This is a genomic window from Ferrimonas balearica DSM 9799, assembly GCF_000148645.1.
Classification (GTDB): Bacteria; Pseudomonadota; Gammaproteobacteria; order Enterobacterales; family Shewanellaceae; genus Ferrimonas; species Ferrimonas balearica.
Map to the genome: position 1 here is coordinate 1,197,908 of NC_014541.1, position 115,343 is coordinate 1,313,250.

The 115,343-nt window shown below is 59.1% G+C and carries 86 protein-coding genes, 2 other RNA genes and 1 pseudogene (1 of these 89 cut by a window edge); 57 read left to right on the forward strand and 32 right to left on the reverse strand.

Translation table 11 applies throughout. The annotated features are described in order from the left end of the window. Window positions 1-120: 120 nt before the first annotated feature. On the forward strand, window positions 121-888 hold the full coding sequence (locus FBAL_RS05615) for a RelA/SpoT domain-containing protein (protein ID WP_013344608.1): 768 nt from the start codon (window positions 121-123) through the stop codon (window positions 886-888). Window positions 889-949: 61 nt separating this feature from the next. Here FBAL_RS05615 and FBAL_RS05620 read toward each other — a convergent pair whose 3' ends face one another. Further along, window positions 950-2,533 carry a BamA/TamA family outer membrane protein gene (locus FBAL_RS05620; protein ID WP_013344609.1) on the reverse strand — a complete coding sequence of 528 codons (1,584 nt, stop codon included), beginning with the start codon at window positions 2,531-2,533 and terminating at the stop codon, window positions 950-952. A 155-nt stretch (window positions 2,534-2,688) separates the two neighbouring features. After that, window positions 2,689-4,311 carry an alpha-glucosidase family protein gene (locus tag FBAL_RS05625; protein WP_013344610.1) on the reverse strand — a complete coding sequence of 541 codons (1,623 nt, stop codon included), beginning with the start codon at window positions 4,309-4,311 and terminating at the stop codon, window positions 2,689-2,691. 650 nt (window positions 4,312-4,961) lie between these two features. Between FBAL_RS05625 and FBAL_RS05630 the strand changes: the two genes are divergently transcribed. The 4 genes from FBAL_RS05630 to FBAL_RS05645 all read left to right on the forward strand — a co-directional run bounded on the left by FBAL_RS05630 (window position 4,962) and on the right by FBAL_RS05645 (window position 13,722). Further along, window positions 4,962-7,694, forward strand: a complete 2,733-nt coding sequence (locus FBAL_RS05630) for a TonB-dependent receptor (protein ID WP_013344611.1) — start codon at window positions 4,962-4,964, stop codon at window positions 7,692-7,694. A 182-nt stretch (window positions 7,695-7,876) separates the two neighbouring features. Beyond that, window positions 7,877-9,376, forward strand: coding sequence for a tryptophan halogenase family protein (locus FBAL_RS05635; RefSeq protein WP_013344612.1), 1,500 nt, complete (start codon window positions 7,877-7,879; stop codon window positions 9,374-9,376). Between the two features lie 62 nt (window positions 9,377-9,438). Further along, the gene (locus FBAL_RS05640) at window positions 9,439-11,322 is read left to right on the forward strand and encodes an alpha-amylase family protein (RefSeq protein WP_013344613.1); all 1,884 of its coding nucleotides are present in this window, start codon (window positions 9,439-9,441) and stop codon (window positions 11,320-11,322) included. A gap of 33 nt (window positions 11,323-11,355) precedes the next feature. Further along, window positions 11,356-13,722, forward strand: coding sequence for a glycoside hydrolase family 31 protein (locus FBAL_RS05645; protein WP_013344614.1), 2,367 nt, complete (start codon window positions 11,356-11,358; stop codon window positions 13,720-13,722). Between the two features lie 63 nt (window positions 13,723-13,785). Here the strand turns inward: FBAL_RS05645 and FBAL_RS05650 are convergent, their stop codons facing one another. Then, complete coding sequence (locus tag FBAL_RS05650) at window positions 13,786-14,325, reverse strand: outer membrane beta-barrel protein (RefSeq protein ID WP_083771168.1); 540 nt, start codon at window positions 14,323-14,325, stop codon at window positions 13,786-13,788. 401 nt (window positions 14,326-14,726) lie between these two features. Between FBAL_RS05650 and FBAL_RS05655 the strand changes: the two genes are divergently transcribed. Further along, on the forward strand, window positions 14,727-17,276 hold the full coding sequence (locus FBAL_RS05655; RefSeq protein ID WP_013344616.1) for a M9 family metallopeptidase: 2,550 nt from the start codon (window positions 14,727-14,729) through the stop codon (window positions 17,274-17,276). A gap of 56 nt (window positions 17,277-17,332) precedes the next feature. Here the strand turns inward: FBAL_RS05655 and FBAL_RS19510 are convergent, their stop codons facing one another. Further along, entirely contained in the window at window positions 17,333-18,325 is a 993-nt protein-coding gene (locus FBAL_RS19510; RefSeq protein ID WP_013344617.1) for a Solitary outer membrane autotransporter beta-barrel domain, read from the reverse strand. A gap of 292 nt (window positions 18,326-18,617) precedes the next feature. Between FBAL_RS19510 and FBAL_RS05665 the strand changes: the two genes are divergently transcribed. Then, on the forward strand, window positions 18,618-20,138 hold the full coding sequence (locus FBAL_RS05665) for an MFS transporter (protein WP_013344618.1): 1,521 nt from the start codon (window positions 18,618-18,620) through the stop codon (window positions 20,136-20,138). A 10-nt stretch (window positions 20,139-20,148) separates the two neighbouring features. Further along, entirely contained in the window at window positions 20,149-21,822 is a 1,674-nt protein-coding gene (locus FBAL_RS05670) for an alpha-amylase family glycosyl hydrolase (protein ID WP_013344619.1), read from the forward strand. Between the two features lie 3 nt (window positions 21,823-21,825). Here FBAL_RS05670 and FBAL_RS05675 read toward each other — a convergent pair whose 3' ends face one another. Next, window positions 21,826-22,848 (reverse strand): LacI family DNA-binding transcriptional regulator, encoded by a 1,023-nt coding sequence (locus tag FBAL_RS05675; RefSeq protein ID WP_013344620.1) that lies wholly within the window; start codon window positions 22,846-22,848, stop codon window positions 21,826-21,828. 108 nt (window positions 22,849-22,956) lie between these two features. Here FBAL_RS05675 and glk point away from each other — a divergent pair, with 108 nt between their 5' ends. The 10 genes from glk (at window position 22,957) to FBAL_RS05725 (ending at window position 33,980) form a co-directional block, all read left to right on the forward strand. After that, on the forward strand, window positions 22,957-23,931 hold the full coding sequence (gene glk, locus FBAL_RS05680; protein ID WP_013344621.1) for a glucokinase: 975 nt from the start codon (window positions 22,957-22,959) through the stop codon (window positions 23,929-23,931). Window positions 23,932-24,166: 235 nt separating this feature from the next. Next, window positions 24,167-25,093 (forward strand): sulfate adenylyltransferase subunit CysD, encoded by a 927-nt coding sequence (gene cysD, locus FBAL_RS05685; RefSeq protein WP_280963945.1) that lies wholly within the window; start codon window positions 24,167-24,169, stop codon window positions 25,091-25,093. 24 nt (window positions 25,094-25,117) lie between these two features. After that, window positions 25,118-26,557 (forward strand): sulfate adenylyltransferase subunit CysN, encoded by a 1,440-nt coding sequence (gene cysN / locus FBAL_RS05690; RefSeq protein WP_013344623.1) that lies wholly within the window; start codon window positions 25,118-25,120, stop codon window positions 26,555-26,557. Continuing rightward, window positions 26,554-28,287 carry an SLC13 family permease gene (locus FBAL_RS05695; protein WP_013344624.1) on the forward strand — a complete coding sequence of 578 codons (1,734 nt, stop codon included), beginning with the start codon at window positions 26,554-26,556 and terminating at the stop codon, window positions 28,285-28,287. Before cysN ends, FBAL_RS05695 begins: the two co-directional genes overlap by 4 nt. 15 nt (window positions 28,288-28,302) lie before the next feature. Next, window positions 28,303-28,899 (forward strand): adenylyl-sulfate kinase, encoded by a 597-nt coding sequence (gene cysC / locus FBAL_RS05700; RefSeq protein ID WP_013344625.1) that lies wholly within the window; start codon window positions 28,303-28,305, stop codon window positions 28,897-28,899. Beyond that, window positions 28,896-29,864: a DHH family phosphoesterase gene (locus tag FBAL_RS05705; protein ID WP_013344626.1), complete on the forward strand. Its 969-nt coding sequence runs from the start codon at window positions 28,896-28,898 to the stop codon at window positions 29,862-29,864. The genes cysC and FBAL_RS05705 overlap by 4 nt, the downstream gene beginning before the upstream one ends. A 146-nt stretch (window positions 29,865-30,010) precedes the next feature. Beyond that, complete coding sequence (gene glmM, locus FBAL_RS05710; RefSeq protein ID WP_013344627.1) at window positions 30,011-31,351, forward strand: phosphoglucosamine mutase; 1,341 nt, start codon at window positions 30,011-30,013, stop codon at window positions 31,349-31,351. A gap of 101 nt (window positions 31,352-31,452) precedes the next feature. After that, on the forward strand, window positions 31,453-32,373 hold the full coding sequence (gene mak, locus FBAL_RS05715) for a fructokinase (RefSeq protein WP_013344628.1): 921 nt from the start codon (window positions 31,453-31,455) through the stop codon (window positions 32,371-32,373). After that, on the forward strand, window positions 32,373-33,104 hold the full coding sequence (locus FBAL_RS05720) for an ElyC/SanA/YdcF family protein (protein WP_013344629.1): 732 nt from the start codon (window positions 32,373-32,375) through the stop codon (window positions 33,102-33,104). Before mak ends, FBAL_RS05720 begins: the two co-directional genes overlap by 1 nt. 9 nt (window positions 33,105-33,113) lie before the next feature. After that, window positions 33,114-33,980 (forward strand): EamA family transporter, encoded by an 867-nt coding sequence (locus FBAL_RS05725; protein WP_013344630.1) that lies wholly within the window; start codon window positions 33,114-33,116, stop codon window positions 33,978-33,980. On the opposite strand, the gene FBAL_RS05730 is transcribed toward FBAL_RS05725, so the two are convergent. The 4 genes from FBAL_RS05730 to FBAL_RS05745 form a co-directional block, all read right to left on the reverse strand. Then, the gene (locus tag FBAL_RS05730; RefSeq protein ID WP_013344631.1) at window positions 33,904-34,581 is read right to left on the reverse strand and encodes a DUF2982 domain-containing protein; all 678 of its coding nucleotides are present in this window, start codon (window positions 34,579-34,581) and stop codon (window positions 33,904-33,906) included. The two genes, FBAL_RS05725 and FBAL_RS05730, sit on opposite strands and share 77 nt — an antisense overlap. 18 nt (window positions 34,582-34,599) lie before the next feature. Further along, window positions 34,600-35,001, reverse strand: coding sequence for a bactofilin family protein (locus FBAL_RS05735; protein ID WP_013344632.1), 402 nt, complete (start codon window positions 34,999-35,001; stop codon window positions 34,600-34,602). Window positions 35,002-35,168: 167 nt separating this feature from the next. Then, window positions 35,169-36,065, reverse strand: coding sequence for a UTP--glucose-1-phosphate uridylyltransferase GalU (galU, locus tag FBAL_RS05740; RefSeq protein WP_013344633.1), 897 nt, complete (start codon window positions 36,063-36,065; stop codon window positions 35,169-35,171). A 108-nt stretch (window positions 36,066-36,173) separates the two neighbouring features. Next, on the reverse strand, window positions 36,174-36,458 hold the full coding sequence (locus FBAL_RS05745; protein ID WP_013344634.1) for a ComEA family DNA-binding protein: 285 nt from the start codon (window positions 36,456-36,458) through the stop codon (window positions 36,174-36,176). A 241-nt stretch (window positions 36,459-36,699) separates the two neighbouring features. Here FBAL_RS05745 and FBAL_RS05750 point away from each other — a divergent pair, with 241 nt between their 5' ends. The 4 genes and pseudogenes from FBAL_RS05750 (at window position 36,700) to FBAL_RS05755 (ending at window position 39,628) form a co-directional block, all read left to right on the forward strand. Next, on the forward strand, window positions 36,700-38,091 hold the full coding sequence (locus tag FBAL_RS05750; RefSeq protein ID WP_013344635.1) for a DASS family sodium-coupled anion symporter: 1,392 nt from the start codon (window positions 36,700-36,702) through the stop codon (window positions 38,089-38,091). Between the two features lie 118 nt (window positions 38,092-38,209). Continuing rightward, window positions 38,210-38,306, forward strand: an RNA gene (gene ffs, locus FBAL_RS19875) — signal recognition particle sRNA small type. Next, window positions 38,303-38,575 (forward strand): annotated as a pseudogene (locus FBAL_RS20785) (DUF6538 domain-containing protein); the annotation flags it as partial. The gene ffs (FBAL_RS19875) and the pseudogene FBAL_RS20785, both read left to right, overlap by 4 nt. A 159-nt stretch (window positions 38,576-38,734) precedes the next feature. Beyond that, window positions 38,735-39,628, forward strand: coding sequence for a site-specific integrase (locus tag FBAL_RS05755; protein ID WP_041251199.1), 894 nt, complete (start codon window positions 38,735-38,737; stop codon window positions 39,626-39,628). A 1,044-nt stretch (window positions 39,629-40,672) separates the two neighbouring features. Here FBAL_RS05755 and FBAL_RS19515 read toward each other — a convergent pair. The 4 genes from FBAL_RS19515 to FBAL_RS05790 form a co-directional block, all read right to left on the reverse strand. Then, complete coding sequence (locus FBAL_RS19515) at window positions 40,673-41,476, reverse strand: BRO family protein (RefSeq protein ID WP_280963947.1); 804 nt, start codon at window positions 41,474-41,476, stop codon at window positions 40,673-40,675. A 549-nt stretch (window positions 41,477-42,025) separates the two neighbouring features. Beyond that, on the reverse strand, window positions 42,026-42,592 hold the full coding sequence (locus tag FBAL_RS05780; RefSeq protein WP_013344639.1) for a recombinase family protein: 567 nt from the start codon (window positions 42,590-42,592) through the stop codon (window positions 42,026-42,028). A gap of 624 nt (window positions 42,593-43,216) precedes the next feature. Beyond that, window positions 43,217-43,756, reverse strand: a complete 540-nt coding sequence (locus FBAL_RS05785) for a DUF4124 domain-containing protein (RefSeq protein WP_013344640.1) — start codon at window positions 43,754-43,756, stop codon at window positions 43,217-43,219. A 211-nt stretch (window positions 43,757-43,967) separates the two neighbouring features. Further along, window positions 43,968-44,795: a MipA/OmpV family protein gene (locus tag FBAL_RS05790; RefSeq protein ID WP_013344641.1), complete on the reverse strand. Its 828-nt coding sequence runs from the start codon at window positions 44,793-44,795 to the stop codon at window positions 43,968-43,970. Between the two features lie 300 nt (window positions 44,796-45,095). Here FBAL_RS05790 and ffs (FBAL_RS19880) point away from each other — a divergent pair. From ffs (FBAL_RS19880) to hmpA, 4 genes are all read left to right on the forward strand, one after another. Further along, an RNA gene (gene ffs / locus FBAL_RS19880) (signal recognition particle sRNA small type) lies at window positions 45,096-45,192 on the forward strand. A gap of 303 nt (window positions 45,193-45,495) precedes the next feature. Beyond that, on the forward strand, window positions 45,496-46,752 hold the full coding sequence (locus FBAL_RS05795; RefSeq protein WP_013344642.1) for a dipeptidase: 1,257 nt from the start codon (window positions 45,496-45,498) through the stop codon (window positions 46,750-46,752). A gap of 24 nt (window positions 46,753-46,776) precedes the next feature. Further along, on the forward strand, window positions 46,777-47,943 hold the full coding sequence (locus FBAL_RS05800) for a carbohydrate porin (protein WP_013344643.1): 1,167 nt from the start codon (window positions 46,777-46,779) through the stop codon (window positions 47,941-47,943). 178 nt (window positions 47,944-48,121) lie between these two features. Continuing rightward, window positions 48,122-49,306, forward strand: coding sequence for an NO-inducible flavohemoprotein (hmpA, locus tag FBAL_RS05805; protein WP_013344644.1), 1,185 nt, complete (start codon window positions 48,122-48,124; stop codon window positions 49,304-49,306). A gap of 43 nt (window positions 49,307-49,349) precedes the next feature. Here hmpA and FBAL_RS05810 read toward each other — a convergent pair whose 3' ends face one another. From FBAL_RS05810 to FBAL_RS05840, 7 genes are all read right to left on the reverse strand, one after another. Beyond that, entirely contained in the window at window positions 49,350-51,320 is a 1,971-nt protein-coding gene (locus FBAL_RS05810) for a tetratricopeptide repeat-containing sulfotransferase family protein (protein ID WP_013344645.1), read from the reverse strand. 60 nt (window positions 51,321-51,380) lie between these two features. Then, complete coding sequence (locus tag FBAL_RS05815; RefSeq protein WP_013344646.1) at window positions 51,381-53,837, reverse strand: TonB-dependent receptor; 2,457 nt, start codon at window positions 53,835-53,837, stop codon at window positions 51,381-51,383. Between the two features lie 102 nt (window positions 53,838-53,939). After that, window positions 53,940-54,122 (reverse strand): hypothetical protein, encoded by a 183-nt coding sequence (locus FBAL_RS05820; protein WP_013344647.1) that lies wholly within the window; start codon window positions 54,120-54,122, stop codon window positions 53,940-53,942. A 186-nt stretch (window positions 54,123-54,308) separates the two neighbouring features. Beyond that, complete coding sequence (locus FBAL_RS05825) at window positions 54,309-54,812, reverse strand: Tll0287-like domain-containing protein (RefSeq protein WP_013344648.1); 504 nt, start codon at window positions 54,810-54,812, stop codon at window positions 54,309-54,311. 81 nt (window positions 54,813-54,893) lie between these two features. After that, complete coding sequence (locus tag FBAL_RS05830) at window positions 54,894-55,571, reverse strand: flagellar brake domain-containing protein (protein ID WP_013344649.1); 678 nt, start codon at window positions 55,569-55,571, stop codon at window positions 54,894-54,896. 196 nt (window positions 55,572-55,767) lie between these two features. Then, a complete protein-coding gene (locus FBAL_RS05835; RefSeq protein ID WP_013344650.1) occupies window positions 55,768-57,045 on the reverse strand; it encodes an NAD(P)/FAD-dependent oxidoreductase in 1,278 nt (425 codons plus the stop codon). Window positions 57,046-57,053: 8 nt separating this feature from the next. Continuing rightward, window positions 57,054-58,433 carry a glutamine synthetase family protein gene (locus FBAL_RS05840; RefSeq protein WP_013344651.1) on the reverse strand — a complete coding sequence of 460 codons (1,380 nt, stop codon included), beginning with the start codon at window positions 58,431-58,433 and terminating at the stop codon, window positions 57,054-57,056. Between the two features lie 280 nt (window positions 58,434-58,713). On the opposite strand from FBAL_RS05840, the gene FBAL_RS05845 reads away from it, so the two are divergent. The 6 genes from FBAL_RS05845 to FBAL_RS05870 all read left to right on the forward strand — a co-directional run bounded on the left by FBAL_RS05845 (window position 58,714) and on the right by FBAL_RS05870 (window position 65,679). Next, entirely contained in the window at window positions 58,714-60,045 is a 1,332-nt protein-coding gene (locus FBAL_RS05845) for a glutamine synthetase family protein (protein ID WP_013344652.1), read from the forward strand. Next, window positions 60,045-61,445, forward strand: a complete 1,401-nt coding sequence (locus tag FBAL_RS05850) for an aspartate aminotransferase family protein (protein WP_013344653.1) — start codon at window positions 60,045-60,047, stop codon at window positions 61,443-61,445. Before FBAL_RS05845 ends, FBAL_RS05850 begins: the two co-directional genes overlap by 1 nt. A gap of 35 nt (window positions 61,446-61,480) precedes the next feature. After that, entirely contained in the window at window positions 61,481-62,575 is a 1,095-nt protein-coding gene (locus FBAL_RS05855; protein WP_013344654.1) for an extracellular solute-binding protein, read from the forward strand. 208 nt (window positions 62,576-62,783) lie between these two features. Continuing rightward, window positions 62,784-63,917, forward strand: coding sequence for a polyamine ABC transporter ATP-binding protein (gene potA, locus FBAL_RS05860; protein ID WP_013344655.1), 1,134 nt, complete (start codon window positions 62,784-62,786; stop codon window positions 63,915-63,917). Continuing rightward, window positions 63,914-64,834, forward strand: a complete 921-nt coding sequence (potH, locus tag FBAL_RS05865) for a putrescine ABC transporter permease PotH (RefSeq protein ID WP_013344656.1) — start codon at window positions 63,914-63,916, stop codon at window positions 64,832-64,834. The genes potA and potH overlap by 4 nt, the downstream gene beginning before the upstream one ends. Before the next feature lie 29 nt (window positions 64,835-64,863). After that, a complete protein-coding gene (locus FBAL_RS05870; protein ID WP_216086826.1) occupies window positions 64,864-65,679 on the forward strand; it encodes an ABC transporter permease subunit in 816 nt (271 codons plus the stop codon). On the opposite strand, the gene FBAL_RS05875 is transcribed toward FBAL_RS05870, so the two are convergent. Next, on the reverse strand, window positions 65,664-66,539 hold the full coding sequence (locus FBAL_RS05875) for a LysR family transcriptional regulator (RefSeq protein WP_013344658.1): 876 nt from the start codon (window positions 66,537-66,539) through the stop codon (window positions 65,664-65,666). The genes FBAL_RS05870 and FBAL_RS05875 overlap by 16 nt on opposite strands. 97 nt (window positions 66,540-66,636) lie before the next feature. On the opposite strand from FBAL_RS05875, the gene FBAL_RS05880 reads away from it, so the two are divergent. Both FBAL_RS05880 and FBAL_RS05885 read left to right on the forward strand, forming a co-directional pair. After that, on the forward strand, window positions 66,637-67,806 hold the full coding sequence (locus FBAL_RS05880; protein ID WP_013344659.1) for an acyl-CoA dehydrogenase: 1,170 nt from the start codon (window positions 66,637-66,639) through the stop codon (window positions 67,804-67,806). A gap of 10 nt (window positions 67,807-67,816) precedes the next feature. Continuing rightward, window positions 67,817-68,959 (forward strand): CaiB/BaiF CoA transferase family protein, encoded by a 1,143-nt coding sequence (locus tag FBAL_RS05885; RefSeq protein ID WP_013344660.1) that lies wholly within the window; start codon window positions 67,817-67,819, stop codon window positions 68,957-68,959. Between the two features lie 58 nt (window positions 68,960-69,017). Here the strand turns inward: FBAL_RS05885 and FBAL_RS05890 are convergent, their stop codons facing one another. Both FBAL_RS05890 and FBAL_RS05895 read right to left on the reverse strand, forming a co-directional pair. After that, entirely contained in the window at window positions 69,018-70,502 is a 1,485-nt protein-coding gene (locus FBAL_RS05890; RefSeq protein WP_013344661.1) for an aldehyde dehydrogenase, read from the reverse strand. A 90-nt stretch (window positions 70,503-70,592) separates the two neighbouring features. Continuing rightward, a complete protein-coding gene (locus FBAL_RS05895; RefSeq protein ID WP_013344662.1) occupies window positions 70,593-71,135 on the reverse strand; it encodes a cupin domain-containing protein in 543 nt (180 codons plus the stop codon). Between the two features lie 205 nt (window positions 71,136-71,340). Between FBAL_RS05895 and aptA the strand changes: the two genes are divergently transcribed. The 3 genes from aptA to FBAL_RS05910 are packed head-to-tail and all read left to right on the forward strand — an operon-like array spanning window position 71,341 to window position 74,907. Beyond that, on the forward strand, window positions 71,341-72,675 hold the full coding sequence (gene aptA, locus FBAL_RS05900) for an omega-aminotransferase AptA (protein ID WP_013344663.1): 1,335 nt from the start codon (window positions 71,341-71,343) through the stop codon (window positions 72,673-72,675). A gap of 13 nt (window positions 72,676-72,688) precedes the next feature. Beyond that, window positions 72,689-74,191, forward strand: coding sequence for a CoA-acylating methylmalonate-semialdehyde dehydrogenase (locus FBAL_RS05905; RefSeq protein ID WP_013344664.1), 1,503 nt, complete (start codon window positions 72,689-72,691; stop codon window positions 74,189-74,191). A gap of 11 nt (window positions 74,192-74,202) precedes the next feature. Further along, window positions 74,203-74,907 (forward strand): glutamine amidotransferase-related protein, encoded by a 705-nt coding sequence (locus tag FBAL_RS05910; protein WP_013344665.1) that lies wholly within the window; start codon window positions 74,203-74,205, stop codon window positions 74,905-74,907. A 42-nt stretch (window positions 74,908-74,949) separates the two neighbouring features. Here FBAL_RS05910 and FBAL_RS05915 read toward each other — a convergent pair whose 3' ends face one another. The 3 genes from FBAL_RS05915 to FBAL_RS05925 are packed head-to-tail and all read right to left on the reverse strand — an operon-like array spanning window position 74,950 to window position 76,473. Beyond that, entirely contained in the window at window positions 74,950-75,420 is a 471-nt protein-coding gene (locus FBAL_RS05915; protein WP_013344666.1) for a DUF2919 domain-containing protein, read from the reverse strand. A gap of 56 nt (window positions 75,421-75,476) precedes the next feature. Next, window positions 75,477-76,151, reverse strand: coding sequence for a DUF3108 domain-containing protein (locus FBAL_RS05920; RefSeq protein WP_013344667.1), 675 nt, complete (start codon window positions 76,149-76,151; stop codon window positions 75,477-75,479). Window positions 76,152-76,209: 58 nt separating this feature from the next. After that, complete coding sequence (locus FBAL_RS05925) at window positions 76,210-76,473, reverse strand: late competence development ComFB family protein (protein WP_013344668.1); 264 nt, start codon at window positions 76,471-76,473, stop codon at window positions 76,210-76,212. Window positions 76,474-76,964: 491 nt separating this feature from the next. Here FBAL_RS05925 and FBAL_RS05930 point away from each other — a divergent pair, with 491 nt between their 5' ends. Beyond that, window positions 76,965-79,808 carry a TonB-dependent receptor plug domain-containing protein gene (locus FBAL_RS05930; protein WP_013344669.1) on the forward strand — a complete coding sequence of 948 codons (2,844 nt, stop codon included), beginning with the start codon at window positions 76,965-76,967 and terminating at the stop codon, window positions 79,806-79,808. Window positions 79,809-79,867: 59 nt separating this feature from the next. Here the strand turns inward: FBAL_RS05930 and FBAL_RS05935 are convergent, their stop codons facing one another. Genes FBAL_RS05935 through dinG form a run of 5 tightly spaced genes read right to left on the reverse strand, consistent with a single transcriptional unit; the run spans window position 79,868 to window position 85,003 of the window. After that, window positions 79,868-80,779, reverse strand: a complete 912-nt coding sequence (locus FBAL_RS05935) for a histone deacetylase family protein (protein ID WP_013344670.1) — start codon at window positions 80,777-80,779, stop codon at window positions 79,868-79,870. 37 nt (window positions 80,780-80,816) lie between these two features. Beyond that, a complete protein-coding gene (locus FBAL_RS05940; RefSeq protein WP_013344671.1) occupies window positions 80,817-81,479 on the reverse strand; it encodes a DUF2057 domain-containing protein in 663 nt (220 codons plus the stop codon). An 11-nt stretch (window positions 81,480-81,490) separates the two neighbouring features. Further along, on the reverse strand, window positions 81,491-82,132 hold the full coding sequence (locus FBAL_RS05945; RefSeq protein WP_013344672.1) for a primosomal replication protein: 642 nt from the start codon (window positions 82,130-82,132) through the stop codon (window positions 81,491-81,493). Further along, a complete protein-coding gene (locus tag FBAL_RS05950) occupies window positions 82,129-82,875 on the reverse strand; it encodes a sulfite exporter TauE/SafE family protein (RefSeq protein WP_083771274.1) in 747 nt (248 codons plus the stop codon). The genes FBAL_RS05945 and FBAL_RS05950 overlap by 4 nt, the downstream gene beginning before the upstream one ends. Window positions 82,876-82,927: 52 nt before the next feature. Further along, window positions 82,928-85,003 (reverse strand): ATP-dependent DNA helicase DinG, encoded by a 2,076-nt coding sequence (gene dinG, locus FBAL_RS05955; protein WP_013344674.1) that lies wholly within the window; start codon window positions 85,001-85,003, stop codon window positions 82,928-82,930. A gap of 159 nt (window positions 85,004-85,162) precedes the next feature. Between dinG and FBAL_RS05960 the strand changes: the two genes are divergently transcribed. The 15 genes from FBAL_RS05960 to FBAL_RS06030 all read left to right on the forward strand — a co-directional run bounded on the left by FBAL_RS05960 (window position 85,163) and on the right by FBAL_RS06030 (window position 111,571). After that, entirely contained in the window at window positions 85,163-87,478 is a 2,316-nt protein-coding gene (locus FBAL_RS05960) for a DNA polymerase II (RefSeq protein ID WP_013344675.1), read from the forward strand. Window positions 87,479-87,719: 241 nt separating this feature from the next. Next, on the forward strand, window positions 87,720-88,742 hold the full coding sequence (locus FBAL_RS05965) for a porin (RefSeq protein ID WP_013344676.1): 1,023 nt from the start codon (window positions 87,720-87,722) through the stop codon (window positions 88,740-88,742). A 136-nt stretch (window positions 88,743-88,878) separates the two neighbouring features. After that, a complete protein-coding gene (locus FBAL_RS05970) occupies window positions 88,879-90,033 on the forward strand; it encodes a porin (protein ID WP_013344677.1) in 1,155 nt (384 codons plus the stop codon). Between the two features lie 286 nt (window positions 90,034-90,319). Next, window positions 90,320-93,145, forward strand: coding sequence for a TonB-dependent receptor (locus FBAL_RS05975; protein ID WP_342633025.1), 2,826 nt, complete (start codon window positions 90,320-90,322; stop codon window positions 93,143-93,145). 377 nt (window positions 93,146-93,522) lie between these two features. Then, window positions 93,523-96,330, forward strand: a complete 2,808-nt coding sequence (locus FBAL_RS05980) for a TonB-dependent receptor (protein ID WP_013344679.1) — start codon at window positions 93,523-93,525, stop codon at window positions 96,328-96,330. Window positions 96,331-97,702: 1,372 nt separating this feature from the next. Next, on the forward strand, window positions 97,703-98,437 hold the full coding sequence (locus FBAL_RS05985) for a DUF3450 domain-containing protein (protein WP_245544377.1): 735 nt from the start codon (window positions 97,703-97,705) through the stop codon (window positions 98,435-98,437). Further along, window positions 98,437-99,795 carry a MotA/TolQ/ExbB proton channel family protein gene (locus FBAL_RS05990; protein ID WP_013344681.1) on the forward strand — a complete coding sequence of 453 codons (1,359 nt, stop codon included), beginning with the start codon at window positions 98,437-98,439 and terminating at the stop codon, window positions 99,793-99,795. Before FBAL_RS05985 ends, FBAL_RS05990 begins: the two co-directional genes overlap by 1 nt. Window positions 99,796-99,797: 2 nt before the next feature. Beyond that, the gene (locus tag FBAL_RS05995; protein ID WP_013344682.1) at window positions 99,798-100,322 is read left to right on the forward strand and encodes a MotA/TolQ/ExbB proton channel family protein; all 525 of its coding nucleotides are present in this window, start codon (window positions 99,798-99,800) and stop codon (window positions 100,320-100,322) included. A 12-nt stretch (window positions 100,323-100,334) separates the two neighbouring features. Beyond that, a complete protein-coding gene (locus FBAL_RS06000; RefSeq protein ID WP_013344683.1) occupies window positions 100,335-100,739 on the forward strand; it encodes an ExbD/TolR family protein in 405 nt (134 codons plus the stop codon). Between the two features lies 1 nt (window position 100,740). After that, the gene (locus FBAL_RS06005; RefSeq protein WP_013344684.1) at window positions 100,741-101,355 is read left to right on the forward strand and encodes an energy transducer TonB; all 615 of its coding nucleotides are present in this window, start codon (window positions 100,741-100,743) and stop codon (window positions 101,353-101,355) included. Window positions 101,356-101,369: 14 nt separating this feature from the next. Next, complete coding sequence (locus tag FBAL_RS06010) at window positions 101,370-102,626, forward strand: tetratricopeptide repeat protein (RefSeq protein ID WP_013344685.1); 1,257 nt, start codon at window positions 101,370-101,372, stop codon at window positions 102,624-102,626. 63 nt (window positions 102,627-102,689) lie between these two features. Further along, entirely contained in the window at window positions 102,690-104,507 is a 1,818-nt protein-coding gene (locus FBAL_RS06015; RefSeq protein ID WP_013344686.1) for a DUF885 domain-containing protein, read from the forward strand. A 384-nt stretch (window positions 104,508-104,891) separates the two neighbouring features. Beyond that, window positions 104,892-107,513, forward strand: a complete 2,622-nt coding sequence (locus FBAL_RS06020) for a TonB-dependent receptor plug domain-containing protein (protein WP_013344687.1) — start codon at window positions 104,892-104,894, stop codon at window positions 107,511-107,513. A gap of 450 nt (window positions 107,514-107,963) precedes the next feature. Further along, a complete protein-coding gene (locus FBAL_RS06025) occupies window positions 107,964-110,636 on the forward strand; it encodes a TonB-dependent receptor (RefSeq protein WP_013344688.1) in 2,673 nt (890 codons plus the stop codon). Between the two features lie 176 nt (window positions 110,637-110,812). Further along, on the forward strand, window positions 110,813-111,571 hold the full coding sequence (locus FBAL_RS06030) for an META domain-containing protein (RefSeq protein WP_013344689.1): 759 nt from the start codon (window positions 110,813-110,815) through the stop codon (window positions 111,569-111,571). Window positions 111,572-111,637: 66 nt separating this feature from the next. On the opposite strand, the gene dusC is transcribed toward FBAL_RS06030, so the two are convergent. Next, a complete protein-coding gene (gene dusC, locus FBAL_RS06035) occupies window positions 111,638-112,570 on the reverse strand; it encodes a tRNA dihydrouridine(16) synthase DusC (RefSeq protein ID WP_013344690.1) in 933 nt (310 codons plus the stop codon). Window positions 112,571-112,792: 222 nt separating this feature from the next. Between dusC and FBAL_RS20790 the strand changes: the two genes are divergently transcribed. The 4 genes from FBAL_RS20790 to apt form a co-directional block, all read left to right on the forward strand. Beyond that, on the forward strand, window positions 112,793-113,176 hold the full coding sequence (locus FBAL_RS20790; protein WP_013344691.1) for an HvfA family oxazolone/thioamide-modified RiPP metallophore: 384 nt from the start codon (window positions 112,793-112,795) through the stop codon (window positions 113,174-113,176). Between the two features lie 67 nt (window positions 113,177-113,243). Continuing rightward, window positions 113,244-114,080, forward strand: coding sequence for an HvfB family MNIO-type RiPP peptide maturase (locus FBAL_RS06045; RefSeq protein WP_013344692.1), 837 nt, complete (start codon window positions 113,244-113,246; stop codon window positions 114,078-114,080). Next, complete coding sequence (locus FBAL_RS06050; protein ID WP_013344693.1) at window positions 114,077-114,811, forward strand: HvfC family RiPP maturation protein; 735 nt, start codon at window positions 114,077-114,079, stop codon at window positions 114,809-114,811. The genes FBAL_RS06045 and FBAL_RS06050 overlap by 4 nt, the downstream gene beginning before the upstream one ends. 511 nt (window positions 114,812-115,322) lie before the next feature. After that, window positions 115,323-115,343, forward strand: partial view of an adenine phosphoribosyltransferase gene (gene apt / locus FBAL_RS06060; protein WP_013344695.1) — the 5' end (the start) only. The gene runs 525 nt beyond the window's last position; only the first 21 of its 546 coding nucleotides appear in the window; the start codon lies at window positions 115,323-115,325; its stop codon lies beyond the right edge, outside the window.

Below are 115,343 nucleotides of genomic sequence, written 5' to 3' on the forward strand. Positions count from 1 at the left end.
TGACGGTTTTAGCAGCCTTGCCGGAACCGTCCACGTAAGCTGGGGCTCCATCGAGTTGAGGTCACCAAAGACGGCGGCCCGAATCGAACCGCCCTACGGGGCAAACCTAAAGGAGTCTGAATGTTCAAGCTTCTGCAAACGGCCCTGGTGCTCTTTATGGTCAGCCGGGCCCCCGGCGCCTTTGCCGCACCACAGACCGGCGTGGTCACCAATCTCAGTACCAGCGCGTATGTCCAGGCCAACAGCCAGCGCTTCTACCGGGACCTGAAAGACCTCTACGCCATCGCGCCCAAACGGGATAAGCGTGCCCTTCAGCCCCATACCGATTTCGATACCCTGTACCGCCAGGCCAATGCCGCCCAATTTGAGCTGGTACAGCTGACCCGTCACGTCGCCACCCTGACGGAAACCGAAGCCCTGTTGCCGGGCATCAAGAGTCGTCAGCGCGCCGAAGCCAAACTGCACGGTGAACTGGATGGCGATGTCACCCGAATGACCGACCTGGCACGCACCAGCCTGGTTGCCAATGACATTGGCTCTCTGGTGGCGGCCTATGAACAACTGGATGCCCGCGTTGAGGTGGTGGGTGTTAAGAACCGCTTTAAACAGCCGAAAGCGAACGGCTACCGTGACCTGAACCTGCTGGTGCGCCTGCCCAAGAGCGACATGGTGGCCGAGGTTCAGATCCACCTGTCTCCGATCGCCGAGATTAAAAACGGCCCGGAGCATGAGATCTACAAACAGGTGCAGCGGCTGGAGCGTCAGGCCCAGCAACAGCCCCTGTCCGAGCTGGAGCAGGCCCGCATGGCGCGCTTGACCCAGCAATCCACTGACCTCTACATCGGTGCCTGGCACCAGATCCTCAGCAGCGTTCGCCAGACTGCTTAACGTTTTACGCTTCCCTAACCATCTTCACCCCGCTTCGAGCGGGGTGTTTTTTATGTGGGGCTCAGAAATGATTGCGCACTTCCACCCGCCACTCCCAGCGATTAACCTCCGGGTCATCGTTAATCGGGCGGGCAAAGTCGAGGTGCACCACATTGCGGCTGCCCGCACGGGAGAGGTAGAAGCGCAGGCCTGCCCCCACGCTTTGCAACGCGCCCTCGGGGTTGTCGGGGTAGGGGCTGCCGCCATAGCTGCGGCCCACATCGTAAAACATCGCCGCGCCCACTTCCGCCAGCTGGAACAGCGTGATGCTCGGGTAGTAGCGGGCTTCGGCGCTGGCTAACCAGTGCCAGTCGCCATGCTGGTACTGCAACGGGTAGCCGCGCATTCCGGTGTCGCCCCCCAGGGTAACGGGCTGGTCGATATAGGCGTTGTCGGAACCGGTCAGAACCGTCTTGGCGTAAAACCGCACCGGCTCGCTGAAACGATAAAACAGCTCCTGGCGCCATTGGCCATAGAGTCGGGTTTTGCCGTCCTCGCGCTCCTCCACTTCGCCGGCGAGTTTGGTCAGCCACAGCAGATTGGGGTGAAGGTCGAGGCCAAAGGCCAGCTGGGCATCGCCCTGGGGGTTGCTGTTGCGGGTATCCCAGCCCACCCTGAGGCCGATATCCAGGCCCAGGTTGATGTCCTCGTAGCTGTTGATCAGGAACACATTGGTGCGTTCGGTAAAGCGGTCCTGCTGGTAGTGACTGCGAAACCAGGCCACAACCTGATCGCGGTCGGCCGGCAGCAGCGCGGTTTCCTCAATGGCACCGAAGGTCATCTTGTCCCGGCTGAGGCCCACCTGATAGCGCCAGACGGCATCGTTTTGCTCCCCCGGTGACCAGCCGTACCAGCCCCGGTACTGCAGCGCGGCCCGGGCGTACTCATTCACCTGGCCATTGCCCTGACGAATGCTGTCCTCCCGTTTCTCATCGTTCATCGATACGGCCCAGGCGTAGCGCGTGTCTTTGGCGACAAAGGGACGGATCAGGGAAAAAGCCGCCTGGCGGCCATCGTCGGTGTCCGCCAGAGTCAGTGCCAGTCTCAGGTTTTGCTTGAGAAACAACGGGGTTTTCAGGTCAAGCAGGTAACCGGTGCGTTCGTAATTGCTGAAGTAGAGCAATTCCGTATCAATGCCCAGGCCCAGAAAGTTACTGTCCTTGATGCCGAAGGAGCCGGAGTTCTCTCCGCCTTCACGGGAGAAGCTGATGGTGGGCAGCAGCGACCAGGTGTCCCAGGTCTGCACTTCGATAAGGCGCTCGCCATCGCTGCGGGTGTGTTCCTGCACCTGGGCATCCCTCAGATAGGGGCGGGCCCGCAGGTAACGCTCCAGCTCATAGAGGTCGTCGACGTCCTCTTCACAGGGGGTGAAGCCTGCCACTTCGTTTTCCAGCGTGACTGGGCGGGTGGTGATGTGCAGCTGGTTGGCAAAACGGTGCACCCAGGTGTAGCCGGGCAGGGTGGGGTCAAACACATTGTGGCTGATGAACTGGTACTGGGGATCCGGCCCACAGGTTTCAATCAGCGGGGCGTCCTCTGGTGATTCGGCCATGACCACCGGGGCAAGCAGGGCCAGCAGTGTGACGTTCCACAAGCGATGATTCACTCGGTTCCCTCAAGGCAGTGTGGCGGCTTTATGCGGGCGCGCCATTGCGCTAAGCATAGGAAAATCGGCGGGCGAGGGGAATAAAACGACCAAAAGGCAGAGGGTTGTGGCGCAACAAAGAAAAACGGGCCCGCCGAAGCGGGCCCCGAATTGGCTTACGCCAGGCGGGCAAAGAAAACCCCGTACGCCGGGAAGGCGAGCACGTTGCCTTCGCATTGCGCACCACGGAGGCCGTGGTCCGACAGTACGGTTTGAGCCGGACCGAGTGGCTCAAAATCGAGGGAGATGGGCTCGGCACCCAGGTTAAAACCGCACAGCATCCGTTCACCGTTGTGCTCGCGCACAAACAGCAGCACCGGCTCTGGCGCATCCAGAAAGTCGATGCTGCCGACGTTCAGGGCGGGGTGTTGCTGGCGCCATTTCAGGAAACGGCGGAAGCTGTGCAGTACCGAGTTGGGGTCGGCGTCCTGCTGGTCAACGCTGCGGGCACGATGTGAATCCGGTACCGGCAGCCACGGCGTGGCGTCTGAGAAGCCGGCGTTGGGGACATCGGCCTGCCACGGCATCGGGGTACGGCAGCCGTCCCGGCCCTTAAAGTTGGGCCAGAAGGCGATGCCGTAGGGGTCCTGCAGCTGCTCGAAGGGGATATCCGCCTCCTCCAGTGCCAGCTCTTCCCCCTGATAGAGGCAGACGCTGCCGCGCAGGCTGCACACCATGGCGGTCAGCATCTTGCACTGTTCGTCACTGGCTTGGCCCTGAGCCCAGCGGGTGGCCACCCGCACCACGTCATGATTGCTGACGGACCAGCAGGGCCAGCCGTTGGCCACCCGGCTCTCCAGCGTCTCCACGGTCTGACGCACGTAGCCCGCGCTGTAGTCGTTGGTCAGCAGTTCGAAGCTGTAACCCATATGCAGGCGACCCGCTTCGGTGTACTCCGCCATGGTGGCAAGGGAGTCTTCCGAAGAGATTTCGCCCAGCGCGGCGGTGCCCGGGTAGCGGTCCATCAGGGCGCGCAGGCGCTCAAGAAACGCCAGGTTCTCCGGCTGGGTGTTGTTGTAGTAGTGGTACTGGAACGCGTAAGGGTTGTCCTCGGAGAATCCCCGGCCCTGGCGCGCCTCCACCGGCTTGGCCGGGTTGTCGCGCAGCTGGGCGTCATGGAAACAGAAATTGATGGCATCCAGACGCAGGCCATCCACGCCCTTGGCCAGCCAGAACTCGACGTTATCCAGCACCGCCTGCTGAACCTCCGGGTTGTGGAAGTTCAGGTCCGGCTGACTGGCCAGGAAGTTGTGCAGGTAGTACTGCTGGCGGCGGGGTTCCCACTGCCAGGCGCCGCCACCAAAAATGGAGAGCCAGTTGTTGGGCGGGGTGCCATCGGGGTTGGCGTCGGCCCAGACGTACCAGTCGGCTTTGTCGTTATCGCGGCTCTCGCGACTGTCCAGAAACCATTGGTGCTGGGCCGAGGTGTGGCTCAGCACCTGATCGATCATCACCTTCAGCCCCAGTTCGTGGGCCCGGGCCAACAGGTGGTCAAAGTCTTCGAGGTTGCCGAACAGCGGGTCAACATCGCGGTAGTCACTGATGTCGTAGCCAAAGTCGTCCATGGGTGACTTAAAGAACGGCGAGATCCAGATGGCGTCGACCCCCAGACTGGCGATGTAGTCCAGTTTGGCAATGATGCCCGGCAGATCCCCCACGCCATCGCCATTGGTGTCAGCGTAGCTGCGCGGGTACACCTGGTAGATTACCGCGCCCCGCCACCATTCGTTCCTTGTCATTGCCATACCTCTTTATTGCCGGTTGCCACAGGGTGGCGCTCGCTGTTCTTTGGGCCATCGGGGCCGGAGCGAGTCCTACTTATCGTTGTGAAGGCATACGTTAAATCCTTGTTTGTTTGGAGTCATCCTGCATACGTATGCATAACAAATGAGCTTGGCGGGAGGCGCTTCGGAGGATCCGACTGCGGCGGGTGACTGACTGCCCGGTGAGGAGAGAAAGCGCAGAGTCAGTCGGTGGTGCGCCGGCTCAGACCCTCGCCCAATGTAAAATCGATGTCAATTGAACTGGTCGCTGTTTTTGTGCGCCATTGGGAAACAACTTTCGCACCAAAATAAGGCAGAATCGGATTCATGCCACAGTGTGGAAGGGCTCGATAATGGTTCGGGCCCTCAGCCAGCCCTGTTGTACCAGCCCCATTGGGGCGGGATTTGGCTGCCCTTTTATGGGGCGAAGGCGGTGTCAGTTTGATGACGAAAAATCTATGAATACGTATGCATAAGATTGTTTGCCAATTAACCCCCTGATTACCATCTGCCAACAACAAGTCACAGCTGGCTTGCCTGAGGCGACAGCGCCAAAGCAGTAGACGACGCGGTCTCGCTGACGACAAACCAAGGACGAAAATAAAACACCTCAAGGGGGAGAGAACATGTCACCGTTTAAGCCAAGTGTGCTGACGCTGGCTCTGGTTGCTGCAGGTATGAGTGCTGTTGCCTATGCGGCGGAAGAGAACGCGCCGCAGCAGGATGAAGCCCAGACTGTTGAAGTCATTGAAGTCCGCGGCATCCGCCGCTCTCTGGCCGCTGCCCAGGCCGAAAAGATGGATAACACCTCCATCGTTGAAGCCATCTCGGCGGAAGACATCGGCAAACTGCCTGACAACAGCATCGCCGAATCCCTGGCCCGCCTGCCGGGCCTGACCACCCAGCGACTGAACGGTCGTGCCAACGTGGTTTCCATCCGTGGTCTCGCCCCCGATTTCACCACCGCCACCCTCAACGGCCGTGAGCAGGTGACCGTGAATGAGAACCGCGGCGTCGAATTCGACCAGTATCCCTCCGAACTCATCAACTCTGCCGTGGTGTACAAAACCCCGGACGCCAGCGTGATGGCCCAGGCCATCGGTGGCACCGTGGACCTGCAAACCGTCCGCCCGCTGGCGCACGGTGAGCGCACCATCGTGGTTAACGGCCGTTACGAAGAGAACGACATGGACCAGCTGAACCCGGATGTGGACAACACCGGTTACCGCTTCAGCTTCTCCTACATCGACCAGTTTATGGACGACACCCTGGGCGTGGCCCTGGGTCTCTCCTCCATGTCCAGCCCCAGCCAGTTTGAGCGTACCCACATCTGGGGTTACCCGGAAACCGGCGCTGCCGAAGGCAACCCGCTGGTGATGGGCGGTTACAAGCCTTACGTCCAGTCCTCTGAGCTGGAGCGTGACGGCCTGATGGCGGTGATTGAGTTTGCCCCGAACGACCGCCTGCACTCCGTACTGGACGTGTTCTACACCGACTTCCAGGACAACTACAGCCTGCGTGGTGCTGAGATCCCGCTGGCGTGGAGTGCCGCCCAGCTTGACCCCAACAGCGTCGTCGTTGAAGACGGCCTGGTGACCGAAGGCACCTTTAACGGCGTCAAGCCGCTGATCCGTAACGATTACGAAGATCGCGACGCCGACCTGGCCGCAGTGGGCTGGAACATCAGCTACATCCTCAGCGACCTGTGGAGCGCCGAGGCCGACCTGTCCTACTCCAAAGCCAACAGCCAGACCTTCTCACTGGAGAGCTACTCCGGCATCGGTCGTGGTTACGACGAAGGACTGCAGGACACCTTCGACTTCGTGATGACCAACGAAGGCGCCATCTTCAACACCAACACCAACTACGCCGACCCGGCGCTGGTGCAGCTGGGCAACCCGCAGGGCTGGGGCTTTGCCAACGGCATCCAGGATGGCTTTATCAATGACATCGAGCTGGAAGACGAACTGGCGGCCTTCCGCCTGAGCGCCGCCCGCATCATTGAGTCCGGTGCCATCTCCCAGGTGGAGTTCGGGGTGAACTACACCAACCGGGAAAAAACCAAGGATTACCAAGCCGCTTACCTGCAGCTGAAGGACAACGCCGCCACGCCGGTGCCGTCCGAGTACCTGCTGCCCTCCGTTGACCTGGGCTTTATCGGCATCGGTGACCTGCTCAGCTTCGACTCCCGCGCTCTGTACAACAGCGGCAACTTCTACAACGAGTTCGACGCACTGCAACTGGATGCCTGGCGCCAGACCAAGTCCTGGAGCGTCAAGGAAGAGGTGATGACCCCGTACGTCAAAGCCGACATCCTGACCGAGCTGTGGGACCTGCCGCTGAAAGGTAATGTGGGCGTGCAGGGGGTTTACACCGACCAAAGCTCCGACGGCTACGGCACCTACGTGGATGAGAACGGTGGCATCCAGGTGGTTCCGCTGTCCGGTGGCAGCGATTACTGGGAGATCCTGCCCAGCCTGAACCTGAGCCTGGAAGTGGCCGACAGCCAGTACGTGCGTCTGGGCATCGCCCGCACCCTGGCCCGTGCCCGCATGGACCAGATGAACGCCAGCCTGGAGCTGTCCTACAACGCCGATAAGGTGGATTCCACCGACATCGAAGACTCCCCGTGGGGCGGCAGCGGCGGCAACCCGGAGCTTGAGCCGTGGATGGCCTGGCAGTATGACCTGAGCTACGAGAACTACTTCTCTGACACCAGCTACTTCGCCGCCGCGATCTACTACAAAGACCTGGAAAACTACATCTTCCAGCAGCAGACCATCGGCGACTTCACCGGCATTCCGGTGGCGGGCGAAGAACCGGCGCTGCGCGAAGGTTACGTCAGCATCTGGCAGAACGGCCAGGGCGGTTACATCTGGGGTGGTGAGCTGACCCTCTCCGTCACCGGTGACCTGCTGCACGATGCCCTGTCCGGCTTCGGCGCGTCCGTGAACTACTCCTACACCGACAGTGAAGTGAAGGAGACCAGCGACAGCGAGCCGCTGGAGCTGCCGGGCCTGTCTGAAGACGTGATCAACTCCAGCGTCTACTACGAAGACTACGGCTTCCAGGTTCGGGTCAGCGCCCGTTACCGCTCCGAGTTCCTCGGTGAAGTCAGCGGCCTCAGCCTGGCCCGCGACAAGCGTTACGTCGACGCGGAAACCCTGGTGGATGCCCAGATCGGTTACGACTTCTCCTACTCCGGCATCGCCGCACTGGAAGGTCTGACCCTGCTTATCCAGGGCCTGAACCTGACCGATGAACCGTTCAAAACCTACGAGAATGACGACAAGCGCCTGGTGCGTGACTACCAGAGCTACGGTCGTACCATCCTGGTTGGCGGCAGCTACACCTTCTAATCCGGTGTTAACTGCCTGAGAAAGGGCCCCTGTAATGTGTGTTGCAGGGGCCTTTTTTGCCCTTTGGCGAGTCCGTTTCCACAGCGGCTTCGCCACAGGGTAAAACCCGTCTTACCCACCGGCCATCCATAGCCAGTGACAACGACCTCCCAATGATGGGGCCCTGCAGCAAGGAGTGGGCAATGCAGCGACAACAGGTGGTGATCCTCGGCGGCGGCAGCGCCGGCTGGATGACGGCAGCGATGCTGGCCAGAGTGCTGGGGAGCGCGGTTTCACTCACGCTGGTGGAGTCGGAGCAGATCGGTACCGTCGGGGTCGGTGAAGCCTCCATCCCGCCACTGGCGCTGTTTAACCAGGCGCTGGGCATCGACGAAGCCGAATTTATGGCCGCCACCGCTGCCACCTTCAAGCTGGGCATTCAGTTTGAGCACTGGGGCCAGCAGGGTGACCGCTACCTCCATGCTTTTGGTGCCATCGGCCGCGACCTTGGCCTGACCCCGTTTCACCATCTTTGGCTGCAGCAGCAACCCGATGAGGTAGCCGATCTGTGGCAATACTCTCTCAACGCCCAGGCCGCCGAGCAACACCGTTTTGCCCGGCTGGACCGCATCGACGGCACCCCGCTGGCAGGGCTGACCCACGCCTACCACTTCGACGCGGGTCGCTACGCCGCCTATCTGCGCCAGTACGCCGAGCAGCGCGGCGTGGTGCGTATCGAAGGGCGGGTGGAACAGGTGGAGCAGGCAGCCAATGGCGACATTCAGGCGCTGCGGCTGGCGGATGGCCGCCGGATTGAGGGTCAGCTGTTTATCGACTGCTCCGGCCTGGCGGCACGGCTGATTGAGCAGACTTTGGGCAGTGGCTTTGAGGACTGGTCACACTGGCTGCCCTGTGACCGCGCCTGGGCCGTGCCCAGCGCCAATACGGACACCCTGCGCCCCTACACCCGTGCCATCGCCCGTGAGGCGGGCTGGCAGTGGCAGATCCCGCTGCAACACCGCACCGGCAACGGTCTGGTGTTTGCCAGCCGTTTTCTGGATGAGGAGAACGCCCGGCAACAGTTGCTGGCCAACCTCGACAGCGAGCCTCTGGCCGAACCGCGCCTGATCCGCTTCCGGGTCGGCCGTCGCCGTCAGCAGTGGCATCGCAACTGCATCGCCATCGGCCTCTCCAGCGGCTTCCTTGAGCCGCTGGAATCCACCAGCATCCACCTGATACAGAGCGCCATCATGCGACTGGTGAAGCTGTTTCCCTCAGCACAGGGGGAGATGGACGCTCTGCGCGACAGCTTTAATCGTGAATCGCAGCGGGAGTTTGAGCAGGTTCGCGACTTTATCATTCTCCACTACCACCTGAACCAGCGCGGCGATGCCCCGCTGTGGCGTCACACCCGCACCATGGCGCTGCCAGAGTCGCTGGCCGCCAAACTTGCGCTGTTTGGTGAAAGTGGCCGTTTACTGCGACAGCAGGATGAGCTCTTCACCGAAGTGGCTTGGATGCAGGTGATGCTGGGGCAGGGGCTGGTGCCAAAAAGCGTTCATCCGCTGGCGCAGTCACTCAGCCCCGCGCAGTTGCAGGAGTTCCTGCTCAATCTGCGCACCATCATCGGTCATACCGCCGGACGGTTGCCGTCCCACCAGGATTTCCTGGCCCGCTATTGCCCGATGCCGAACACCCCCTGATAACATGGCCCTGGCAACGGCAGGGCTGAGAACCACCGATAACAACAACGAGAAGATGCACCATGAAACGATTCCCCCTTCGTCCCCTGGCCGCCGCGCTCGCCGCTGCACTGGTTTCTGCTGTGGGCCTCACTGCCTGCAGTCAGACCCCGGAGCCGCAAGCCACCGTGGCCGAACCGGCCAGCAAAGCGGTGGTGTACCAGATGTTCACCCGCCTGTTTGGCAACACCGAAACCGCCAACCTGCCCTGGGGCACTCTGGAGCAGAATGGCGTCGGCAAATTTAACGACATCACCGACCAGGCGCTGGAAGGGATCAAAGAGCTGGGTGTCAGCCACGTCTGGTATACCGGCGTGCTGCACCATGCCGTGGTGGGGGATTACAGCCAATATGGCATCAGCAACGACGACCCGGACGTCATCAAGGGCCGCGCCGGTTCCCCCTATGCGGTGAAGGACTACTACAGCGTCAATCCGGACCTGGCCGAGAACCCGGCAGAGCGGATGGCGGAGTTCAAGGCACTGGTGGCGCGCAGCCATCGCCACGGACTCAAGGTGATCATCGACATCGTGCCCAACCACATCGCCCGGGATTACCAATCGCTGGGTAAGCCGGACGGGGTGGAGGACTTTGGTGCCAACGACGACACCAGCGTGGAATACGCCCGCGACAACAACTTCTATTACGTGGTGGGGCAGCCGTTTCAGGTACCGCAGTGGCTGGACGGCTACGAGCCGCTTGGGGGCGAACCCCATCCGCTGGCGGACGGCCAGTTTGCCGAAAATCCGGCCAAGTGGACCGGCAACGGCGCCCGGGCGGCCCAGCCCCACTTCCATGACTGGTACGAAACCGTCAAGGTGAATTACGGCGTGCGGCCTGATGGCAGCCACGACTTCCCGGCACTGCCGGCGGAGTACGCCCAAATGGATGTGACCGGGCACTATCAGTTCTGGCAGGGCAAGGACGTGCCGGATTCGTGGGAGAAGTTCCGCGACATCGTGCTGTTCTGGACCGAGTTCGGCATCGACGGCTTCCGCTACGACATGGCCGAAATGGTGCCGGTGGCGTTCTGGAGCTACCTCAACAGCCACATCAAGCAGGTGAACCCGGACGCCTTCCTACTGGCGGAGGTGTACCAGCCGGACCTCTACCGCGACTACCTGCATTTGGGCAAGATGGACTACCTGTATGACAAGGTGGACCTGTACGACACCCTGAAAGCGATCATCCAGGGGCGGGAGAGCACCGACGCCATCGTGCCGATCCAGGCCGCCAAGGCGGACATCGAGCACCATATGCTGCACTTCCTTGAGAACCACGACGAGCAACGCATCGCCAGCCCGGATTTCGCCGGTAAGGCGGAGAATGCGCTGCCCGCCATGGTGCTGTCCGCCACCCTCAGTACCTCACCCACCATGCTCTATTTTGGTCAGGATGTGGGGGAGCCCGGTGACGGCGATGCTGGTTTTGGCAAAGCCACCCGCACCACCATCTTTGACTACTGGGGTGTGCCGGCGCACCAGCGCTGGATGAACGATGGCGCCTTTGATGGCGGCGCGCTCACCGAACAGGAGCAGGCCCTGCGGGACTACTACGTTCGGCTGATGCAGTTTGTGGCCGACAGCCCGGCCCTGATGGGCCAGTATGCCGAGATCCACAGCGCCAACCGTGATACCACTGGCTACAACGACCGCCACTACAGCTTCCTGCGCTGGAACGATCAGCAGCAACTGCTGGTGGTGAGCAACTTTGACCAAGCCAAAGGCAGCGAGATGGCACTCAGGGTGCCCGCTGAGCAGATCGCCCAGTGGCAACTTGCGGACGGGGAATATGCCCTGAACGATGCCCTCAGCGGTGAATCTCTGAGCCTGACCGTGCGTGACGGTGAGGGCCTCGTTGCCCTGACTCTGGCACCGCTGCAATCCCGCATTCTGGTGCGCCAGTAACCCATTGCCCATAACAATCCTAAGAGGCATGCAATGAAACGGATTCTGACTCCACTGGCCGCAAGTCTGGCGCTGGCACTCTGCGCGCCGGGGCTGGCGGCCACCCTGACCGGCCACCATTTTGACGGCCGTGATCTGGTGCTGACCACCGATGAAGGCACGGTGACCCTGACCGGTTATGGCGAAGGCGCGCTGGCGGTGCACTACCAGCAGCCGGGGGTAAAACAGCTGCCCAGCTTTGCCATTGATGAGCAGGCGCCCCGGGTGGCGGGCAAGCTGGTGCGCGATGGGGCGCAGTGGCAGTACCAACTGCCGGAGCTGACCGCGCTGATCGACACGGCGCCGTTTAAGCTCAGCTTTGTGCATCACGGTGAGGTGGTGCTGGCGGAAGAGCACGGCCTGTTTGTCCACGATAACCTGCGCGGATTCCGCTTTGCCCTGGAACCTCAGGAGAAGCTGGTGGGTGGCGGCCAGCGGGTGTTGGGGATGGACCGCCGTGGCCACCGTCTGCCGCTCTACAACAAGGCGTCCTACGGTTACACCACCCACGCCGAGCAGATGTACTACGGCCTGCCCGCGGTGCTCTCCTCCAATCAGTACGCGCTGGTGTTCGACAACAGCGCCACCGGCTGGATCGATCTGGGCAAAACCGAAAGCGACGTGTTGCAGTTTGAAGCCCAGGGGGGGCGCACCGCCTATCTGGTGGCCGCGGGCTCCGATTACCCCGAGGTGATTGAGAACCTGACCGCCGCCACCGGCCGTCAACCGTTGCCGCCACGCTGGGCGCTGGGCAACTACGCCTCTCGCTTTGGTTACCACACCGAGCAGGAAGCCCGCGATACCGTGGCCAAATTCCGCGATGAGGACTACCCGCTGGACGCCATCGTGCTGGACCTCTACTGGTTCGGCAAAGACGTGCAGGGCCATATGGGCAACCTGGCCTGGGACTACGAGGCCTGGCCAACACCGGAGCAGATGATCGCCGACTTTCAGGCGGACGGGGTGAACACCATCCTCATCACCGAGCCCTTTGTGCTGACCACCTCCAAGCGTTGGCAGGAGGCGGTGGATGCAGATGCGCTGGCGCAGGACCTGGCGGGCAAGCCCAAAACCTTCGACTTCTACTTTGGCAACACTGGCCTTATCGACGTGTTTGCTGAGTCCGGTCAGCAGTGGTTCTGGAACATCTATCAGGGCCTGATGGAGCAGGGCGTGGCGGGCTGGTGGGGCGACCTCGGTGAGCCGGAAGTGCACCCCCATGACACCATCCACGCCATCGGCACCGCCGACGAGGTGCATAACGCTTATGGTCACCAGTGGGCGCGGATGGTTTACGAAGGGTTGCGTCAGGCCCAGCCGGACCAGCGCCCGATGATCATGATGCGCTCCGGCTTTGTCGGTTCACAGCGCTACGGCATGATCCCCTGGACCGGCGACGTCAGCCGCAGTTGGGGCGGATTGCAGCCGCAGGTGGAGCTGTCTTTGCAGATGGGCTTGCTGGGGCTGGGTTACACCCACTCCGACCTCGGCGGTTTTGCCGGTGGTGAGCAGTTCGACGCCGAGATGTACACCCGCTGGATGCAGTACGGCGTGTTCCAGCCGGTGTACCGCCCCCACGCGCAGGAGAACATTGCGCCGGAGCCGGTATTCCACGACAAGGCCACCCGCGACATTCTGCGTGACTGGGTCAAGCTGCGATATCGCATGCTGCCCTACAACTACACCCTGGCTTACCAGAACAGCACCACCGGCATGCCGCTGATGCGCCCGCTGATGTTTGAAGCCGAGAGTGACCTGAGCTGGTTTGATAACAAGGATGCTTACCTGTGGGGCGATGCCTTCCTGGTGGCCCCGGTGGTGCAGCCGGGCGTGACTGAGGTGGCGGTGGCCCTGCCGGAGGGGGTCTGGTTTAACTACTTCAGCGGCCAGCGTCATGAAGGGGGCAGAACCGTCTCGGTACCGGTCACGCTGGAAACCCTGCCGGTACTGGTGCGGGCCGGCAGCTTTGTGCCGATGGTGGCGCCGATGCGCTCCACCGCGGACTATTCCAGTGCCGAGTTGACCCTGCACTACTACCACGATGACAGCGTGACGCAGGCCAGCGGCGAGATGTACGAAGACGATGGCCGCAACCCGGATGCGCTGGTTAAGGGGGAGTACCAGTTGCTGACTTTCAGTGCGGAAGCGGAGGCACAGGGGCTCACTATCAACCTGCAGCGTCGGGGTGATTACCCCGGTGCACCACAGCAACGGACGCTGGATCTGCAGCTTCACCACCTCGTTTCAGCGCCACAGTCGGTGACGGTGGACGGCACGGCTGTCCCGTTCCAATGGCAGGATGGGGTGCTGTCAGTGCCGGTACGGTGGCAGCAGGCCCGCCATCAGGTGGTGGTGCGTTAACCTCGCCACCACCACAAAAAACGCCGCCCCAGAGGGCGGCGTTCTGTTTTGGCCGGATGCGATTCAGAATGTGAACGTGGCGCCGATGGTGTACATCCAGGTCTCGTCCAGAATATCCAGGTACTCGATCTCGCCGCGGATGGCGAAGCTGCCCAGTTCAAACTCCAGCCCCAAACCGGCGGCAAAGTCGAAACCGTCATCGCTGCTCTTTTGACCCTCATACTTGGTGTCGGAATCCCAGTAGATGCCACCCAGCTTACCGAAACCACGGAGTGGGCCGAGCGGGATGCCACCAACGGCAAACACGTCGATGCCGTAGGGGTCTACCTTGGCGTTGCCGGCGGTGGGCGCACCCAAATCCCGGTAGCCACCTTCAACCGCAAATACCGGGTTGAACTGGTAGCCCGCGAAGATTTTCCAGGCAAAATCGCTCTCATCAAACTCGGGGAAGTCGATGTCTTCAAAGTCGGCATTGTCTTGCTGAATGCTTGCGCCACCAATGGCGGCACCGACGTAGAAGCCTTCATCTTTAGCCAGGGCAGGGGCACTGGCCAACGCCAGCAGGACGCTGAGCGCCAGAGTATTGCGTAACATCATCATCATCTCCTTTATGCAGCTTCCATGGCCGACCTTTGTGGCCGGTCCACCCCGTATCACTGCGTCACCTCAGGCAGCACAACGGTTCGGGGCGATCTGAGCCTAGTTCAGAATGGGATTACGGCAAGTTTTCCCCGGTTCGCCCAAAAAACCAGAACCCCTGGCATGTGGCGGTTTGAGCGGTGACTCTCCCCCGGATCAGACGTTTGCCAACGGGCAGGCAGGGCGGATCGCGCCGGGCCCGAATTGTGACCGGACGTGTCCGCCGCGATCCCCGCTTGGCTCAGAATCTTAAAAATGGTTATTTTGTATACAGTATCCACCCTGCTAGGTTGAATCAGGTTCCGGGGGCAGCAGCAACGCCCGCTGTCCGGGCATGGACCCTAACCCAAGCAAGGATGAAAACGATGCTCCCGAAACCGACCCCTAACTCCGGCCGACTCCGACTCGGCTGGTTGGCCCCGCTGCTGCTGAGCAGTGGCATGGCCAGCGCCAGTTCAGTACACGACCACGATCATGGCCTGCCGCCCCAACTGGCCCAGCGCGCCGCCCTGACCAGCCTGGAGGATGCCCCGAAACCCAGCCAGCAGGCCCCGGCCACGCTGGACTCTGACAGCCCGCAGCTGATGATGGCGCAGCCGATGGCGGTGGCGGCCTGTGCCGACCTGCTGCCGCTGAGCGGCCAGATCCTGGTGGACGCGGTGCTGGCCAGTGACGCCGATTGCCTGAATGACCTGTTCGACCTGACCGGCGCTGATGCCGGCACCGCCTTTGCCGAAGCCCGGATGATCACTCTGGCGCAGGCGCTGGAGCAGAGCGCCCGCAGCTACAACGGCAGCAACGACAGCGGCATTCTTAACCTGATTCTGTACCTGCGCGCCGGCTACTTTGTGCAGTGGTATCACCGAGACGACGTGGGGGAGTACGGTAGTGCCCTCTCTGACGCCAGTCTGGCGGCGCTCAATCAGTTCTTTGCCAGCCCCCATCTGGGGGACATCAACAACGCGCACGGCGAAGTGTTGTCGGAAGCGGTGATCCTGATCGACAGTGCCGGCCACAATGCCCCGCTGCTGTGGGTGGTGAAGCGATTGCTCAGTGATTTCGATGATCGCTACCTCGACCACTGGTACCTGCGCAGCGCCATCAATGGCACCTTTACCGTGCTGTTCCGCGGTCAATGGGCAGCGGGCTACGCCGAGGCCGTCGCGGCAGACGCCGAGCTGGTGTCGGTACTGGCGGCCCTTATCGACAACAATCCGAACCTGATTGGCAGCGACAACGAGTACCTGATCAACAACGCCACCCGGGAACTTGGACGTTTGCTGCTGTTCGGTGAGCCGGTCAAAAGCCGGGTCAAACCGCACCTGCAATCTCTGCTTGAGCGCTACAGCATGACCGGCCACGGCAGCGGCGTCTGGTTGGCGGCGGCTGAGATGGCGGACTACTACGACGACTGCGCCGACTACGGTGTGTGTGGTTATCAGGCCGAGCTGGAAGCTCAGGTGCTGGCCATTGAGTACAGCTGCAGCAGCACCCTGAGGATCCGCGCTCAGGCGATGACACAGGCGCAGCTGAGCCAGAGTTGTGCTGAGATGGCGGAGCAGGAAACCACCTTCCACCAGATGCTGGAAACCGGTTATGAGCCGGTGGCCGATGACAACAACACCGCCCTGGAGGTGGTGATCTTCGACGATTACGACAACTACGCCCGCTATGCCGGCACTTTCTTCGGCATCAGCACCAACAACGGGGGCATGTACCTGGAGGGGAACCCGGCTACCGAAGGCAATCAGGCCCGCTTTATCGCCTACGAGGCCGACTGGCTGCCGGAGTTTGAGGTGTGGAACTTGCGCCATGAGTATGTGCATTACCTCGACGGCCGCTACAACCTCTACGGCGATTTTGGCGATTCCATCAGTGAGGCCACCATCTGGTGGATTGAGGGGCTGGCGGAGTACATCTCAAAACTCGATGACAACGCTGATGCCTTCTCTGTCGGGCTGAACAACCAGTATCTGCTGAGTGACCTGTTCGGCAACGATTACAACAGTGGCCAGGATGCCATCTACCGCGGCGGCTACCTGGCAGTGCGCTTTATGTTTGAGCGCCATCGCAGCCAGGTGGATGCCCTGTTGGCGGAGCTGCGGGTGGGGGATTACGCCGGTTATGCCAGCCAGATGTCGGCCATTGGCAGCAGCCACGACAGCGAGTTCAGCGAGTGGATGAACGACCCGGGCAGCGTAACGCCCTGTACCGACTGTAACCCGCCGGCCTGCAGTGAGGACGCCTGTGACCCCAACCAGCAAACCATGACGGCCGGGATCAGCAAGGTCGGCGTGAGCGGCAATGGCGCGGCCTACTACAGCATCTGGATTCCGGAGGGCACCAGCGCCCTGACCATAACCAGCAGTGGCGGCACCGGCGATGCCGATCTCTATGTGCGCTTTGGCCAGTGGCCCAACCGCAGCGATTTTGATGGTGCGTCAACTCAGGTTGGCAATCAGGAGCAGGTGGTGATCACCGCCCCCTCAACAGGCGGCTACTACTACATTGCGCTGTACAGCGATAGGGCGTTTGAGGGGATCACTCTCAACGCGGAGTTTGCCGCGGCACCGCAGGCTCCCGATGGTGCCACCGACCCGGACAACGGCACCCTCCACAACGGCTACACCAAGCAGGGGCTGGCCAGCGACAGCCAGCTTTACTATGCACTGTTTGTGCCGGAGGGCGCGCAGGACCTGAGCTTTGAGCTGAGCGGTGGCAGCGGCGATGCCGACCTCTACATCCGTGCCGGTAACTGGCCCACGGAAAGCGATTGGGATTACCGTCCCTATATCGGTGGCAATGAGGAGCGGGTGACCATCGCGACGCCACAACCGGGCACCTGGTACTACGTCATGGTGAAGGCGTACCAACCCTTTGCCGATGTGAACCTGACGGCGCGCTTTACACCGTAATCGGGCACTCACCCACGAAAACGCCGGCTCAAAGCCGGCGTTTTTTGTTGGGTCGCTCAATCCACGTTATAGACAAAGATCAGGCTGGCGCCTTTCAGCGCGGAACCGTAATTGACCAGCAGGCCGACGCCCACATCATCCAGCAGGGGGACTTTGCCCCGGGTGTTCAGCAGCCACTCGGCGCTGAACTCATAGTAATAGTGGGTATCGAAGGGCCGCACGGTATCGCCGTTGATGTCGATGCGGCTCAGGCTCAGGCGGTAATCCTGGTCTGGCAGTCCGGCAGGGAAGGGGCGACGCATCGACACCCCGTTCAACCAGCGCCACGACTCCGGGTCGGCCGACACCAGGGGGCCGGGCTCGTCAAAGGTTCGCCCCCAGGTGTAGGCAAACGCAGAGCGGTAGTGCCAGTAGGCCCGTCCCCGTTCAAACCGGTAGTCCACCCGCAGTTCCGGCTGCACCATCCAGGCGTTGACTTCAATGTTGGTCAGCCGGTTGTCCAGCTGCGGTTGCAGCTGGCGGGATACGCTGTTGCGGAAGCTGAAGTCATTGTCGTAGCGCATCAGGTAACCGCCCAGCCCAAACTGCAGCTGCCAGTGTTTGCTCAGGGGATAGCGATAGGTGGGCTGAACAAACAGGGTGTAGATGGTGTCGTCGTTCAGGTCGACGGTGGCGTCTTCCAGCGGAAACAACGACAGCTCCTGTTTGGAGCGGACATAGGAGAGGCGTGCGGTCAGGCCCAGGTCGCCGCCCTGAAACCCGGTCAGGTGCCAGCTCCAGGGCAGGGTGTAGACGGTCAGCTCGTTGCGCAGCTCCACTGAGTTTTCGTCGCCAAAGTCCGGGTCATCGATGGGCAGAAACTCGTTGGGGTCGAAGTTCACAAACCCCAGGGTGATCGCCTCGGTGTTGCTGAGCAGCGCCGCGGTGCTGAACACCTCGTTGAGCTGTTGCCGCACCGCCTGCTCCAATCCGGGCAGCGTATTGGCCTGCAACGGCGAGCTGCCCAGCAGCAGGGCAAGGGGCAGGGCATGGCGTAAGCGGTGGCGCATTAAACGTCCTGTTGATGTGGTGATAGTCGCCACTATAGCCGGGTCCGTAAGCGCCCGGCCAGCCTGGATTTCTGCGCACCTTATCGGCGCACGCCACTGCACCAGCTCGGGGCAGTAACGGCATGAATACGTATGCAAAACATTGTTGCCAGCCGGGGCCACTGATTACCATCGGTGAACATGCCGGTAACACGGCGCTGCGGCGTTTTTACGTTGTGGTTCGAACTTGTCTCGAAGTTGGCTAGGATAAGCCCGGCAGGTAAGCCCAAGATAACAATAAGAGGAACCTGGGATGGTGAAGGAAAAACCCGATCTGAGCTTTTGGCAGATCTGGAACATGTGCTTCGGCTTTCTCGGTATTCAGTTCGGTTTTGCCCTTCAGAACGCGAACGTCAGCCGTATTTTTCAAACCCTCGGCGCCGAGATGGACACCATTCCACTGCTGTGGATTGCCGGTCCGGTCACTGGGCTTATCGTGCAGCCCATCGTGGGCCATTTCAGCGACAAGACCTGGACCCGATTGGGCCGTCGTCGCCCCTACTTCCTCTACGGTGCCCTGGCCACCAGTCTGGCGCTGGTGGTGATGCCCAACGCCAGCGTATTGTGGATGGCGGCCGGTATGCTGTGGATCATGGACGCGGCCATCAACGTGTCGATGGAACCCTTCCGCGCCTTTGTCGGTGACAACCTGCCCAAGCGCCAGCAGGCCAAGGGCTACGCCATGCAAAGCTTCTTTATCGGCATTGGCGCCGTGGTGGCGTCGATGCTGCCGTGGATCCTGGCGCAGTTCGGGGTCAGCAATCAGGCGCCGGAAGGCACCATTCCCGATACCGTCCGCTACGCCTTCTACGCCGGTGCCGTGGTGCTGTTTGCCGCCGTCGCCTGGACTGTGTTCCGCAGCCGCGAATACTCCCCTGAGCAACTGGCGGAGTTTGAAGCTGCCGAGCCTGCCAGTGAGCGCCACCACAGCGAGCGTCGGGACGCGGCCGCCTACCGCCGCAGCGCCCTGGCCTGGCTCAGCCCCGGCTTGTTGGCCACCTTTGCCATCTGGCTGTGGGATTGGCATCCGCAGCTCTATATTCTCAGCGTCGCCCTGATGGTGTTTGGCCTGCTGCAACTCTGGGTGGCTCAGAGCCGTGCCCGTGGGAGCGCCGACAATGGCATGGCCACGGTAATGGATGACCTGTTCTCCATGCCTACCGCCATGAAGCAGCTGGCGGTGGTGCAGTTCTTTTCCTGGTTCGCCCTGTTCGCCATGTGGATCTACACCACGGCGGCGGTAACCGGCGTCCACTTCGGTTCCAGTGACCCCAGCTCCGCCGCGTATAACGAGGGCGCCAACTGGGTGGGGGTGTTGTTCGCCGCCTATAACGGCTTCTCCGCGCTGGCGGCAGTGGTGATCCCGGTGATGGTGCGCCACTTCGGACTGCGCCGCGCCCACCTGCTCAACTTGCTGCTGGGGGCCGCCGGTCTGGCTTCCTTCCTGGTGGTGTCGGACCCGACCCTGCTGCTGGTGGCGATGGTGGGGGTGGGCTTTGCCTGGGCCTCCATCCTGTCACTGCCCTACGCCATGCTGGCGGGGTGTCTGCCCGCCGCGAAGATGGGCGTCTATATGGGGATCTTCAACTTCTTTATCGTGATTCCTCAGCTGCTGGCAGCCAGCGTACTGGGGCTAATCCTGCGCCTCGGCTTTGATAACCAGCCGATCTACGCGCTGGCCATCGGCGCCGTCAGCCTGGTGATTGCCGGGGTGGCCACCCTGCGGGTCAGCCAGAATGGCGCGGCCCTCAGCCAAAGCCCCAGCGTGTCCTGAGGAGGTGACGATGATGACGGTACGTCCCCTTGCCCTGGTGATGGCCGCTCTGCTGAGCGGCTGTGCCAACAGCGGTGCCGGTTCGGCGCCCCAAAGCCTTGCTAAAAGTCAGCCAGAGTACTTTGGCACCGCCCACCCCTTTGCCAGTGAAGCGATCTACTTCCTGATCACCGACCGCTTTGTCGACGGTGACCCGGACAACAACTACCCGGAGGATTCCGGCTGGGACCGGCCCCTGCGCTGGGACAATGGCGATGTGGCCAATGTCGGCTTTCAGGGCGGGGATTTTCGCGGCGTGCTGGACAATGCGGATTACATTACCGAGATGGGGTTTACCGCCGTCTGGATGACCCCCATTGTTGCCAACCCGGCGGACGCCTTTAATGGCGGCGACCCGATCCGCCGCCAGGGTTTTGCCATGGACCGCGGCAAAGCGGGCTATCACGGCTACTGGGGGGTGAACTTCTACCAGCTGGATAAACACCTGCCGTCGCCGGGGCTGGACTACGCCGCGTTTACCGGGGCGATGTCGGATAAGGGCCTGAAAACCGTGCTGGACGTGGTGATCAACCACGGCTCACCGGCGTACACCATGCCGGAGCCGCTGCCGGGCTATGGCCAGCTCTATGACGAGCAGGGCCGACTGGTGGCCGATCACCAGAATCGGCCACCGCAGCAACTCGACCCGGCCAATCAGCCCCTGCACCGCTTCTTCAATACCGAGCCTGACCTGGCCCAGCTGGCGGACATGAACGTCGAGCAAGCCGAGGTGATGGACTACTTTGTCGGTGCCTACCTGAAGTGGCTGGAGCAGGGCGCGGCGGCGTTCCGAATCGACACCGTTAAGCACGTGCCGGCGTCCGCCTGGGCCGAGTTCAGCCGCCGCATCCGCGCCGAATACCCGGACCTGTTTATGTTTGGTGAGGTGTACGACTTCGATGCCGGGGTGATTGGCCAGTACACCTTCCCGGACAAGGGCGGTATGAGCGTGCTGGATTTCCCGATGAAAGCGGCGCTGGGGCAGATATTTGAGCAGGACGCCGGTTTTGAAGTGCTGGCCTCCACCCTGCACCTGAGTGGGGACACTTACGCCAACCCCTACGAGCTCACCACCTTCTACGATAACCACGACATGCCGCGGATCAACGCCAGCGACGAGGGCTTTATCGACGCCCACAACTGGCTGTTTACCGCCCGGGGGATCCCGGTCATCTACTACGGTTCCGAGATGGGATTTGAGCGCGGCAAGGCGGAGCACGCCGGTAACCGCAACTACTTTGGTGTGGACAATCTGGAGGCCGCCCGGTCGCATCCCATCCGTCAGCAGTTGAGTCGCATCGCCAAGGTGCGCCAGCAGTCGGTGGCACTGCAGCGGGGCCTGCAACTGACCCTGACTCTGGAGGGGGACAGCGCCATCTTCTATCGCGTTTATCAGCGTGGTGATGAGGCTCAGACCGCGCTGGTGCTGCTGAATAAGGGCGATACGCCGATGCCGGTGGCGGAACAGCGGATGATGCAGTCGGGTCAGTGGCGGGATGCCTTCAGCGGTGAGGTGGTCACGCTGGCCGAGGGCGAGGCTCTGGTGGCCGAGGTGCCGGCCCACGGTGTGCGGGTGTTTCTGCGCGAAGGCCAGATTGAAGGGGCCGAGCTGAACTCGGCCCTGGCGGCACTGCAATCCCGTTGAGCGTCAGGCTTCGCCGCAACTCTTGCGGGGGACCAGTTGAGTGGGGATGGTGACGGAGCGCACCGGCTCGCCCCGGATCTGCCGCACCAAACTCTCCACCAGCTGTTCTCCGGCCCGTTTGGTGTCCTGGCGAACGGTGGTGAGCGGCGGCGAGGCAAAACGTGCCACCGGAATGTCGTCAAAGCCGACCACGGCCACGTCGTCCGGCACCCGCAGGCCCCGGGCCTGCAACGCCTGCATGGCACCGACCGCGATCAGGTCGCTGGCGGCGAAGATGGCATCGAAGTCGGTGCCACGGTCCAGCAGAGTGGTGACCGCATCGAAACCGGCCTGTTCGGTGGTGATGGCATCCTGTTGCAGGGCGGGTTCAATGCTGAGTCCTGCCTCCAGCAGGGCCCGGACGTAGCCCTGATAACGGGCAAAGAACTCCGGATAGTGGTGCGAGGCGTTACCGATAAAGGCGATGCGGCGACGACCCAGTGCAATCAGGTGCTGACTGGCGTCCTGGCCGCCCTGACGATTGTCGCAGCCCACCGACAGGCCGCGCCCTTCCGACAGCGGGCCCCAGCGCACGTAGCGGGTGCCTTGCTGGTCGAGCTGTTTCAGCTTGGGCTGGTAGTCGACGTCATCACCGTAGCCGAGCAGGATGATGCCATCGGCTTTGTGGCTGTCCTCATAGTCGGCATGCCAGTCATCCGACAGCTGCTGGAACGACACCAGCAGGTCAAAGCCCTGTCGGGCGCAGGCCCGGGTAATGGAGCCCAGCATCGACAGGAAAAAGGGGTTGATCAGGGAGTCATCCGTGGTTGGATCCTCAAACAGCAGCAGTGCCAGAGTGGCGCTCTGTTGGGAACGCAAGCTGCTGGCGTGCTTATCCACTTTGTAGTTGAGTTCACGGGCGATGCGCTGAACCTTTTCAATGGTCTCCGCTTTAACCAGCGGACTGTTGCGCAACGCACGGGACACGGTGGATTGAGACACCCCAGCCAGGTGGGCGATGTCGAAGGAGGTCGCTTTGCCTTTCATGACGTTTTTTATGGTTATCCAAGCGAAGACCGAACACGAGCCACTATACCCCAAGCGAACCGGGGATAACATTGCCGGAAAACCGGCACAATCAGCTGAGAACGAACCATGCAAAAGAACGAACTGACCCTGCTGGTGGCCGATATTGGTGGCACAAACGCCCGGTTTGCCCTGGCCCATTGCACCGGGGCCGGCATTGAGGTCAGCCAGGCGCGCCACTTCCCCAGTGCCGATTTCGCCTCACTGGAAGCGGTGGCTCGGCACTACCTCGACACGCTGGAATCGGCTCCGGCACTGGATGGTGGTTGTCTGGCAGTCGCTGGGCCGGTGGCGGGGGAGCGCATCGCCCTGACCAACCTGAACTGGTACGCCAACGTCAGCGAGTTGCAGCGTCAGCTGGGGTTGCCGCGATTGGCGGTGATCAACGATTTTGTCGCTTACGCCTACTCCATTCCGCAACTGCCGGACAGCCAGCGCCAGGTGGTGAAGCCCGGTGAGCCGATGGCCGGTGCTCCGCGGGTAGTGCTCGGGCCGGGAACCGGCTTCGGAGTGGCCTCGCTGGTGCCCACCGAGCGGGGCTGGCTGGCGATCCCATGTGAAGGGGGCCACATCAGTCTGGCCGCCACCAATGAACGTCAGGCGGCGCTGGTGGAGATCCTGCGGCGTCGCTTCCCCCATGTGTCGGTGGAAACCGTGCTGTGCGGGCGCGGGCTGGTGAACCTGTATCAGGCGATGGGGCAGCTGCTCAACCTGCCGGCACCCCTGACCACACCGGCGGAGATCACCTCCGCCGCGCAGGGCGGCCAGGACCTGCTGGCGCGGGAAACGCTGGCGGAGTTCTGCCGGTGGCTGGGCAGCGTCACGGCGGACCTGGTGCTGGCCCAGGGCGCCCGGGGCGGCGCCTGCCTCGGCGGCGGTATCCTGCCACGCATCGCCGAGTTCCTGCAGCACAGCGACTTTACCCAGGCCTTTGGCCACAAGGGGCTGATGACCGGCTATCTGGAACCGGTGCCGGTGGAGTTGGCACTGAAAAGCGATACCGCCCTGATGGGGGCGGCGGCCTGGTTCCGCGACCACGGTTGATGCCCCGGCGGCGCCTGTGCAGGCGCCGCTGTCACCTTTTGCTACCACATTCGCGGCGGTTCGCTGCCAGCTTCCCCTGTTTTCCCCCTTTGTCGATGTGTTTCAATAGTGTGACCGGCCGGATGCCGGTTGTGGGTAAGGCGCAATCTACGATATTTCCTTTTGGAATAAATGGGCTTGTTTTTATAAGCAATAATACGGACGTGTTGGCCGGTTCGCTGGCTTAGATAAACCCATTCAAGGAGCAGGGAAGATGGACAAACAACGCATGACTCACTTGAAGCAGTTGGAGGCCGAGAGCATCCACATCTTCCGTGAGGTTGTGGCCGAGTTTGATAACCCGGTGATGCTGTATTCCATTGGTAAGGACTCCTCCGTATTGCTGCACCTGGCCCGCAAAGCCTTCTACCCCGGCAAGCTGCCGTTTCCTCTGTTGCACGTCGATACCGACTGGAAATTCCGTGAAATGATCGCGTTTCGCGATCGCCTGGCCAAAGAGTATGAGCTGGACCTGATTGTCCATAAGAACCCCCGTGGTCTTGCCCTGGGCATCAACCCCTTTGACCACGGCAGCGCCACCCACACCGACGTGATGAAAACCGAAGCGCTGAAGCAGGCGCTGGACCAGCACCGCTTCGATGCGGCCTTCGGCGGCGCCCGCCGGGACGAGGAGAAGTCCCGTGCCAAGGAGCGGGTGTACTCCTTCCGGGACCAACACCATCGCTGGGACCCGAAGAATCAGCGCCCGGAGCTGTGGAACCTCTACAACGGCAAAGTGAACCCCGGCGAAAGCATCCGCGTCTTCCCCCTGTCCAACTGGACCGAACTGGATATCTGGCAATACATCTACCTGGAGAACATCGAGATCGTACCGCTGTACCTGGCCGCACCGCGTCCGGTGGTGGAGCGCGACGGCAGCCTGATCATGGTGGACGATGAGCGTATGCCGCTGGCCCCTGGAGAGGCGCCGGAGCAGCGCATGGTGCGGTTCCGTACCCTCGGTTGCTACCCCCTGACCGGCGCGGTGGAGTCCGAAGCCGACTCGCTGGAGGGGATCATCCAGGAGATGCTGCTGACCAAAACGTCAGAGCGGCAGGGCAGGGTGATCGACCACGACAGCAGTGGCTCGATGGAGAAGAAGAAAGTGGAAGGCTATTTCTGAGCCCGGCTCAGTCAAGGAGAGGTTATGAGTCACAGTTCCCAACTGATTGAGCAGGACATTCAGGCGTACCTGAAGCAGCACGAACAGAAAGCGCTGCTGCGCTTTATCACCTGCGGCAGCGTCGATGACGGCAAAAGCACTTTGATTGGGCGCCTGCTGCACGACGCCAAGATGATTTTTGAAGACCAGCTGGCGGCCATTGAGTCCGACAGCAAAAAGGTGGGCACCACCGGCGAGAAGGTGGACCTCGCCCTGTTGGTGGATGGCCTGCAGTCTGAGCGCGAGCAGGGCATCACCATTGACGTGGCCTATCGCTATTTTTCCACCGATAAGCGCAAGTTCATCATTGCCGACACCCCGGGACACGAACAGTACACCCGCAATATGGCGACCGGCGCGTCCACCGCTGACCTGGCGATCATCCTGATTGATGCCCGCTATGGCGTGCAGGTGCAGACCCGTCGTCACTCCTACCTGGTGTCACTGCTGGGCATCAGGCAGGTGGTGGTGGCGATCAACAAAATGGACCTGGTGGCGTTTGATCAGGACCGTTTTGACGCCATCGTCGCCGATTACCAGTCGCTGGCTGAGCAGCTGGGGCTGAGTCAGATCCACTATGTGCCGATGTCGGCGCTGGAGGGGGATAACGTGGTCAGCGCCAGTGAGCGCACCCCCTGGTACCAGGGCGAACCCCTGATGACCCTGCTGGAAAATGTCCCCCTGACCGGCAGCGATGCCGGCCAGTCACTGCGCTTCCCGGTGCAGTACGTGAACCGCCCCAACCTCGACTTCCGGGGTTACGCCGGTACGCTGGCGGCGGGCACCGTTGCCGTGGGCGACCCGGTGGTGGCACTGCCCTCCGGCCGCACCAGCACGGTCAAATCCATCGTCACCTTTGATGGCGAGCTGGCGCAGGCCCACGCGGGGCAGGCGGTGACCCTGACCCTTACTGACGAGATCGACGTCAGTCGCGGCGAGATGCTGGTGGCACCCGATTCGCAGCCCCATCACAGCAGCCGTTTGAGCGCGCACCTAGTGTGGATGAGTGACACCGCGCTGGTGCCGGGACAGGAGTACCTGATCAAGCTGGGCACCAAAACCACCACCGGTCGGGTAGACCGGGTGGAGGAGCGGGTGGACATCAATACCCTGAAACCGGAAGCGGCAGAGACCCTGGCGCTGAACGAGATTGGGCTGGTGGCGCTCACCCTCAGCGAAGCGGCGCTGTTTGACCGCTATCAGGACAACCGCCAGACCGGTGCCTTTATCGTGATTGACCGCCTGACTAACGTGACGGTCGGTGCCGGGTTGGTGCAGGCACCGCTGGAGCCGTCTCTGTCCCGGGTCAGCCGCGCCCGCTACAGCGATTTTGAGCTGGAGCTGAATGCCCTGATCCGCAAGCAGTATCCGCACTGGCAGGTTCGTGATATCCGCCTGGATCTGGATGACGAGGACGGCCAGTGAGCCTGACTCTGGCGCAATGGTCGGTGGTGGCACTGGCGGTGGGCCTGGTGGTCGCGCTGGTGCTGTCCCGGGCCCGTCCGGTGATGCTGTTCGCCGCCGTGGGCCTGGGCACCGTGCTGCTGGGGGTCATTGAGCCGCCGCGCCTGCTGGTGCTGGCGGCCAACCCGGCGGTGATCACCCTGCTGCTGCTGTTGCTGGTGTCTGCGGCGCTGGAGAAAACCGGGCTGCTGAGCCTGGTGGGACGTTACCTGTTCCGGCCCGGCTACCGCACCACGCTGGCGCGGATGGGCACCGGCACCATGGTCAGTTCGGCGTTTCTCAATAATACCGCCGTGGTGGCGGCGATGGCGGGCGCGGTCAGTCGCCAGCCCGACCACCTGCCGTCGCGTCTGCTGCTGCCCCTCTCTTACGCTGCCATTCTGGGCGGCACCCTCACCCTGGTGGGCACCTCCACCCATCTGGTGGTGAATTCGGTGTTGATGGAACAGGGGGAAACCCCGCTGGCGCTGTTCGATTTTCTCCCGGTTGGCTTGGCGGTGGCGGTGGCCGGGCTGGGCCTGTTGCTGCTGTTGGCCGGCATGCTGCCGCGTCATCCCAAGGCGCCGGAGGCGGACAATCCCTACTTTATTGATGCCGAAGTGCTGGCGGACAGTCCGCTGGTGGGGCGCAGCGTGCAGCAGAACGGACTGCGCGCCCTGCAGGGCCTCTATCTGGCGGAGATTGTCCGGGATGGCCAGTTGTTGGCGCCGGTGACGCCGGAGCTGGTGCTGCAGCGCGGGGATAAACTGGTGTTTTGCGGGGACGTCAACCAGCTGGGCGAGCTGCAACGCTTTAAAGGACTGTCGCTGTTTGCCGGCAGCAACGGTTTGCTGAAACAGAACCTGGTGGAGGTGCTGGTCAGCCCCACCTCACCCATTGTCGGCAAAACCCTTAAGGAGTCGGATTTCCGCGCCCGTTTCGATGCTGCTGTGGTGGCGATGCGTCGCCGTGGCACCCGCTTGTCGGGCAAACTTGGCACCATTCCGCTGCAAGGCGGCGATATCCTGGTGCTGGCGGTAGGGGAGCGCTTTATCAAGCGGCCCCAGCTGAGCCGCCACTTCTACCCCATCGGCGGCACCGAGCTGAGCCGGCCCCTGGCCCGCTGGCAGGAGCTGCTGGCGGTGGGCGGTTTTGCCGTCACGCTGCTGGCCAACCTGTTGTGGTCGGTGCCCCTGTATGTGGGTCTGGCGGTGTTGCTGATGGCGCTGCTGGGCAGCGGGGTGCTGAACAGCAACGATGTGCGCCAGCGGTTTCCCTTTGAGCTTTGGGTGATCATCACCGGCGCTCTGGCGTTGGCCGAGGGGTTCAGCCAGAGTGGACTGGCGGGGTTGATCGCCGATGCGCTGCAGCAACGCCTCAGTGACGGCGGTGTGATGATGGCTTTTATCGGGGTGTACCTGGCGGCTCTGGTAACCACCGAACTGATGACCAACAACGCGGCAGCCGCTTTGGTGCTGCCCTTGGCACTGAGCCTGGCCCATGCCTTTGGGGTCAGCGCCATGCCCTTTATTATGGCGGTGGCCTACGGCGCCAGCGCCAGCTTTATCAGCCCGTTCAGCTACCAGACCCACATGATGGTGATGAACCTGGGCGATTATCGTAAGCGGGATTACGCGCGCCTCGGGGTGCCCCTGTCGCTGCTGTACAGTGGCCTGGTGCTGTGGCTGATCCCGCACCTGTTTCCTTTCTGATACCGAGACTGGCCGATGACGGAAAATCTCACCTGGCACCCACACCAGATCACCCCGGATGAACGCCGGGCAAACAAAGGCCACGGCGCTGCGGTGCTGTGGTTCACCGGCCTGTCCGGTTCGGGCAAATCCACCATCGCCAACGCGCTGGAACAGAAGCTGCACCAGGCCGGAGTACACAGCTACCTGCTGGATGGTGACAACGTCCGCCACGGGCTGAACCGGGATCTCGGTTTCAGCGACGACGACCGGGTAGAGAACCTGCGCCGGGTCAGTGAAGTGGCGGCATTGATGGCGGACGCCGGACTGGTGGTGCTGACCGCCTTTATCTCACCATTCCGCTCTGAGCGCGACGCGGTGCGCCAGCGCCTGCCGGAGGGGCAGTTTATCGAGGTGTTTATCGATACTCCGTTGGCGGAGTGCGAGCGACGTGACCCCAAGGGGCTTTACCAGAAAGCCCGGGCCGGGACGATCCGCCAGTTCACTGGCATCGACTCCAAATACCAGGCCCCGGAGCAACCGGATGTGCATCTGCGGGCGGACCAGCTCACGCCCGAGCAGTGTGCCGAACGGTTGCTGGCCGCCCTGCGTGAGCGTGGGGTGATTGGGTGAGCCGCTACGACGTTTTTAATGGCGATGCCGACGGCATCTTTGCCCTGCTGCAGCTGCGTCGGGTACACCCCTGTGACGCGATCCTGGTGACCGACATCAAGCGGGAGGTGGCGCTGCTGTCGCGCCTGCCTGCGGTGGCGGGCGACCAAGTCACCGTGCTGGACCTGTCGATGGCCAGCAATCGCGATGACCTCGAGCGTCTGCTGGCGGCTGGGGTCGACGTGGAGTATGTCGACCATCATCACGCCGGCGAGCCGCTGCAGCACCCGCGGCTGCAGGCCACCATCGACCTCTCCCCCCACACCTGCACCAGTCTGTTGGTGGACAGGATGCTGTCCGGCCGTGAACGTATTTGGGCGCTGGCCGGGGCCTACGGCGATAATCTGCTGGCGGAAGCGGACGCGCTGGCGCAACAGATGGGGCTGACAGAGGCGGAGCGCGATGCCGCATATCAACTGGGCACCCTGGTTAACTACAACGGTTATGGTCGCCATCTGGACGACCTGCACCTCCATCCCGCCGAACTCTATCGCGCCCTGCAATCGTACGATACGCCGCTGCAGGCGTTATCCGATCCGCACTCCCCGGTAGCTCAGCTGCAACAGGGCTATCAGGCCGACCTGAACCAAGCGGAGGCGCTTGAGCCGGAGCGGCAAACCCCCGGTGGCCGGGTTTATCGATTGCCGGATGCTGCCTGGGTGCACCGCATCAGCGGTGTATTTGCCAATGCCCTGGCCAATGCACACCCAGAGCAGGCGATCGCCCTGATGACCCCGCTCCGTGATGGCCATTGGCGGGTGTCGGTGCGCGCACCTCTGGCCTGCCCCCAGGGGGCGGATCTGCTGTGCCGACAGTTTGTCAGCGGAGGCGGTCGTGCCCGGGCGGCAGGCATCAACCGGCTTGAGGAGCATTCAGTGGCCGACTTTATTGCGGCCTTTGAACAACAGTACTCAGGCATAAAGTGAGTTTTCGCTTACAGGCGCTCGGCGTGATTCCATGCCATTGTTTTGTCTTGCCCCGAAAAGTGGCAAAATGTGCGGCACTGGAGCCCCGGGTGGGCTGAATTCACACCGTTACTGGACGTAAGCCACCTTGGCTTGCCGAACGCTTTATGTCTCGAAAATATTTTGGTACCGACGGGGTGCGTGGCCTGGTGGGTCAGTACCCCATTACCCCCGATTTTGCACTGAAGCTGGGTTACGCAGCAGGCCAGGTGATGGCCGCTGAAGGCACCCGCGAAGTGATCATCGGTAAAGACACGCGCATCTCTGGTTACCTGCTGGAATCGGCCATGGAGTCCGGCCTGATTGCCGCTGGCGTTAATGTGGCCCTGACCGGACCGCTGCCGACCCCGGCCATTGCCTATCTGGCGCAAACCTTCCGCGCCGATGCTGGTGTGGTGATCAGCGCCTCGCACAACCCCTATCACGATAACGGCATCAAGTTCTTCTCGAACAACGGCACCAAACTGACCGACGCCAATGAGCTGGCCATCGAAGCGGCTCTGGACCAGCCGATGGGCTGCGTTGACTCGGCCAATCTCGGTAAAGTGCGTCGTATCCACGATGCTGCTGGTCGTTACATCGAATTCTGTAAGAGCACCTTTGACCATGGCGCCAGCCTGGAAGGGCTCAATATCGTGCTGGATTGCGCCCACGGTGCCACCTATCACATCGCGCCGGCGGTGTTCCGTGAACTGGGCGCCGAGATCACCGTTATCGGTGACAAGCCCAACGGCACCAACATCAATGACCATTGCGGCGCCACCCATCTGGATGCGCTGGTCGACAAGGTGCTGACCATCGGTGCGGACATGGGCATCGCCTTCGATGGCGATGGTGACCGGGTGATGATGGTGGACCACACCGGTGCGGTGGTGGATGGTGATGAGATCCTCTACATCATCGCCCGTCATTGGCAGGCGACCGGCCAGATGGAAGGCGGTGTGGTGGGTACCCTGATGGCCAACCTGGGCCTGGAGTTGGCGCTCAAAGCACTGGATATCCCGTTTGCCCGCTCCAAAGTGGGTGACCGTTACGTGGTTGAGATGCTTAATGAGAAGGGCTGGATGCTGGGCGGTGAGAACTCCGGCCACATCCTCAGCCTCAAGCACCACAGTACCGGTGACGGCATCATCGCCGCCCTGCAGGTGCTCAATGCGCTGCGCTACCTCGACCAGAGCCTGGCGGACGCCCGCTCCGGCATGACCAAGCTGCCGCAGGTGCTGATCAATGTCCGTTTCAGCGGCAACAGTGCCCCGCTGGAGCACGAGACCGTATTGGCCGAAGTGGCCGCCGTGGAAGCGGAGATGGGCGACAAGGGCCGTGTGCTGCTGCGCAAATCCGGCACCGAGCCGCTGATCCGGGTGATGGTGGAAGGCGACAACAGTCTGGATGTGCGTGGCCTGGCCCAGCGCATTGCCGATGCGGTACAGGCGGTCGACGCCGGATAATTGCTGCCACATAATGGTAAGGCCCGCCTGGAGCGGGCCTTTTGCCGTTTGTTGGCGGGCTTAGCCGCTATGGCGTCACCGAATTTCATGGAAGCTTCGCAATGACGGACATCTCGCTGCCCCCGCTGCGCCTCGGCGTCGACCTCGGCGGCACCAAGATTGAATTGATTGCACTGGACCCAAGCGGGACGGTGCGCTGGCAGGAGAGGGTGGCCACCCCGGCCGGGAATTACCACGACACGCTGGACGCCATCACCGATCTGGTTTTGCGCTGCGAACAGCAGCTGGGCCAGTCCGGCACGGTGGGCATCGGCATCCCCGGTGTGGTGTCCCGCCACACCGGTCTGGTTAAGGGTGCCAACTCGGTTTGCCTTAATGGCCAGCCGTTGGAGCAGGACCTCGGACAGCGGCTGCAACGCCCGATCCGCAGTGCCAATGACGCCAACTGTTTTGCCATATCGGAAGCCACCGATGGCGCGGCCGTCGGGTATCGCACCGTGTTTGGCGTAATCCTGGGAACCGGCTGCGGCGCCGGGATTGCGGTGGATGGCCGGGTTCATGAAGGGCCCAACGGCGTCGCCGGTGAGTGGGGGCATAACCCACTGCCGTGGATGACGGCTCAGGAGTTTCCCGGCCCGGCCTGTTTCTGTGGCCGCCATGGCTGCATTGAAACCTTTATCTCCGGCACCAACCTGGCCCGTCAGTATCGGGAGCACACCGGAGCGGGCCTGGCCGGACCGGAGATCCTGGCGCGGGTCGCGCAGGGGGAGACGGCGGCGGAGCAGGTGTTCTGCGCCTACCTGGATCAGGTGGCCCGGGCGCTGTCCCACGTAGTGAACCTGCTCGACCCCGACTGCATCGTGTTGGGGGGCGGCCTCTCCAACGTGGAACGCCTGTATCAGGAACTGCCCCAGCGACTGCCCGCTTATGTGGTGGGCGGTGAATGCCGGACACCGGTGCTGAAGCACTGTCACGGTGACGCCTCCGGCGTGCGCGGTGCGGCCTGGTTGTGGGGACGCTGATGGGGTTCTGGCTGAAGAAGGCGATTACCGCCCTGATCCTGCCGATACCGCTAGCCTGCGCCCTGATTCTGGCGGGCCTGCTGCTGCGTCGGCGGGCGCCAAAGCTGGCGTTGACGCTGTTGCTGGCGGGGCCGGTCTACCTGCTGGCCCTGTCGTTTTCCCCCATCAGTACGGCGCTGGCCAATTCACTGGAGTCTCACTACACCAGCTGGCAACCCGGCGCTGAGGTGGCCTATGTGCTGGTGCTGGGCAGCAGCCACAGCAGTCACCCGGACCGGGCCGCCACGGCCCAGTTGTCGGCCACGGCGCTGGGTCGTCTGATGGAGGGGATTCGGGTCTGGCGCGCCAATCCCGACGCGACTTTGGTGCTGTCCGGTTTTGCCGGCAGTGACCCTACCCCCCATGCCGAGCTGATGAAGTGCGCAGCCATCGAGCAGGGGGTGCCGGAAAGCCATATCCACACCTTCCCACAAGCTCGGGATACCGAGCAGGAAGCCCGGCTGACGGCGCCTTTGGTTGGGGCGGCGCCCGCGGTGCTGGTGACCTCGGCCAGTCATATGGATCGGGCGTTGTCGCTGTATCAGGCCCAGGGCCTGTCGGTCACCCCGGCGGCCACCGACTTTATCGCACAACCCACCCGGGCCTGGTATTTCAGCGCCCGTAACCTGTGGACCAGCCAACGGGTAATCCACGAGTATCTGGGCCAGCTCTGGCTGGCCATTAAGTCCTGAGAAACTGCTATGCCACTGTTGTGGATCGTGACCCTGATCTGGGCCTTCTCCTTCTCCCTGATTGACGTATATATCGCCGGCAAAGTGGACGCGTACTTTGCCGTCTGGTCGAGGATGCTGCTGGCCACCCTGTTGTTCGCCCCGTTGTTGTCCCGCCGGGTCGGTATGACTCTGGCCGGTAAGTTGATGCTGATTGGGGCGGTGCAGCTGGGCCTGATGTTCACGCTGCTGTACCACGCGTTTGCCTTTCTGTCGGTGCCGGAGGTGCTGCTGTTTACCATCATGACGCCAATCTGGGTGATGGTACTGGACGATGCCCGGGTAGGGCGGTTCCGACCCAGAGCGTTGTGGCCGGCCCTGGCGGCGGTGGTGGGGGCGGCGTTGATCCGCTATCAGCCACTGGAACCGGGCCTGTGGTTTGGCTTTGCCCTGGTGCAGGGGGCCAACCTCTGTTTCGCCTTTGGTCAGGTGGCTTATCGTTCGCTGCCCCACACGGTGCCGCGCCATCAGGCGTTTGGCTGGTTCTTTGTGGGTGCCTTGGCGCTTGCCAGCGTCGCTCTGATGCTGTTCGGCAATCTGGAGCGCCTGCCGCAGAGTTCGCTGCAGTGGGGTGTGCTGCTGTGGCTGGGCCTGGGGGCGTCGGGCCTGGGCTATTTCCTGTGGAATCTGGGAGCGACCCGGGTCTCTACCGCGCAGCTGGCGGTGATGAACAACGTGCTTATCCCCGCGGGCATTCTCGTCAACCTGTTACTGTGGCAGCGCGACGCTGACCTGTTCCGGCTTGCGCTGGGGGGCGGCATCATTCTGTTGTCGTTGTGGTGGAGCCCGCCGAAGGCGACTGAGACTGGGTGCGATAGTCGCGGATCAGGGCGATAAACTCGTCCGGTGAGCGGTCAAGGCAGCTGTGGTGCAGGTAGAGGTCGTAACCCAGCTGCTGACGCAACGCCATCTGGTGCACCGCATAGGCGGCACGGACGCCGGTCAGGTTGGGCTCGGGAAGGGTGTCGATGTCGGGCAACAGGCTGGCGCATTGCCCATCGCGACAGTTGGGTTCCGCCAACAGGGTGAGAGGGCGCTGTTCCCGAATCAATGCCAGCGCCAGTCGCGGTGAGATGCTGTGGTAAAACCGGGCGGGATCACGCAGGCGGATGCCAACGTAATCGAGGGGCTGGTCGGGTCTGGATGGGGCGGTGGGACGGTCAATGCGCAATAGCTGCTGCCAGTCCACCTGGTAGTTGCCGCGGCGGTGGTGGTAACGCAACCCTTCCGGGCCAATACGAAGCGTGATGGCGGGTTCAATGCGCTTGCCGATGGCCAGTACGGCGCAGAACACCGTCAGCAGGGCCAGAGGCAATAACCAGAGCAGTGACAGCCCGTTGGAGAGGGCGATCAGAAAGACCAACGCCAGCAAGCCGGACAGCAGGGAAAGGGTCAGGCGGTTGCGACGTGAGAGTGGGGCAATATTGATCACATCCATGTGATCAGAGTAGCCGAATCAGGCGCTTTTGACTTCGCTCAGCTGCGGTTCTTCGCCTTTGGGCTTGTCCAGGCGCAGTACCTCTTCCTTCAGACGGGTACCGATAAACTGGCCGCCTTCGAAGATCTCAATCTTCTCGGAAAGTACTTCGCCGTCCACCATGCCATTGGCGGTAATGGAGAGCTTGCTGCACTTCAGCTTGCCTTTGAAGTGACCGGAAACGCGAACTTCGGTGGCTTCCAGCTCACCCTCGACCCGGCCCTGTTGCTCAATGATAACGCTGCCTTTGGCGGTCACAGTGCCTTCAATGGCACCATCGACCATGCAGTCGCTTTCCAGCACCAGATCACCCTTGAGGCGGCAGTCTGCGGAGATGTAGGTCAGGCCGGAGCCGCTTGTTTTCGTTTTTTTTCCGAACATAGTGGTCAGTCTGTGTAGTCAGTCGATGAATGGGCCGGTGCCCGGCATGATGAAAGGCTATCAATGCCGATAAAGGGCGACCGAAAAGTCACTCAACTTTACTGCATTTTTCAGCGGGATCCGAACGCTAATCGCGAATCGGATCCGCTTTTTCTGACAAACGGGATTCAGCGCAACAGTCGCTGCAGGTGTGCTTTCAGCGGAGCGCCCAGCTCGGCGTGACGCAGAGCGTATTCGACGTTGGCGGACAGGTAGCCGAGCTTACAGCCGCAATCGTGACTGCGCCCCTGCATGGCAAACGCGTGAACCGGGTTCTCCAGCAGCAGTTGCTCAATGGCGTCGGTCAGTTGGATCTCACCACCGGCACCGGGCGGAGTATGCTCCAGCAGGGGCCAGATCGCTTCGCTGAGGATATAGCGGCCCACCACGGCAAGGTTGGAGGGGGCTTCGGACGGGGCGGGCTTTTCCACCATGGCCTGAATGGGCGCGCTGTCGCCGGGACCGATGGCGTGGCCGTTGATGTCCACCACCCCGTAGCTGGCGATGCGCTCCATCGGTACCGGTTCCACCATAATCTGGCTGGCGTTGGTGCGTTCATACTGCTGCACCATGGCCGCCAGATTATCGCGGCTCAGGTCGCAGCTGGCTTCATCCAGCAGCACATCCGGTAACACCACGGCAAAGGGGGCATCCCCAACCAGAGGACGGGCGCACAGAATGGCATGCCCTAACCCCTTGGCCTCCGGCTGGCGGACGCTCATCACCGTGACATCCGGGGGACAGATGGATTGCACCTCGGCCAGCAGTTGGCGTTTCACCCGCTTTTCCAGCGTGGCTTCCAGCTCAAAGGAGGTGTCAAAGTGGTTTTCGATGGAGTTTTTACTGGCGTGGGTGACCAGCACGATCTCTTTAATGCCAGCGGCGATGGTTTCGTTGACGACGTACTGGATGAGCGGTTTGTCGACCACCGGCAGCATCTCTTTGGGAATCGCTTTGGTGGCGGGGAGCATACGTGTGCCGAGTCCGGCAACGGGGATGACGGCTTTTTGAACCAGAGGCTTCATTCCAATCTCCTGCGCGAGGACGCTACTCGCTGTAGGGGTTGATGTTTTCCCTAAAAACTCGATGCCCTCCTGGCGCAGGGTGGGCAGTGTGCCCACCCCATGGGATTGCTACAGCTGAATGCGCTCCCGGTTTTTACTGAGCAGTTCCGGGCCGATACCTCTGACCTGAAGCAGCTCCTCCTTACTGCTGAAGGGGCCATGTTGCTCACGGTGGGTGATGATGGCTTGCGCTTTCTTGGCGCCGACCCCCACCAGACCATTTGCCAGCGTTTCTGCATCGGCGGTGTTGATGTTCACCTGAGCGGTCTGAACCGCTTCACTGGGTTCCTCAACAGCCAGTGTGGCAACCGGAGCCATCAAAACCGCGATGGCCAAAATTAACGCTTTCCACATACGACCTCCTTATTGTTGTTGTCGATGTTGTGGCTTTCCTTGCGATACGGCCCGAAGACCGTGACTCAATCCTAGTGCAAATTCAGCGTTTTGGTGACCAGAGCCCCGTTGTCCATTAGCCCAAAGTCTAGGTGCTCAGTAGTTATACACCTGAATTTTGTGTGGTCTAATGTCGCGGTTCGGCCAAAGCAGTCGAGCAGGTAAAAAGGACTATTAAAGAATCATTTAGAGGGAAGTGACGATGCAGAAACCCAGTACGCCGACTCTCGGTGCCGGCAGCGGTTTGGGAGTCACAAAACGGGATACAAAAGCGATACTGTTGATTGCCGATATCCTGCTGTTTATCGCCATGATTCAGCTTCTTCCATTTGAACCGGCGGTCAATCAGGGTCTGGCCCTGTTGGTGTTTATTGCCATCCTTTGGCTGACTCAGGCCATCCATATCACCATTACTGCCATTTTGGTGCCGGTTATGGCGGTGATGATGGGCCTCACGGACACCACCAAGGCCCTGTCCAACTTTGCCAACCCCATTATCTTCCTGTTCTTTGGTGGCTTTGCCCTCGCGGCTGCGCTCCACGTTCAGGGCATCGATAAGCGGCTTGCAGCCAAGGTGGTGAATCTCTCCGGCGGTAAGTTGGCCAACGCATCCCTGCTGCTGTTTGGGGTGACCGGTCTGCTGTCGATGTGGATCAGCAACACCGCCACCGCCGCGATGATGCTGCCTCTGGCGCTGGGGATGCTGAGCCAGCTCGATCCCAAAGAGCATCGACGCACCTATGTCTACGTGTTGTTGGGCTGTGCTTACAGCGCCAATATTGGTGGTATCGGCACCCTGGTGGGCAGCCCGCCGAACGCCATTGCCGCTGCTCAGGTGGGTCTCGATTTCGCGGGCTGGATGGAGTTTGGCCTGGTGGCGATGGCGATCCTCTGGCCACTGGTGATTGGCGCCATGCACATCATGATTAAGCCGGACCTGTCCCACCGTTTCGAGTTCCGGGCCGAGCAGGGCACCATGACCAACAGCGCCAAACTGACGTTGGCGGTGTTTCTGGTGACCGTGGCCTGCTGGATCTTCTCTAAACCGCTCTCTGCGGCACTGGGAGGCATCGCCAAGTTCGACACCGTGGTGGCACTGAGTGCGGTGGTGGCGCTGGGCGTACTGCGACTGGTGAAGTGGAGCCAGGTAGAGCGTCAAACTGATTGGGGTGTTCTGCTGCTGTTCGGCGGCGGCCTGACCCTCTCGGGTGTGCTGAAAACCACCGGCACCAGCGTGTTTCTGGCCAACCAGATCTACGCCATCTTTGGCAGCACCCATATGGCCTTGCTGACCCTGGTGATCATCCTGTTTGTGGTGCTGCTGACCGAGTTCGCCAGTAACACTGCCAGTGCCGCCTTGCTGGTGCCGGTATTTGCCTCCATTGCCGAAGTGCTGGGCGTATCCCCGGTGATTCTTGCGGTGCTGATCGGCATCTCCGCCTCCTGCGCCTTTATGCTGCCGGTGGCGACCCCGCCCAACGCCATCATGTACGGTTCCGGCCACATCAAGCAGTCCGATATGATGCGCACCGGGGCAGTGGTGAACCTGATCTGCGTTGTGGTGCTGTTTGGCCTCAGCCAGTTACTGTGGTGATCGCGCACAAAGTGTGCGAATAGTCACTGAAGGCCGCCTTTATGGCGGCCTTCCCTTGCATGCACCCCATCCTATGGGGATAATGCCCCTGCGTTTTCGGACGCACCTGTCTATGGTGCCCCGGTCCTCTCGCAATGCTAAATCGTTGACCTGGTCAGGCCCGGAAGGGAGCAGCCAAGGCGGTGGACGCATGTGCCGGGATGCGGCTGGGGTGCCACCCAACTCCCCATGTAACTCCCTGAAATTCAAAGCAACGCTGTGTCGAGACCGCTGGTGGTACATCAGGTGGTACACTTTGCGTGCGTTAAATCCTTCAAAATCTTCAGAACTTCCCTACCTGTTTCAGTCGAGACATGGCATCTGGTATGCCCGTGTGGTCGTCCCGCTTGAGTTGCGCGAGGCGTTAGGTCGTCGTGAGTTCCGGCAGTCGCTGAAGACACGGTGTCGGCGAGAGGCTGTCCAGAGGTCATGGACGGTACTGGACCGACTCAGCCAAGCAGCCCAAGGGGCGACTCTCATAGAGCCGAACTGCAAGGCAGAGCCTCAGGACAGTGCAGTAGTAACACCCAGACCTGCCCCAAGACTGACCCCAAGACCAACTCCTAAGCCCCGCTCTAAGACCACGCCGTTGCTCAGTGAGGTGATGGAGAGCTTCATCCGTGAGAAGACCCTAGCGGGTGCATGGAAGCCCAAGGAGGTCAGCATCAACCGTACTGTCTTTGCTGAACTAAAGGGCGTCGTGGGCGACCTCCCCGTTACTCAGTTCCGCTTCGAGGAAGCCTTGGCGTACAAGCAGCACTTCCTTGAGGAGGGGCGGCTCAGTGCCTCGACCATCAACAAGAAACTCAGCAAGGTTGGTCACCTGATGCAGTGGGCATCGGTTCACTATGGCGCGGTAAACCCCATGGAGGGGCTGGCTATCCGCAATGCCAGGGTTGCCCCAAGGGACCAGAGGAAAGCGGTTAGTGAACGTCAGGTGCGCCAGATGCTGCGCCTTGCGGCAGAGCAGGATAAGTCCTTCAAGCGTTGGCTTCCGTTGCTGGGAGCCTACACAGGAGCGCGTATCGGAGAGCTGTCTCAGCTGTACCTTGATGACTTCGTTGTGGTCGAAGGGTACCCCTGTATCCACATCCGACAAGCCAAGCCCGACCAGACCCTCAAGACGGCTAGTAGTGAGCGAGTTATCCCGATCCACAGCCAGCTTATCAAGGCAGGTCTACTTCAGTTCGTTGAACGTCAGCTGGCGGCAGGGCATAAGCGGCTGTTCCCTGAGCTTCGGTACTCCGAGGTGAATGGCTACGGCCACGCATCGTCGATGTGGTTTACCAAGTTCAGAGCCAAGATGGGGTGGGGTGAAGGGGAGACCTTCCATAGCCTCAGACACACGCTGGTGACACAGCTTAAGCGCAAGGGCTTTGGGGCGGATATTGTAGGAGGGCTGGTCGGACACTCCACTGGCTCGATTACCTTTGACCGCTACGGGAAAGCGTTCTTGGTGTCTGACCTGTTGCCAGTGGTGGAGGCTGTGGAGTATTGACGAGAGGATGCTTAGGCAGCTTGGAGTACTTCCTGCTCAAGGCTCGGGTCATTCGTTGGCGTTGTTTCGATTCTTTGCTGTTGCTGCTTCCACAGCTGGTGACTCAGGCCCTGAGAAGCGCACCTGAGAATCGCAGCGTAGTACTGGACCATCCTCAGGGTATAGGGCTCCTCGTCTAGTGCCCGGCGTTTACGGTTGATCGTGGCAGCGATGGTGTCGACGTTCAACGAAGATAGGGATGCTAACAGATGAGCAACGTAGCGGTGGGAAATGCGCTTTGTTCCTCGGCACTGGCCACATGCTCCGTAGATGATGTCTCGATAGCTGGTCGGTAGCTCGTCCCATGAGTTGTAGTTGAGGAGTTCCTGCTGGACAGAGCGGTTGTCGACAGTACGTTTGGTGTATTTTTTTCGGGCGGGTTGCATGAGGTTGATGATTCCAAAAAACGAAACAATAAAAGATATCCAGAGACCACCCGACACAACGGTCCTGCGGTAACCCTTTGGTCGAGTAGAGACGGGAGGTGGAGTACTAACCCAAACAGACTTGGTCAATCAGTGGTGCTGAGGGGCGCACAAAAAGCCCGACTCCTGTTGATGGGTCGGGCGTAGTAGTAAGCAGAGGTGCAGATTGTTTGTGACAATCATCTGATATGGCTGCCAATTGCGGTTGTCCACAGGGGTAAAATGTGGTATTGAAGCCCACCCCCTAGGGACCTTAAGACATCCGCAAGGTTTCACTCTAGAGACTAGGCTAATTCGCTGCTTCCGCTGCTCTTCCTTACTGAGAGGAGGTGCTGGATAGGACTACTTAGGGACTGGGGACTACTCTGGTCTAGGGACAGACTCTAAGACAACCTCAGGTAGGCGGGGAGTCGAGACTCTCTGCTCATTACTCTGGGATTAACGAGGGTCGTTCATCTCAGGTCATCACAGCGTTCCTTCCTTCCACCTATAGTCCCCACCTAAGCGTGTTCTCCATGTTCAGTAGAGGAGCGGGAGCGATAACCAGAGCCTCTCAGTGGCCTCCTGTGCCTCACCCCAGTCATCCCTGGTACGGTTCCTTCGACTCCTCAGACATCTCGCCAGTCGCTACCTTCTCCTCGCCCATGACGTAGGCACCGTCTTTGCGGATGGCAGGGAGTACGGTCTTGCAGACCCAGTCTTGGAAGTCTTGGGCTGAAGGGAGGTTGGAGCGCATGACCAGACGGTAGAGGTCGGACTCAGGGATGAGGGCGATGCGGTACTGCCCGATGCCTTGGAAAAGTGACGCACTGAGTTCTTGGTATCTTGGCCCTGATTCAAGGCTAAGGTCCCGTTTGGTCACGACCACTGCATCTGTTGTGTGGCATTTCAAGGCGTTGCTAGGGCGGTCGAACCCCAGCGCCTCCGCTACGTCCTTTGCGACGAAGTACGGTTGACCATCCTTGAAGTCAGGGATGACACGGATGGAGGCGGTGTTGAAGTTGAAGAGCTGCTCCAGAGCCTTGCGCATGGCGAAGCCACCCTTGGCACCCATGGCGTACAGTTCCTTGGCGCGTTCGGTGTGGACACAGGTCACTGAGGTGACATGCTCGATGGCTTCCTCGACCTCGCCATTAGCCAGAGCGGTGAAGGCAGAGACCACAGCGGCGTAGAACTCAACGTCACACCACATGTCGTAGGCGTAGAGGGCGTCTTGGGTTGCCCATGAACCTCCGTAACGCCCCACCTTATTCCGCAATTTTCCGGAATTAGAGAAGTGCTTGGAGACAGCGTTGTTCCACTCGCTAGGACGCTTTTTCTCAGGCAGACCAAAGGCGCGGTGGATGTCGTTGAGGTCGAACATGCCGTCCTCATTGGAGGTGATGGTGGCGGTGAAACACCTATCGGAACTTTACTGTCGATCAAGTACTGAACGGTCGTCATCAGTTCTCGTGATTGTCTGCACAAAATTTAGTCTACTCAGGTAGACCATCGAGACGCAGCGCCTGTCACTGGCTATCTTTCGCCGCCGTAGTAAAACCTGAGGAGCCAACAGCAATGCTTATCGACGTACTGAACCCAATCCCCACCACCTACCAAGCACAGATTGACAACGAGTGTGACGCCCTCGCCATGGTCATGTGCGATGAGGTCTTTAATGTGACGCCCGAGGAGGCGCTACGTACACAATGGACTCTCCATGAGACACCTCATGCTGCAGAGAGCTGTGTTGCTGGCGGATGTCCTTGCATCATCAGTCAGACACTGGGGGTCTACGCGACAGCCTGAGGCAAGGAGAGAAGGAGCGAGAGCGACAAATACAGGAGGTCGCAGACAAACGATCATTATCGTCCACCAGCGATCTCCTGATGCCATCCTGAGGCGGAGCCTATGCAACCCCACACGCTCGTTTCAGAGTGGCTCTGAGGGCGTCTCAGGATCGTTCTGAGGCCTCCTTCAATACCTTGTAGACGTACTGTCGGGAGCAGCCAAACTGCTTGGCGATGGCACTAGCTCCTGTACCCTCTGCGTGGGCTTGCTTGATGCCCTCGTGGTCTACCTTCACCTTCGGGCCGAACTTGACGCCCTTCGCTTTGGCCTCCTCTCGACCTTCGTTGGTGCGCTCCATGATTCGCTCCCGCTCCGCCTGAGCAACAGCAGCTAGGATAGTGACGACCATCTTCCCCATGGCACCTTCGGTACTGATGCCGTCATCAAGGAAGCGGACAGCGACCCCTCTACCATGGAGGTCTTCGATGATGCTAATCATGTCAGCGGTGGAGCGTCCAAGGCGGTCTAGCTTCGTGCAAACAATGGTGTCTCCCTTCTCAGCGCGGACCAACAGACGTTGAAGTCCTTCACGGCTCTCAGCCTCCTTCCCGCTTGCTTTGTCTGTGAAGATGCGGTCCTCGCGTACACCAGCGGCTAGTAGTGCCTTGGTCTGGATGTCGAGCTTCTGCTGGCTGGTGGATACACGGGCATAGCCTAGGAGAGTTGTCATCGGTGTATGTCGCCTAAATCGGATGGTTTACAAGGTGTGTCAACTATCTGCGCGATGTCGACTTGGGCGACACGATAATCAGGCGATAGAGTGGTGTCAACTAACTTATGATTTGGGCGACAACTCTGGAGGCCCGACAGTACCTAGGGAACAGACAGTGATAGCGAGCCACGCCTTTACATGCGTACGGGGTGTGCTAGGTTCAATGAGGGAAAGCAAGCTGCTGCTTGTGGCCCTGTAGTGCATTCTCATATGACAACCCTTGACCGCCGCATGCCTCCTTCTTGCGGTGGTTTTTTTTGTCCTCACCTTGGCCTAGGCATTCTCGCGCCGACGCTAATCCACCCTGACGAAGGGAGGGGGTACGGGGGGAATTGTCCTGCAGCTTCTATATTGAATGTCCACACAGATTTTTCGGCCATTTTTCATCCGACTCTCGCGACGCTACGTGAAATCTGGACGGTTTGCAGGGGAGTAGTCCCGAAGCATGCACGTAGCGACGCGCTGACAGCCGTCAAGACAGTTGAGGTGGGCTTAGCTAGGTTCATTGAGAGAACTTTATGGGCCTACCTGCATCGCCCTGTAGTGGTCTAATGGTCCCGGACACCGCTTTAGGCGGTGCTATTACTTGCGCACACTGTCGATGAACTTGACCTTGAGCCGATAGTCGCAGCTGGTTTTGTCGCCGTCGTCATGTACGCGAGACTGAAGTTTGAAAGACCACGTTTGACCAGGGCCTAGCCTTGTGGTCTTGGTTTGTTTCCCCCAGTCCATGGTGAAGTCCGACAGTGGCGACTCCAACACGAACTGTGTGGTCATCTTGGCGCTGTACGTCGAGTATCTGCTGATGTTACGCAGCAAGCCGGAATGAATGGTGTAGCGCCCCTTGTTCGTGCAGCTAGAGCGTTCAACGACGATAGCGTCACTTGCGCTCATGGTTACCGTGCCCTGCTGTTGGCGAGGTTGTGGGTAACGCCTGAGGGACGGATTATTGTCTGGAATGACGGATGGGGGCTCTAGGTCGATGGTCTTCGACTCTGCGCCAACCGGACAGGGGTCATCCGAATAGATGATGTTGCCGTCGATGGTACACTTATAGACTTCTGCCTCGGCTACTGCCGACACTGCCAAAAGCAGTAAAGCAGGCACTAAATTCCATTGCATTCCGGTTGCTCCCTGGTACTTGGGCTTTCGACAACACCGTCCTTGTGTTGAATGGGTAACTTACCACGAGCTCCTGACTGAAGGGAGGGGTACGGGGGGTATTTCCTTAACTCGGTTTACTAAATGTTCACACAAAATTTTGAGCCATTTTTCGTCGGGCCCTCGACCGTTTGGCGGCGACAAAAACGCCTGCATCTCTATCGCAGCAGGCCTAGAAGACGTATATGAACCCGATGCCGACTTCGGCCTCATAGTCACTTCGGGTGATTGGACTGTCCTGAATGTCGCTGCTGTAATGCTCGTAAACCACCTCGCCAAAAATTTGCCACTTCTCAGCAATATACTGGCGATAGTTGTAGTTGAGACCTATCGAGCGAAACCCTCCACCAAGATTGGTCTCATCCAGACCTGATGCCGCCGACTGCTCTGCATTGATACCAAAATCTGTATTGGCATAATCGCTGTCATGAAATACCACCGCGATTGCAATTTCGTGGCCTGTCCCGTCAGTCTGGTCGCCGAATCGACGCCCTACAGCCAAGAGGCCCAGAGTCCCATTTTCACCGGCTACAACGCGACCATCCAGCCAATACCGCCAATCGGCATCAAATGCACGACGTGCTTGCAGAACGAACTCAACGCCTTCGTCACCATCACCCAGGCCATCTAGATGACCGTCATCGGAATCACTTTCTTCACGACCCTCATCGAAGCCCACAGCGGCGTCAAGCAACCAAATTTCAGAACGAAGACCCCGCCACCCGAGCGTTTCACCGGCCCAGTAGAAGATATTGTCACCCCTTCGCCATTGAACAGCACCAGCGAGATCGACTTCGAAGTCGTACTCATCCGACCCCTCGTACGCGGCCTCGTATTCAACACTCAAGCCCAGCCCGAGGGCCCAACCATTTTCTCCTCTGGTGAAATCGTCAACAGAAGGTAGGGGGACTAAGGCGGCTTTTCGGTCTTGGGCTTTAGCAGAGTCCACGAGGGCGCTGTGCATGAGCATGACTAACAATATACCCGTGATGGTCTTCATCTGATGTCCGTACTTGAAATGTTGGGGCTAAATGCTGCCACAGGGTTAGCCGGTACAACTTTGAGTATATGTAAGGATGGTAGCAACGCGATAAAACAGGGCTGGGCATCTACCTGACCGCGGCGTAAGCGCATAACCTCAAAAGGCTTGCACAGAGCCGGTCTCTGGTAGTCGTCGAGGCTGGAAGCCGTCAACCGTAGACCCAGTTAGCGACTTCCCCCGTCGATCTTGAGGGTGGTACACTCGCTGCGACAATTCGGACTAATCAGGTCTCCACGGCAACATGTCGGTCGGTGTGACCTCCGGTCCTCTCGCAATGCTAAATCGTTGACCTGGTCAGGCCCGGAAGGGAGCAGCCAAGGCGGTGGACGCATGTGCCGGGATGCGGCTGGGGTGCCACCCAAATCCCCATGTAACGCCCTGAAATTCAAAGTAACGCTGTGACGAGACCGCTGGTGGTACATCAGGTGGGTCACTTTGCGTGCGTCAAACCCTCTCTAAAACCTCTTAATCCTTTCTATTCCTTCTCCTGTTCCTTCGAGTGCCAAACGTTGGTCGTAACATCCATTTCTCGACCCTGACACCCGCTGTGTGATGCCTGAAATCTCCCGGTAGTTCAGTGGTATTCGGTTTTGCCCATTTCTCTGGTGGCGTCTAGGGTTTGTTCGACCAGTACTCTATTGCGACTTGGGAGAAGCCCATGGCTCAGCCGATAAGGATGATACGGTTTCTGACACTGATTTTGGGCCTGCTGCTTTGTGGGCCTGCTGCCGCCAGTCTGGAGGCAAAGCGCTGGCCGGCATCCGATAAAGCCAAAGCCTTTGTTAAAGAGACCATTGTGCTGGGCATGATGGCCAGCCCCTATGGTACCGGCTGGACAGAGAATTCACAGTTGCTGGAGTACTACCGGGAATCCCGTGCAGCGGGCATTACCGGGCATGAGATCACCCGGACTGCAGCGTCCCAGAACTGGGATGAACTGATGCGTCAGCACAAGGCGTTTCGCAGCGCCATGGCTCAAGAGCCTCAGAACTATGTGTTTGTCCGGGCCATCCGCGATATTGAAGCCGCCCACATCAACGGCCAAACCGCGGTGCTGTGGAACTCGCAGACCGCCACCATCCTTGAGGAAGATCTGGGCCGCATGGCCGCCATCCGCGAGATGGGTATCATCAGCATGATTCTCACCTACAACGACCGCTTCCGGGCGGGTTCCGGTTCCCTGGCCGCCTATAACGGCATGGACGATGGCCTGACCGACTGGGGCAGGGCGGTGATCGATGAGATGGTGCGTTACGGCGTCATTTTGGATCTGAGCCATACCGGTAAACAAACCGCCATGGATGCCATGGACCATATGGACAAGCATCACTCTGGCGTGCCTTATGTCTTTACCCACTCTATCCCGGCGGGACTTTACAAGAGTGAGCCGGACGCCACGCCCAAGGGCTGCTACCGCAATATCAGTGACGAGGAAGCGCTGCGGGTGGTGAAATCCGGGGGCTACGTTTCGCCTACATTCACCGAATGGATGATGGATGGCATCTGGCCCGACAACATCAGTCCATCTCAGGCCGCAGACATGATCGACTACTACGTCAAACTGCTGGGCGAGGACCATGTGGGCCTGGCGACAGACGACATGTTTGACGTTTCGCTGGTGGTCGAATTCGCCAAGAAGAACGCCACCATGTACAACGACGGCGGCTACATGATTGAGGCCTTTGAGCGTGGGGCTGATGACTCCGCCATGCTGGCCCGTATTCTGCCAGCCATCACCGATGAGCTGTGGAAGCGTGGCTATACCGATGCTCAGCTGACCAAAATCTATGGCGGCAACAAGATGCGGGTGTATCAGCAGATTTGGGAAGGCGCCGAGAAGGGGCAGTGGGATAAGGAGTACGAGGAGCGTATCCAGCTGCGCAAAGCCTTTATGGAACGCTACGGTACCCGATAGGCCGAAATCGTGAGGGAGCACAGGATGAAACTTGCCACCATCGGTTTTGTTATTGCTCTGGCACCGCTGTGGGTTCAGGCCGCCCGTTTTGGCGGTCCGAACGCCGTGGATAATCAGCTTAAAGAGGACCAGAAGCAGCACGAGGTATCCGCGCGGGAGCGCTGGGCTGAATTTGGACTGAACCTTGGCGTGGATTACTTTTTAGTGGGGTTCTGGGCCAGTGATGCGTTACCTAAAAGTGATGACAACGCCTTCTCCGGCGTTGGCCGTTTCTATGGCAGCTGGGCGTTGCTGAACCGGGAGGGGGCCAATACGGGCTCACTGGTCTGGAAGCTGGAGCATCGATACAGTTTCACTGACACTGCGGTAAAAAACCTGGAGTTTGCCGCCGGAGGGCTGGGCCTGGTACTGCCCCCCTTCAGTGATGAGCGACTGCGGCTGACCAACCTCTACTGGAAACAGACTTTGTCCGGGGGCAGTGCCACGGTGGTGGCGGGCTTTTTGGATGTGACCGATTTCTTCGATGTTTACGCCCTGGCCAGCCCCTGGACCGGGTTTATGAACTTCGCCTTCAGTACCGGGACGACCACGGTGGCCCTGCCCGGCGATGCGACATTGGGTGTGGCGGGGGCCACCATGCTGGGCGACAACTGGTTTGTGATTGGCGGCCTGACCGATATGGAGTCGGACCCCACCGAGCCCTGGAAGGGGTTTGACACCTTCTTTTCTGATAACCGCTACTTTAAAAGCCTCGAGCTGGGCTGGACCTCGGATCAGGAGCAGATCTACCTTAACAACGCCCACATCACTGTCTGGCATGCCGACCGCAGTGAGCGGCAGGGCACCAATGAGGGGCAGGGGGTCAACGTTTCTGTGTCAGCGCAGATGGGTGCCTGGTTGCCCTTTGTCCGTGCTGGCTGGAGTGAGGATGCCGGCACCCTGACGGAGAAGTCGGTCAGTCTGGGTACCGGCTACTATGGTCTGGCTGAGGGCAGTACCTTAGGTGCGGCCGTCAACTGGGCGGAGGTGCCCGGAGCCGACGACCAATGGACCTGGGAGTTATTCTATCTGTTTAAGCCGTTGCCCTATCTGGAGCTGACCCCGGACCTCCAGTGGGTACGCAATCCCGCCCTGAATCCGGCACAAGACAATCTGTTGATGTATGGGATCCGGGGACGGATCTTCTATTAAGACGGTTGCCCATTCCCTGACAGGAATGGCTCAGTGAAACAATGGGTTGAACTGGCCATTTGTTGTGACGGGCATCACGGATATTCCATGCACTGGTGAACCCATTATTGATCCAAATCAAATGCGCCTTTAGGCTTGCTTTAAACATGCAAAAAAAATGCAACTAAAGGAGTTTGCTATGTTGGATCGGCACACCATCGACACCGTGAAAAGCACCCTGCCTTTGCTGGCGGAAGCGGGCCCGGCCCTGACTGCCCATTTTTACCAGCGGATGTTCCATCACAATCCTGAGCTCAAAGAGGTATTTAACCTCAGCCACCAACACTCCGGACGCCAGCCCGCGGCCCTGTTCGACGCCATCGCCGCCTACGGCACTCATCTGGAAGACCTGTCGGTACTCACCGCAGCAGTAGAGCGTATCGCCCATAAACACACCGGCTTCCTGATTGAACCGGCCCAGTATGCGATTGTTGGTGAGCATCTGTTGGCGACCCTGCGTGAGCTGGGTGGCGAGGCGGTCACCGATGAGGTGATTGAAGCCTGGGGCAAGGCCTATGGTGTGTTGGCCCAAATCTTTATCGACCGCGAAGCGGCGCTGTACCAGCAAGCCGCAGAGCAAAGCGGGGGCTGGCAGGGCACCCGCCCATTCCGCATCCAGGCCAAGATTGCCGAATCGGCACTGATCACCAGCTTCGAACTGGTGCCGGTGGATGGTGGTGCGGTACCGAACTATCAGCCTGGCCAATACCTCAGCCTGAAACTGACTCACCCCAGCCTGCCTCATACCGAGTACCGTCAGTACTCGCTTTCCGAGCAGTCCAACGGCGAGCGCCTGCGAATTACCGTCAAGCGTGACGGCCAGGTGTCCAGCCTGCTGCATGACCAGTTCCAGCCCGGTGACGTGCTGGAGGTGATCCCACCCGCCGGTGACTTTGTTCTGGCCACTGACGCGGACAAGCCGGTTACCCTGATCTCTGCTGGCGTTGGTATCACGCCGATGTGGGCGATGCTGGAAACCCGCCTGGGCCAGAGCGCGGCGCCGACCCACTGGCTGCACGCCTGCGACAACGGTGAACACCACGCCCTGAAAGCCGCCCTGCAGGGCAAGCTGGCGCAGTCTCCGATGCTGCAATCGGTGGTGTGGTATCGCCAGCCTAACGCGGATGACCGTTTGGGCCTGGATTACCACTTTACTGGCTTGATGCAGGTGGGCGATGTGGCGGATGCGTTGCCGCTGGAGGGCGATTTCTACCTCTGTGGTCCCCAGCCCTTTATGGCAACAGTGGTGGAGCAACTGCGTCAACTGGGCGTGGCGGACAGCCGGATCCATTACGAGCTGTTTGGCCCCCACCAGGCACTGTAATGTCCCCAATAAAAAAGCCGGCGATTGCCGGCTTTTTTGGTATTTAGTATGCCGCCAGAGCGCGCTCCAGTGGCGCCAGCTGGGTTTCAAAGTTTCGCCATTGCTCCAGGCCGGAGCGGTACAGCGGCTGCCGCACCTGCTCGGAGCTGGCGGTACGCACTGAGCGCTGGGTTTTGTGGAACGCGAGGCAGCGTTCATCAAAAGGCAGTTCCAGATAGTCGAGAATGCGGCTGACCTGCTGCTCCAGATCGGCCACCACGTCTTCATATTGCACCCGCAGGATCTGGCCGGGAAACACCTGGTCAAAGTGGGCCATCAGGCGCTCATAACCGCGATAGTAAGCGGCCATATTGTCGAGGCTGTAACTGAACTCCTGCCCCTCGGCGAACAGCTGCTTGAAGTTGCTGAAACAGCAGGCCATCGGGTCGCGACGGGCGTCGATGATCTTGGCATTCGGCAGGATCAGTTTGATCAGGCCGATATGGCGGAAGTTGTTGGGCATCTTATCGATAAAGCGCGGCGCGCCCTGTCGATGAATGCGGGTCTGGTCCAGATACTGTTGTCCCATCTGGCGCAGAGTGTCGCCATCCAGGTCCACCAGGTTGGCCGGATAGGCGGGCGCCTCATCCACCCGACGACGGCCATTGAGGCGATGGGCCATGGCGGCGATGTCCGGCAGCTCCATGGTGCCATCCACCTGGGGATGAGAGGCGATGATCTGCTCCAGCAGGGTTGAGCCAGCCCGGGGCATGCCGACGATAAAGATGGGGTCCGGAGCGGTGCAGCCCAGGCCCGCTTTGCTGGCGACGAGATCCGCGTTGATGTGCTGAGCTTGCAGCTTCAGATCGCGGGCCATGCTTTCGGGACGGTAGCGCGACTGACTCTGTTTGAGCTGATTGCCGCGGGCGTAATAGTCGAAGGCCTGCTCAAACTGGCCACGGTCTTCCAGCGCTTTACCGAGGGCAAAGCAGAGGTGGAAGCGGTCCTCAACGCTGCGGCCGGGGGCCGCTTCATCCTGCTGCATGCGGCTCAGTTCTGCGTCACTGAAACGGTAGGTTTTCAGGTTGGCCAGGCTCCAGCAGGCGTCTCCGTATCCGGGGCGATGGCGGTAGCTGGCCTGATAGGCTTCGATGGCCTCCGGCTGCCGTCCCAGGGTTTTCAGGGCGTGCCCCTTCACCAGGTGCAGGTTGGCGTTGTCCGGCAGCTTAGCGAGCACCTGATCGTACAGGGCCAGCGCTTCGTCAAATCGACCTACGGCCACCAACTGGTTGGCGTAGGCGGTATCAAAACTGGGGTTGCCGGGCTCGCTGTCTCGCAGGGTTTCAGCCTGGAGCAGGGATTCGGCGTATTTTTGGCGTCGGTGCAGCACCTGTACCAGGTCAAAGCGCACCTGACGATTGCCGGGCTCTAACTGCAGCGCGCTGTCCAACAGCACTTCGGCATCATCCAGTACGTTGAGCTTGGCCGCCAGTTGGGCCAGCAGCCGCATCGCTTCGATATGGCTGGGGTGCTGTTGCAGGAAGCTCCGACACAGCTGTTCCGCTTTTAACAGTTTCCCTTCATGCAGCAGACTGTTGACCGTCACCAGCGTGGGCGGGAGCGCCTTAAAATGCTGATGATGGGCCAGCGCCCGCTGAGCCAACTCGCCATCCCCCGCGTGCTGTGCCAGTCGCGCCAATGCGGCCCAACTGGCCACCAGCGCCGGGTTTTGGCTGACGGCATGGCGGTAGGCGTCGGCTGCCGGTTGCAGCTTGCCCTGGGCCAGCAGGGTGTGGCCCTGCTCCTGATGAGCACGGCCATAGTGCGGGTCCAGCTGCAGCAGGCGGGTCAGATGCCGTTCGGCGGGTTTCCACTGCTTGAGATAGCGGTGGCAGACGGCCGCCAGATAAAGGCCCTGGCGATGCTCTGGTGCCTCGCTGAGCACCTGCTGGGTGTGAGTCAGGGCGGTGGGGATGTCGCCCCCTTTGAGGGCGGCTTCGGCCTGTTGGATCAGGCCATCGATTGGCTGTGTCATGGGCGCTCCGTTGCCGGTACTGCTGAAAGCGGGCCATAAAGGCCCGCTCTGCGCTTGCGATCAGTAGTAGTACGACAGGGCCATACCGAAGGTACGGGGTCGGTTGGTACTGATTCGACGGGTGTCATCCTGATTGTTAATAAACAGCTCAGCACGCTCGTCGGTCAAGTTATCGATGTAGAACTTCAGGCCCCACTCGTCCTTATCGATGCCAACGGATGCGTTCACCAGGGTGTAGCTGTCCTGACGTTCGCGCTCTTCGGCGACGATGGAGCTCCAGGATTTGCCAGCGTACTGAACGCCCACCTGCCAGTTGGCCAGGTACTCACCCAGCTCCCAGTCGTAACGGGCACGCACATTGCCCTGGAACTCCGGGGTCAGCGGCAGCTCGCTGCCAATCGGTGCCAGCTCAATGGCCTCGCCGGTGATGGCGGTCAGCTCGGTGTCGTTGTAGGACACCGCCGCATACAGGGTGAGGTTGTCGGTGGCGTTCCACACCACGTCGGTTTCCAGACCGAGGATCTCAGAATCGGCGGCGTTTTCGATAAAGGTCAGGATGGAGACGTTGACCGGATCGAAACGGGACACCTGCATGTCGTTCCACTCGATAAAGTAGAGGTTACCGTTCCAGCGCAGGGTGCGGCCGAACAGCATGCTCTTCCAGCCGGCTTCGTAGTTGATCACCTCATCGGTGCCGTAGGTCACGCCAACGTCCGGGAACTCCGGGTTATTGGAGGGGATACCGCCGCCACGGTTAAAGCCACCGGGACGGAACCCTTCGGAGTAGGTGGTGTACAGCAGCACGTCGTCGGTGGCCTGGTAGCTCAGGTTGACCTTCGGGATCCAGTCGCTTTCACTGAGCGGCTCGGTGCTGTGTCCACCAGAGCTGTCGTAATCCCGGCCGCGGTCGCTGTCGACGGAGCCCTGGAAGATGCCGTTGGCGAAGTTGGAGGAGCCGGTGAAGTCGGATTCGATGTCGTACCAACGCAGACCCACGGTGGCGGTCAGGCGCTCGGTGAAGTCCACTGACAGCTCACCGAACAGGGCGATCTGCTCCTCGGTACGGGTGATGTCGTTAAAGAACGCGACGCCCGGTGGGCGGGTGCTGTTATTGATGTTGTTGGCACCGGAGATCGGCGCATTGGGGGCAAAGCCCAGCTCCGGCGTGGCCAGGTAGAGGAAGTCGTCCTGGGTTTCGATCTCGTAGTCGTCGTAGAACACACCGGCGGTGACGCGCCAGGGCTGATTGATGTCGGTAGTGACCCGGAATTCGTGGGTCATCCGGGTGTGTTCCTGGAAGCCCTTAAAGCCCTTGGTGGGGTCTTTACACTCACGCACGTCGGTGATCACGTCCGGCGAGATGCCGTAGTTGATGATGTAATCCGGGTTGTCGTAAGTGCAGGTGTAGTAGGCGATAAAGGCGCCGGCGTTGTTGTAGCCGGTGTAGTCGATGGACTGCTCCACTTCACGGTCGAGGAACGCGCCGGTGTAGATCATCTCGAGGGTGCCGAGCCGCCCCTCCAGAGTCCAGGAGGTTTGGCCAAAGGCGTCGCGCAGTTTGTCAGGGAAGTAGCGCTGCACTTGCAGATCACCCACCTCGGGGTCGTAGTCGAATACGCCGTCCGCGCCCACTTCCTGGGCCATGTGCTGCACCAGCAGTTCCCAGTCATCGTTAAAGCGGTACTTCAGACCCAGACGGTAGCCCTTGTAGAAGCTGTCGTTAAAGTCGTCTTCCACCAGCGGCGTGTTGTAGGCGGTTTCGTAGGTGGTGTCCTCCGGCAGCCAGGCTACCGCGGAATCCGGGTTGATACTGGGGTCGAGGGTGAACTCACCGTAAACGTTATCGATGTAGCCGCCACGGTGGACGTTATACAGGGTGGCACGCACCGCCAGGTTTTCGGTCAGGGGCAGGTTGAGGAAGCCCTCCATGGCGTTGCTCATCTCGCCATTTTCGGTGTGCTCAACGGAACCGCTGAAGCCGGCAGTGAAGGCATCCAGACGCGGCTTGTTGGTGATGTAGCGGATGGTGCCGGCCTGAGAGCTGGCACCAAACAGGGTGCCCTGCGGGCCCGGAAGCACCTCAATGCGCTCCAGATCAGCGGCGTAGACATCCAGGTTACGGCCGGGTGCCGTGACCGGTTGTTCGTCCAGATAGAGGGCCACGTTGGGCATGGTGCCCTGGGCGCCGGAGAGCATCACGGAGATCGGCTGGATCGCCATGCCTCGAATGAACACGTCAGATTGGCCGGGTCCGCGACCACCCAGGCTGACGTTGGGCATGTAGCGAACAAAGTCGTCGAAGTTACCGATGTTCTGGTCTCGCAGGTCACTCTCGCTCATCGCCTGCACGGCGACCGGTGTGGCCTGGATATTCTGACGGCGTTTGGTGGCCGTAATGGTGATGGTTTCAACCTCTTTCAGCTTGGCCTCGGTGGTTTCCTCATCGGTCTGAGCGAAAGCAGGGCTGCTGAGCAGGGCAAGAATGACGGCTTGGCTGACGGGTGTTCGATTAAGCATAACGAGTGGTGTTTCTTTCCTTATTGTGAGTGGAATGTGCCGACATAGGCCCTCGACCCGAAGTCGGGAGCGCGACACACAGAGAAGTGGCAGGGGGATTCGTCAGTGCAGTTTTTGGATCCGCGTGAGCAGCGGAAACCAGAAGGGCAGTGCAACTGCCAATTGGGGGATCAGGAACAGGTAGAGCAGAGCGATGGAGAGGGGGGCAGGCTGGGCAATGGTGTTCTGACAACATCGCTCAGGAGCGGCTGGTTCAGCCCGACTGTTGGTAAGCAACCCTTCCATGGTGGCACCCTGTCCGTGTAAGTAAAATGCTGCAAATACCCCTAAAAACGCAGCAATTTTCACATATCGGACATCTAATCGCAACGCCGGTACTGGCCTTGGGGCCTGACAGTGCGTGGTCTGGCTGAGCGTTGACGGGGGAGTGGCAGGGGAAAGCACTGTGGCCAACATGAGTTGGCCACAATTCTATTGATTTGGATAGCTGACCCAGAATAAGCCGCGCCATTGGCCCAGTTCATACCCGGTGGCGTGATCGTCGGGGTAGGCCTCGTTCAGAGCCTGTTGGACCTGGGGCGTAAGCTGGCTGCCGTGGCAGGTCAGGCAGGGCGGTCCAACCATAATCGGCTCGGCATAGCCTTCGGTATTGGCATCCAGGGCGACAGTGACCGGTGTCAGGTCGCCGGACTGAAACTGCGTCAGGATGGGCACCACCCAATCCGGTGCGGTGTTGGCGGGGTTACGCAGTTTGTCGCTGGTGCGTCCCATCTCGACCCCATCGACGGAGAAGCGTTGGGCCAGCGCCGGGGCTTGCTGCTGGCAGACCTCAACCGCCGTCTCCGGGCTTTGTTGCAGGCCCGCCATCAGGGCTTGCTTCAACTCCTGTTTAAAAGGTTTGAGCAAGGTGGTGGCGGTGTCATTACTGAACGCGGTGCTGCTGAACAGCACCAGCAGGATGGATAGGGCACGCATTGGCAGACTCCTTTTAGCCAGAGTCCTCAACATAGCGCAAACGACCAGTAAATCAAATTCTACTAATGTAGAGAGTTCTACTTAATCGATCGGCTCGGCGGTGCTGCTGGTGTCCAGCATCAGCAGTTTCATGACCGCTTCCACTGAGCCGGTGAACTGGATACCCAGCCCCATGCCACTGTCCAGCATCCGTTGATTTCGAATGATGGCGGGGATCTTCAGTACGTCTTTGCCCTGACGCAGGAAGGGGAATACCACGTTGACCTTGGAGCCAGAGACTTGCTTCAGGGTGTCGCTTTGACTGGGCAGGAATTGGCAGCCGCTGGCGGAGATATCGAGGATCAACCCTTCGGCACTGTTGTTAGCCAGTTCAAGCTGGGCAAACAGACGGGTGGCGTAACGCACGTGCTGACGCAGGCGCAGGTTGGTGACCTGTTCCGGGTAGTAGCAGAAGATCAGTTTTTCCGGGTTGCCGGTGGTGGTCAGGATCCGGGTTTTAAACGCGTAGATCTGCCCCTCCACCAGATAGCGCAGGATGACGTAGCTTTGAGCGGAGAACAGATGGAACTGGCTGTCGCTGGGTCGCAGCACCAGGTACTTGTCTTTACGCCAACCCACCAGCGTGGTACGGCAGCGCAGCTGTGGTTTGATCTGGGACTCGATCTCGACGTCCACACTGAGGCCCGGGTTCAGTGCAGCGGTAGAGAAGGGCTCGGTAACGGGGTCCGTTCCGTCCTTGATATAGGCCTGCTCAACCATGAGTCAGTACGCCTCCATCCATGTCGGTACTTCGGGGGAATCGGAGGATTATACTGTCGAAAATCCCTTGTCGAATACCTACTTATCCTCGGAATTGCTGAAGAAATGCGCAGTTGATTTGCACCGGGCAGTGAAAGAGATTCGCCCGCGCAAAGCACGGGCGAACGGGGGACAATAACTCACCAGGGAGAATGAGTCAGAGCAGGTCTCGCATGCGGTACCAGGCCATCGCCAGAACCAGAGCGGGGGTGCGGAACAGCCGGCCGCCGGGGAAATCCATATGGGGGATTTGTGCCACCAGGTCAAAGCGCTCTGCGGTGCCGGCAACGGCTTCGGCCATCAGGGTGCCGGCCATGCCGGTCAGGGCGATGCCGTGGCCGGAGAAGCCCTGGGCAAAAAAGATGTTGTCGGCCAGGCGGCCAAAGTGGGGGGCGCGGTTGGCGGTAATGCCGACATAGCCACCCCAGGTGTAATCCTGCTTTACCCCCTTAAGCTGCGGAAACACGTCGTGCATCCGGGCGGCCATGGAGCCGGCAAGATTGATCGGGTCGAGTTTGGAGTAGCTGACGCGGCCGCCAAACAGCATCCGGTGGTCGCCGGACAGGCGGAAGTAGTCCAGCACAAAATTGATGTCCGCCACCGCCATATTGTTGCGGATCAGCTCGCGGGCCCGCTCTTCACCCAAAGGCTCGGTGGCGGTGATGTAGGTGCCCACCGGCATCACTTTGGATTCAATCTTTGGTGCCAGCCCTTCCATATAAGCGTTGCAGCACATGACGACAAATTTGGCGCGCACCTGGCCATTATCGGTATGCAGGGTGACGGTATCCCCCTGCTCAATCCGGATCACCGGGCTCTGCTCATAGAAGGTGGCCCCCGCCTCTGCGGCGGCCCGGGCCAGGCCCAGGGTGTAGTTCAGCGGGTGCAGATGGCCGGAGTTGGCGTCAAACAGGCCGCCCAGGTAGTTGTCACTGGCCATCTGGCTCTCAACCTGCGCCTTATCCCACATCTGAACACTGCGGTAGCCGTATTCATCCACCAGTTCGTCATACCAGCCTTTGAGCTCATCCATATGGCGGGGCTTAATGGCGGCGTGCAGGTGGCCGGGGGCCAGGTCGCAGTCGATATTGTGGTCAGCAATGCGCTGGCGGGTCAGGGAGACCGCCTGGTCAGCAATGTCCCACAGCTTATGGGCGTCGTCGCGTCCTACCAGCTTGGCCAGTTTGGCCTGCTCGGCGGCGTAACCGAAGATCATCTGGCCACCACTTCGGCCCGAGGCGCCCCAGCCCACTTTGGCGCCCTCCAGCACCACCACGTTGTAGCCGCGATTGGCCAACTCCAGTGCGGCAGAGGCACCGGTGATGCCGCTACCAACCACGCAGACGTCGGCCTCCACCAGTCCGTTGAGGCGCGGATGTTCAGGCCGCTGGTTGGCGCTGGCGGCGTAATAGGAATCGGTATGTTGTCGAGTCATGGGGCGTCCTAGATGGTGTCCTGATACCACTGCATCTCCAGCGGGGTTATCTGTTGTTCGAAGCGCTGGATCTCTGCCGCTTTTACACTGGCATAGATATCACAGAAGGTGTCTCCGAGGGCAGCACGCAGGGCGGAAGGGGCCTGAAAGGTTGCCAGCGCATCAGCCCAGCGGTACGGCAGTGAAGGCAGATCCAGTGCATTGGCATCGCCCTCCACCGGGTCACCCGGTTGGCACTGCTGAGCAATGCCGTGGCGGGCACCGGCCAGGATGGCGGCGGTCACCAGGTAGGGGTTGGCGTCGGCACCGGCCACCCGGTGTTCAATGCGGGTATCGCTTTCCGGGCCGTTGGGGATGCGCAGTGCGACAGTGCGGTTGTCATAACCCCAGGTGGGGGCCATGGGCACAAACATGTCCGGTTGCAGGCGGCGGTAGCTGTTGGCGTGTGGGGCGAACAGCAACTGACTGGCCGGCATCATCTCCAGCAGGCCACCCACAGCGTGCTTCAACAGCTGGTGATCGGCCGCAAATCGGTTTTTACCCTGGTTGTCCAGCAGGCTGAGATGAATGTGCATGCCGGAGCCACATTGGGTCTGGTGCGGCTTAGCCATAAAGGTGGCTTTATGACCGTGTTTCTGGGCCACGCCGCGAATCACCCGCTTTAACAGCATCGCCTGATCGCAGGCGGCGATCGGGTCGGGCAGATGATTCAGGTTGATTTCGAACTGGCCCGGTGCGTACTCCGCCACAGCATTACTGGCGGGAATGCGTTGCACCCGACAGACCGCGTTGACCTCATCCAGGAACTCGCTGTAGTGGTCCAGATCATCCACGGAGTAACACTGTGTAGCGGTGACCCGGTGCTCACCATCGGGACTCATCGGCGCCTGGGCCATGCCATCCTGATCGTGCTTCGGGTCAACCAGATAGAACTCCAGCTCTACTGCTACGCAGGCGGTCAGGCCCAGTTCGGCCAAAGCGGCCACCTGTTGACTCAGCACATTGCGGGGCTCTGCCGGAAAGGGTTCGCCGTCGTCGTCGAGCATGGTGATCATCGCCTGAGCCATGGGTTTGGCTTGCCAGGGAGCTAAGGCCAGAGTGTGGGGCAACAGGGCGCAGCGGCGGTCCTGATCACCACTGGTAAAACCCAGTCCGGTCTCTTCCGAGGTCTCGCCGGTGATGTCCAATCCAAAGACAGACGCCGGCAGGCAAACCCCATCTTGAAGCACCTTATCCAGCTGCTCTGGTTGCATACGCTTGCCGCGGAATACGCCATTAATGTCTGGCAGCAGCAGGTCAATCGACGCCAATTCCGGATTGGCCTTAATAAATTGTGCTGGTGTCAGGCCCGTTTCCTGTTCGGAAACCAGGTTGAGATGTTTACCCATATGCTACGGATCCTTCCTGGAAATCGCGCTCGTGCGGTGTTCGAAAAGTAGACCACGGTGTTTAGCAATATGCAACACTGCGGTGGCTGGGTTCGCAAAAATGGCGGCTATCGCTATGCTTTGTGGGATTTTAATAAACGCCTTGTTGTTGACATCCCATTTGGGGCGTGCAAAGAATGGCAATCGCTGGTGTGGTTCATTCACACCTTGCTCATTTAAAAAAATAAACGTTCAGCGAATAACAACAGGGAGCCCGGGCCGCACCGGGACTGAGGTGAGTATGGAAAGGATCCGCGCCTGGATGGGCGAGAACAGGATCACCGAGGTGGAGTGTCTTATCCCCGATTTCACAGGCAACGCTCGTGGGAAGATCCTCCCCGCTGAAAAATTCTTACGTGACCGGGGCATGCGCCTGCCGGAAAACATCTTTATTCAGACCGTCACCGGCGACTGGCCGGAAGACGATGAGATGGTCGACCCCATCGAACGGGACATGGTGTTGGTGCCCGACGTCAACACGCTGCGGTTTGTCCCCTGGGGTGCGGAGCCGACCGGCCAGGTAATCCACGATTGCTACAACCCGGATGGCTCATTGGTGGACATTGCCCCGCGCAGTGTTCTGCGTCGTGTCCTTAATCTTTATAAAGAGCAGGGCTGGACGCCGGTAGTGGCGCCGGAGCTGGAGTTCTTCCTGGTTCAGAAGAACGTTGACTGGGATTATCCGCTGGAGCCGCCGGTGGGCCGTAATGGCCGTCCGGAAACGGCGCGACAGTCTTTCTCTATCGACGCCGTCAACGAATTCGACCCCATCTTTGAAGAGATGTACGACTTCTGCGAAGCGCAGGGGCTGGAGGTTGATACCCTGGTGCATGAGCAGGGCGCGGCCCAGATGGAGCTCAACTTCCTGCATGGCGACGCCATGGATCTGGCCGACCAGGTGTTCCTGTTTAAGCGCACCATGCGCGAAGCGGCTCTGCGTCATGACATTTACGCCACCTTTATGGCAAAGCCGATGGAGGAGGAGCCCGGCAGCTCCATGCACATTCACCAGAGCGTGCTGGACCGTGAGGGCAACAACATCTTCGCCGGCCAGAACGGTGGCTTCAGCACCGCCTTCCACCGTTACATCGGTGGCATCCAGAAGCACACTAAGGCCGCACTGGCGTTCCAGGCACCGAATGTGAACTCCTACCGCCGTTTGGCGTTTGGTGACAGCGCACCCACCTCCATGCACTGGGGCGTTGATAACCGCACTGTCGGTCTGCGCGTGCCGCACTGTGATGCCCCCAACACCCGGGTGGAGAACCGATTTGCCGGCGCCGACGCCAACCCCTATCTGGCGATGGCGGTCACTCTGGCCTGCGGTTACCTCGGCATGATGAAAGGCTACGAGTGTTCCGATCCGCTCACCACCTCCGCCTACGACCAACCCTTCAGCCTGACCCGCACTCTGGAAGAGAGCCTGCAGGCGCTGGAGCAGGATTCGGATCTGGCCGAGGTACTGGGTGAGCGATTTGTGCGCGCTTACGTCGCGGTGAAACGCAAGGAGTATGAAACCTACTCCAAGGTGATCAGCTCCTGGGAACGTGAGTTCCTGTTGCTGAACGTGTAATGCCAGCCATGACCAAGGATATCGACATGACTCAGAACCCCAATGCACAGACGCAAGCCTGGCAGCAGCTGGATGCGGCACATCATCTTCATCCGTTTACCGATAACGGTGCCCTGAACGCCAAAGGCAGCCGGGTCATCAGCCACGCAGACGGCGTCTACATCCATACTCCGGAAGGCGATGCCATTCTGGACGGCATGGCCGGGCTGTGGTGCGTCAATATGGGCTATGGCCGCACGGAGTTGGTGCAGGCTGCGACCGAACAGCTCAACACGCTGCCTTACTACAACCTGTTTTTCCAGTGCACCCATCCGCCGGCGACGGAGCTGGCGGCGCAGCTGACCTCACTGCTGCCCGATCACCTTAATCGTGTGTTCTTTACCGGCTCAGGCTCTGAGTGTAATGACACCGTGGTGCGCATGGTTCGTCACTACTGGGCCAGCCAGGGCCAGCCCAAGCGCAAGGCGATCATCAGTCGCCACAACGCCTATCACGGCTCCACCATGGCTGGTGCCAGCCTCGGCGGCATGAAGCCGATGCACGCACAGGGTGGATTGCCGATCCCGGACATTCACCACATCGATCAGCCCTACCATTTTGGTGAGGGGCAGGGGATGGACGCTAACGAGTTCGGCCTCGAGCGTGCGCGTCAGCTGGAAGCGAAGATTCTTGAGCTGGGCCCGGAAAACGTAGCGGCCTTTATCGGTGAGCCGGTACAGGGCGCCGGTGGCGTGATCATCCCGCCGGAAACCTACTGGCCTGAGGTCCAGCGCATCTGCCGCCAATACGACATTCTGCTGATCAGCGATGAAGTGATCTGTGGCTTCGGTCGACTGGGCCACTGGCTCGGTTGTGAGCATTTCGGTGTGAAGCCGGACCTGGTCTGTATGGCCAAAGGCATCACCTCCGGTTACGTGCCGTTGGGTGCCGTGGCGGTGGGCGATCGGGTGGCACAAGGTTTGCTTGATAACGGCGGCGATTTTAACCACGGCTTTACCTATTCCGGCCACCCGGTGGCCTGTGCTGTGGCCAGTGCCAACCTCAAGCTGATGGCTGATGAAAAGGTGCTGGAGCGCATCAATGAGCACACCGCGCCTTACCTGCAGCGACGTTGGGCTGAGCTGGCGGATCACCCGCTGGTGGGCGAAGCCCGGGGTCTTGGCATGGTGGCAGCACTGGAACTGGTGGCGGATAAAGCCAGTGGTAAACGCTTTGATGAAAACGTAGGGGCAGGCACCGTGTGCCGTGACTTCTGCATTGAATCCGGCCTGGTGATGCGGGCGGTGGGAGACACCATGATCATCTCTCCGCCGCTGATCATTACTGAGGCCGAAATTGACGAGCTGATCGCTCGGGCAAGGCGCAGTCTCGACCTGACCTGGCAAAAGCTGGTGGGTTGAGCCTTGTGGAAATGACCACAACTAGGAGAGAGACGATGAACCAAACCCTGCGCCTGCTCGCCAGCGCGACCGTAGCGGCCACCATGAGCGCCTCAGTTGTTGCAGCGGACAAGAAACTGCACGTGTACAACTGGTCGGATTATATTGCCGAGGACACCATCGCCAACTTCGAGAAGGAGACCGGCATTGAAGTGGTGTATGACGTGTTTGATTCCAACGAGGTGTTGGAAGCCAAACTGCTGACCGGCAACAGTGGTTTCGACCTGGTGGTACCGTCCAGTGACTTCCTGGGTCGCCAGGCACAGGCTGGCGCGTTCCAGGCTCTGGATCGCAGCAAGCTGAGCAACTACAGCAACCTTGATCCCAAACTGATGCAGATCCTGCAGGACAAGGACCCGGGCAACCAGTTTGCCGTGCCCTACCTGTGGGGGACCACCGGCCTGGGTTACAACGTTGAAGCGATGGCCCGCATCTTTGGCGAGGACTTCGAAGTCAACAGCTGGGACCTGGTGTTCAAGCCGGAGATGATCTCCAAGATCGACTGCGGCGTGGCCTTCCTGAATGCGCCGTCGGAGATCATCCCCGCTGCGATGCATTACCTGGGAATGGACCCCAACTCCACCAACCCCAAGGACGTCGAGCCGGCTGAAGAGCTGCTGCTGAAGGTGCGCCCGTACATCACCTATTTCCACTCATCGCAGTTTATTAATGATCTGGCTAATGGTGATATCTGTCTGGCCGTAGGTTGGTCTGGCGACATCCTGCAGGCGGCGGATCGCGCCGATGAAGCTGACAACGGCATCACCATTGAGTACGTGATCCCGCAGGAAGGCACCCTGGTATGGTTTGACCTGATGGCGATTCCCCGCGATGCCCGCAACGTGGACGCCGCGCACCAGTTCATCGATTACCTGATGCGTCCGGAAGTGATGGCGGAGATCTCCAACTACGTCTGGTACGCCAACGCCATCCCGTCCTCCAAGGCCACCATCGATGAAGAGGTGACCGGCCACCCGGGTATCTACCCGCCGGCAGAGGTACAGGAGAAGCTGTGGGGCGCCAAGATCACCCCGCCGAAGATGAACCGGGCGATGACCTCATCGTGGAACCGCATTAAGAAGGGGCTGTAAAGCCTGGATAACAAAGGAATGGTAGTAAGGGAAGTGTAGTAGGGCAGCGGGTCAGCGTATTAGGACCTGGGGGGGTTAGTTTGCCCCGCTGCCCGCCCTCCAAAACGGGGAAAAATCCCCGGGGTGAGCACCCTGCAGCGGTCGGGCCTTCAGGCCCGTCAGGGTGCGGACCTTCTCTTACAAAATAACAATAACAGGGAGTTACACCATGGCCGCGTTGGAACAGGCTGCATCGACAGCAGCCGCCTCAATCTCACCACCCAAACCACTTCTGCAAATCAAAGGGATCAGCAAGTCATTCGACGGCATCAATGCGGTTGATGACGTGAGCCTGACCATCTACGAAGGCGAGATCTTCGCCCTGCTGGGTGCCTCCGGCTGCGGCAAGTCCACCTTGCTGAGAATGCTGGCGGGTTTTGAATCGCCCAGTGCCGGGCAGATCCTGCTCGACGGTGAAGACCTGGCTGCGGTGCCGCCTTATGAGCGCCCGGTCAATATGATGTTCCAATCTTATGCCCTGTTCCCCCATATGTCGGTCTGGGACAACATTGCGTTTGGCCTGAAGCAGGACAAACTGCCGAAAGACGAGATCAACCAGCGCGTTAAAGAGATGCTGGAGATCGTGCATATGACGGAGTATGCGCGACGCAAACCCCATCAACTGTCCGGTGGTCAGCGCCAGCGTGTGGCTCTGGCCCGCAGCCTGGCAAAACGCCCCAAGTTGTTGCTGCTGGATGAGCCCATGGGCGCGCTGGACAAAAAGCTGCGTGAACAGATGCAGCTTGAGGTGGTGGACATTCTGGAGCGGGTCGGCGTGACCTGCGTCATGGTGACACACGACCAGGAAGAGGCGATGACCATGGCCTGGCGCCTGGCCATTATGGACCGGGGCCGTCTGGTTCAGGTGGGCAAGCCCAAAGAGATTTATGAATCTCCCAACTGCCGCATGAGCGCCGAGTTTATTGGTTCGGTCAACATCTTCGAAGGGAAGCTGCTGGAGAAAGAGGGCAATCGCATCGACTGTGCGGCGTTGCCGGCGCCCATCGAAGTGGACCACCCGGTGTCCGCCGGTGAAGGGATGCCGATGATGGTGGCCGTAAGGCCCGAGAAGATTGCCCTGACCCGACAGCCGCCACAGGGCGCGGACAACGCCTGTCAGGGGGTGGTGGAAGACATCGCTTATCTCGGCGGCCAGTCCATCTACCATGTGCGCCTGCCGTCCGGCATTAAGGTGATCGCCACCAAGCCCAACGTCGACCGCCTGCGCAATGGGCAGCCGGTGTGGGAAGAGTCCGTCTGGTTGAGCTGGCAGGCCGATGCCGGCGTGGTGCTGACGGTATGAGCGGGCTCAGCAAACTGAAGGCCTCCTGGCGGAAACGCCGGTTTGGCCGCTCGCTGGTGATCAGCCTGCCTTACGGCTGGCTGGCACTGTTTTTCCTGGTGCCCTTTGCCATTGTGTTCAAGATCTCGCTGTCGGAGGCGCAGATCGCCATTCCGCCCTACAGCGACCTGGTGACCTTTGTCGACGACAAGCTGCAGATGGTGCTGAACATCAGCAACTACTACTACCTGCTTGAGGATGACCTCTACGTCGACAGCTATCTGCAATCGGTCAAGATTGCCGCCCACTCCACGCTGTTCTGCCTGTTGATGGGCCTGCCCATCGCCTGGGCCATTGTCCACTCCTCTCCGGCCAGCCGGAACCTCTGGCTGATGCTGATCATCCTGCCCAGCTGGACCTCGTTCCTGATCCGCATCTACGCCTGGATTGGCATCCTCAAGAACAACGGCCTGATGAACAATCTGTTGCTGTGGCTGGGGGTCATCGACCAACCGTTACAGATCCTCCACACCCCGTGGGCGGTTTACATCGGTATCGTGTACGCCTACCTGCCCTTTATGATTCTGCCGCTGTACTCCGCGCTGATGCGACTGGATTACTCACTGGTGGAAGCGGCGCAGGATCTGGGGGCCCGCCAGGTCACCGTGTTCTTCCAGGTGATTCTTCCGGCCATTAAGGGCGGCGTGATCGCCGGTGCCATGCTGGTGTTTATCCCGGCGGTAGGGGAGTTTGTGATCCCGGAACTGCTAGGGGGCCCGGATTCCCTGCTGATTGGCCGGGTGTTGTGGCAGGAGTTCTTTAACAACCGCGACTGGCCGGTGGCCTCGGCGGTGGCGATGGTGATGTTGCTGCTGTTGATGGTGCCGATTCTGTGGTTCCACCGTTACCAGACCAAAGAGCTGGAGGGCCGCGCATGAGTACCCCAATTCCGGTAAGTCGTTCGCCGATGCGCACTCTGGTGCTGAGCCTGGCGATGCTGTTTCTGTATGGCCCGATCCTGATTCTGGTGATCTACTCCTTCAACAGTTCGCGCCTGGTAACGGTGTGGGCCGGTTTCTCCACCAAGTGGTACGGCGAGCTGTTTCAGGACTCGCTGATGATGAATGGGGTGATCTTAAGTCTCTCCATCGCCTTTATGGCGGCCTGCGCTGCGGTGGTGCTGGGCACCATTGCCGCCTTTGTCATGACCCGGATGGGCCGGTTCCGGGGGGAGACCCCCTTCGCCTTTATGATCACCGCCCCACTGGTGATGCCGGAGGTGATTACCGGGCTGTCACTGCTGCTGCTGTTTGTGGCCATGGCACAGTCTTTTGGCTGGCCGACCCAGCGCGGGTTTCTGACCATCTGGATCGCCCATACCACCTTCTGCTCTGCCTATGTGGCGGTGGTGGTGGCGGCGCGACTGCGCGAGCTGGATCGGTCGGTGGAGGAAGCGGCGATGGATCTTGGTGCACCGCCACTTAAGGTGTTCTTCCTGGTGACCCTGCCCTCCATCGTGCCGGCGCTGCTGGCGGGCTGGCTGTTGGCCTTTACCCTGTCGCTGGATGACCTGGTGATTGCCAGCTTTGTTTCCGGCCCCAGCGCTTCAACCCTGCCGATGGTGGTGTTCTCCTCAGTACGCCTGGGGGTCAGCCCGAAAGTGAACGCGTTGGCCACTCTGATCATCGCGGTGGTGGGGCTGGCGGCCTTTATAGGCTGGTGGCTGATGGCGCGTCAGGAGAAACGCCGTCAGGCCGAGTTAAGGCTTCAGGCGGAAGCCTGAGTCTGACTCAGGTGCTGCACAAAGGCCTGATTGGCGCGGCTGAGTGGCCGGCGAGACAGCCAGGCCAATGACAGTGAGAACGGGGTCTCCTCCAACAGGGAGACCCCTTTTATTCCCGGCTCCTGAGTGGCCATCGAGGCCAATCCCACCCCCAGTCCCACCCCCTCTCGAACCATTCGGGCGATCAAAGGCAGAAAGTTGGTTTCCAGCTTGATGTCCGGACTGACCTGATGGCTGCGGCACAGTCGCTCCAGACGCTGACGCAGATGATACTCCCGCTGATACACCACCATGGCTTGGCCGTGAAGCGCGTTAACGGATACCGCGGATTGCCGGGCAAGTGGGTGCTGCTCCGGAACCAGCAGCACCATATCGGTATGCAGCAGAGTCAGGCTGTCCCACTCCGGCGTTGGCGGCCCACTGATAACGCCTAACTCGATCTCTCCGCTGTTCAGGCCCTCTGCAATGGCGCCGGTTCCCGCCTGCTGCACCGAAGCGGTCAGGCCCGGATGCGCGGCCAGAAAGGGCGTCAGCAGCTCCGGCAACACGTAGTTGGCCAGCATGGCGGGGCAGGTCAGGGTCAGGGTGCCGGTCATCAGCGCCTTGGCCTGGCTCATCAGGTGGTTGAACTGGCCCATCTCCGCCAGTACCCGCTCCGCTTGGGCCAGGGCGAGCTGCCCTTCGCCGGTCAGGCGTACCCCTTTGCGATCCCGGTAGAGCAGGGTACAGCCCAGTTGGTGCTCCAGCTTCTGGATGGCGATGGAGACCGCCGGTTGCGCCATATGCAATTGGCGGGATGCCGCCGTGATGCTGCCAAGGTGGGCGACGGCGGCAAAGATCTCAAGCTTCCTGATGTCCATATGCAAACAATATGAAAAAGATAATTAACATATGTTTTATATATCAATCTGCCCTCACTAAGCTAGAACCCAATATCGACCCAATAAGAGAGCGGCTATGGCCTGGAGCAAAATGGTGTGGCAGGACCCCTTCCTGCTGGAGCAGCAGTTAACGGATGAACAGCGTCTGATCCGCGATACGGCACGGGCCTACGCCCAGGAGCAGCTGGCGCCGCGGGTTCGCCAGGCGTATCGGGATGAGCATACGGATCCGGCCATCTTTCGGGAGATGGGGGCGTTGGGCCTGCTGGGGGCCACGTTGCCGGATTACGGCGCCGGGGTGGATTACACCAGTTACGGGCTGGTCGCCCGGGAGATCGAACGTGTGGATTCCGGGTTCCGCTCGATGATGAGCGTGCAGTCCTCTCTGGTGATGTACCCCATCTACGCCTTCGGCAGTGAGCAGCAGAAAGCCCGCTACCTGCCGGGCCTGGCCAGTGGGGAGCAGATCGGCGCTTTCGGCCTGACCGAACCGGACCACGGCTCTGACCCCGGCGGCATGGCGACCCGGGCGCGTCGCGACGGCCGGGGTTACCGCCTGAGCGGCAGCAAAACCTGGATCACCAACAGCCCGTTGGCAGACGTGTTTGTGGTCTGGGCCAAAACCGACGACGACCAGATCCGGGGATTTATTCTTGAGCGCGGCATGGCGGGCCTGAGCACCCCCAAGATCGATGGAAAGCTGGCACTGCGCACCTCGGTCACCGGTGAGATCGTGCTGGAGGACCTGTGGCTGGATGAGGCGCAGATGCTGCCGGGTGTGAGTGGCCTGAAGGGGCCCTTCAGCTGCCTGAACAACGCCCGCTATGGCATCGCCTGGGGCGCGATGGGGGCGGCAGAAGCCTGCTGGCATACCGCGCGGGATTACACCCTGGACCGTACCCAGTTTGGCCGCCCGCTGGCCGCTACCCAGTTGGTGCAAACCAAGCTGGCCAATATGCAGACCGAGATCGCCCTGGCACTGCAGGGGGCACTGCGAGCGGGCGAGATGATGACGGCGGGGTCGATCTCGCCGGATCTGATCTCACTGATAAAGCGCAACAACTGTGGCAAGGCGCTGGATATCGCCCGTACTGCCCGGGACATGCTCGGCGGCAATGGCATCTCGGATGAGTATCCGGTGATGCGCCACCTGTGCAACCTTGAGGTGGTGAACACCTACGAGGGCACCTACGACATCCATGGCCTGATCCTGGGCCGGGCTCAAACCGGCATCGCTGCATTCTGAGGGAGGCTTTATGGGGGCATTGCAGGGGATTCGGGTGCTCGACCTGTCACGGGTGCTGGCGGGACCATGGGCGGGTCAGTTGTTGGCGGATTTGGGGGCTGAGGTCATCAAAGTGGAGCGACCGGGCCGGGGTGACGACACCCGCCACTGGGGCCCTCCGTTTCTGGAAGGGCCGGATGGGCCACCGGAATCCGCTTATTTCCTCTGTGCCAACCGGGGAAAGCGCTCGGTGTGCCTGGATCTGGCCAGCGCACAGGGGCAGCAGCGGTGTCGCCAACTGGCGCAGCAGTGCGATGTGGTGATTGAGAACTTCAAGGTGGGGGATGCCGCCCGGATGGGACTGGATTACCCCAACCTGTCCGCTGACAACCCCGGTCTGATCTACTGCAGCATCACCGGCTTTGGCCAGACCGGCCCCTACCGTCACCGCCCCGGCTATGACCTGCTGGTGCAGGCGATGGGGGGACTGATGAGCATCACCGGTGCCCCCGAGGGCGAGCCGCAAAAAGTAGGGGTAGCGCTGACCGACATCATGACCGGCCTGTATGCCACGGTGGGGATACTGGCGGCGGTGAATGAGCGCCAACACTCCGGCCTCGGTCAGCATATTGATCTGGCGCTGCTGGATGTCACTGCGGCGACGCTGGCCAATCAGGCCACCAATGCCTTGATTGGCGGCATCGAGCCGGGTCGTCTGGGCAATGCCCACCCCAGCATTGTGCCTTACCAGAGTTTTGTCTGTGCCGATGGAGAACTGGTACTGGCGGTGGGCAACGACGCCCAGTTTGCCAGGCTCTGCGCCGCGTTGGGGGAGCCACAGTGGGCCAGTGACCGTCGCTTTGCCACGAATGCTGCCCGGGTAACCCATCGTGACCAGTTGGTGCCGATGCTGACCCGAATATTCCTGACCTCGCCGCGACAGCACTGGTTGGCGGTGCTGGAGTTGGCCGGTGTCCCTTGTGGTCCTATCAATTCGGTGGGTGAGGTGTTTGCTGATCCACAGATCCAGGCGCGGCAGATGGTGGTGAGCATGACTCATGGCAACGGCGCTGAGCTCAAACTGCCGGGTAACCCCATCAAGTTGTCACGTACGCCGGTGCGCTATGGTCAGCCGCCACCCCAGCTGGGGGCGGATCAGGCGTGGTGCGAATAGGCAAAAAAAGCCCGCCGAAAGGCGGGCTAATACCACTAGGGCCGTGACGAACCGGGTGTTACAGCTGGATCCAGGTGCTTTTCAGCTCGGTGTATTTCTCCATGGCATGCAGCGATTTGTCGCGGCCGTTACCGGACTGCTTGTAACCACCGAAGGGCATGGTCATGTCGCCGCCGTCCCAGTTATTGACGAACACGGTACCGGCACGCAGGGCGCGACTGCCCTGAATGGCGTTGCTGATGCTGCTGGTCCAGAGACCGGCAGCGAGGCCGTAGTCACTGTCATTGGCGATGGCGATCGCTTCGTCCAGACCATCAAAGCCGATAACCGACAGCACCGGCCCGAAGATCTCCTCCCGGGCCAATCGATGATCGGGGGCCAAATCGGAGAAGATGGTGGGCGGGATAAACAGACCCGGACCCGCACGCTCCGGCAGGCCTCCGGCCAGCAGGGTAGAGCCTTCGCCCTGGCCCTGCTCGATAAACTGGCACACCCGGTCGTACTGCGCCTGGTCTACCATGGCGCCCATGCTGGTGTTCGGGTCCAGCGGGTCGCCGGGCTGCCACTGGGGCAGTTGGGCCACCAGTTTTTCCAGGAATTCGGCCTTAATGGCGTTGTCCACCAGCAGGCGGGAGCCGGCGGTGCACACTTCGCCCTGGTTGTAGCAGATGGCCGCTGCCGCGGTGGCGGCGGCTTTGTCGAGATCGTCGCAGTCGGCGCAAACGATGTGGGCGCTCTTGCCGCCACACTCCATAAAGGCCCGCTTCATGTTGCTCTTACCGGCGCACTCCAGCAGGTGTTTTCCTACGGCGGTGGAGCCGGTGAACGTGATGCAGTCGATGTCCATGTGCATCGCCAGCGCTTCGCCGACGGTGTGGCCATAACCGGGAAGCACATTGAATACGCCATCGGGAAGGCCCGCCTGTCGGCCCAGTTCCGCCAGTTTCAGCGCGGACAGAGGCGATTTCTCTGAAGGTTTGAGAATGACGGAGTTGCCGGTGGCCAGAGCGGGGCCCAGTTTCCAGGCAGCCATCACCAACGGGAAGTTCCAGGGGACAATGGCCGCCACTACGCCCAGAGGTTCACGGGTGATCAGGGCCAGCGCTTCGTCGCCCACGGGGGCCACTTCATCGTACAGCTTGTCGATCGCTTCGGCGTGCCAGGAGATGGCCCGGGCGGTGGCTGGGGCGTCATAGCCCAGGGCGTCGGAGATGGGCTTGCCCATATCGAGTGATTCGAGCAGTGCCAGTTCATCGCGATGTTCGGCGATCAGCTCGGCAAAACGCAACAGAACCGCTTTGCGTTGGGCGGGGGACTGGCCAGCCCAGCGGCGGTCATTAAAGGCGGCGCGCGCAGCGGCGACGGCGTTGTCGGCGTCGGCTTTATCGCAACTGGCAACCTGCGCCAGCCGCTCACCAGTAGCGGGGTTGTAGGTATCAAACCGGTCGCCACTGGCCGCGTCGACGAACTGGCCGTTAATAAACGCCTGGGTGTTAAGGGAAAGAGACTGGGCACGCTGGTGCCAGTGGTGGACGTCCGTCATTGTCAGGGGCTCCATGCCGAAGGTTCGAAAGTTTAAACATATTAAACATCGAGCCCCTAATCAACGTTTGTGAATATTAAAATAAACGGTTTAGAAGCTGGCCGGGGTATTGGCGGACACCAGAACCACCGGCTCATCACCCAGAACCCGGAAACGGTGGGGGCGCTGGCTGGAGAAGTAGTAACCGTCACCGGGGCCCAACTCGTTGACTTCATCGCCCACGGTCAGCTCCAGTTGGCCGGCGATCACCACACCGCACTCTTCACCATCGTGGGTCAGCATCTCTTTGCCGGTATCGCTGCCGGCAGGCATGGTTTCGTGCAGCATGCCAATGGCGCGGTCACGGACCGCGTGGCCAACCAGTTTGTAGCGAATGGGTCCGGAGCCGATATTGGGCATCTCGTCAGCCCGGAACACCACCTGTGCGGGCTGGCGTTCTTCACTGTCGAAGAAGTTGGTCAGAGAGATCGGTAGGCCATCCAGGATCTTTTTCAGTGAAGCAACCGAGGGGCTGACGCTGTTTTTCTCAACCTGGGAGATAAACCCGTTGGTGACCCCGGTGCGTTTGGCCAGCTCACGTTGAGACAGGCCCGCTTGAGTGCGTAATTGGCGTAACCGATTTCCGATGTCCATCGTCAGTGTGTTGCCTCCTGGTTAAAATTCGCCCTTGGCAGACGAAAGTGTTTAGTATTATCCTGCGATTTGTTAAGTATCATATAACGAGCGGCCAATAATGAAAACCGCTCAGGCCAGGACGCAGGATGCGTCTTTTTGTTGGCCTAAGGTGTTTAGTATTTTGATAAACAGTGTCGCTAAGCTAAACGACTCAGGAGGAGCCATGGCGCAGAATACCGATCACATCGCGACAGAGGGGGCGATGGCGCCATTCTGGATGCCCTTTACCGCCAACAAGCAGTTTAAGGCCAGCCCGAGGTTGCTGAAGTCAGCCGAGGGGATGTACTACCAGAGTGTTGATGACCGTCCCATCCTCGATGGCACCGCCGGACTGTGGTGTTGTAATGCCGGTCACGGCCGCCGCCAGATCACCGAAGCGGTGCAGCGCCAGATTGCTGAGCTGGACTTCGCGCCCACCTTTCAGATGGGCCACCCCCTGCCCTTTGAGTTTGCCCAGCGTCTGGCGGAACTGGCGCCTCCGGGGCTGGACCGGGTGTTCTTCACCAACTCCGGTTCGGAATCGGCCGACACCGCGCTGAAGATCGCGCTGCAATATCATCGCCTGCGTGGCGAGGGGCAGCGTACCCGTTTTATTGGCCGTGAAAAGGGCTATCACGGCGTCGGATTCGGTGGCATCTCGGTGGGCGGGCTGGGCAACAACCGCAAAGGATTTGGCCCCTTGCTGACCGGTGTTGACCATCTGCCGCACACCCTGAACATCGAGCGCAACGCCTTTACCAAGGGGCTGCCCGAGCCGGATATGAGTCTGGCCGACCGACTCGAAGAGCTGGTGGCACTGCACGGTGCTGACACCATTGCTGCGGTGATCGTCGAGCCGATGGCGGGCAGCGCCGGGGTGATCCTGCCGCCCAAGGGCTACCTCAAGCGACTGCGTGAAATCTGTACCCGCCACGGCATCCTGCTGATTTTTGATGAAGTGATCACCGGGTTTGGCCGCCTGGGCAGCCCGTTCGCGTCCCAGGAGTTTGATGTGATTCCGGACATCCTTACCAGCGCCAAGGGCCTGACCAATGGGGCCATCCCCATGGGCGCGGTGTTTGTTCAGAACGCCATCTACAACCAGTTTATGGACGCCGATGGCCCGGCCATTGAGCTGTTCCACGGTTACACCTATTCCGGCCACCCGGTGGCGGCGGCAGCCGGCCTGGCGACGCTTGAGGTGTACCAGTCCGAGGGGCTGCTGACCCGCGCGGCAGACCTGGCGGAATATTGGGAGTCGGCGCTGCACAGCCTGAGGGACCTGCCCAACGTCATCGACATCCGTAACTACGGCCTGGTGGGTGCGATTGAGCTGAGCGCCCGGGATGGCGCACCGGGTGCCCGTGCCTACGACGTGTTTACCAAAGCCTTTGAGCTTGGGGCACTGATCCGGGTGACCGGCGATGTCATTGCGCTGTCACCGCCGCTCATTATCGAGCGTGACCAGATTGACCAACTGATGAGCATCATCACCGATGCCATCCGTGCTACCCGCTAACAGGAGTTTAAGCGTGCAAAGGATCGACAATTTTGTGGCTGGCCAGCTGAGCCCCAGCCAGAGCAACCGGTTTGCTTCCGTCTGTAACCCCGCCAATGGGGAAGCGATTGCCCAGGTGGGGCTGTCTACTGCGGCGGAAACCGCCGAAGTCGTGGCCGTGGCCAAGGCCGCTCAAGTAGATTGGGCGGCGATCACCCCGCTGAACCGGGCGCGGGTGCTGTTTCGCTTTAAGGCGTTGATGGAAGCGCACAAGGATGAGTTGGCGGCGCTGATCACCACCGAGCATGGCAAGGTGTATTCCGATGCGCATGGCGAGCTGGTACGGGGCCTGGAGGTGGTGGAGTTTGCCTGCGGCATTCCCCATCTGCTCAAGGGGGAGCACAGTCAGAACCTGGGCACCGCCGTCGACAGCTTTTCCGTGATGCAGCCGGTTGGGGTGTGTGCGGGCATTACGCCGTTTAACTTCCCCGCCATGGTGGCGCTGTGGATGTTCCCCATCGCGCTGGCTTGTGGCAACAGCTTCGTGCTGAAGCCGTCAGAGAAAGACCCGAGCCTCGCCAATAAGATGGCAGAGTTGCTGAAAGAGGCCGGGCTGCCGGATGGCGTCTTTAACGTGGTGCATGGTGATAAGGAGTCCGTGGATGCCCTGATCACCCACCCGGATGTGGCGGCGGTCAGCTTTGTTGGCTCCACCCCGATTGCCGAGTACATCTACAGCACTGCCAGTGCCCACGGTAAGCGGGTGCAGGCTTTGGGTGGCGCTAAAAACCACATGTTGGTGATGCCGGATGCGGATCTGGATGGTGTGACCGGTGCCCTGATGGGGGCAGCTTACGGCGCAGCAGGTGAACGTTGCATGGCCATCTCCGTCGCCGTTGTGGTCGGTGACGAAGCCGCAGACCGCCTGGTGGCGGCCCTGAAACCGAAGGTTGCCGCACTGCGGGTGGGCCCGGGCCTGTCTGCACTGCAGGGGGATGGTCCTGAAAACGAGATGGGACCGGTGATCAGTGCCGCCCACCGTGACAGCATCATCGGCTACATCGACAGCGGTGTCAGCGAAGGTGCGGAGCTGGTGGTGGATGGACGGCCGCTGGCGCAACAGGGTCCTGGCTTCTTCCTGGGTGGCTCGCTGTTTGACCGGGTAACGCCGGAGATGCGCATCTACCGCGAAGAGATCTTTGGTCCGGTGCTGGCGGTGGTGCGGGTGCCGGATTATGAAACCGGCTTGAAGCTCATCAATGACCATGAGTATGGTAACGGCACGGCCATCTTCACCCAAAGCGGCGAAGTGGCCCGTGATTTTGGCCACCGGGTTCAGGTGGGCATGGTTGGGGTGAATGTGCCGATCCCGGTACCGATGGCGTTCCACAGCTTTGGCGGCTGGAAACGTTCGGTGTTCGGGCCTCTGAATATGCACGGCCCTGACGGTGTGCGCTTCTACACGCGGATGAAAACCATCACCGCACGTTGGCCAAAAACCGAAGGGGCGGAGTTTGTGATGCCCACCATGAAGTAAGGAAGGGAGTGATGGTGATAGGGATCCTCGACTGTGACAAGGTAGACCCCGCACTGGCGGTGGACTTTGGCCAGTATGGTGAGATGTTTGAAGCGGGTTTTAACCGGGTTCGTCCCGGTACCGAGTGCCGCATTTACGATGCGCAAGCCGACTCCCTGCCTGATGTGCTGGCCTGCGACAGTTGGGTGATCACAGGCAGTCGCCACAGCGCCTACGAAACTCTGCCCTGGATCCAGCGCCTATCCGGTTGGATCCGCCAGGCTTACCAGGCCGATCGGCCGGTGGCGGGCATCTGTTTTGGCCATCAGTTGGTGGCACAGGCGCTGGGCGGGGAGGTTCGCAAGGCGGATCAGGGTTGGGGCATGGGCCCCTATGACACCGAGATCCGGGTACAGGCACCGTGGATGGTCGGTGCGGAGTCGCGTTTGCGTCTGCTGTCGTCGCACCAGGACCAGGTGGTTACCCTGCCACCCAATGCCATTGTGCTGGCCACCAGTGCCTTCTGCCCCAATTACAGCTTTGCCATCGACAGCCGGGTGTTCACCGTCCAGGGACATCCGGAGTTTTTGCCGGAATACAACCGCGCGCTGGCAGAGAAGCGACGTGAGCAGATTGGTGAGGCGGTCTACCAGCAAGCGATTGAGGGGCTGGCTCATCCGGTGGATTCGGACCGCTTTATGGGCTGGATCCTGAACTTTCTTGAGCGGCGCACTTAATGGGAGCCCGCAAACCAAAAACGCCCCGCTGGGGCGTTTTTTTTATGGCCGGGGCAGGGGGTCCGCTACCGGCGCAAACACCGCTTTGCAGTGATGACTCTTAAACAGGTAGAGGCCCACCCAGAAGCTCAGCATCAGGGTCAGCGCCGGTGCCCAGTGAAACTGACCATGGCTGAGTGTCAGCGCTTTTAACTGCAGCGCCATCTGGGCACTCCAGGTTGCCAGCAGCAGCGGCCGGCCCCAGTGCCAGAGGTGCTTGGCCACGTTAAGGTTATGGCGTTGGCTCTGGGCCCAGAGCAGCACCAGTGCCGGCAGCCCCAGTGCCAGTCCCAGGTAGAAATCCTGGCGGTCGGGATAGAACAGCCCCATCAGTTCGGCACCGTGTTGACGGCTGGCGGCGCTGAGCACAAACAGCAGCCAGGTTTTGGCGCAAAACAGCATCACCAGCAGCAGCCAGGGGCCGGGCTTAAGCTGACCGTGGCGGTCAAAATGATCAAAGGTGTACTGACCCATGGCTCTTCAGAAAACGGGGAGTGATGTTTACCAGATGGGGCGGGCCAGCGCGGTTTTCAACCCTTGGTCTGATAGCGCCTAATCTCCACCGTCAGCCAGTGCACCCCAAGGCGGCTGGATTCCAGTTTGACCAGCAGGTTATCCAGCTGTGGGGCAAACCAGAAGGTGGCGACCCGGGCTTCATTGGGGTGGTCCTGTTCAAACTTATGGGTCAACAGTGGGCCAAGCTCAGTCTCCAGGGTCTCGGTGCCGAGATAGTCGAACCGGTACTCACGGGTTTCATCGCCCCAGGTGTAGGAGAGGGTGATGTCATCGCGGGCCTGGCCCAGCAGTCGCAGCATTTGCGCCGGCTCCCACTGTGCCCGGGGAAAGGCCTCGCTGTCGGGCAGGGTTTCACCATTTTGTACCACCACGTAGCGGCCCTCGTCATTGAGGCTGCCATTCAGTGTCCGGTGGGTAAACCAGCCGTCGAACTCGGTGTGGTAACTGCCTGGCTTGAGTTCGCCCTCGACCTGCTGGAACTGACTGAGGTGATCAATGTGCTGGCCAATCACGCAGATCTTGCCACTGGCCTGATACTGGTATTCGCCGTTTTCCTGCTGCTCCAGGCTGAATTGACCTTTGCCGCAAGGCAACCCGGTGGTGTAGGCACGGTAGTGCGCCTCAAACGGCACGGGCGTGGCATGCAGCAGGGGCGAGAACAGGCAAAGTAACAGGAAACGACGCGACATCTTAGGGCTCCGATTGCGGGGCCCTAAGACTACTGTCCGAGTGGGCACTCGCCAAGCACTAATCTTGGCGTGGATGCAGTTTCAGGTGAGTCAGTGCGACATCGATGGCGTTACGCGCATCGGTAATCATGCTCTCCAGCTCCGTGCTGGAGGTGTAGCCGGCCAGGTCGACCGGATAGCGAATGTAGCGCGCGGGCAGTTTGTTCAGGGCCAGGCAGGTCAGATCGGTCAATTGGTCTTCGTTCAACTCCAGGTGCAGCCCTTGCTCCAGCACCACCTGACGCACCAGCGTTTCGTTGTAGTTGCGGATATCCAGTTCCATTGCTCCCTCCCGATGTGCCGTTGGGCCCTCAATCAGCACCTAGGATAAACCAGGGCTGTTAAACCTCGCCACCCAGAGTTTTCATGAGTTAATCGTCTTTCCCTTAACGTTTGAATAAAAAATACTCAATAGGTGGTGGCAGGAAAATAAAATTTCGACGTAAAGATTGCGTTGCAGGCGCGGTAATTGATTGGCGGATGAAGTCGGTTGTATGGGGAAGTATTGGGTCTTCGTAAGCGGAGGTCATTTGTTTAAATATTCAGCGCTGGTGCGTGCTGTGAGGAAGTTTTAACCGTCGGCAAGGTGATGTCGGGTCGAGGATGGCGGGAGTGACTGAATTATAGGGGAAAGGTCAGGAAGACGGTTCATTGGCATATCGGCGTTTAATTAATGTTAATAATGTGTCCTAAATGTATTGAAGGTGTGGATGTTCTGCGGGTAGAGTGAATCGTGCACGGAGTGTGCTATTTCATGCTATTAGGAGAGAACAGATGCTGACCATCAAGAAGTCGGTGCTGTGTTTGGCCATCGGATCGGTAATGACGACTGCACCTGTAGCGGTAGCTGCAGAGGAAGACAATTCTGAAGTCGAACGCATTGAAGTTACCGGAAGCCGCATTTTCCGTGAGGGGGCTATTGCGCCTTCTCCGGTAACGGTCATTACAGCAGAAACCCTTTTGTCGACCGGCGCCACCAACATTGGTGATGCGCTTAACGAGTTGCCAGCCCTGGCAACCACCTTCTCTCTTGCCAGCTCCGGCGGCAGCAGCATTGGTACCGCAGGTCTTAACCTGCTGGACCTGCGTGGTATGGGCACCGCCCGTACCCTGGTGCTGGTGAATGGCAAGCGTCACGTAGGTGGTTTCGCGGGTGTGGCTTCCGTTGACGTTAACACCATCCCCACCGAGTGGGTTGAGAGCGTTGAGATCGTGACCGGCGGTGCGTCCGCGGTATACGGTGCCGACGCGGTTACCGGCGTTGTGAACTTCCGCCTGAAGGAAGACATCGTGGGTCTCAACGTTAATGGCCAGTACGGTATGGCCGATGACAGCGATTTCGAAAACTATCGTGTTGCTCTGAGCTACGGTGCGGACTTCGCTGATGGCCGTGGTAACGCCGCCATCTCCATCGAGTACGCTGAGCAGAACGAGCTGAACGCGCTGGACCGCGACCAGACCGCCATCTCCCGCCGTCACCTGACCAACCCTGACGATGCCGCGACTGTCCGTACCTGGTACGACAATGCCGGTATCTGGGCCATCAACAACGCAGGTGTTGTCGGTTTCTACGGTGGTGTTCCGGGCTTCTACAGCTTTAACCCGGATGGCACCCCGGTGCCCCAGGGTACGGGTACCATCACCGACGGCATCTCCTGTGCCGGTGAAAACTGTGACTTCGTTAACCTCAACGAGTGGGTTAGCCTGCAGCCGGAGTTTGACCGCACCACCGTCAACTTCAAAACCAACTACGACGTCACCGACAACCTGAACGCTTACTTTGAAGCGAAGTGGTCCCAGACCAACTCGCTGAACAACTTCCAGCCGGCGTTCTTCTTCTTTGATCCGGAAAACACCCTGATCACCCGTGACAACGCCTACATCACCCCGGAGCTGGGTGAGCTGATGGATCAGACTGGCGCAGGTTATGTGGTGGTTAACCGCTTTATGAACGACCTGGGTCCGCGTCTTGAAGACAACAAGCGTGAGATGCAGCGCTATGTGCTGGGTCTTCAGGGCATTGTGATGGACGACTGGGATCTGGATGCGTACGCCATCTACGGCGAAACCAAGCAGACCCGTAAGAACCTGAACAACCTGATCTTCTCCAAGTTCCGCCAGTCCATCGATGCCGTATTCGATGACGCCGGTAACATTGTGTGTCGCGATGCCGAGGCTCAGGCTGCTGGCTGTGTGCCCTCCAGCCTGTTTGGCGAAGGCGGCGTTTCTCCGGAAGCGGCAGCCTGGTTCAGCACCACCACTGTGGCTGACTCTAAGGTCTCTCAGTACGTAGCAGGTGCCTCTTTGGCCAACGCTGCACTGTTTGAGCTGCCGGCTGGCGCCGTTGGTGTGGCCACCGGTATCGAGTACCGCAAAGAGAAGAGTGAGTCCAACGAAGACCCGTTTGCCGCCACCGGCGACACCTTCTTTAACGCCCTGCAGCCGGAATCCGGCAGCTTTGACGTTTCCGAAATCTACGGTGAGATCTCCGTGCCGCTGCTGGCTGACATCCCGCTGATCGACAGCCTGGTAGTGGACGGTGCGGTACGTTACGCCGACTACGAGACCGTAGGCGGTGTGACCAGCTGGAAGGTGGGCCTGGACTGGACCGTGTACCAGGACCTGCGCGTTCGTTCCACCGTGTCTACTGCACTGCGTGCACCGAACATCGGTGAGTTCTACGGCGCCAAGTCTCAGAACTTCTTCAACGTTGACGACAGCTGTAAGTCCAGCGAGCTGGCAGCGCTGGAGCCGGAAACCCGTGCCATCCGTGCCGCCAACTGTGCGGCTCTGGGCATCCCGGCTGACTTCGATTCCGACTACGACAGCGCCTCCATCGAGGGTGTGTCTGGTGGTAACGATGAGCTGAAAGAGGAGAAGTCTGACAGCTTCACCGTGGGCTTCGCTTACCAGCCGAGCTACGTCGAAGGCATGTCCTTGACCGTGGACTACTGGCAGATCGAGATCGAAGATGCCATCGCCAGCGTTGGCGCTCAGGACATCATCGACCGCTGTGTGGATTCCACCACCGGCATCGATAACCAGTGGTGTGCGCTGATCACCCGTGACGCGGACAACTACGAAATCACCAACCTCGAGCAGATCGTTCAGAACGTGGCCAAGCAGGAAGCCTCTGGTGTGGACATCGAGCTGGCGTACGACTTCGCGTTGTTCTCCGGTGACATGCGCACCAACCTGATCGCCACCTACCTGATCGACCGTGACGAGTTCCCGTTCCAGGATGAACCGGACCAGAAAGAGGAGTATGCCGGCACCATTGGTGAAGCCAATTGGCAGGCTCAGCTGAATCTGGCTTACGACATCAACAACTGGAACATCAACTGGAAGACTCGCTACATCGAAGAAGTGGATGTGTACACTCCGCAGTTCGCTGGCCAGTTTGACAAGCCTTACTCCGACATCATGACCTGGGGCACCTACTTCGTCAGCGACGCGCTGGTGCAGTACTCCTTTGCCAATGGTCTGAGCGTGGGTGTGGGTATCGACAACCTGTTTGACCGCGACCTGCCCCGTACCACCAGTGGTACCGGCACCGGCAGTGCCAGCTACGACAACATCGGTCGTTTCTACTACCTGACTGCCCGTTTCGAGATGTAATCGACAAACGCAAAAGTACAAAGCCCCGCCATCTGGCGGGGCTTTTTTATGGGGGAACGTCAGCGCTGGCTCAGCAGGTCACGGGCGGCAAAGAACAGCTGGCTATGGCGGGGCACCAGATCGGCATGGTCTTTGGCGTAGCCACCACCTATCACCGCAGCCACCGGAATACCTCGTTGCTGGCAGGCTGACAAGACCGCATGGTCGCGCTGGTACAGGCCATGATCCGACAACGACAGATAGCCCAGGGCGTCGTCCTGATGGACGTCTACTCCGGCGTCGTAAATCACCAGGTCGGGTTGATAGAGGTTGAGCAGCCAGGGCAACACGGTGTCGAGGGTGGCCAGGTAGGCGGCGTCATCCAGATCGTTCTCCAGCGGCACGTCCACATGGGAGCGCGCCTTGCGGGCCGGGAAGTTGCGCTCACAGTGCAAAGAGCAGGTGATGATGTCCGGGTCGTCCTGGCACAGCGCCGCGCTGCCATCCCCCTGGTGGACATCGCAGTCAAAGATCAGCACCCGGCTGACGGCCTGACGCTGCAACAGCAGGCGGGCTGCCAACACCAGATCGTTAAACACACAGAAGCCGCTGCCAAAGTCGCGGTGGGCGTGGTGATAGCCACCGGAAAGATGGCAGGCGATGCCGTGCTCCAGCGCCAGCTCGGCGGCACGCAGTGTGCCGCCACAGGCGGTCAGGGTTCGCGCCACCAGAGGCGGGCTCCAGGGGAAGCCGAGACGGCGCTGAGCCTTACGGTCCAGCGTGCCTTGCGCAAAACGTTGCACGTAGTCGGGGCAGTGTACCTGCGTCACCTGATCCAGCGACAGGGGGACGGGTTGATGCAGTCGCTCAGGTTGCAACACCCCCTGCGCCAGCAGAGCGTCATGCAGCAGGCGGTATTTGTGGATAGGAAAGCGATGATTGGCGGGCAGAGGCAGCGCCGAATAGATGGGGTGATAGACCGCGTTCAGCATAAAAAAAACGGGCTGCCCGAAGGCAGCCCGACCACAATTACAGTTGCTGTACCGCCCAGCTCATAAAGGCTTTGCGGGTGGCGTCGTCGGCTTGTTCCCACCAGTACTTCAGCATCTCCTCTGCACGGGCATCGGTCGGGGCGCTCGGCGCTGCGGGCTTGGCACTCTCTTGACTGGCGTTGCTGGCGGCGACAGCCGCGGTGCCGCTGGCGGTGGCGGCCAGAGCGGCGTCTTCGGCGCTCGGGGCAGTGGGCTGGTCACCCAGCAGCTTGTCAACAAAGCTGGACTCGTCAGACTGGGTTTGCTGCAGCGAGAACGTCGCGGCCGCACCGTTGCTGGCGGTGATCACCACCTGCGGCGCTTCGGCGTAAGCCTCAGCGGTTTTGACGTCGAGAATGCGGCGGTCGGCGGCCAACTGGTAATCCACGCCCGGCTCAACGTTCAGGGTAATCACGAACGGCGAAGAGGATACCCGGCGGTGACCGTCACCGACGCTTTCCGGCACCAGATCTTTGTACTGCAGGGCGATCTTGCGCTGGCCCGGGGTCAGCTCCAGCTCATCCTTATGGCTGAACAGGGAGGAGCTGACCTTGGTGCCATCAAGGGCCACAAACTCAAACTCCATCGGGATGGTGAGGCTTTCCGCCCAGGACAGGGGGGACGCCAGCAGGGCGAGGCTCAGAGCCATGGCCTTTTTCATTCGGTTCTCCTTTAGAACGATCCGCGTCCGGGCTTCTCCAGGTGCGCGATGCGCTGCTCGATAAAGGTCATTGCCTGGCGACAACGACCTAATCGCTTGTGGGTGGCCAGGATTTCATTTTGCAGTGTGATTTTGTCCGCGCCCTGATGCAAGTCCAAGCGCTGCTCAAGTTCACGGATTTTCTGTTCCAGACGGTCTGCCCAGTTCTGATGTTTGCGCAGCTCATCGTAGAGTTGGTGGCTGGAGCGCATGACTGAGCGGGCGATCCAGTGGTATTCGTTGTTGGTTTTCTTGGCGTTACGGCGGGCACCAGCCAGAGCACTGGTTTGGTGACCACGACGCATCACCGCCGTATTGGCCAACGCCTGGGCGACGGCACTGAAGCGGTTGGCGAAGCGGTGGCATACCAATTCCACCGCATCTGGACGGGCGCCAAGCTGCTCCAGCTGCTGGATCTGCTTGAGGTCCTGTCTCAGTACCTGCAGGCAGCTGCTCAGGCTGGCACCCTGGTGGTCGAACAATTGGTCGTGAAAGGCACTTTGGTTGGCCAGCCACTTTTTGTCGGCCGGGGTCAGCTGAGCGTCGTGCTCCCGCACCTGCTCCTCCAACCGGGCCAGCTGGGTTTCCAACCGTTGCAGCATCGGACTGCTCATAGCCACGCCTTCCAGGCCAGGTTGGCGGCGATGATCATCACCATGGTAATAAACACCGGACGGATAAAGCGACCGCCAAAGCGGATGGCGGAGTGGGCGCCAATCCAGGCACCGGCCATCAGCGACAGGCCCATGGCGATGCCGATACTGAACTGGACATGGCCCAGAGCAATAAAGAAACCGAGCGAGGTGGCGTTGCTGACAAAATTCATGCTTCGGGCCAGGCCGGATGACAACAGGATATTCATCTTGTACAGCATCATCGACGAGGCGGTCCAGAAGGCGCCGGTACCCGGGCCGGCAAAGCCGTCGTAGAAGCCGATGGCCAGACCCTGTCCCCACTGGCGGCGGTGCACCGACTTGGTCGCTTCGGGCAGTTGGTGCTGTTCCTCCTGCGGGGGCTTGCTGACCAGTGAATGCACGGCAATGGCCAAAATCAGCAGGGGCAGGGCACGCTCCAGCCAGTCCACGCTGAGCGCGTCGACCGCAAGGGTGCCAATGGCGGCACCGAGCAAGGTGCCCCAGAAGGCGCGCTGCCAGAAGCGCGGATCAAACAACTTCTTGCGATAGAAGGTGTAGCTGGCGGTGGCCGAGCCAAAGGTGGCGGCCAACTTATTGGTGCCCAGCGCCAGATGGGGCGGTAAACCGGCAGTCAGCAGGGCGGGGATGGTCAGCAGACCACCACCACCCGCGATGGCATCGACAAAGCCGGCCACGAAGGCGACAGCGGCCAGCATAGCCATCAGGTTGAAATCCAGAGCCAGCTCCAAAGGGGGTTCTCCTTAGCTCCGCCGCTCAATATTCAATGTGGCGGCGGTAGGGGGGCAGCGAGTTGAGCAGGGCGGTGCCGTACTGCTTGCTGACGAGACGTCGGTCGAGGATGGTAATCCTGCCATAATCCTGTTCGTTGCGCAGCAGACGGCCGCACGCTTGCACCAGCTTTTTGGCGGCGTCGGGCACCGCCAATTGAAGGAAGGGGTTGCCGCCTTTCGCCTTGATGTACTCAGCGTGGGCCTGATCCACCGGAGAGGTCGGTACCGCAAACGGCACCCGGGTGATGATCAGGTTGGTCAGGTAGTCGCCGGGCAGGTCGAGACCCTCGGAGAAGCTGCCGGTGCCGAACAGGATAGAGGGCTTGCCGGCATCGATGCGAGCCTTGTGCTCTCGGATCAGCTCCTGCCGGGGCGATTCTCCCTGCACCAGTACCGGCAGACGTTTAAAACGACGCAGCGATTCCGCCACGGACTCCATCTGCCGGTAGGAGGTAAACAGCACCAGGCTGGCGGACTCCTCTTCCAGCAGGGCCGGTATCATCGTGTTGAGGACGTCGGAGAAGCGATCATCATTGGGCTCCACCTCAACCTTGGGCAGGAACAGCGTGGCGTTGTCCTGATAATTAAAGGGGGAGGGCAGGTTGAGGTAGCGGGTGCCGTCATCGGCACGCAGCCCCACCTGATGGCGGTAATGATCAAAGTTGCCCAGCGCCATCAGGGTGGCGGAGAGCAATGCCACCCCGGCGGCCTTACTCCACAACATCTCCTCCAGCATAAAGCCGATCTCGATGGGCGAGGCGCTGACCAGGTAGTCATCCCGGTTGCCATCCAGTTTGTCGATCCAGCGGGCTTGCGGGGCACTCTTCTCCGGCACCGGCTTGGCCAGCATCTGCCAGAGGTTGTCCTGGTTCTCCAGCCGCTGCATGGCAAAACCGAGGTCCGCCACCAGAGGCTCGGCCTTGTGGCCTTTGATCTCGCCATCCTTGATCGCTTCCATCAACATCTGTTGCAGCTTGCCAAGCCGCTTCAGTGCGCCACGGCTGGCGCCGCCCAGGCTTTCAACCAGGGTGACCAGTACCGGCGGCAGCACGCCTCCGGCAAAGCGGTGGCGTCGGTCCGGGTTATCAAACAGGAAGGGGTTGTTGTCGCAGAACGCCTGCAACTGGCCCATCTGCTCGGTCAGCGAATCGACATCTTCGGACAGTTCAGAGGCGGTGATGGCGGCTTTGTCACTGGCCAGCTCCCGGGCCAGTTTGTGGGCCAGCTTTTCCAGTTTGCCCAGCGCATCGATGGAGCCTTTTACGGTGGCACTGGCGGCGGAGAAGTCACGGGCTACCTGGGGCAGGTGATGGGCCTCGTCCAGCACGTAATACATGCTGTCGGGATCGGGCAGGATCTTGCCACCGCCCAGCTCCAGATCAGCCAGCAGCAGGCTGTGGTTGATGATCAGCACATCCCAGCTGTCCATCTTCTCCCGGCTTTTGTGGAACGGACAGTCGCGGTGGGCCGCCAACTGGCGGTTGCAGCTGTGTTTATCGGAGGCGATCTGGGACCACAGGTGATCCGGCACCGGCTCGGGCACCGAGTCCACTTCGCCGTCCCATTTACCGTCGTGGTACGCCTGATGCAGGCGCTTCAGCAGGGCCACGTCGCCATCGGCGGGTTTGGTTTCCCATAGCGCTCCCTGGTTGTCCGGCACTTCACCGGCCAGCAGTTCGAGCTTGGACAAACAGACGTAGCGTTGTCGCCCCTTGGCCAGGCCAAAGCGGAACTGCAAACCGCTGTGTCGCTGCAACAGGGGTAAGTCCTTATTAACCAGCTGCTCCTGCAGGGCCACGGTGGCGGTGGAGATGCAGAGTTTCTTACCCTGCGCTAAAGCCAGCGGCAGGGCGCCCAAAGCGTAGGCCAGGGATTTACCGGTACCGGTGCCCGCTTGTACCACGATAATGCGACGGTCTTTCTGGTAGGCGCCAGCCAGGGTTTTGGCGATCTCCGCCACCAGGTAATTCTGCTCTTTGCGTCGGACAAAATTGGGGATCGCGTCGGCCAGATTGTTGTAGGCCGTGCGCGTGGATTTTTTCACTTTGTCGCTGAGCATGAGGCGGCGGGATCCCTAACAGGTAAAAAACGGCTGTATAGAATACCAGTGTCTTGGCGACAATGCTCTGGGAAAGTGGTGGTCCATGCTGCACCGTCAATCGGCCATTGTGTCTTTCGAGCCTGTACATATACCCAGTATCTGGCCGACAATGGGGGCATGGGATCTGAAACGATAGAGTCCGGCTGGCTGCTCAGCCGGGAAACCCGCCCGACGGCAACCGGGGCGGAACTGGTGTATTGGCTGTCAACCGTCGACGGGCCGCGCTGTCTGGTGGTGCCGGGGCAACCCTACACCGGGTTGATACGCCAATCGGATACTGACGCCTGGCGGCAATGGCTGGGCCAGCGCACTGGCTGGCGGCTGAGCGCCACCGAAGCCCGGGATTTCGAGCTGGCACCGGTTGACGCACTCTATGTGTCTGACCCCGCGCTCTGGCGAGCCATTCGTCAATATGCCGAAACCTCGGGGTTGCGTCTGTATGAAGCGGACATACGCCCTTGCGACCGTTACCTGATGGAGCGGTTTATCTGCGGTGCCATGGCTGCACGGGTTGCCAATAACGCCATTGTGGCGGCCAGACCGGCCACACCCAGTCATCAGCCCAGTATGGTGTCACTGGATATTGAGTGCAGCCGCCATGGCGAACTGTACTCCATTGGCTTTTATGCCGAAGGCCATCAATGTGTGCTGATGGTGGGGCCGGAGCAGGGGGGGCCAGATTACCTTCACTACGTGGAAGATGAGGCGGCGTTGCTGCGAGCGATGCTGGACTGGTTTGAGCAACACGACCCGGACATCATCATTGGCTGGTCGGTGATCGGCTTCGATCTGGCGCTGCTGCAGAAACGGGCTCAGCATCATGGACTGAGGCTCAGCCTGGGACGGGATGGCAGTGAACCGCGCTGGCGTGAGCAGGCGGGCCCGGGCCGGGAGTGTGGCATTGCGGGTCGGGCGGTGTTGGATGGCATCGACTGGCTGAAAGCCGCGTTCTACCACTTTGAAAGTTATGCCCTGGATGCGGTGGCGCAGTCTCTGCTGGGGGAGGGCAAAGCCTGCGACGATGTGCGTGGCCGCCTTAACGAGATTGAGCACAATTTCCGCCATAACAAGCCAGCACTGGCCCACTACAACCTGAAAGACTGCGAGTTGGTGTGGCGCATCTTTGAACACACTCAGCTGCTGGACTTTGCCCTGGCCCGGAGTCAGATGACGGGTCTCGAGTTGGATCGCACCGGTGGCTCGGTGGCGGCGTTTACCCATCGCTATTTGCCTCTGTTGCATCGGGCCGGATTTGTGGCCCCCAATCTGGACAGTCACGATATCCCCCCGAGTCCGGGTGGCTACGTGATGGATTCCATACCGGGCAAATACCGCAATGTCCTGGTGCTGGATTTTAAGAGTCTCTATCCCTCTATCATTCGCTCGTTTCTGATCGACCCGATGGGGATGGTGGCGGGCCTGGCGGAGCCCGACCCGGCACTGACCGTTGAGGGCTATCGTGGCGCCCGGTTCCACCGGACTCAGCATCGACTGCCCGCCATCATTGCGGAGCTGGCGCAGCAGCGGGAGCAGGCCAAGTTGGCCCGCAATGGGCCGTTGTCCCAGGCCATCAAGATCCTGATGAACTCCTTCTATGGGGTTTTGGGCGCGGCGGGTTGTCGCTTTCATGACCCCCGTCTGGCTTCCTCCATTACTCTGCGCGGCCACGACATCATGAAAACCACCCGGCGCTGGATTGAGGCGGAGGGCTATCAGGTTATCTACGGCGATACCGACTCGACGTTTGTTCATATTGGCGATGAACCGGATACCGATACCGCCCAGCGCATTGGCCGTGAATTGGTGACTCTGGTGAATCAGCGCTGGCAACAGAAGTTGGCTGAGCAGGGCCTGGACAGTGCGCTGGAACTGGAGTTTGAAACGCACTATCACCACTTCTTTATGCCCACCATCCGTGGCTCCAGCGAAGGGTCAAAAAAGCGATACGTCGGTGGGGTAGAGGGGCCGGAGGGGCTGGTCCTGACCTTTAAGGGGATGGAGACGGTACGGAGTGACTGGACCCCACTGGCCCGGGCCTTTCAACAGGAGCTGTACCAACAGTGGTTCAGCGGAAAGCCGGTAACCGGATTGGTGCGTCGTTGGATTCGCGAAACCCGTGCGGGTGAGCGGGACAGTGAGCTGGTTTACAGCAAACGGCTGCGGCGTGATCTGGAAGGTTATCAGGCCAATGCACCGCATGTGCAGGCCGCGCGACTGGCTAACCAGTTACAAAATGATGTGGTGTATCGAAAAGGCAGTCGAATTCGCTATTTGATTGGCCAATCCGGTCCATATCCGTTAGGGCTGGGTGAAACCAACATCAACTATGAACATTATGTAGAGAAGCAGTTGCAGCCTGTGGCTGAGCCGGTTTTAAGTGTGTTGGGGCGTGCTTTTTCTGAACTGGATGGTGACCAGCTGGGCCTGTTCTAAATGTTAATAAATGGTGATAAATATGCCATTTTTGCGATAACTTGACAGGATAAAGTGTGACAACTCGTAAGGAATGGTCAGTAATATTGCTCACTCGGCAAAAAGTGTGATCTTAATCTCTTTAGGCGACTCCTGCCCTTTGATACTGTCCTAGCCCGTCAGCGGACGAACTAAAAAGTTCCCATGGAATATATGGGGGACACCAAACGAATATATGACGCTTGATTGGTTAGGCAAATCCATGAAAAAGACTCTGCTTGCTGCTGCTATCCCGGCACTGATGTTCGCCAACGGCGCTTCCGCTGTTGAACTGTACAACGACGGCGTAAACTCCGTTTCCATGGGCGGTCACCTGACTGTTGAACTGTCCGATAAGAATGGTGATACCCAGCTGGGCGCTAACTCCCCGCGTATCAACTTCTCTTTCAACCGCGATCTGGGTGACGGCTTCAAGCTGGACAGCCGCATCGAAATGGGCATGAGCAACTTCGTGACCAGCGGTGAGAGCTTCTCCACCCGTCTGGGTTACATCGGTGTTGGCCACGATGACTACGGTCGTCTGTCTGCCGGTAAGCAGTGGTCCGTATACTACGACGTAACCGCCGCGACCGATATGCCGATCGCCTGGGGTTCTGACTCCCTGTTCTCCTACGCCAACGGCACCGACGGTGGCAAACTGGGTCTGGGTCGTGCTGACCAATCCGTTCAGTACCGCAACGGCGTTTCCCTGGGCAACGCTGGCGACCTGAACTTCGGTGTTCAGTGGCAGGGTGCTAACGACATCTATGATGATCGTCTGTCTGCTTCTGTTACCTACGGCATCGCCGGTGTGAAACTGGGCTACGCCTACAGCGGCGGCGACGTTGATTACGCTGCAAACGGCGGTGTTAAAGATGCCAACGTTCACGCGTTCTCTGCTGCCTACGGTACCTACGGCAAAGGCCTGTACCTGGCCGGTGCTTACGCCATGTCCGAGAACCTGCAGAACTCCGAGCTGGCTGGCAACGCCATCATCGCTGACGAAGCCGATGGTTACGAAGCCCTGGCTGCTTACGGTCTGAACAACGGTCTGAACCTGTACGTTCTGTACCAAGGTGTTGAAGACACCACCAACGACCTGACCGTTCAGGAGTACACCAACTTCGGTGCTGAGTACAAACTGACTCCGAACACCGTTGTTTACGGCGCTTACAAGGTTGACCACGGTTCTGACATCAAAGATACCGACGACGGTTTCGCTGTAGGTCTGCGTATCTTCCTGTAATAGGACGCATACCCGCCAAACAAAAAGCCACCGCCACTGCGGTGGCTTTTTTGCATCTGGCGTTTGCCCGAGCTATCGCCACGAGGGCCATGGACTAGACTCAGGATCACCTCCTGCGCGTCTTAATGGTGTATGTATGCGATTGACTCCGGTGTTTTTGGGTGTGTTGCTGGCATCACCCGCTTCTGCGATTACGCTTTACGACGATAACCTCAACCGGTTCTCTGTCGGTGGTCACCTTGGTTTTAACCTGGTGCAAACCGACGGTGATACCGAGCTGCTCGATTCCTCCTCCCGTATCCGCTTCCACTATGAACGCTCGGTTACCCGTGAATGGACCGCCGAAGCGATGATGGAGTGGGGCTTCAATGCCATCGACTCCGGCAGCCAACTGACCCTGAACGGTGACTCTTTGCAAGCCGCCCGCGAAGGGGACTTCCTGTTTAATCGTTTGGGTTTTCTGGCCTTTGAGCATGACCGCTATGGCCGGCTGTCTGCGGGTAAACAGTGGTCGGTCTATTACGACGTGGCGGGCCCGACCGACAACTTCATCATGACCGGGGGCCTCGCCTCCGGTACCTACAACTTCGGCTCTGATGGCGGGCTGTCCGGTACCGGACGGGCAGACAGCGCCCTGCAATATCGCAACGATTGGGGCGGTTTCAGCGTTGGGCTTCAGTATCAGGCACGGGTTGCGGGTGAAGTAGGGATCCTGCCGCCGCCAGAGTGCGAGGAGGAGAATCCTCCCGCTGAGTGTGCGGTGTTTGAAGATGTCGATATTGAATACGACGACAGTTATGGCGCCTCGCTTCGTTATCGCTGGCAGAACTGGATGGTGGGTGTTGCCTATAACCGGGGGGACTTTGATTCGACCTTTCGCCGCCAACAGGTGGCTGAACTGAAGGATGAAGCGCTGATCTTCGGTGCCAGCTACGGGACGTTGTATCAACCGGGGCTCTATCTCGCTGTCAACTACGCCGATACCGAGAACCACGAGATCGACAACCAGAACCGCGTTTTTAACGGCAACGGCTATGAAGTGATGCTGAACTGGACCTTCGACAACAACCTGACTTTGGTGTCCGGGATCAACGAGCTGAAGTCGGATGATGCAAGTTATGAGGAAGTTAACGGGGTGTATCGCAAGCGCTTATACATCGTAGGTGCACACTACGAGTGGGGCACCCAGTTGCGCCTCTACTTCGAGGCCAAGATCGATGACAGTGACTTTGGCTTTGAAGGTTTGGGAGAAGAGGATCTGTATGGCATAGGCGCCCGTTTCTTCTTCTGATTCTGCTGGTTGGCCAAGACGGCGCATAATCTATGGTAAGTCCTGCATGGGCCCAGCAAAAATGCAGGTCTGGTCTCGACCTTTTCTGAGCCAAATGGTTCATTTTTCCTGTAATCAAGATGTAAATTAATGGTTGATTAGGTGTTTTTATTCTGGTTACATCAGTGCTGACAGATTGGGCGATGCCCTCTATCACCTCCTCCTCAGGGATGCAGTCGGGGGGAAGGAAAAAACTATAAACACACTGATGTGTCCAGGGAGAAAACACATGCATAACAACAGCGTTGTGTCTAAAGCTGTTCGCTTTGCACTGATTGTCGGCGCCTCCACCGCAGCCTTGACTGCTCCGGCGGTAATCGCTGCTGAAACAGACGAAGTTGAGCGTATTGAGGTTACCGGCTCTCGTATTAAGCGTACTGACGTTGAGAGTTCCAGCCCGGTACAGGTCTTCACCGCAGAAGAGATCCAGGAGATCGGCTTTACCCGCGTAGAAGACATCCTGAACCAGCTGCCCCAGGTTGAGGCGGCCGGTAACTCCTTTATCTCTAACGGTTCTTCCGGTACTGCGACCCTTGACCTGCGTGGTCTGGGTGCTAACCGTACCTTGGTGCTGGTGAATGGTCGTCGTCTTCAGCCGGGTGGCATCTACACCCAGTCCGCTGACGTTAACCAGATCCCCGCCGCCATGATTAAGCGCGTTGAGATCCTGACCGGTGGTGCTTCTACCACTTACGGTGCTGATGCCGTAGCCGGTGTTGTTAACTTCATCATGAAGGACGATTTCGAAGGTTTCGAAATCAACGCCGGTGCGTCTGGTTACCAGCATGACAATGATAATGGCTACATCCAGGGTCTGATGGATGAGCGTAACTTTGAATACCCCACCGGGTCTGACGGCATCGATGGCGAAGCCTACAACATCGACGTTGTAATGGGTGGTGCCTTTGATGGTGGTAAAGGTCACGTCACCGCTTACGCCAGCTGGCGTCGCAACAACGAGTTGCTGCAGGGTCAGCGTGACTACTCCTCTTGTGCGCTGAATGCCTCCGGCACCGCCTGTGGTGGTTCCGCTAACACCCCGATCCCGACCTTCTTCATCTACGACGAGAACTTCGACACCGAACTGTTCTGGACTCTGGATCGCAACGGCAACGGCTTTGTGGAAGATTTCGGCGAGCGTTACAACTACGCCCCGATCAACCACTTCATGCGTCCTGATGAGCGTTTCACCCTGGGTGCATTCGCCAACTACGAGATCAACGATTACGTTCGTCCGTACCTCGAAGTGTCCTACATGAACGACGTGACTGCGGCGCAGATTGCGGAATCCGGTACCTTCTTTAACGAAGGTTACGTGATGGATTTCGACAATGAGCTGCTGAGCGACCTGCAGAAGCAGCAGATTCAGGATGGCTTGGGTATTGGCCCGGATGACCAGTTCATCGCCTACATCGGTAAGCGTAACGTAGAAGGCGGTCCGCGTATGGACAGCCTGGAGCACAACTCCTTCCGTATCGTAATGGGTGCAGACGGTGATATTTCTGACTCCTGGTTCTACGATGCGAGCTTCCAGTACGGTCAGACCTCCTCCTCTTCCGTTTACCAGAACGACTTCTTCGGCCCGCGCATCAACCAGGCCATCGGTGCCGTTGGCGCTGAGCCTTGTACTGGTGACTGTATCCCGTACGAAGTGTTCACCCTCAACGGTGTGACTCCGGAAGCTGCTGGTCAGCTGACCGGTACCGGTGTTCTTAACGGCATCGTGACCCAGATGATCGCCAACGCCTATGTGTCTGGTGAGTTCGACTTTGCTCTGCCGACCGCTTCCACTCCGATTGCTGCGGTAGTGGGTACCGAATGGCGTGAGATTGAGTTCGAGCGTATCTCTGACGAAGTATTCGAGCAGGGCCTGCTGCTGGGTCAGGGTGGCCCGACCGAGAGCCTGCAGGGTGGCTACGACGTTCGCGAACTGTTCGCTGAAGTCAGCGTTCCCCTGATCGAAGACGTTGTGGCGGTTGAAAGCCTGATTCTGGAAGCGGGTTGGCGTTGGTCTGACTACTCCACCTCTGGCAGCGACACCACCTACAAGTTTGCTTTTGATTGGACCATCTTTGATGGTTACAAAGCTCGTGCCAGCTACAACCGCGCCTCCCGTGCGCCGAACGTAGCCGAGTTGTTTGCCGCTCAGAGCGTCGGCCTGTTTGACGGTGCCGATCCCTGTGCCAACAACCCGGATACCGGTGTGCCGGATGCCACTCTGGAGCAGTGTCTGCGCACCGGCATGACCGCTGCCCAGTACGGTAACGTCAGTGCTTCACCCGCCAGCCAGTACAACCAGTTTGCTGGTGGTAACCCTGAGCTGAAGCCGGAGACTGCTGATACCTACACCATCGGTTTGGTTGCCCAGCCGTTCGACAGCCTGAACTTCACTGTCGACTACTGGAACATCGAGATGGAAGATGTGATTGGTACCGTTGGTGCCCAGACCATCATCGACTCCTGTGTGGAGAACGGCGAGTTCTGTGAAAACATCAACCGTAACCAGTCTGGCAGCCTCTGGATTGGTGAAGAAGGCTACGTTATCAACCTGTCTGACAACGTAGGTGGCCGTAAGTGGGAAGGTGTTGACGTAAGCGCCAACTACCTGCAGGAACTGCTGGGCGGTAACTTCAACATGACCCTGGCGGGCAGCTACTCCCTGACCAAGGAATACCAGCCGCTGGCCGGTAAGCCGGAACTGAACTACGACTGTTCTGGTGTGGTAAGCGTTCAGTGTTTCGCCCAGCCTGAGTGGCGTCACACTCTGAGCGTAAGCTACGACATGGACAGCTGGTGGACTGCCACTGCTCGCTGGCGTTACTACGGTTCCGTTGATTACGACGGTGAAACCGATACCCTGGCTGCTGACGGCATCGCTTCCCAGAGCTACTTTGACCTGGTGGGTGGCTTCACCCTCGGTGATAACTACGCTTTCCGCGTTGGTGTGAACAACGTACTGGATAAAGAGCCGCCGATGGTTGGTGGTACCCTGTCCAGCAACGCGAACACCGTTGCGGGCTTCTACGACACTCTGGGTCGTTACCTGTTTGCCAACGTGACTCTGAAGTTCTAAGCACTTTATACATAAAGCAAAAGTATCAAGCCGGGAGTTTCAGACTCCCGGCTTTTTTTGGGTTATATCCTGCCATTTAACAGAGGTAACTGGACGATATTGGGCGCATGTGACGGCTTTCAGCTAGCAAAATATTTACTGATTTGCACCTAGAAAATCATGACGCCAGAAGGTGGCATTCATTAGCGGATAATTAAAAACAATCATTTTTTATTAGATTTAATCAACGTAACTGAGTGTTTTCTTGATGCCCTGGGCTGATTGAGAGCATGGATTATATTTGATTGTATCTCTCTGTTCGTCTGACTTTTCAGACCGATTTCCCGTTGAGCAGTCGGGAAAAATTATGATAAGCGCAAAGCGTTCAGGGAGAATATATGAAGAACAATAGTGCCATTACCAAGGCCATAAGACTGGCGCTGCTGGCCGGTGCAACCGGTACCGCAATGACGGCACCCATCGCGATGGCTGCTGAAGGGGATGAGGTAGAGCGGATTGTCGTTACTGGTTCGGCGATTAAGCGAACTGATCTTGAGGGGGCCCTACCTGTTCAGGTTATTGACTCGGAGGCTATTGCGAAGAGTGGTGTCACGAATGTCCCGGACTTGATTCAGCAGTTACCCGCGATGCAGGGATTTACGACTTCTTCTGACTCTGTGGGAGGGGGAGGTGGGGGAATGCAGACTGCGTCGATACATGACTTAGGGTCATCCTATACGCTCGTTCTTTTAAATGGTCGTAGACTTGCCCCTGCCGGTTCTGGTAGCACAATCAACCTAAACTCAATTCCCTTTGCCGCTATCGATCGAGTAGAGCTACTCACAGATGGTGCATCGGCACTCTATGGCTCGGACGCTATTGCAGGTGTTGTTAACTTTATCCTAAAGAAAGATTTTCAGGGATTTGATGTAAGTGCTCGTTATGACATGCCGGAGAAGTCGGGAGGAAAGAGCTGGAATGGCAGTATTACCGCTGGTCTTGGGGAACTCAGCGTTGATGGCTATAACCTTATGGTTTCCTATACGCATGAAAGTCAGGAGCAGTTGGCCTCTAACCAGAGAGACTTTGCAAAAACAGGTATCATTCCCTTCATGAATGAAGGGCGTGAGCTGTACTTCTTTAATGGATCTGGAAACGGCATTCCCGGCAATGCCAGAGTCACCATTCTGGATAGTGAGGGTAATATTGTTAAGGACGAGGATGACAACTTGTTGCGCCGCGCCTTTAATCCGTACTTTGCGCAGACTGGAGCTTGCGCCCCTGCGACATCAGCCATTGAGGAAGAATGCTGGTTTGACTACACCTCAACGATAGAAATTATTCCTGAGCAGCAGCGAGACAGCGTTTTCACTAACGCTCATTTTGAGATCAATGAAGAGTTGAGTCTGTTTATAGAAGCAAACTGGGCGTCCACCTCAATGACCAGTCGAATTGCCCCTTACCCGACGGGGTGGTTTAAGTTACCTAGTGACTCACAATTGGTTACTGACTACATTGTTCCTTATCTGACGGACGATGAATTGGCCGCTTTCCAAGAAGGAAACTTAAGCACTCAAGCTCGTTGGCGAGCTCTGCCAGCAGGTAACCGAACCACCGAGTGGGACAGTCAGACTCTGCACTTCGTTACCGGCCTGGAAGGGGTAATTGGTAACATCGATTACTCTGCTGCCGCTTTTTACTCATCTAACGATTCCGATCAGAATTACCCGACAGGTTGGTTGCTTGAAGAAGAATTTGTCGATGCGGTGAGCTCCGGGAACATTAACGTATTCGTACCCGCTGATGAGTTTGATGCATCCAGCCAGGAAGCGCTAGATAAAACTATATACAGTGGTAACTGGGACACCACTAAAGTTGCCGTAGCCGGTTTCGATTTCAAAGCTTCTATGCCCGTTTTCGAATTGCCAGCAGGTGAAGTCTATATGGCGACAGGGTTTGATTGGCGGACTACTTCCTTTGACTACAGTATTTCCGATGCAAATAGAGATGAGCTTATTCTGTTTAAGAGTACTAGTGAGGAATATGACCTTGAGCGAATAAATTGGGGGATTTTTGCCGAGTTTGCCATTCCAGTTTTTGATAATTTCGATGTTTCGGCCTCTGTGCGCTATGACAATATTGGTGAAATTGATGACAACCTGAATGATGGAGTTAAGGGAGTCGACCAAAGCGATATCACCTATAAGATTAGTGGCCGATACCAAGCCACCGAAGACCTTTTAGTTCGTGCCTCCTACGGTACTGGCTTCAAAGCCCCTTCGATGTTGGAAATTGCCCGTCCCCGAGATGAGTATGGTGTGACAGGCGGAAATTATGAATGCCCTTTCCCGAGTGCTGACGCATTGGCCCAGTATTGCTTGAGCGGGAAATCTCAGTATCCCGTTTACCTTCAGGGTAACGAGCAACTCAAACCTGAGACTTCGGCGCAGGCGACTGTAGGCTTTGTGTACGCACCGAGCCAAGAGTTCAGCGTGACAGTCGACTATTGGAAAGTACAAATGGAAGATCAGGTTGCGTCCCTCACCGAGGCTCAGATTTTTGCCGACGCAGAGTTGTATCGAGAGCTCTTCACGACCAAAACCAATTCCGGGACGGGTGAAGAAGAGCTGGCAATATTGATGTCTCAAGTTAATGTCGGTGAATCCAATTATAGTGGTATTGATTGGAGCACATCACTCACTAATGAACTGTCTTTTGGTACCTTGGTTACAGCCTTCTCTGGAACATATATGATCGAGAGTGAGTACACTAAACCGGGTACCGATGAGTGGGTAAGCAGTATGGGCCGGTTTGGTGACAATAACTCAGTCACATTTAGAGTGATCTCTCAGCTTAGCTCGACACTGGTCATGGATGCGTTTTCGCATACTCTGAGGGCAAGTTATAGGTCGGGCTATCGGGATCAATTCCAATCTAAAGACGGATGCGCGGTAACCGAAGTGGATGCATTTGGTGATTGTGTCAATGTCCAATTATCAATTCCTTCCTATACGACGTGGGATTATCAAACTAAGTACTTCATCACTGACGACTTGGCTATGACCTTCGGGGTGAATAACCTTTTTGACGCGACCCCGAGTTTGTCCTTACGCAGTGGTGGCGCCGGACACCAAGTGGGTTACGATCCTCGGTATACCGACTCATTCGGCCGTACCTACTATCTGCAGGCGGATTATAGCTTCTAGCATTAGGTGGAGATCGTAACAAGCGGCCGTTAAGGCCGCTTGTTACTTTAAGTCATAAACCAGCTCCTTAGCAGCTGGCGCCCGTTCCCTCACAGTTTTGTCCTGTGGCTCAGACCTCTTCGGTGCCAAACGCGCACCCTAACGGCTCTTTGGGGCAATAAAGAAGGCGCCATAGAGGCGCCTTTACAACAAGCGTTAACCGCTTAAAACGTCTGCGGTCTGACGTGACTGAGACGACTCGTGGTGCAAGTACCCCCTAACCAGGGTGATAGTGACTATGGACCTGAATGCAGAGTCATCGAAGACGGAGCCGGTCGTTTTGAAAGGCCTTTCCGTAATGATAAGTGGGGCGGAGTAGCCCCGCTTTTGTTTCGACCGAGACGCGGGAGCTATAACGTAGAGCGCAGCCGGTGATACCTTTCTCGGCTTGCGTAGGACTATTTTGGCGAAGTGGTTCGATGAAACAGAGAGAGTCACATGCCTGTGGTATCTCGTAAAGGCACAAGCTCACTCGGGGCGGGCTATGTCGAAGCTCGCTTTTAGAAAGTTGGTTTTTCCTAAAGAAGCAGTTCAACCCAAGTTTCGCGTTCTGTGAGAAGCTTCAGCTCTGAAGACTTGGAAGTTCGTTCGCTACTGCTTGGCAAGCTGGCGGTGAACGCTCATATCGATACAGGTCCTTCTCTCTTAAGTGGTTTCATAGGCTAGGGCATGTTATCCCTATTTTAGACGTGTATTAGTTGATGGCTGAGGAGCTTGGATTGCCATTTCTGACCATAATCTGTCCAAAAGTGAAATTTAGGAAACTACCCACCAACTGTTTCTGAGCCCAATGCTGCCTTTCCCAAACATCCGTCCTGCGTAATCGCGAATAGCTTGATAAGAATTCCTTCACAAGCAACAACTTGCATACGATTAATGCTCAAAAACGCAAACCATTGACTAATCTGTGTTCACTAGCACTTCCGTCGGCATTGGCGGGGTATTGCAGAGTGATCGTTTGTTTGTGGTGTTAGCATTGCCTGATGTTGGGTATATCCCGGAAAAACAGGGTGAATTGTGTGGATCATCACGCTCTCGCTAGTGAATGTTCTTCGAACGTGGTACCGCTGTAATGCGTTGTGTAGCGCTGAAACCGTTGCGGTAACAAGGTTGACACAACTCTGGGCGCTGTGGAAAGATGCGGATGCACCCGCCTATCGTGGGGATAGGTGGGGTCTATGGATAACAACTACTAATTAGACGGAACTGGCTTCAGCGCAACGCTGGGTGAACACAGTGGAAAGTGTTTGAAGCCGTAAACTCACAACAAGACTGGTTGGGAACTATGTCCGTGATGAAAAGAACCAAACTCGCCTCTGCGTTGGTCGGTGCTATGACACTGGCTGTTAGCGGTATGGCTGTGGCGGCGGATCCGCTGGCAGCGATCCAAGGTGCTGACAAGCAAATTCAAGATGATGCTGTAAAGTCTCAGCAGAAGATCAACAAACTCTATGACCAAACCCAGGACATGCTCTACGAGTACCGCCTGGTGGTTGACGAAACCGACACTCTCAAGTCTTACAACGATTACGTTGCGACGCTGGTTGCTGACCAGGAAGCGCGTATGGCCTCTCTGCAAGAGCAGATCAACGGCATTGAGCGCACCAAGCAGGGTGTTGTGCCGCTGATGAGCCGCATGATCGAAACCCTTGACCAGTTCGTGTCCCTTGACGTGCCTTTCCAGCTGGAAGAGCGTCAGGCCCGTGTGGCCCGTCTGAAAGAGGTAATGGGTGATTCCAACGTATCCACCGCGGAGAAATACCGTCTGGTGCTGGACGCTTACCTGATCGAAAACGAATACGGCAATAAGATGAACGCTTACGAAGGTAAGCTGGATATCGATGGCAAAGAGCTGACCGTGGACTTCTTCCACCTGGGTCGCGTGGTGTTTGTCGCCCAGTCCCTGGATCAGAAGAACGCCTGGGTTTGGGACAACGAAGCCCGCCAGTGGACTGCCCTGAGCGACGACATGCTGCGTCCGGTGTCCAACGCCATCAAGATGGCCCGCCGCCAGGCTGCGCCTGATCTGCTGAAACTGCCTGTTCAAGCTGCGGAGGGTGCAGAATAATGAAAAAGATCCTCTCTACTGCCTTTGTGGCAGCCGCACTGTCTTTCTCAGCCGCGCCGATGGCCGCTGAGCAAACTCCGGCTCAGACTCTGGACCAGCTGCTGAACCAGATCCAGCAGTCCCGTCAGTCTGAAGGTCGCATCAACAAACAGCGTGAAGCTGCTTTTGTTTCCGAGCGTGCCGACAAGCAACAACTGCTGCGTGATGCCAAGGCCGCCCTGGCTGCTGAAAAGCAGCGTGGCGAAGACTTGGCTAACCGCTTTACCAATAACGACCAGGAGATCGACCGTCTGAGCCGTGACCTGGCCACCGCCACCGGTGACCTCGGCGAGATGTTCGGTGTGGTACGTCAGGTGTCCGGCGACATGTCCGGTCAGCTGAATGCCTCTCTGATCAGCGCCCAGTACCCGGGCCGCGATGACTTCATGGCTGAACTGGCTGCCGCTAAAGAGCTGCCGACCATCAAGGAACTGGAAGAGCTGTGGATTGCTCTGCAGACCGAGATGACCCAGTCCGGCAAGGTAGTTAAGTTCAACGCTGAAGTTATCGATCCGAACGGCAATGTCTCCGAGCAGCCGGTTACCCGTGTGGGTAACTTCACCCTGCTGGCCGACAAAGAGTACCTGACCTACAACTCTGAAACCGGCACCATCCAGCGTCTGGCTAAACAGCCGGAAGGCTTCAAGGTTCGCACTGTAGGCCAATACGCTGCCGCTTCTGCCGGTCAGACCCCGCTGTTTGTTGACCCGTCCCGTGGCGCGCTGCTGGCGGTTTACACTCAGAAAGCCACTCTGGAAGAGCAGTTCCACCAGGGCGGTACCGTGGGTTACATCATCGCCGCTCTGCTGGGTGTGGGTGTCCTGATCTCCCTGTGGAAGATCCTGACCCTGACCATGGAGTCTGCGAAGATCCGCGCTCAGGTTAAGAACGTCGACAAGCCGGGCAACAACGCTCTGGGCCGCATCCTGAAGACCTACCAGGCCAACAAGGACGTGGACGTTGAAACCCTCGAACTGAAGATCGACGAAGCCATCCTTAAGGAAACTCCGCGCATCGAAAGCGGCGTTAACATGATTAAGGTGATGGCCGCCATCTCTCCGATGCTGGGTCTGCTCGGTACCGTAACCGGTATGATCGAGACCTTCCAGAACATCACCCTGTTTGGTACTGGTGACCCGAAGATCATGGCCGGTGGTATCTCCATGGCTCTGGTAACGACCGTACTGGGTCTGGTTGCTGCCCTGCCGCTGCTGCTGATGCACGCTTTGGTAGCTGGCCGTGCCAAGTCCGTGGTTGAAGTTATCGAAGAACAAAGTGCGGGCATCATTGCGACTCACGCTGAACAGCGAGGCAAGTAATTATGCTTTACCTGGTAGAACTCTGGGAATCTGTCAGGGACTTCATGGCCACCGGGGGCGACGTCCTCTGGTTGGTGGCAGGAGCATTGTTCCTGATGTGGGCTCTTATGCTTGAGCGTTACTTCTTTGTCAGCTTCGTTTTCCCGAAGATGCGCAAAGAGATTATCACTCGCTGGGAAGCTCGTGAGGACACAACCTCCTGGTATGCCCACCGCATTCGTGAAGCGTGGATCTCCCAGGCCAAAGAACAATTAAATGCGCGTATGGGGTTGATCAACACCCTGGTCGCCATCTGCCCGATGTTGGGTCTGCTCGGTACCGTAACCGGCATGATCGCAGTATTTGAGGTAATGGCAGTACAGGGTACCGGTAACCCCCGCTTGATGGCTGGTGGTATCTCCATGGCCACCATCCCGACCATGTCGGGCATGGTAGCGGCCCTCTCTGGGGTGTTCTTCAGTACTCGCCTGAACGCGAAACTGAAACTGTCCCAAGAGCAACTGGTAGATAGTCTGCCTCATCACTAAAGAGAGTTTTCTATGGCACGTAAGAAGCATTACAGCGCCGCTGAAGAAGCCCAGGTCGACATGACCCCGATGCTGGACATCGTGTTCATCATGCTGATTTTCTTCATCGTAACGACCTCGTTCGTGAAGGAATCCGGCATTGAGGTGAACCGTCCTAAGGCACAGCAGGCGAGCAAAAAACCCTCGGCGAACATCTTTATCGCCATTAACGAGGCCGGCATTGTCTACATGGAGAAGCGTGAAGTTGATATTCAACGTGTACGCGCCAACGTAGAGCGTATGCTGGCGGAGGCCCCGGAAGCCCAGGTTATGATCCAGGCTGACCAGCAGGCCAAACACGGCATTGTTGTGAAGGTTATGGATCAGGTTAAGGCGGCCGGTATCGATAAGATCTCGGTGTCTGCGGAGAACGATTGATATGTTGAGAGCACTGTTAGCCCTGATTGTCGGTGCTGCGGTGACCTTCGCCTTGTTCTCTTTCATGGCATTTCTGGTTGGCGGCGGTGCTAAGCGCGCCGACAACCAGTTCAAAACGCCGCCGATTGAGATCGTGATGGAACGTCAGGATGCCAAAGCGCAGAACCGTGACCGACCTAAGCCGAAGCCGCCGAAGCCGCCTCAGCAGCCGCCGAAGCCGGTGGAGATGCAACCGGACACCAACGATGTCTCTGACAGCGTGTCCATCAACGTTCCGAGTGTAGACTTGGGTGACATGAGCGCAGGACTGGGTGACCCCAGTGCAGCCATGGCCCGTGACGGTGACGCAACCCCGATCGTACGTATCGAGCCGCGTTACCCGATTAAGGCCGCTCGTGATGGTAAAGAGGGTTATGTAATCCTCAGCTTCACCATCAACGAGATGGGTGGCGTGGACGATGTGCAGGTGATTGAGGCTGAGCCTCGCCGCCTGTTCGACCAGGAAGCCCGTCGCGCACTGCGTAAGTGGAAGTACAAGCCGAAGATCGTTGACGGCAAGCCGGTGAAACAGCCGGGCCAGACCGTTCGACTGGACTTCACTCTGGATAAAGCCTAAGGCAGGAGGACAAAATGCAAAGAAATAGCAAATTGCTGCCTGCTTTACTGCTGAGCATTGCCGCCGGTGTGATCACCACACCGGCCCCCGCTCTGGCCGCTGAGAAGTGTGCCGTTGATACTCGCAAGACCCGCGTAGTATCAGAGCGAGTGGGTAAGCGCATCCAGAAGGCGTATGAGCTGTACAGCGCCGACCAAGTAGACCAGGCCCTCGAACTGCTGCTGGAGATCAGTACCAGCAACGAGTTTGATAAGGCCTACGTGTCCCGCTTTATCGGTAACCTGTACGCCGGTAAGGACGGTCAAGCCCAGACCGCGATGAAGCACCTCAAGGTGGCCATCGATATCGATCAACTGGGCGGGACTGACCATGCCGCGGCACTTCGCCTGATGGCTGACCTCAGCATCCAAGAGCGTAAGTTCGAACAGTCACTGAAGTACTACGAGCAGTGGATGGCGTTCACCTGTAAGGAAGACACCAATGTCTACCTGCGTATGGCGACCGCCAACTTCGAACTGAAGCGTCACGACAAGGTGTTGCCGTTGGCTGATAAGGCCATTGCCACTCAAACCAGCCCCAACAAAGGGCCCTACACCCTGAAGATGGGTTCCTACTACGAAACCAAGCAGTACACCAAGGCTGCCAAGGTGGTAGAGGATATGGTGCGATTGTTCCCGAGCGATCAGCGCCTGTGGGTTCAGCTGGCCCAGATGTACATGCTGAGCGAAGACTACAAGCGCTCTCTGTACACCATGGACGTGGCGTACCGTAACGGTTACCTGGAGAAGCCCTCTGAGTACAAGATGCTGGCTCAGCTCTATGCTCAGAACGAGATCCCGTTCCGCTCCGCCCAGATTCAGGAGGAATACCTGAGCAGTGGTGTGGTGGAGAAGGACGAGGCCTCACTCTCCATGCTGGCCAACACCTATCACCAGGCAAAAGAGATCGGTAAAGCGATCACTTACTATGGCCAGGTTGCAGAGCTGACTGACAAGTCACGCTACTACATGCGCCAGGCTGGCCTGTTGATGGAAGCGGAGCGCTTCAAAGAAGCCAAGACCGCCGCTCGTAAAGCGCTGGATGCCCAGGGCCTGAAGAGCGCGGGCGAAGCCCAGATGCTGCTGGCTCAGGCTCACTTCTATCTGGAAGAGTATGCTCCGGCATACCGCGCCGCTCAGGCCGCCGTTAAGGACAGTAAGACCGCCAAGACCGCGCAAGGTTGGGTGTCTTACATCCAGGAAACGGCCCAGCGTAAGAAAGTGCAGCTGTAACTCGTTTAAAAGCCCCGATACAGCCCCGCTGGTCGGGGCTTTTTTGTACCCAGGAGAACACCCATGAAAACCTCACTCTCCGCCCTGGCCGTTGTTGCGGCACTGGGGCTGTGGGGATGTACCCCTTCCAAGCAACCGGATGCGCCCGTGAAGGAGAGCGCCAGCGTCGCTGAAAGTGCGGCCAGTGTGCAGGAGCAATACCACGCCCTGGCGGAACAGTACTTTCAGGATTTGATCGCCCTGAACCCGGTGATGGCGACCTACGTGGGCGTACATCGTTACAACAACCTATTGGCCAACAACCTCTCTGACGAGTACCTGAAATCTCGTCACGAGCTGAACAGCCGATACCTCAAGCAGCTGATGAAGCTGGACTGGGACCAGCTCAATGACGCAGACCGCCTCAGTGCTCAGGTGCTGAAGTACGAGCTGGAAACGGCTCTGGTTGCCGAGACGTTCCCCAGCCGTTTCCTGCCGATGAACCAGTTCTACAGCCGGGTTATCAGCTTTGTGCAGCTGGGCAGTGGTGAAAGTGCCCAACCGTTCAATACGGTGGAGGACTACGACAACTTTATCGGCCGTATTAACGACTTCTCAGGCTGGGTCGACAGCGCCATTGCACGGATGGAGGAGGGCAGCGAGTCCAACGTGGTGCTGCCGCGTATCCTGGTGCAGCGTATCCTGCCTCAGCTTCAGGCTCAGTTGGATACGCCCATAGCGGAAAGCCCCTTCTATGGTCCGCTCGAGAATCTGCCGGAAGGGCTCAGCGACGCGGATGCCAAGGCGTTGAGCGAGCGTTATGAGCAGGCCCTGACAGGCACGCTGGTGCCAGCGCTGACACGACTGAATGACTATTTCAATGACACCTATCTGGCCAAAGCTCGCGGGACGCATGGCTGGGGCGCGCTGCCCAATGGTGCGGACTGGTATCAGCATCTGGCCAATCTTCATACCACTACCGAGATGCCCGTGGCGGAGATCCACCAGCTCGGTCTGGACGAGGTGGCACGAATTCTCAAAGAGATGGATGCGGTTCGGGTTCAGGTGGGTTTTGAGGGCGATCTTGCGGCCTTCTTCGAACATCTGGGCAGCGATGAGCAGTTCTTTTTCGCTGATAAGCAGGGGCTGATCGACGGTTACATGGGGTTGAAGGATGAGATCAATGCCGTACTGCCCCAGTACTTTGATGTGATGCCAAAGGCGGACTACGTGGTGAAAGCGGTGGAACCTTTCCGCGAACGCTCTGCCGCCGGGGCCAGCTACCAGGCACCGGCGCCGGATGGCTCACGCCCCGGGGTGTTTTACATCAACACCTACAACCTGAAAGCGCAGCCCAAATGGGGGATGACCACGCTCTCCCTGCATGAGGCGGCGCCGGGTCACCATTTCCAGATTGCGATCAAGCAGGAGCTTGAGGGCGTAGCCAGTTTCCAGCGCTTCGGCGGCTATACCGCCTTTGAAGAGGGCTGGGCACTGTACGCCGAACAGCTGGGTATCGAGATGGGCCTGTTCAGTGATCCGTACCAATACTTCGGCAAGCTGTCTGATGAGATGCTTCGGGCCATGCGGCTGGTGGTGGATACCGGCCTTCATGCCAAGGGCTGGAGCCGTGAGCAAGCCATTCAGTACATGCTCGACAACAGCCCGATGGCCGAGTCCGATGTGGTGGCTGAGGTGGAACGCTATATGGCGATTCCTGGCCAGGCGTTGTCCTACAAGGTGGGGCAGTTGACCATCCTTGCCCTGCGTGAAGAAGCGCAAGCGGAATTGGGAGACAAGTTTGACCTGCGTGCCTTTCACAATCAGGTGTTGACGTCAGGTTCACTGCCGATGGCTGTGCTGCAGGAGAAGATCCGTCGCTGGATCGACGCGCAAGCATAACAAACTGCACCGAAACTGAAAGGGGAGCGGATGGCTCCCCTTCTTTTTTGAAAAGTGTGATGTGCGTCACGAAAGGGTGGATTGGGCGCGATAGGTTGTTAACGAAAATGGCCAGAGATTTGTGCTGTTGTTTGGCTTTTTTGGCAGTGAGATCGAGTGGCCTTACTCGTTTTGTCCCAAGTTCAGATTAAATCACAAGCGCCATTAACTCCGCGGATTAGCTGCTGTCACCTATATGCAACAATGGCATAAAGGTATAGCCATTGACCATAAAAAGGCGATAACTCAGTATCCTAGCCGTATCACCCCCACAACATGACGGAGCCGAAAGAGCTTCGGGGGCGATAAGGAAGACAATAACAACAATGTCTCGAGGGAGTTAGGATGCAGTACCCATCAACTGTTGCGCGTTCCGTTCGCGCTGCACTCATTTCAAGCACCATCGCCGGTGCCGCCATTGCCACCCCGACCTTTGCCGAAGAAGCCAACGTTGCTGAAAACGTAGAGCGCATCTCCGTAACCGGTTCCCGCATTAAGCGTGCCGATATGGAAACCGCCTCTCCGGTCAACGTGATTGGCGCTGATCGCATCGAAGCGGGTTCTTACACCTCTGTTGAGCAGATCCTGCAGGAAAGCACCGCCTCTGCGGGTGCCGCTGTTGGCTCCTCAACCAACAACGGTGGCCGTGGTGCCGCTCGTATTGACCTGCGTGGTATGGGTGCCGAGCGTACTCTGGTATTGGTAAACGGCCGCCGTATGGTGGTTTCCGGTACCGGTGCTGACGCGTCTGTCGATCTGAACACCATTCCGGTGTCCATCATTGAGCGCATCGAAGTGCTCAAGGACGGTGCTTCTGCGGTTTACGGTTCCGATGCCGTTGCCGGTGTGATCAACATCATCACCAAAACCGATTTCGAAGGCTTCCAGCTGGACGGTCAGATCGGCGCTTCTGATAAGGGTGACGGTGAAACCGGTGAGCTGAGCGCTCTGTGGGGCACCAACTTTGACCGCGGTAACCTGGTGCTGGGCGCCTCTTACGTGAACCGTGGTGAGGTGTACCAGGATGACCGTTTCTGGTCTAACTGTGGCCCGTGGGGCGACTGTGGTGGCTGGAGCTCGACCATTCCGGGCGGCTCACTGAACTGGGGTGATGGCTACTACACCCCGAACGGTGATGGCTCCTGGAGCGAGCAGGACGAGTACTTCAACTACGTCCCGTACAGCTACCTCTCCACCCCGATGGAGCGCTACAGCCTGAACGGTAACTTTAAGTACGAGCTGTTTACCGACACCAGCGTGTTTGTCGAAGCGATGTACACCCGCCGTGACTCCGATCAGCAGATGGCACCGGCTCCGATCACCAACCTCGAACTCGATACCGCAGAGCTGGGTTCCGGCCCGTGGGACGGTGAAGAGGCCGCCGTGTACAAACGTCGTATGGACGAAGCGGGTCCGCGTATCTTTGACCAGACTACCGACACCTACCGTGTTGTGGCCGGCCTGGAAGGTTACCTCGACATCGGCAACGGCTACGACTGGGACATCTCTTACACCTTCGGTCGCAACGAAGCCACCAGCTGGGCCCGTAACCTGGCCATCACCTCCCTCGTCGAGGACTCGATCTACGAAAACCCCAACGCCTGGTTGTCCGGTGAGCCGTTGAGCGAAGATATCCTGTCTAAGGTGATGTACGACGACCGCTCCGAAGGCGGCAACGAGATGCACGTGTTCGCGGCCAACCTGTCTGGCGAGCTGTTTGAACTGCCGGCTGGCGCCATCGCGTTCGCTACCGGTGCGGAATACCGTAAGGAAGAGGGCTGGTTCACGCCGGACCCGATCACCCAGGCCGGTCAGTCCTCTCAGTCTCAGCAGGATCCGACCCAGGGCGACTACGACACCACTCAGCTGTACGCGGAGTTTGCGGTACCGCTGCTGTCCGGCCTGCGTTTTGCCGATGAAGTCACCATGGAAGCTGCGGTTCGCTGGTTTGACTACAGCACCTTTGGCTCCGACACCACCTGGAAGCTGGGCCTGACCTGGCGCGTGAACGACGAGTTGATGCTGCGTGGTGTGGCCTCCACCGCCTTCCGTGCGCCGAGTGTTTCCGAACTGTACGGCGGTAACGTGGGCTCCTTCGACTACCTGACCGATCCGTGCTCCGGTGTCGACTACAGTGGCAACAGCACCCTGGCTCAGCAGTGTCGCACCATAGGTTGGGATGACCCGAGCCAGGCCAAGGAGTTCACCCAGCAAGACAGCCAGATGGAAGTCACCTGGACCACCGATCCGGATCTGCAGCCGGAAGAGGCGGACACCTTTACTGCTGGTTTCGTTTACAGCCCGGCGTACCTGGATGGTTTCTCCATGACCATCGATTACTGGAGCTTCGAAGTTACCAACGCCATCACCCGTATCGACCGTCAGGCCTACCTGAACGCGTGTTACCAGAATGGCGATGCGAACGCCTGTGAAGCGCTGGATATCACTCGCAGCACCGTAACCGGTGAGATCGAGACCTTCCACGCGCCGCTGGTGAACGCGGGCTACCAGGAAACCGACGGTGTGGATGCCAACTTCCGCTACGCGTGGGAGTACGGCGGTCATGACTGGACCCTGAACTGGGACATCACCCGTCTGCTGAACTTCTCTCAGGACGGTGTGGATTACACCGGTACCATCAGTGGCATGAACGGTGGCTACGCCGAATGGCGTCAGAACGCTCAGTTGATGGTGAACGCCGACAACTGGACCTTCAACTACCAGCTGCGCATGGTGGGTGAGATGGTTGACCTGACCGAGCCGGAGTTTGAAGTGGCTGCAGCCTGGTACCACAACGTGTCCTACCTGTACCGCTTTACCGACGGTTTCAACGTCACTGTGGGCGTGAACAACCTGTTCGACGAGACCCCGAAGTACCACCCGAGCTACAAAGACGTGTGGACCACTCCGGAGGTGTATGACGTGATGGGTCGTTACTTCTTCACCAAGTTCACCTACCAGTTCTAAGCGATTCCCAACCGCAAAAAAGGCAGCTTCGGCTGCCTTTTTTTATCTCTTCAGTTTGATCTGTGGGGTGGCTGCGAAGTGGGGTGAGAGATCGTGTTGAAAGCGCTTTGTATGAACGATCTCTCTAAATTTTTTGAGCCAAAAGAAGCGAATAAAAAATGCACTTTAAATGTTGTGAGAATGTTAATTGTGAGAGCTGCGTCACGAACAGAAAAATGGGCAGTACATCAAAGGTACAAAGCAATTTTCCGCAAATGTGAATTTTCCAGTAACAAAAATAAAACAAAATTAACATGGCAAAAACAATAACTTAGTTGACACAACCTTGGCGGGAGGGCGAGTATCCATGTGTAAGCATTTTGTGATGCTAATGGGGCGCAAAATAAATAAATGGTTGCGGTCTGTGGATGCCAGCCCCGGGTAATACAGGCACGAAGGGAGAATATAATAATGGCTATGGAATCTTCTGTATCCAAGGCAGTTCGCCAGGGATTGCTCGCCACCACTCTGGGCTCCATTGCCCTGGTTGGTACTAATGTTGCCGTTGCTGAAGAAGCCAACGACGATGTAGAACGCATTGCGGTTACGGGCTCCCGTATTAAGCAAGTTGATATCGAGACCTCTTCCCCGGTTACCGTTATCACTGCTGCTGACATTCAGCTGTCCGGTGAAGCCACCGTTGCTGATGTACTGAACAACAGCTCCGTAAACAGCTTCGGTTCCTGGCGCGGCATGTCCGGCTACGGTTCCGGCGGCGCGGCGTCCAGCAACGTGAACATGCGTGGTCTGGGCTCCAACTACACCCTGGTTCTGCTGGACGGCCGTCGTATGCCGGGCACCAGCTCCAGCTCCGGTGCCGCTGCGGATACTTCCCGTATCCCCATGGCCATCGTTGACCGCATTGAAATCCTGCGTGATGGCGCTTCCGCGGTATACGGCTCTGACGCCGTTGCCGGTGTAATCAACATCATCACCAAGAAAGACTACGAAGGTCTGAACTTTACCTACGACACTGAGCAGCCGGATGTGGAAGGTGGTGAGCTGGATCGCTTCACCGTAACCACCGGTTACACCAGCGACAAGGGTAACATCACCCTGACCTACGAGTACTACGACAGCAAAGCCGTATACGACCGTGACATCTGGAAGCTGAACGATCCGACCTACGGTGACTACTCCTCTTTCAGCTCCGTACCGAACGGTTACTACAACACCGGTGAGCAGAACGAAGATGGCAAAGACATCTACGCCTTCTACAGCAACTCTGACCTGTGTTCCCAGACCGACAACGTGCTGGACGGCACCGATGGCGCTAACGATGGTCGTTGTTTCTACAGCTACGGTGCGGTAACCAAGCTGTTTGGCGACAAGACCCAGAACTCCATCCTGTCCAACTTCAACTACGAGATCACTGACGACATCCAGTTCCGTGGCCGCGCCAGCGCTGCCCAGAGCAAGACTGACTCTCGTTACGCCGGTACTCCGGTTTCCACCAACTACCCGGTAATGTCCGCCGACAACCAGTACAACCCGGTTGGCGAAGACATGACTCTGTACATGCGTTCAGTACAGATCGGTGAGCGTGACACCCGTACCGAAGTGAACACCATCGACTTCCTGGGCGGTTTCCTGGGTTACGTTGATATCGGTAACGGCCTGGATTGGGAAGTCAACGCCCAGCACAGCGTTTCCACCACCAACGCGTTCAACTACAACCTGATCAACGACGACATCGTCCAGAACCTGGTTGATTCCGGCGACTACGACATCTTCAACACCAGCGGCATGGAATACGCTGCCTGGGATGCGATGATGGCGGACTTCTACGGTCAGGCTGCACACACCGGTCTGTACCAGGCGGAGTTCACCTCCACCCAGATCGACGGTCTGGTCTCCACCACTCTGTTCGACAACGGCAGCTTCTCTCTGGCCGGTGTGGTTGGTGCTGAGTACGAGATGATTGAGTTCATCCAGAAGTCTGACCCGCAGTCCGCTTCCGGTAAGGTTTCCGGCGGTTCTGGTGGTGACGACGTTGACGCCGACCGTGACCGTACCTCCGTATACATGGAGCTGCAGGCCGCTCTGCCGTTCAACCTCGACATCAACGCGGCTCTCCGTTACGACGAGTACGACCAGTCCGGTGACGTAGGCAGCCGTGCTGCCAGCGGTAAGTTCGACAAGGTGAACCCGATGGTGGGTCTGGCCTGGCGCCCCTGGGAGCCGCTCCTGCTGCGTGCCAGCTGGGGTCAGTCCTTCCGTGCTCCGAACATGGGCGAGATGTTCTCCACCCAGGCTCTGAGCTTCGAAGACGCGCTGGACACCAAGTGGTGTGACGCCAACCCGGGTGTGGATGACAACTACTGCCGTCCGCAGCAGCAGCACAAGACCTGGATCGGTGGTAACCCGGACCTGCAGCCGGAAGAGGGTGAGTCCCTGACCGCTGGTTTCGTTTGGAACATCACCGATGCCCTGGCCGTGGAAGCGTCCTACTACGACATCACCCTGGACAACCGTATCGCTTCTCAGAGCGTGTCTCGCATCCTGAAGGATGAGATCGACAACGGCGGTTCCGACCTGGTGGTTCGTGATGCCGACGGTAAGATCGACGTTATCTACAGCTTCGACCAGAACATGGCCAGCCTGGAAACCTCCGGTTTCGACTTCAAGGCTTCCTACGCTCTGGAAACCGGTTTCGGTGACTTCGGTCTGAGCGGTGAGATGTCCTACGTGAACGAGTTCGTCTCCACCACTGAGCCGGGCGCTGCTGGTTTCGACTACGCTGGCCTGCAGGGTTACCCGGAGCTGAAGGGTAACGTTAACCTGAACTGGGCTTACAACGGCTTCGGTGCCGCCTGGGCCACCTACTACACCGGTCCTCAGGATTCTGGTAACGAAGAGTACGGTGTGGACTACTACGCGGACATCCCGAGCTACGTGAAGCACAACGTACAGGTATCCTACGCCCACAACTGGAACGGCAAAGTGACCCTGGGTCTGAACAACGTGTTCGACAAGGAAGCGCCGAGCCAGTACGACGGTTTCGTAGGCTGGCGTGACGTTGACACCTCGCTGTACGACGTACTGGGCCGCACTGTCTTCTTCAAGATTGAGCAGTCCTTCTAAGTTGTAAAATCCAATCAGTCGAATGAAGCCCCGCTCTCCCTGGCGGGGCTTTTTTGTGCCTGATTGGGTGATCCGGATCACAGCTTCGTGTTTCGGTGGCGACGGCGTTCAGCGTATCGCAGGGTAGAAACTGCTAGGCTATGGGCTTTAGCCTTCTCAATTTAAAGGGAAACCCTATGAAACCCATTGCTCTGGCTTCCGTGGCTCTGGTGCTGGCCGGTTGTGCTGCCACTGAAAAAGGTCCCTCCCCGTACGAGGGGCAGTGGTTGATTGGCCGTGTGAATGGCGAAGCGCTGATGGTAGGCCCACAGCAGGCCAAGCCGACCCTGACGGTTCAGGAAGAGCGGATGAACACCAGCTTCGGCTGTAACCAGATCAACGGCACCTGGCCGGAAGCGGGCGAAGCCTTTGGCCCGCAGATGAGCACCCGTATGGGTTGCCCCGCGCCTATCGCTGAGATGGAGCAGAGCTACAACCAAGCGATGGCCGGTGCCAACAACTACCGCATTGAGCACGGCCGCCTGCAAATTCTGGCCGGTGACACCGTGGTGGTGGAAGCCTACCGCGACGTACCCACCAGCCAACTGGCGGCTTTGAACGGCACCTGGTCGCTGGACAAGATGTCCGGCGTCGACAGCATTCAGGGCCTGTATGACGGTCGTCCGCCTTACCTGGCGCTGGATATGAACGACGGCCGGGCCAACGGCAACAGCGGCTGCAACCAGTTCTTCGCCTCTGTGACCCCGGCCGGCGATGCCCTGTGGCTGCAACAGGCGGGCATGACCCTGGTGGCCTGTCCGGACAATCTGGCGCGTCAGGAGCAGGTGATGATGCAGCACTTTGCCGACGCTGACCGCACCGTAGAGCAGGATGGCAAGCTGCAGTGGTGGAAGGGGGATACCCTGCTGCTGGAGTTCAGCCGTCAGGCTCAGTAATAAAAAAACGCCCCGCAATGCGGGGCGTTTTTTTATCCGGAGACCGGCAGTTGATGCTTTCCGTGGTTAGTGCTGGTTGAGCAGGGCGATGATCTCATCGCTGCGCTGCAGTTGGCGCAGTTCACGGAACAGCTCGTTGGCCTGGGGATAGGCCTGGCGCAGGTAACCGAACCACTGCTTGATGCGGTTGGGGAAGTAGCGCTGTTTATCGCCGTACACCTCCAGGGTGACGTACTCATTCAGCACTTCTCGGATGGCGTCCCAGCTCAGCAGTTCAGCGTTCTCCTTTACCATGGCACCCAGGTTCGGGCGACACAGTGCCCCACGGCCAATCATCAGGTCCTGACAACCGGATTCCGCCTGACAGCGCTGGCCATCGCTAAAGCCATTGATCTCACCATTGGCGATCACCGGAATGGAGAGGGCTTTCGCCACCGGTGCAATGGCGCCCCAGTTGATGGCATCGGCCCGATAGCCGTCGGCCTTGGTGCGGCCATGGATGGCCAGTTCGTTGGCCCCCGCGGACTCGATGGCCTGGGCGATCTCCATGGTCTGGCTGGTGCATTCCCAGCCCAGTCGGATCTTAGCGCTCAGCACCTGATCCGCCGGTACCGCCTGGCGCATGGCGGAAACGATGCGATAGAGGGTTTCCGGCTCCTTCAGCAGTACCGCGCCCCCTTTGGATTTATTGACGGTCTTGGCCGGGCAACCAAAGTTGATGTCGACACCCGGGCTGCCCAGCGCGATGGCCCGCTCGGCATTGTAAGCCAGCCAGTCCGGATCTTGGCCCAGCAGCTGGACCCGAACCGGGGTGCCATTACGGGTCTTGCCGCCATTCTCCAGCTCCGGCGCCAGCCGGTAGAACACCTTGTCCGGGATCGGCTGCTCGATCACCCGGATAAACTCGGTGACGCACAGGTCATAGGGGTTGAGCTCACTCAGCAGCTGTCGCATCCGATGGTCTAACACGCCTTCCATCGGCGCCAGAATCACTCTCATTAAGCGCTTTTACTTTGGTTGAAATCAGGGGGCGCAAGTGTACTCGCCAGCGTCGCCCTACACCAGTTCAGTGGCGAAAAAAAGGGCAAAACGGTGCTCAGTGAAAAAAATGTTGTTATGTTGTGAAAGAGAGATCCGGCTTGCTGGGTCTTCTTTGCTGAGCCAGGGCCGACACGGCTGCTGGATTCAACAATGGTTTCAACTGATTGAAAGGAACTGACGATGAAGACTGTAAAGAAAACCACTGTTGCCGCCGCTCTGGGCGCCCTGGTTGTTAGCGGTGCTATGGTAGCCGGGGAAGCTCAGGCCAGCCCGTTTGGTATTGATGACCTGGCGATGGGTTACCAAATCACTGGCGATAAAGGCACCGAAGGTAAGTGCGGTGAAGGCAAATGTGGTGAAGGCGAAGCCAAAGGCAAAGAAGGCAAGTGCGGCGAAGGTAAGTGCGGCGGCGAAGCCAAAGGCAAAGAAGGCAAGTGCGGCGAAGGCAAATGCGGCGGCGAAGCCAAAGGTAAAGAAGGCAAGTGCGGCGAAGGCAAATGCGGCGGCGAAGCCAAAGGTAAAGAAGGCAAGTGTGGTGAAGGCAAGTGCGGTGGGCACAGCTAAACCCGGCCCGTGGTATAAAAAGGCTGGCTTCGGCCAGCCTTTTTACTGGTTAGCAAGGAGGTAGCGAATGGGGTCTGTAAGTGGAGTTGGCCTGGGTCTGCGCCGTGAGATGGTCAACGATTTCTGCACCGAGGGGGTGCCCGATGGCATCGACTTCCTCGAAGTGGCACCGGAAAACTGGATGCGGGTGAACCCCAGGCTGGCCCGTCAGTTTCGGGAACTGACCGAGCGCCACCCCTTTGTCTGCCATGGTCTCTCCCTGTCGATCGGCGCGCCTGCCCCGCTGGACCTCGACTTTGTGCGTCAGCTGAAAGCGTTTCTCGATACCCACCAGATTGAGGTGTACTCCGAACACCTTTCCTATTGCTCCGGCAATGCTCACCTGTATGACCTGATGCCCATTCCGTTTACCGAAGAGGCGGTGGCGCACGTGGCTGAGCGGGTGAGGGTGGTGCAATCCATTCTCGAGCGTCCGTTGGTACTGGAGAACGTTTCCTATTATGCCGCACCCGGCGCCCGGATGGATGAGCTGACCTTTATCAATGCGGTATTGCAGCAAGCCGACTGCGAACTGCTGCTGGATGTGAACAACATCTACGTGAACAGCGTGAACCACCGCTACGACGCCCGTACCTTCCTGGCCGGATTGCCCACTGACCGAATTCGCTATCTGCACCTGGCCGGACATTACCAGGAGGCGCCCGACCTGATTGTGGATACCCACGGTGCTGCGGTGGTGGATCCGGTCTGGCAATTGCTGGAGGAGGCTTATGCCATTCATGGTGTGCATCCCACCCTGCTGGAACGCGACTTTAACCTGCCTCCCATGGCGGAACTGATGACCGAGCTGGAGGGGATTGCCGCTCACCAGCTGGCGGCCGCCGAACGGAGGGCATCGGCATGAGTGACTTTACTCAGGTGCAGCAGGCGTTTATCGACTACATTCGCTCGCCCCAGGCCGGTACGCCACCGCCGGGCACCGACGCCCGTCACATGGCGGTATACCGGGAGCTGTTCTTCAACAACGTGAGCGGCTTTGTCAGCAACGCCTACCCGGTGCTGAAAAGCCTGCACAGCGAGGCGCGCTGGACCGAACGCCTGCGCCACTTTTTTGCCGAGTACGATTGCCACAGCCCGCTGTTCGTCGACATCGCCCGCAGCTTTCTGGATTACCTTGAAGCTCAGCCAGAGCCGGAATGGCCGTTTGAGACTGAGCTGGCTCAGTACGAGTATCTGGAGCTGTGGGTGGATACCCAACCTCAGGTGACCGACCAACCCCGGCTTGAACAGCTCGACAACGACACCGCACTGGTGCGTTACCGGGCCAGTGCGCTGGGCACCTACGATTACCCGGTGCACCGCATCTCTGCGGAGCAGGACTGGCCCGAACCACAGCCCACCTTTCTGGTGATCTTCCGGGAGGGGGAAGCGGAGGTCCGTTTCAGCCAAATCAACCCGATGACCATGCAGTTGCTGCTGATCATCGATGATCAGCCGGGTATCACTTTGTCGGCGTTGGAGCAGGCCCTGGCAGCGCTGTTGCCACAACTCGACCCCGCCGTGTTGCGCTCCGGGATTGAAACGGTATTGATGCAGTTGGCCGAGCGGGGAATTGTGCGCCAGTACAAAAAATAAGCCGCGCTTTTTCTGGGTGTTTGTGTGAGCTGTGTCACGCTAGAATGGCCGCGCAAATCAACCTGGGAGTATGCGTGTCATGGCTGATAATAACTTTAAAGAACCTTTTAACCTGCTGCACTTCTTGGGTCTGCTGGCGGTACTGATGATCCCCACCCTGCCGGCCACCCTGACCTGGCTGAAACTGTTGAGCCAGTGATCCCCGCGATTGCCGGGTGGTTGGCACACTGGTCAGCCACCCTGTGATCCACCGCACCTCTTTCTGGATTCCACTTCGGTTACACTCTTGTGACGATGACACCCATGGGTGGGTGGCGCAGACCTGTGCATTAGCCAGGGGGCAGTCCGAACCCGGTTGCATCGACCGGTCAAGGCGCTTAAGCTTAGGCCCCATCAACGCCCGACAGCGCGCTCGATCAGAACGCGACAGCGGCGCAGTCCAGCAAGGCCACAAGCCTACTGGGCTTTTTTATGGCGTGGTTAAAACCACCGAAGAGAGCCGAATAGAGCAATGAACCAAGCATCACTGGCG

Bases quoted from the DNA above. Each gene is read 5' to 3' on its own strand.
- FBAL_RS05885 (WP_013344660.1), top strand. From the start codon at position 67,817: ATGGGGGCATTGCAGGGGATTCGGGTGCTCGACCTGTCACGGGTGCTG.
- mak (WP_013344628.1), top strand. From the start codon at position 31,453: ATGACGGACATCTCGCTGCCCCCGCTGCGCCTCGGCGTCGACCTCGGC.
- FBAL_RS20790 (WP_013344691.1), top strand. From the start codon at position 112,793: ATGAAGACTGTAAAGAAAACCACTGTTGCCGCCGCTCTGGGCGCCCTG.
- FBAL_RS06020 (WP_013344687.1), top strand. From the start codon at position 104,892: ATGCAGTACCCATCAACTGTTGCGCGTTCCGTTCGCGCTGCACTCATT.
- FBAL_RS05635 (WP_013344612.1), top strand. From the start codon at position 7,877: ATGCAGCGACAACAGGTGGTGATCCTCGGCGGCGGCAGCGCCGGCTGG.
- cysN (WP_013344623.1), top strand. From the start codon at position 25,118: ATGAGTCACAGTTCCCAACTGATTGAGCAGGACATTCAGGCGTACCTG.
- FBAL_RS05755 (WP_041251199.1), top strand. From the start codon at position 38,735: ATGGAGAGCTTCATCCGTGAGAAGACCCTAGCGGGTGCATGGAAGCCC.
- FBAL_RS06030 (WP_013344689.1), top strand. From the start codon at position 110,813: ATGAAACCCATTGCTCTGGCTTCCGTGGCTCTGGTGCTGGCCGGTTGT.
- FBAL_RS06015 (WP_013344686.1), top strand. From the start codon at position 102,690: ATGAAAACCTCACTCTCCGCCCTGGCCGTTGTTGCGGCACTGGGGCTG.
- FBAL_RS05970 (WP_013344677.1), top strand. From the start codon at position 88,879: ATGCGATTGACTCCGGTGTTTTTGGGTGTGTTGCTGGCATCACCCGCT.
- FBAL_RS05675 (WP_013344620.1), bottom strand. From the start codon at position 22,848: ATGAAAGGCAAAGCGACCTCCTTCGACATCGCCCACCTGGCTGGGGTG.
- FBAL_RS05615 (WP_013344608.1), top strand. From the start codon at position 121: ATGTTCAAGCTTCTGCAAACGGCCCTGGTGCTCTTTATGGTCAGCCGG.
- FBAL_RS05925 (WP_013344668.1), bottom strand. From the start codon at position 76,473: ATGGAACTGGATATCCGCAACTACAACGAAACGCTGGTGCGTCAGGTG.
- FBAL_RS05795 (WP_013344642.1), top strand. From the start codon at position 45,496: ATGGCTCAGCCGATAAGGATGATACGGTTTCTGACACTGATTTTGGGC.
- FBAL_RS05815 (WP_013344646.1), bottom strand. From the start codon at position 53,837: ATGCTTAATCGAACACCCGTCAGCCAAGCCGTCATTCTTGCCCTGCTC.
- FBAL_RS05720 (WP_013344629.1), top strand. From the start codon at position 32,373: ATGGGGTTCTGGCTGAAGAAGGCGATTACCGCCCTGATCCTGCCGATA.
- FBAL_RS05855 (WP_013344654.1), top strand. From the start codon at position 61,481: ATGAACCAAACCCTGCGCCTGCTCGCCAGCGCGACCGTAGCGGCCACC.
- FBAL_RS05870 (WP_216086826.1), top strand. From the start codon at position 64,864: ATGCGCACTCTGGTGCTGAGCCTGGCGATGCTGTTTCTGTATGGCCCG.
- FBAL_RS05960 (WP_013344675.1), top strand. From the start codon at position 85,163: ATGGGATCTGAAACGATAGAGTCCGGCTGGCTGCTCAGCCGGGAAACC.
- FBAL_RS05790 (WP_013344641.1), bottom strand. From the start codon at position 44,795: ATGAAGACCATCACGGGTATATTGTTAGTCATGCTCATGCACAGCGCC.
- FBAL_RS19510 (WP_013344617.1), bottom strand. From the start codon at position 18,325: ATGCGCCACCGCTTACGCCATGCCCTGCCCCTTGCCCTGCTGCTGGGC.
- FBAL_RS05990 (WP_013344681.1), top strand. From the start codon at position 98,437: ATGAAAAAGATCCTCTCTACTGCCTTTGTGGCAGCCGCACTGTCTTTC.
- FBAL_RS05915 (WP_013344666.1), bottom strand. From the start codon at position 75,420: ATGGGTCAGTACACCTTTGATCATTTTGACCGCCACGGTCAGCTTAAG.
- FBAL_RS05820 (WP_013344647.1), bottom strand. From the start codon at position 54,122: ATGGAAGGGTTGCTTACCAACAGTCGGGCTGAACCAGCCGCTCCTGAG.
- FBAL_RS05910 (WP_013344665.1), top strand. From the start codon at position 74,203: ATGGTGATAGGGATCCTCGACTGTGACAAGGTAGACCCCGCACTGGCG.
- FBAL_RS05920 (WP_013344667.1), bottom strand. From the start codon at position 76,151: ATGTCGCGTCGTTTCCTGTTACTTTGCCTGTTCTCGCCCCTGCTGCAT.
- FBAL_RS05725 (WP_013344630.1), top strand. From the start codon at position 33,114: ATGCCACTGTTGTGGATCGTGACCCTGATCTGGGCCTTCTCCTTCTCC.
- FBAL_RS05665 (WP_013344618.1), top strand. From the start codon at position 18,618: ATGGTGAAGGAAAAACCCGATCTGAGCTTTTGGCAGATCTGGAACATG.
- FBAL_RS05670 (WP_013344619.1), top strand. From the start codon at position 20,149: ATGATGACGGTACGTCCCCTTGCCCTGGTGATGGCCGCTCTGCTGAGC.
- FBAL_RS05895 (WP_013344662.1), bottom strand. From the start codon at position 71,135: ATGGACATCGGAAATCGGTTACGCCAATTACGCACTCAAGCGGGCCTG.
- FBAL_RS05800 (WP_013344643.1), top strand. From the start codon at position 46,777: ATGAAACTTGCCACCATCGGTTTTGTTATTGCTCTGGCACCGCTGTGG.
- potH (WP_013344656.1), top strand. From the start codon at position 63,914: ATGAGCGGGCTCAGCAAACTGAAGGCCTCCTGGCGGAAACGCCGGTTT.
- potA (WP_013344655.1), top strand. From the start codon at position 62,784: ATGGCCGCGTTGGAACAGGCTGCATCGACAGCAGCCGCCTCAATCTCA.
- FBAL_RS05840 (WP_013344651.1), bottom strand. From the start codon at position 58,433: ATGGGTAAACATCTCAACCTGGTTTCCGAACAGGAAACGGGCCTGACA.
- FBAL_RS05780 (WP_013344639.1), bottom strand. From the start codon at position 42,592: ATGACAACTCTCCTAGGCTATGCCCGTGTATCCACCAGCCAGCAGAAG.
- FBAL_RS05995 (WP_013344682.1), top strand. From the start codon at position 99,798: ATGCTTTACCTGGTAGAACTCTGGGAATCTGTCAGGGACTTCATGGCC.
- cysC (WP_013344625.1), top strand. From the start codon at position 28,303: ATGACGGAAAATCTCACCTGGCACCCACACCAGATCACCCCGGATGAA.
- hmpA (WP_013344644.1), top strand. From the start codon at position 48,122: ATGTTGGATCGGCACACCATCGACACCGTGAAAAGCACCCTGCCTTTG.
- FBAL_RS05845 (WP_013344652.1), top strand. From the start codon at position 58,714: ATGGAAAGGATCCGCGCCTGGATGGGCGAGAACAGGATCACCGAGGTG.
- FBAL_RS05875 (WP_013344658.1), bottom strand. From the start codon at position 66,539: ATGGACATCAGGAAGCTTGAGATCTTTGCCGCCGTCGCCCACCTTGGC.
- FBAL_RS05880 (WP_013344659.1), top strand. From the start codon at position 66,637: ATGGCCTGGAGCAAAATGGTGTGGCAGGACCCCTTCCTGCTGGAGCAG.
- FBAL_RS05650 (WP_083771168.1), bottom strand. From the start codon at position 14,325: ATGATGATGATGTTACGCAATACTCTGGCGCTCAGCGTCCTGCTGGCG.
- FBAL_RS06000 (WP_013344683.1), top strand. From the start codon at position 100,335: ATGGCACGTAAGAAGCATTACAGCGCCGCTGAAGAAGCCCAGGTCGAC.
- FBAL_RS05985 (WP_245544377.1), top strand. From the start codon at position 97,703: ATGACACTGGCTGTTAGCGGTATGGCTGTGGCGGCGGATCCGCTGGCA.
- FBAL_RS05640 (WP_013344613.1), top strand. From the start codon at position 9,439: ATGAAACGATTCCCCCTTCGTCCCCTGGCCGCCGCGCTCGCCGCTGCA.
- FBAL_RS05930 (WP_013344669.1), top strand. From the start codon at position 76,965: ATGCTGACCATCAAGAAGTCGGTGCTGTGTTTGGCCATCGGATCGGTA.
- FBAL_RS06025 (WP_013344688.1), top strand. From the start codon at position 107,964: ATGGCTATGGAATCTTCTGTATCCAAGGCAGTTCGCCAGGGATTGCTC.
- FBAL_RS05830 (WP_013344649.1), bottom strand. From the start codon at position 55,571: ATGGTTGAGCAGGCCTATATCAAGGACGGAACGGACCCCGTTACCGAG.
- FBAL_RS05835 (WP_013344650.1), bottom strand. From the start codon at position 57,045: ATGACTCGACAACATACCGATTCCTATTACGCCGCCAGCGCCAACCAG.
- FBAL_RS05625 (WP_013344610.1), bottom strand. From the start codon at position 4,311: ATGACAAGGAACGAATGGTGGCGGGGCGCGGTAATCTACCAGGTGTAC.
- FBAL_RS05810 (WP_013344645.1), bottom strand. From the start codon at position 51,320: ATGACACAGCCAATCGATGGCCTGATCCAACAGGCCGAAGCCGCCCTC.
- FBAL_RS05735 (WP_013344632.1), bottom strand. From the start codon at position 35,001: ATGTTCGGAAAAAAAACGAAAACAAGCGGCTCCGGCCTGACCTACATC.
- galU (WP_013344633.1), bottom strand. From the start codon at position 36,065: ATGAAGCCTCTGGTTCAAAAAGCCGTCATCCCCGTTGCCGGACTCGGC.
- dinG (WP_013344674.1), bottom strand. From the start codon at position 85,003: ATGCTCAGCGACAAAGTGAAAAAATCCACGCGCACGGCCTACAACAAT.
- glmM (WP_013344627.1), top strand. From the start codon at position 30,011: ATGTCTCGAAAATATTTTGGTACCGACGGGGTGCGTGGCCTGGTGGGT.
- FBAL_RS05950 (WP_083771274.1), bottom strand. From the start codon at position 82,875: ATGGCTATGCTGGCCGCTGTCGCCTTCGTGGCCGGCTTTGTCGATGCC.
- FBAL_RS05940 (WP_013344671.1), bottom strand. From the start codon at position 81,479: ATGAAAAAGGCCATGGCTCTGAGCCTCGCCCTGCTGGCGTCCCCCCTG.
- FBAL_RS05965 (WP_013344676.1), top strand. From the start codon at position 87,720: ATGAAAAAGACTCTGCTTGCTGCTGCTATCCCGGCACTGATGTTCGCC.
- FBAL_RS05645 (WP_013344614.1), top strand. From the start codon at position 11,356: ATGAAACGGATTCTGACTCCACTGGCCGCAAGTCTGGCGCTGGCACTC.
- FBAL_RS05785 (WP_013344640.1), bottom strand. From the start codon at position 43,756: ATGCAATGGAATTTAGTGCCTGCTTTACTGCTTTTGGCAGTGTCGGCA.
- FBAL_RS05630 (WP_013344611.1), top strand. From the start codon at position 4,962: ATGTCACCGTTTAAGCCAAGTGTGCTGACGCTGGCTCTGGTTGCTGCA.
- FBAL_RS05825 (WP_013344648.1), bottom strand. From the start codon at position 54,812: ATGCGTGCCCTATCCATCCTGCTGGTGCTGTTCAGCAGCACCGCGTTC.
- FBAL_RS05750 (WP_013344635.1), top strand. From the start codon at position 36,700: ATGCAGAAACCCAGTACGCCGACTCTCGGTGCCGGCAGCGGTTTGGGA.
- FBAL_RS06005 (WP_013344684.1), top strand. From the start codon at position 100,741: ATGTTGAGAGCACTGTTAGCCCTGATTGTCGGTGCTGCGGTGACCTTC.
- FBAL_RS06045 (WP_013344692.1), top strand. From the start codon at position 113,244: ATGGGGTCTGTAAGTGGAGTTGGCCTGGGTCTGCGCCGTGAGATGGTC.
- FBAL_RS06050 (WP_013344693.1), top strand. From the start codon at position 114,077: ATGAGTGACTTTACTCAGGTGCAGCAGGCGTTTATCGACTACATTCGC.
- FBAL_RS05890 (WP_013344661.1), bottom strand. From the start codon at position 70,502: ATGACGGACGTCCACCACTGGCACCAGCGTGCCCAGTCTCTTTCCCTT.
- FBAL_RS05655 (WP_013344616.1), top strand. From the start codon at position 14,727: ATGCTCCCGAAACCGACCCCTAACTCCGGCCGACTCCGACTCGGCTGG.
- dusC (WP_013344690.1), bottom strand. From the start codon at position 112,570: ATGAGAGTGATTCTGGCGCCGATGGAAGGCGTGTTAGACCATCGGATG.
- glk (WP_013344621.1), top strand. From the start codon at position 22,957: ATGCAAAAGAACGAACTGACCCTGCTGGTGGCCGATATTGGTGGCACA.
- FBAL_RS05980 (WP_013344679.1), top strand. From the start codon at position 93,523: ATGAAGAACAATAGTGCCATTACCAAGGCCATAAGACTGGCGCTGCTG.
- FBAL_RS05850 (WP_013344653.1), top strand. From the start codon at position 60,045: ATGCCAGCCATGACCAAGGATATCGACATGACTCAGAACCCCAATGCA.
- FBAL_RS05730 (WP_013344631.1), bottom strand. From the start codon at position 34,581: ATGGATGTGATCAATATTGCCCCACTCTCACGTCGCAACCGCCTGACC.
- aptA (WP_013344663.1), top strand. From the start codon at position 71,341: ATGGCGCAGAATACCGATCACATCGCGACAGAGGGGGCGATGGCGCCA.
- FBAL_RS06010 (WP_013344685.1), top strand. From the start codon at position 101,370: ATGCAAAGAAATAGCAAATTGCTGCCTGCTTTACTGCTGAGCATTGCC.
- FBAL_RS05745 (WP_013344634.1), bottom strand. From the start codon at position 36,458: ATGTGGAAAGCGTTAATTTTGGCCATCGCGGTTTTGATGGCTCCGGTT.
- FBAL_RS05945 (WP_013344672.1), bottom strand. From the start codon at position 82,132: ATGAGCAGTCCGATGCTGCAACGGTTGGAAACCCAGCTGGCCCGGTTG.
- FBAL_RS05935 (WP_013344670.1), bottom strand. From the start codon at position 80,779: ATGCTGAACGCGGTCTATCACCCCATCTATTCGGCGCTGCCTCTGCCC.